Source organism: Flammeovirgaceae bacterium SG7u.111, from assembly GCA_034044135.1.
GTDB lineage: Bacteria > Bacteroidota > Bacteroidia > Cytophagales > Flammeovirgaceae.
Genome location: CP139021.1, coordinates 1,362,916 through 1,478,258 on the forward strand (window position 1 = coordinate 1,362,916; position 115,343 = coordinate 1,478,258).

The window sequence follows — 115,343 nt, forward strand, 5'->3', positions numbered from 1 at the left end:
GCTCACGAGAAGAGTCGAACTTCCACGGGATTGCTCCCACCACCCCCTCAAGATGGCGTGTCTACCAATTCCACCACGTGAGCAAAATCTGTGATCCCGCTGGGGCTCGAACCCAGGACCCTCTCCTTAAAAGGGAGATGCTCTACCAGCTGAGCTACGGAATCATTATATTTGCAAATGACTGGCTGTTTCCCCTTATTTGCGGATGCAAAGGTAGTATAATAAAAAAACAATGCAAATGGATGGCTGTAAAAAACTGTATTTTTTAATAACACTCTTGATGACATGTCTGAGCATGAGCGTTTTAGCAAGCTCAACTTCTAAAGAATTAATTGATGAAGGAGACTCGCTTTTTCAGAAAGGCAATTACACAGAAGCATTTTCAGTGTACGATCAATTGCTCAAGGCGAACTATTATTCCCCACAGATGCTTTTGAAAATGGCATATGTGAAAGAGGCTTTAGGTGATTATACTAACACGCTGTATTATCTTAATCTTTATTACATGTACAGTGCAGACAATAGGGCTCTCACAAAAATGGAAGAGTTGGCTTCGGCTTATGACCTCAAAGGTTACAAACTCAACGACGGAGAGCGTTTTTTGTCGTTTTACTACAAAAGTTTTAAGGAAATAAATATTGGGGCTATCATTGTGTTTTTGGTAATACTCGGCTTTCTCATCAAAAACAAAATCCGTAAGCACAACTATCTCTTGCCCGCATTCTCGTTGTTGATCTTGATGGGCTTTTTCTTTTTCCTCAACAATTTTGCAGTCAACGGCAATAAGGGTATCGTGAGCAATGACGAAACCTTCCTCATGGATGCCCCATCGGCAGGTGCTCGTGTAGTGGAAAAGATCAAAAAAGGGCATCGCCTAAAAGTGATTGATGAGAAGGATATTTGGTACAAAGTAGCTTGGGACGAAGAAGAAGCTTTTGTACGTAAGCACAATATGAAGATTGTCCATTAGAACAACTTTTACAAAAGAGAAAGGGTGGAATAATTTCCACCCTTTCTCTTGATTTAAACAGCGATTTTTCTTTGGTCAATTACGTATTGTGCTAACACTCAATCACGTTTACAGGCAACTGCAAAGCCAATCCTCCTTCTGAAGTTTCCTTGTATTTGCTATTCATATCCTGTGCAGTTTGCCACATGGTACTAATCACCGCATCTAAGGTGACTTTTGCCTTGCCAGGGTCGCTTTCCAAAGCAATTTGGCTTGCAGTAATGGCTTTTATTGCACCCATGGTGTTGCGCTCTATGCAGGGGATCTGCACCAAGCCGCCTATTGGGTCGCAAGTAAGCCCTAAATGATGTTCCATGGCAATTTCAGCAGCCATCAGTACTTGGGCAGGAGAGCCGCCTAGGGCTTCGGTAAGTCCGCCTGCTGCCATAGCCGAAGAAACACCTATTTCCGCTTGGCAACCACCCATAGCAGCCGAAATAGTTGATCCTTTTTTGAAAATACTTCCTAGTTCCCCAGCGGTGAGAATGAATTTATGTAAAGACTCCTCCTTGTCCCCTTCTTCGCAAAAGCACATGAGGTAATGCAGTACGGCAGGGATTACGCCCGCAGCCCCGTTGGTAGGAGCTGTTACCACTCTTCCAAAAGCAGCGTTTTCCTCGTTTACCGCAAGGGCAAAACAACTTACCCATTTGAGGATGGTTTTAAAGTCTTGGCTACATGTTTTTATGCTAGAAAGCCATTCTTCTTCATTGTTGTAGTCTTTTCCTGCCAAAAGTTTTTTGCTCATTTGGGCAGCTCTTCTGGAGACGCTTAGCCCACCAGGCAACTCGCCTTCTGCATGGCAGCCTCTGAACACACAGGCTTTCATTACTTCCCAAATCTGATCTATTGCATGTTTTACTTCCTCCTCGCTTCGCCAATTGAGTTCATTTTCCAGCACTACTTCCCAAATGTCTTTGCCACCCTCTTTGCACCACTGCAAAAGCTCGGAAGCCTTGGTGACAGGGAACTTGATTTTTCGCTGGAGAATTTCAGGGGGCTCGCCTTCTTTTACCACAAAGCCACCGCCTACCGAGTAGTAAATTTCTTCAAAGGTATTTCCATCAGAAAGCTTGAAACAGAATTTCAGTGCATTGGAGTGGTAGGGTAGGACGGTCTCTCCTGCAAATATGATTTGGCTTGCTGGATCGAAATCTATTTTCCTCTCCCCATTCAGAAGTAAAATTTTGTTTTTCCGAATAGCTCCTACGGTGGAGACTATTTTTTCCACATCTATGGTTACAGGGTCTTCGCCGCTCAAACCTAGCATAATGGACATGCCCGTGCCGTGCCCCTTGCCAGTCTTTGCCAAAGAACCATATAGCTCAATTTCTATCTCTTGTACTTCATCTAGCTGGTGAGCTTTCAGAAATCCGTCCAGAAATCGTTGGGCGGCACGCCAAGGACCCATAGTATGGGAGCTGGATGGACCAACCCCAATTTTAAAAATATCAAATACGCTGATTTGCTCCATTTTTTTGTGGCTGTGTGTCAGTTTATTAAATGTATTTATTGGTTTTTTTATCGGAGGTTGTTGCAAATATAAAATTAACTTATCTATATTTGCACTCCAATTAAACAGAACGGCACATTAGTGCTGCCAAATGTTTAAGGAAAGCATCTAACAGGAGCAGTAGTTCAGCTGGTTAGAATACCTGCCTGTCACGCAGGGGGTCGCGGGTTCGAGTCCCGTCTGTTCCGCAAGATGAGTCTAAAATAGAAATATTTTAGAATATATATTTATACTGTTTTTGTGATAGATTTTATTTAGATCAAAAGTAGTATTTCCGGTTAGGAGCAGTAGTTCAGCTGGTTAGAATACCTGCCTGTCACGCAGGGGGTCGCGGGTTCGAGTCCCGTCTGTTCCGCATAAAACCAGAAGCCTTCATGTATTTCATGAGGGCTTTTTTTGTGTACCAACTCAAAAGAATAAACCATTCATTTTTCAAGACTGTACGGATGCCTACCTGCCTGTCACGCAGGGGGTCGCGGGCTTGGGCAGCCCCGATCGAGTCCCGTCTGTTCCGCATAAAACTAGAAGCCTTCATGTATTTCATGAGGGCTTCTAGTTTTATGCGGAACAGACGGTAAGAAAAAGTAGAATCAAGGATAATGCGAATATTTTCTTTTCTGAGGCAGCCAATTATCCCAACAATTTTCCCCAAACCAATAGCCATACAAAGCTGCCCCAGTTTTTTTCTATGTGGACTTGGAGCTTGTCGAGGGCTATTTTCATTTGGGCGGCAACGGTTTTTTTGGAGATGCCGAGTTCCTTGCCTATTTGCTCGTAGTTCATTTCTGTATTTTGGCGCAGTTGGAAAATGATTCGGCACTTTTCGGGAAGTTTGTCTACACCAGCGGCTATTATTTTTTCAAGCTCTTTGTGGGTAAGCTCATCGGCGGTAGCCTCGGCTGAGGGATGGACGGTCAGGTCAAAATCGGTGCTGCTGGTCTGCTTGGCATATCGGCTTTTGAGGTAATTGAGCGAACGGTTTTTTACTGCTACAAAAAGGTAGTTTTGAAACGAACCTTTAACGTTCAACTTTTTTCTGCTTTGCCAAATGCTCATAAAAGTGTCGTGCACCAGCTCTTCAGCAATAGGCTCGGACTGCACATAGCGGAGGGAATGGCGACACAGTTCGGTGTAATGTGATTTGAACAGGAACTCAAAGGCCGCTTCATCGCCTTTGGCAATCAATTTTTTTAAAACTTCTTCGGAATAATGCGGTTTGTTTTTAGACATTTGCCCTTTGAAATATAATAGCCTTAAAAATATGCAAACTTTCAATAGTCGCCTATTCTTTTTTTACCTCTGGTTGGGAAAGATTATCAATGGAAGAAAACAACAACCTATAGCGGAAAGAAGAAAAAGTGTGGACTCCGTGAAGCCAGACACAGCTCTGGAAGGGGCTTACAAGTTGGAAAAAGTGTCTGCCAAAGGGCTATTGTGCTACTGGATTAAGCCCGAGGAAGTTGAGGGAAACCGTGTGGTATTTTACTTACACGGGGGAGGCTATAATTCCGGTTCGTTTTATTCCCACCAAAACCTTGTGGGCTGGTTAGGGAAATTCAGCAAAGCACAGGTGCTTTTTCCCGAGTATCGTTTAGCACCAGAGTATCCTTTTCCTACTGCTATAGAAGATGCGCTCAGTGCGTACGAGTGGCTACTGAAACAGCATCCCGATAAGGAAATAGTGCTGGCTGGCGATTCGGCCGGTGGTGGCTTGGCTATGGCGATGTTGCTTGCCGCAAGGGAAGAAAACCTGCCTATGCCCAAGGCAATGTACCTAATGGCACCTTGGGCGGACCTTACCATGTCGGAGCCAGATATTGCTGCTTACAGGTGGAAAGATCCTATACTGACCGTAAAAGGGCTTGCCCAAAGCGCAAAGCAATATGCTGCTGGAAATAACTTGAAACTCCCCTTTATTTCCCCCTACTTTGGCGAATACGATGGCTTTCCACCTACGCTCATTCAAGTAGGGACACACGACTTATTCTTGCCCGAGTGCCGAACCATCAAAGCCAAGCTTGATAAAAAAGGAATCCCTTGTGAAATGAACGTATGGCCGGGCATGGTACACGGATGGCAAGTACACACAAGTAAATTTCCTGAAGCAAAAGCTGCCCTTCAAAAAGGTGCTGATTTCCTATTGAAGTATTTTAGTTAGTCCTTTTTACCAATCCATTTTTCCTTCAGGTCTTCGGGAATCTGAAAATTAGCTCCTTTGTAATTGTTGAAGTAATTGACCATCCCAATGGTCAGTTGGAAAGAGAAATTATTTAGCACAACTTCCAAGCTGTTGTTGCGGTCTTCTAGGCGCTCGCTAAGCTTGAAAATTACTTTGAGGAAATGGGGCATGAGCCTGCTAAGGCAACCCGCATTGGTTTGTACCCCTAGCATATTTGCAGTTTCGTCCCCTACCAAAAAGCGGATGAGCATTTCTGGAGTATCGTCGAGCCGTTCCCTAGGGATGGTAGCTTCCGCAAATTCTATGAGGGCTTTGGTGAGCATCTTCCCTCCGTCCGATGCTCCCGATTGTCTTTCTAATATCTGATCGAGCAGAAAGCGGGCTTCATCTACCGTATTTGGAAATAGCGATTTGCTCACGCCCAAGAGGTAGCCGATCACGTTCCATGTATGCACATAAGCCTGTTCTTCCTCGGGTTTCAATTGGATACCAAACTGCCGCAGCCCATCCAAAATAGCTATGCCGAAGGTCATCAGGGTCACGCCCAAATCTTCTTGGTTGATAGGCTTGCCAAATTTTTGCTCATCCCATCCTTTTATACTTACAAAATGTCTGACCGAAGCATGGATAAGCCGTACTTTTTGAATGCTTTTTATCCCTTTTCCGCCAGGTTCTAAGTTTCCTTGGCAAAGTACGTCTAGTAAAAACTGTCCTGTTTCGGCAACCCTTCGGGCAAATACATTTAAGTTGATCTCCGAATGGGCAAGCCTTCCTGTGCTGATGAGTACCTCAGCACCATTTTTACAAGAATAAAGAAGGGGCAGAGATTTGTAATAAAGCAACAGGAGCATAGCAGGTCCATAGTCCACAAACATTTCTTGTGCTCTGGCTATTTGTTTGGTATTCGCCCATGGGGGAAGTTCGGCACTGGCTTCAAAGTAGCTCGTAAGCACTGGGGGAAGGTCTTCAATAGGGGTTTCTATTTGCCTGATTAGCTTGTTGAAAAGGTCTTTTGTGGCTTGTTTCCCGTTTTCGGCCACCAAAGCAGCTATGGCATTGTCGGCAAGCGGGTCGGTTTGAAGCCGTTTAGCATCAAAAAAGGAAGAATCTGTCCAATAGGTAGATTTACTCATAGTTGTTTGTAGGATTCAATGGTTTGTGTGTCGGTAATTTCTAAGCACTAGCGCTATTTTAATAAAAAAACTTGGCTTTGATAAGCAATTCTTTATTCAACCATAAGCATGCTTATTTTTTGTCAAACACTTATTTATAGACAAAATACCAAATCATTGGCGCATTTTCAATAAAGAGTACAATTTGGGTATAAATATTAAAAGTGCTTTCTTGTAGCTAAGTGCAAAAAGGGAAGGTGTTGGTCAAGTTGCGCTTTGGAGCAGGTTTTTTTTTGTAAGAAAATTCAACTCATATGCTCAAAAAGCTCAACTGGAAATATGCCGTGGGCGAAGTCCTAATTGTAATTATTGGCCTGACAATCGCCTTTAGCCTCAACAGGTGGAACGAAAACAGGAAAGATGCAACGCTGGAAAGGGAATACCTACAAAATATGCTGATTGACCTTGAAAACGAAGCCACTGAGCTGGGGGAAAACAGATCGCAGTACGAAAGGTACACGGCACTAGCCCAACAAATAATCCAACATACCTCGGCACAACTTCCCCGCAGAGATACGGTGGTTTTTAAGGTATTTGAAATTGCCAAAGCCATAGATTTCCTCCACCAAAATACTACCTACCAGACCTTGGTAAATTCTGGCGACTTCAAGCTGATAAAGGATTTTACCTTACGAAGAAAAGTTGAAGAACATTATGCGCTCTATGCTTTTGTAGATCAGGAGTATTCGAGGCAGCATAAAATTCACGAAAAGTATTTGGCTGATTTTTTTATCTACAAAATGGATTATGCGGAAATGGGGAAGGGGGATTTTAACTTTTTTGACGACAAGGTTTTTTCCAACATCATCCGAAGCCTTCACGGTACGTATGGAATAGCCATAAAAGCCACTGACCAGCTAATGGAGAGCAATAATGAGTTAGCAAAGAATTGGAAGGGCATTTGTGAATGGGGGAGAGCTATGCATTGTGTGGAGTTTTGAGAAAGCTGTCTTTCCGAACCAGCACATAGCCAAATTTACATTTTGAAATTTTTCCTAAAACTTAATGATTTTTCGGGGTGGAAGTTTGATCCCCCTGACAACTTACAAACTTTTAAAATATAGCTGACTCCGTATTACGTTTAGAACTTGTTCGCTGCTGCCATTTCTATGTTTTTTCTATTTCTAATACGAACTTTGTTCTTGGTAAATAACTAATTCTTATTGAATCATCTTTTTTAATTCCAGGATAAATTTTATCCCTATGTACAAAAATCGATTTTGGTTTAAAGTTTGGGTTAGTTAACTGTAGCCTTAAGTCAGATTTGTATTTTTTGATATTTTTAATTTTTGTCTCTATGACAATCTTTTTCCTGTTTTTATAATCAGCATTCTTCCTTGTCATAAAAATAAGCACTGGAAGCCCTATTAACCCGAAGGAAATCGACGCACCCCAAATAATCGAATTCAAATATGTCATTGAGTCAATTAAATATTCTCCATTTCTGTTTGGAGTAACGGAAATAATAAGAATCATTACAATAACTATCAATATTACCTTTCTATCTTTTCTTTTAATTTCGCTAATCAACTGTTCATCTTTATAACCGAAGGGCTTCTCATTAAAAGTTTCTTTAAAATTCATATTCTTTCAATTTATAAAACGTTCTTTTCTCGAGTCGTTCTTTATTGGCTGAAACACAACGGTCTGGCTAAAATGTAGTGTAGCGGTTAGATATGCATTTTAGCTCTTGTTGTAGCGTGTTTTTATATCTTAAATCTATATTTCATAACAAATTCTGTCCATTCCTTCCCCAAGTCTCCAATCATCTTATTTTCCTTTGTGCTTAGATGTCCATGTAATTCATTGAAGGGTAGTATTATACCTGCAATTTTACTATTGGATTTGTCAATTATTATAGAGCTGTATGGAATATCACTTTTAGCCCATGGAATCTCAAATATTATAAGTTCAAATCGTCCCTTTTCAATCTTCTTATGAATTACTAACTTATCAATCGAGTTTTCACTCTTTTCCAATTTCTGAATTAGTTTCGTTGTGATAGGAAAGTAATTGATTGTTTTATTCTTTGGCTGCCATAGTAGATTTTGCACGACACCCTTATCTCCTTTTTCCAATTCAGAAATCAAAATTGAATAATCAATATTATATTTCTTTTTAAATAGACCCATTGCTCTATAACATTTGTATGCCACCATAGTCCCTGATACCCGCCATATTTGGGTGGGCATCACCACTGTCATTTTTCTTATGGGCTGATTTTCTGTTTCATGTTCAAAAAGGAATTAAACACAGCATAAATCTACAAAAGAAACAGGGAGAATGGTTGTGTCAGGCACAAAAAAAAGTCCCAGCTTCCACTGGGACTTTCTATGTATTCTTAACTTATTTTTTCCTTAGCAAGGAACTTTTGTAGGCTCTAGTTCTAAGTTCATCAACTCAGCTTCTAAGCTCTCTAGGTCGTTGTAAATACCTGTTTTCACTTCTTCAAACCAATCTTTGCATTCGCCGAAAAGCTCTTTGTAATAAGCTATTCCTGCTTGAAGGTTTTTCTGGAAGTTTACAAAGTACTTCAATTCCTTTGGAGTCAATTCTTCTTCCACGTCGGCCAACTTGTCTTTCAAGTAGTTGATGTACAATTTCAACTCTTTCATGAACATGTTGGGGCGCTCGCGAGAGATGATGTTCAACCTTCCGTAGATATGCCCAACCATTTCTTGAAGGGTAACGGTTTTATTGAAACTAGCCAAGTTTGGTCCAGGACAAACTGAAACACCAGGTCCTTCTCTTTTTGTGTCTATGTTGTTCACCAAAAGCGAACCTGTTCCCAAACCAACACATATACAAGACTTCTCAACTATCTTGTCGTATGCTTTTTTGTATTTTTCAGGAGTTAGCTCTTGTTCATCCAATTTCTTGATTTTCAAGTGCTGGTACTGGCGAGATGCCACGCAAATAGGCTTTTCGGTAAACTCCTTGTTGATCTCCACATTTTTGTTGGGGCAAGAGCTTCCCGGACGACCTTTGTCAATCATCTTTTGTTTCTCTATATCCCTTGAGTTTCCTCTCAAATTATTGAAAGGAACCCCTAGTGGGGAAATTCCACTCAAGTACAAGTCTTCCTCTTTTGCTTCTTTTAGTAAGCCGCGAGTATAACCGTCTACATCTACTACTTCGGGCACTAGCAAGAAAGGAGAACCCCATCCTACAGCATCCAACCCGTATTTTTCCATCAAAAACTCATGCTCTTCGCTAGTTCCTACACCGCCTTGTGCAGTTATTTTGATAGCAGGAGCTTCGGCAGGAACTATCCTGTCTTTAGAGCCAAGTGCTTTTGAATAGATTTCGTACGTAGTATTTTTCAGTTCCGTTCTTTTGCCTTTGAACTCTTCCAAGATTGGTCCCATAAGGAAACCATCCGTGGCGAAGGCGTGGCCACCGCAGTTCAAGCCAGATTCTACTCTGTATTCCGAAACCCAAATTCCTTTCTTGGCCAAGAATTTTCCTTGGATGATAGATGAGCGGTAATCACTCACTTTCAAGATGATTTTCTTTTTGATATAGCCATTTTCATCAGGATAGAAATCCTCAAATTTCTCGATGTAGCTATAAAGCCTTGGGTTCATTCCAGCTGAAAGGACTACCGAACCTTCCAAGTTGCTTTCTGCAAAACCTCGAAGCGCTGCATGTGCGTCGTTGTATTCGATAGGAAGTTGGTTTCCTTCCTTGTCGTAATATTCCCTGTCGAGCTTAGTCATGATGTTCACATCAATGCTACCCATGCTTAGGTTGTTTTGTACCCAAGTTTGGAGGTCTTGACTAAGGGTGTTGGTTGCAACAGCCTCGTTGAATTTTTGCTTCAATTCTGAGAAATCAGGTAACATATCGATGTACTTTTCAATCTCATGGCCTTTGGTAGCAACAGCGTCTTTTACCTCTTGAAATTTATCTTTGGCTAATTTATCAACCAGATTGAGGTAAGAAGTAATGCGCTTAGCCCTACAGTCGATGTCAGATTGAGCGATTTCTTGGAAAGGAAGATTGAATTTTTCAGCATAGAATTTCCTCATCTTTTCAATCAGCTTATCGTCAACTAGCGATATCACTGAAGAAATTCCATAATGGGCGACTTTCACCGGAGCATCTATAGTGAAGCCAATTCCCATCACGGGGATGTGAAATGTGTGCTTGTTTTCTGTATTCTTCATAAACTATCTATTGAAATAAAGGTAGATTTAATTGCAATTTAATGATTTTTAGGCTCAGAAAAAAAGACATTCCTAATGAAATGATAATTTTAACATGTTTGCCTGCTTTTCAAAAAGCCGAATTCTATGTTGCAAAATTATGAATACTTTTTGTGTTTATTTACAATTCAACCATGTTAATGCAACTATGTTTCATAAATAAAATCCTCGAAGGCTTTTTTGCCAAGTTTTGTTTGGTAGGTTCAGTTGAGAATATATTGCTGGTCTCGGTCTTGCTTCTTAAGTAGAAGGCTTGCCGCTGATGTAATATGGGTAATTAACCTTTGTTTCACTTTAAATGCTCATTCATCCTATTTAGTATCAATGAATTTATTTCTTTTGCAAATCAATTTGGGTACAAAGAATATAACAGAATGGAAAAGGTAGCTTTGGAGGTAATGAGGGAGTTCATGGAAATTCTCACATCAAAATACGAGGAAAATGAAGCGCAAGCAATTGCTTTTGAGCTTCTTGACAAGATATGGGGACTGGATAAAGTGCAAGTGTTGGCGAAGAATACTATTGCCAATTATGACGAGGAGCAGGCGGAAGATATCTTGGAGCGTTTGATGTGGAACGAGCCTGTGCAGTACATAACGGGCGTGGCGGAGTTTTACGGGAGGCAGTTCAATGTAAATTCGGAGACGTTGATTCCCCGTCCCGAAACCGAGGAGTTGGTAGATTGGATAAAAAAAGATCACGAGGGGCAAGAGGGGTTGGAAATTATAGATATAGGTACGGGAAGCGGGTGTATAGGCTTGAGCTTGGCGTTGGAAATGGCCAAGGCAAAAGTAAGTTTGCTAGATGTAAGCGAAGGAGCGATCTTGGTTGCCAAAAGCAATGCTGAAAAGTTTGGCGCTGAAGTAGACATTATTGAGAAAAGCATTTTTGATTTTGATCTTCCTGCCGATAAAAAGTTGGATATAGTAGTGAGCAACCCACCTTACGTGCGCCCTTGGGAAGAGGTGATGATGAAGGAAAACGTGTTGGAATATGAACCAAGGGATGCGATTTTTATAGAAGAAGAAGCTCCGCTGATTTTTTATATAGACATAGCCGAAAAAGGGGCGAAATGGTTGAAAAAAGGAGGAAGAATCTATTTTGAGATCAATGAGGCTTTTGGGCCAGAAACGATAGAACTCTTTGAAAAACTAGGCTACAGCAACTGCGAGCTCCGCAAAGATTTTGTGGGCAAAGACCGCATGGCAGCTGCTACTTGGGAGGGGTAGGTTGTGAGGGGGTGGCTATAACATCAGCGATGGGGTGTTTTGAAACGACTCCATCGCTTTTGTTTTTTCGTTGGTAAGGTCACAAAAATCCCCTTCCCCTAACCTGAACTGCGAATTTACTTCCTCGGCTTTTTATATACTGGTACGGTGCTGCACGGTTCGCCGTACATAATGGTGCGGACTTTTGGTCGGAGTACCCTTACCAATTCTACATAGGCAGAAACGGGCACGGGCTTATCGCTACAGCCTTTTATCACCACAGGTTTGTCTGTATAATCATCGAGGTTGAGCTGGGCAATGGCATCAGTGAAGAGCTTGGTTTCCAAGGCTTCCAAATCTCCAAATACAAAATGCTTGGCTACAGGTTCGAGCTTGGAAGCGAGCAGCATAAATGCCCAAGTGGGTACAATTGCGTCGGCAGTGCAGGTAATTGCTACAAATTCCCCTTCATATTGCTGCCAGTCGTGGTTCTTTACATATTCCCTAAAATCTTTTTCCCGCAAGATCAAACCTTGGAAAAGCTGGTCTTTTATATCCAAAAGCACTCTTTCGCCAGGTTGGTAGAGTTCTTCTAGGTCTATGCTCACCAATGCACTGTTCGCTACTCTATTTACTATTCCTTCTGCCATGTTCTTTCTAGTTCATTTTGAATGATCAAAACTACAAAAACTAGCAGAAGGTTCTGAATGTGGGAAGGAAAATGGCTTCTTTCTATTTTAGATGAAAGTGTTTTTGCTGTAAAAGCTTGCAAAGCCTTCTGAATGAAGATAGTTTTGACAAGCAAAGGTTTAGGCTTAGCAAAAGCTAAAAAAAGACGAAAGGGGTAACAAAAAAATGAAAGATAAGATTTGCCTGATTACAGGCGCAAATACAGGTATAGGCTTTGCCACGGCAAAAGGACTTGCCGAAAAAGGAGCACATGTGGTAATGGTTTGCCGAAATCCGCAGAAAGCTGAAAAAGCAAGAGAAGAGCTGGTTCAAAAAACAGGGAACGAGCAGATAGACGTGCTCCTTTGCGACCTTTCAAGCCAAAAAGAGGTAAGGCAACTTGCTGAAAAAGTAATGGCTACCTACAGTAGGTTAGATGTACTCATCAACAATGCTGGAGTATTTTTTACAGAATATGCAGAAACCGTTGACGGTATAGAGCGTCAGTTTGCCATCAACCATCTTTCTCCCTTTTTGCTGACCAACTTATTGTTGCCCTTGTTGAAATCGACAGGAAAAGCACGGATTATCAACACATCTTCTATAGCTAACTACAAGGGGAAAATTCATTTCACAGATCTTAACCTGAAGAAAAACTACAATGGCCTAGCGGCTTATAGACAGTCCAAACTGGCAAATGTGCTTTTTACCAATGGCTTGGCAGAGCGTTTGGCAAATACGGACGTAACAGCTAATTCTCTTCACCCGGGTATTGTGAGTACGCAGATAGGCTATGTGAACAGCAATAGTTTTGAGGCTTGGGTGTGGAAGCTTGCCAACCCGTTCATGATTTCTTGGAATAAGGGAGCAAAAACAACTATTTATTTGGCAAGCTCGGAAGAAGTAGAAGGTGTAAGTGAGAAGTATTTTGAGAAGTGCAAGCCGAAAAGAGCAGCAGCGTGTTCTTATGAAATTGATTTGATCAATCGCTTATGGGCGGTGAGTGAAAAAATGACAGGCTTGGCAGAAGAAAACAGAGAGGATGGGAAAGCTTAGAATCCGTAAATGGCAAACCCTCCGTCTACTGCTATACACTGCCCTGTGATGTAAGATGCCGCGGGCATGCACAAAAATGCCGTTGCGCTGGCTACTTCTCTAGGTTCGCCCACCCTTGCCATAGGTGTCCGGTTTATTACCTCTTCGGCGTATTTTTTATCTTGCAACACGGTTTCGGCTAGAGGAGTTTTTATGTACCATGGGGCAATGGTATTTACCCGAATCCCATCTTTTGCCCACTCAGCAGCCAGATTTTTGCTGAGCTGGATCAAGGCTGCTTTGGTCATGCCATAAACCGAGCCCGTTCTCAAGTGTGTCAGCCCACCTACAGAAGAGATGTTTACAATACTTGCGGCACTGCTCTTTTTAAGAAGAGGGTAAAGTTTTTTAGAAAGCTCAAAAGCCGACCAGAGGTTGGTGTCAAATATTTTTTGTTGTTCTTCTTTGCTGTACTCAACTGTTTTTTTGCGAATGTTGGTACCTACATTGTTGATGAGGATATCCAAGTTGCCTAAGTTAGTTTCAACATACCTGGCCATTTGACCAATTCCTCCTTCTGTACTTGCATCGGTCTGGAGTATGTAAAGCTGCTCTGCTGGCTTAAGTTCTGTTTGTAACCTTTCCAATTCATCCAGATTTCTAGCTACGGCAACTACGCTTGCCCCAAGGCTGAGTAATTCCATTACAATTGCTCTTCCAATGCCTTTCGATCCGCCAGTAACTAGGGCTTTTTTGCCAGTCAGCTTCCATTTGTTATTCATGTTAAGGTATGTTTTGAGTTTTAACAAAAAACAAACACTTGTTTTGGGTGCTTTTTAGTTTCAATTGTCTACATTTAAGCTGATTGAAAGTTGCTTTTAAGCTAGGTATTCTGCTTTTTTTTAGCCATTTAGACTTGTATTTATATCGAAAGGCAGAGCGATAAAGAAAATTAACAAGTGTCTTTTGTTCGGGAACAAAAGATGTGATTATCTTTGAGCAATAATTCAAAATAACACCCAAGGGCTACATTCTTTATTATTTCTACTAACGCCCTTTGGAACTCGCAATGAATCCTTAAAAACTGACCCTACAAATGCGGCTGTTTCAAAACCGCTCTCACTATTACTAGCCAAGCAGTAATAAAACACAAGCCGCCTATGGGCGTAATTGCTCCTAATATTCCAATATTGGTAAGGCAAAGTAGATAGAGAGAGCCTGAAAAAATCAAGATGCCTGCAATCATCAGATAAGCCGCAACATTTAAAAGTTTTGAAGTAAAATGTAACATAAGAATACCAATGAATAATAAACCTAGGGCGTGGTAAAAATGATATTTTACCGCTGTTTCAAAAGTTTCTGTTCGCTGGGTGGCTTCTAATAGTGGTTTGAGGCTATGAGCGCCAAAAGCGCCTATTCCTACTGCAAAAGCACTAAAGATCGCTCCTAAAGAAAGGGTGGTTTTTTTCATGTTTTGTAGCCTGTTGATACTAACGAACTTACATTCGATAAATACCCAATGTGGGTGCTAACTGTTTACTATGTAAGCAACTCGCTTATTAAGCGATAAAATTACTCAAATTATGAATAAAGTTTTCCAGTTTATTAATCTGATATTTTTATCATTTTTGTTGGGGCATTTTGCCAATGGGCAGTCTGCGGTTTATGTGTATAAAGATGTAGAAACTGGCAAAGGAGACTATGTTTTTGTATATGGGATGCCTTCTGTAGAAGTTGCCGAAGATACGGCAAAAAGCAGGATAGCGGCTCAAGGCTACCAAATGGAGAATATTCAAAAATATGCTTCTACCGAAAGCAAAGGGCATGGATTGATTATCAGAAGTGTTTTTCCAAGTAAAGTAGAACCTAACAAAAAACCTGTATTAATGGTAGTTTATGGAGTAGCCATAGGTTGCGAATCGTACGAAGCTGCGGAAAAAAAGTCGATAGAAAATATGAAGGAGTTCAATCCAGAATGGGATCCTGAAAAATACTCTTATAAAGTAATTCAACGGTTTTACGACGAGCCAGAAGCTGCGGCAAAGAACTAGCAGAAACGTTTACAATAAGAAAATCTTGATCGGTTACCATTTAATTGGTAACCGATTTTTTTTGTTTGTAAATCTTTTTTGCTGACATTGAGCGCATGAAATTTAGCATAGAACATATTGCCATTTGGGTGGAAGATTTGGAGAAGACGAAAGACTTTTATGTGAAATACTTTGGAGGGAGAGTAGGGGAGATGTATTTCAACGAAAAAAAAGATTTTCGCTCCTATTTTGTGAGTTTTAGCTCAGGGGCGAGGTTGGAGTTGATGAATAGAGGAATAATTCCTCCAGATCCTAATCAGAAACAAGAGGTACAGGGGATTACTCATTTTGCCTTTGAGGTGGAAAGTCAAGCTGCGGTAGATAAACTCACAGAAACTCTACGGGAAGATGGTTTTACCATAGCCGGTGAACCAAGACATACAGGCGATGGTTTCTATGAGAGTGTTGTACTTGACCCAGAGAAAAATAGGCTGGAAATCATGGCAATTTGATGACAGTCTAGTTTTACTTTTGGCAGAGAATTTTAAAAAAAGACAATTATATAAAACAGATAACACATGAAATTTGGAACAAAAGCAGTTCATGCTGGCGTAAAGCCAGATCCTACTACAGGGGCTATTATGACTCCTATTTATCAAACAAGCACATTCATTCAGTCTTCGCCAGGAAAGCACAAGGGCTACGAATATGCTAGAACACACAACCCGACCAGAGATGCGCTACAAGAGAGTATTGCGGCACTAGAAAACGGGAATTTTGGGCTTTGCTTTGCCTCGGGGCTTGCTGCTACGGATACCCTCATGAAGCTGTTAAAACCTGGTGATGAGGTTGTGGCGACGAATGATTTGTATGGAGGAACTTATCGCTTGTTCACAAAGGTATTTCAACCATATGGTATAAAGTTTCATTTTATTCCTTTGGCCGATGCGCAAAACCTAGAAAACTACCTCAATGAAAACACAAAGATGGTTTGGTTAGAGACTCCTACCAATCCTCTTATGAATATCATTGATATAGCTGCTGTGGCAAAAATCACGAAGGAAAGGGGTGTTTTACTTACTGTGGATAATACTTTCGCTACTCCTTATTTGCAGACTCCTCTGGACTTGGGCGCTGATATAGTGATGCATTCGGTTACGAAGTATCTCAGTGGGCATTCCGATGTGGTGATGGGGGCAATAGTTGTTCGCGATGAAAAACTCAAAGAAGATTTAGCTTTCTTACAAAATTCATGTGGTGCGGTGCCAGGGCCTCAAGATAGTTTTTTGGTATTGAGGGGAATAAAAACCTTGCACTTGCGCATGAGGCAGCACTGTGAAAACGGAATGGCTGTAGCCAAGTTTTTGGATGAACACCCGTTGGTGGGGAAAGTTTACTACCCAGGCTTGGAAAGTCATTCAGGGCACGACGTTGCCCAAAAGCAGATGTACGGATTTGGAGGGATGGTTTCGTTTACCTTGAAGGACGATAGTGTGGAAAAAGCGATAAAAACTCTAGAAAATTTTGAATTATTTTCCTTAGCCGAATCGCTGGGCGGGGTCGAGTCGCTTTGTGGGCATCCGGCAAGCATGACCCATGCGAGTATTCCTAGGGAAGAACGACTAAAAGCAGGTCTGAGCGATTCGCTCATAAGGCTGAGTGTCGGCGTAGAGGATTCGCAAGACTTGGTCGATGATTTAAAACAAGCAATTGAAAATGCTTAGAAAATTAAATCCCTTCTTTCACGAGAAGGGATTTTTTTATGTGCTAACCGTTCCAATATACTGTTCTTTTTTATCTGAAACATCCTAAAGAATGGAGGATTGATAAAAAAGCCTTATTTTACAAGGGAAATAAGTTAGAAAATGCTCCAAAAGCATTTTTTACTTTAGAGTATGTTAAAAAAACAGTATGATCTGTAAAGGTTCTTTTTAGTATATTTCTATGCTATACCTTTCTGAAGTCATGATCAACTTGACAAATCTACTATGTCAGATAAATTAGAACTAGAGAGCTTGTTCGATAATACATCCGTTTTCGCCTACCAGTTGGGTTTTCGGTTTCCAACCGTACACTACATAAGCAATTCTGTAAGCGGTATTTTAGGTTTTAGCGAAGCTGATTTCAAGACTGAAAAGAGTGGTTTTTTTGGTTTTGTTCATAAGGAAGATCGCCAAATTTTCCAACAGTTTTTCGATGATGATACTAAGAAAGAGTTAAAAGTCCTTTTGAGGATGCAACATACCGATTCCTCTTTTATATACACAAAACATTACCTGAAAAAGATTCAAAAGAAAGATGAGGTTCGTATAGAGGGATTGGCAATAGATGTGAACGAAAGTGAGAAGGATAAATTAGCCTTGAAACAAGAAAGGGAATATTCCCAAAATATATTTCGGTCTTTGCAAGATGGGCTATCTGTGGTAAATGCTGATTTTAGCCACGGGATAGTTAATGCCTCTTTTCTCAAACAAATAGGGTTTGAATTGGAGGAGATTTTAGGGACAATGCCTCCCTACCCGTATTGGCCTGAAGAAGAGCTGGAAAATATCAAATCCGCTTTCGAAAAAGCTACTTCTGGAGAGGTTTCTACTTATGAGCTTGTTTTTAAAAAGAAAAGTGGAGAGCGTTTTCCCGTATTGGTAAGTCCTGCGCCTGTATTTGACGCCAAAGGCAAGCCAGTTAGCTTTATTGCTACCGTCAAGGATATATCGGAGCTTAAGCGCTCCCAGCAAGAGCTAAAGGAAAGTGAAGAGATGTTTAGGTTACTCTCAGAGCAAGGCTTGATGTCGGTTTTTCTTGTGCAAGACCAAAAAATGGTCTATTTCAACGATTCATTTTGTAGAATTACTGGGTATGAAAAATCTGAAATCCAGGAATGGAAGCCAGGTGGAGTTTTTGAGAGGGTGCACGATGATTACAGGGAGTTTGTAATTAGTCAGTATAACAAAAAAATAAAAGGAGAAGAGGAGGTGGTAACTCACTATGAACTCAAATTTGTTCATAAATCGGGAGAAGTAAGATGGATAGAGCTTTGGTCAAAAGGAGTTTCTTATAATGGCAAACAGGCTGATTTGGTAATGTTTCTAGATATCCATGAAAAGAAAAAATTTGAAGAAGGTCTTAAAAAAAGCGAGAGTTGGTATAAAATCCTATTTGAGAAGGTCAGTGATGCAACTCTCATATTAGAAGATTTTATCATTGTTAATCATAATTCGAAAGCCTTGGACTTTTTTGGTGTAAAAGGGACGTTTTTTCTAAATCAGCATATTCAAAACTTTATTCCAGAGGGGAAAGGAGGCGAATTGTTGGATAGAATAGGGCAAGTGTCAGGTTATGATAAGCTTAGAATAGAGCAGGAGTTTAAGGTAGGAGATGTGGTTTTCGAAACAGAGGTAGGGGTAAGTATTCAAGAAGTAGCAGGTGGAAATCAAGTTTTACTCAGTATTAGGGATATTTCAGAAACTAAAAAGCATGAAAGAGAGCTTGAGGCTGAGTTGAGATATGTCCGAAATGCCATGGAAAACTTGCCTGTTGGCGTGGGGATTGTGAGTAGAGAAGGGGGGATTACTTATTTCAATAAACAGTTTACTAAACAGTATGGGTATGAGTTAGAGGACTTTGAGCATGTTTCTGATTGGTTTGAAATGGCTTACCCCGATCCCATTTATAGAAGCATAATCATGAAAGAATGGGATAATTCTGTAGCCTATTATACTGAGCATGGCTTTGTCGACCCTATGGAAGTTGAGATTGTTTCCAAAGATAGAAAAGTGAGAAACTCATTAATTTCTTTTGAAGTAATTAATGGTGATTTTGTTATTATTTTTAATGATGTTACGGAGCGAAAAAAAAATGAGAGAGAACTAAACGAGTCACAGTATATGCTTCAGAAAATACTAGATACTATTCCAGTAAGGGTATTTTGGAAAAATAAAAACTCTGTTTACTTAGGCTGCAATAAGGTGTTTTTTGAAGATGCTGGTCTGCAAGAAGGGGATACCATAGTAGGGAAAACTGACTTTGATTTAGATTGGAAAGAAAATGCATATTCTTTTAGAAAGGATGATAAATTAGTGGTCTCTTCTGAAAAGCCTAAGTTGGGTTTTGAAGAAGTACAAGAAAGGCCTGATGGGAAAAAGAGCTGGTTACTAACAAGTAAAGTCCCTTTGCACGATTCGGAAGGTGTGCTAATAGGCGTGTTGGGTACTTACGATGATATCACTCGGTTAAAAGAAATAGAAAAAGAGCTTACAAACCATAAGAATAACCTTGAAAAGTTAGTTGATGATAGAACAAGGGAAATTCATGTGCTCAATGAAGAGCTTACCCAAACTAATGAGGAAATTATAGCTGCCAACAATAATCTTTATGAACAAAAAGAATATCTGGAAGAGGCTATGCTTAAGTTAAAAGAAACACAGTCGCAGTTGGTACAATCCGAGAAAATGGCTTCGCTTGGAGTGTTGACCGCAGGAATTGCCCATGAAATAAACAACCCTGTGAACTTTATAAGCTCAGCTTTGGAAGGACTTGAGGTCGTGTTACAAAGTTTAAAGAAACTAGTGGTTGCTTATGATGGTATTGATGATGAAAATTATCAGGAAAAGTTGGTGGAAATTGAGCAACTTAAAATAAAAATACGATATCATATTTTGCTGAGCAGTTTAGAGAAGATTACTTCCAATATGCGTTCTGGGGTGCGTCGTACTACGGCGATTATTAAAAGCCTAAGGGTGTTTTCTAGAGCAGACGAAGGTGAGTTCCAAAAAGCCGATGTGAATGAGATGATAGAATCGGCTCTGGTGATTTTGCATCACCAATACAAAAGCCGTATCAAAGTATCTAAATTGTTTTCCGATTTGCCACCAGTATTTTGCTACCCTGGGAAGCTCAGCCAAGTTTTTATGAACCTTTTGAGCAATGCCATACAAGCCATAGACAAGGAAGGTAAAATAACTATTACTACAAGTGTAGTTCCAGACAAAAGTCCTTCTGAGTTGGTTGTGAGCATAGAAGATTCGGGAAATGGAATTCCAGATGAAATTAGGAATAAGATATTTGAACCTTTTTTTACTACAAAACCCGTGGGCAAGGGAACGGGGCTAGGACTTGCTATTAGTTATGGAATAATTCAGGAGCACAGGGGACGGATTGAAGTACAGAAATCTGATGGAAAAGGCACTGTTTTTTCTATTTATATTCCCGTTTCTACCTAAGTTTTACGTTCCTTTGCTTCGTATTTTTATTTCTTTGTAGTCCGATCGCTTTTCTAATGCCCAAGCAACTTTGTATCTTAAGTATTGTTCCTTTCCCCTTATACCCCGTTCAGTCTGGTGGGCAAAAGAAAACCGCAGGCTTGTTAGAGCACTTCGTTCAGCAGCATAAGGTTACTTTGGTTACCTCTGCCGATAGTGGAACTCCGGTTTCTCCATTTATCGATTTTAAGCCTTGGCTAAGACCTGATAAATGGAGGTATTTTGATTGGCGAGTGCTTGCAAAGCTCCGTGGTCTTGCACAAAGTGCAGATGTGGTTATTTTGGATCAGCCTTTTTGGGGGTTGCTAGGGCTGCTACTAGCCAAGCAGTCGGGGAAAAAACTGATTATCCATTCTCATAATATAGAAGGCCAGCGCTTCAAAACTATAGGTAAATGGTGGTGGTGGATACTGGCAGAGTTGGAAAAATATGTGATGAGAAAAGCCGACGGTGTCTTATTTATTACCGAGGAAGATAGGGCATTTGCCATACCTCATATGGGGCTTAAGCCTGAAAAATGCAGCATAGCTGAGTATGGGATAGAGCTGAGAGAACCTCCTTTGGAAGTAATAAATACTCGTACTAATACTAGGAAAGAACTTTTTCAAAACCTTGATTTAGAAGAAGGAACTTCAGTGTTTTTGTTTTATGGGTTAATGAGCTACCAACCTAATATTGAGGCACTTGAATGTATTCTTACCAAAATATTGCCTCTATTAGTAGAGGACAAAGAGTTGCCGTTTCATGTTATCATTTGTGGGAAAGGATTACCTGAGCGCTACAAAGAGCTTTTGGGTAAAAGCCACATTAGTTATTTGGGCTTTGTAGACGATATTGATGCGATGATAATGGCCGCCGACGTAGTGCTCAATCCTGTTTTGAGCGGAGGTGGGGTGAAAACAAAATTGATAGATGCATTAGCTGTTGGCACGTTGGTAGTTTCGACTGAGACAGGCGCATTAGGTGTTAATACAACAGCTTGTAAAAATATGTTGATGCTTGCTCCCGATAATGATTGGAATAAGTTTGTTGAGCAGCTAAAGGTGGCGATAAAAACTGCTCATGCCACTCCTGCTTCTTTTTATGAACATTACTATCTGGGAAATATAGCTAACCGAGTGGTTAAATGGATTTTACACAAATTCTAGTAATTTTACCTATATCACCCGAATATATCTCTTATCACTTGGGCATGATAATATAGCATACTCTGGAGTTGTAAGGACTCAATGCTGAATTGAAGTTGCAAATGAAATAATGGTTCAATAAACTGAATGACTAGAACAGAAACGAAATTGTTTACAAGATATTAATATAGCGTTACCTGACGGTAACAAAGATAATTTATAGATGATCAGGTTATTGCAAGTGTCGATCATGTCTAGCGACTGTAACAAATTATATTTATTGTTTTTAGAGAGAATCATATGGGGAAGTCCCAAAGAAACGATGTAGCCACGGTTGAGGTTGGTTATTCTATGGAATGGACAATAACCCCAACAGCTTGCTTATAAGTTGTTGGGGTTAAGGTCGTGTTTGGTTTTATAACAAGTTAAGGTTTCTGCCTTTTGATATTTTTACTATATTTAGTGAGACATCTTATATTGGACGTCCTACTAAATATAGGCAGTTATGCTTTATTGTTTTATTTCCAAACAACAATTTTTTGGTAGCTTATTAAAATATAAACTGTTGATTAAGGCTGTATTAGCCTGTCTGGTTTTTTTTGTTTATTCTGCCTGTTTTTCCCAAAAACCTAATCTTATATTCAAGCACTTAACTGTCGAAGATGGGCTTTCTCATAATTCCGTTTGGAAAGTGTTTCAAGACTCTGATGGATTGATTTGGATTTCTACCCAAAATGGCTTGAATAAATACAATGGGTACACTTTTGTCCACTACAAGCATGATCCCTCCGATTCGACCAGTATAGCCAACAATGATGTTAAGAACATTCTAGAGGATAAGGCTGGAAACCTGTGGATATCTAGCTGGGGTGGTGGTATTTCCATTTTGGATAAAAGAACCAATAAGTTCAAAAGGTTGGTTCATAAGGCAGGAGATTCTACCAGTATTTCCTCCAATTATATCGATGATCTGTATATGGATTCGAAGGGTGTTATTTGGGCAGAAACATCCAAAAATGGAATTCTATTGATAGATCCTTCTACACAAAAAGTTATTAGAACTTTACGGCCGGGCTTTACTCGGTCAGGAAATATAAATAATTATAGGGCAAGCCAATTTGTAGAAGATGATAAGGGGAATATGTGGGTTGCGACCTCAGGAAATGGGCTGAATTACTATAATCCGGAAAATGGGGAAAATGAACGGGTACTATTAAGTACTGAAAACCCAGGGGAAGAAAACCTTGTAAGTCTTCACTTGGATTCAAAGAAAAGGCTTTGGCTAGGAACTTGGTCCGATGGTGTTTATGTGCTAGATCAGGATGGGAAAACAAAACATTTCAAGCATTCTCAAGAAAAGGGGAATAGCATTTCAAATAATCAGGTCTGGTATATCGCTGAAGATGTTACCGGCGCTATTTGGCTAGGGACGGATAATGGTATTTCCATTTATGACGAAGAAGGGGGATTTTATAATTATACAAGCTTTAAGTTCAATAAAAAGGGGCTAAGTTCAGATATAATAAAATGTATTTATCAGGATAACTCTAATAGAGTTTGGGTGGGCACTCTTTTCACAGGCTTAAATGTTTTTGATAAAAGGTTTAGCAATTTTGAGCATTTTTTTAATACCTCCGATGCCAATTCACTTTCTTACGATAAAGTTAGCGCTTTTGTATATGATCAAAGAGGGGATGTACTTGTCGGGACCGACGGCGGTGGGCTCAATATTTTTGACCTCGAAAAGAAAACTTTTAAGCGGTTTATGCACAACCCGCAAGACCCAACCTCAATAGGAAGCAATAAAATCAAGACGATTTTAGAGGATAGTAAAGGAAGGATATGGATAGGCTTTTGGGCAGCTGGTTTTGATAGGTTTGACCCTAGCACTGGCACTTTTACTCATTATAAGAATAAAGGGACGCCCAACTCACCAAATAGTAATGATATACTGGCTATAGTAGAAGATGAAAAGGGTTTTTTATGGCTAGCGACATACGGTGGTGGGCTCAATAAGTTTGATGTGGAAAAGGGTATTTTTGAGTATTTTGTACCCGCCTCTTCTGGGTTAAAAGCCGAGCTTTTGTGGACGATGAAGCATTATGATGGATATTTATATACGGGTACGGGTGACGGGCTTTTTCAACAGGTAAATCTTGAAACGATGGAAGTTTCAACTATAGTTTCGAATAAGGAAAAACCAGAGGCTATCCAGAGTATGAAGTTAGATGATGAAGGCAACTTGTGGATTGGATACCAAGAAGGTTTCTTTAAATATGATACTAATAACAATAAAGTTGTTCGGTTTGATAATATTTCAGGCCTGCCGCCAATTTATGTGAACTCTATTGAACTAGATGCAGGAGGTCAGGTTTGGTTAGGGACTAATAATGGACTTTATAGTTATGACCTATCCACCAAGTATTTAAAAAAATATAGAATTGAGGAGGGGCTTCAAGGTTTAGAGTTTAGCAGAAAGGCATCTCTTAAGCTGCCTACTGGGGAATTGATTTTTGGGGGGAATAATGGGTTTAATATCTTCAATCCCGATAGTTTGAAAAGCTATGAGGACGATTTCCCTCTTATTTTTACCAGCTTTGAGGTGTTTAACAAACCAGTAGAAATAGGAGAAGGTAAGCCTCTTTCAGCCCACGTTAATTATGTGGAAAAAGCAGTGCTTACTTATGAGCAATCACTTTTTAGCATTTGTTATGCTTCGCTTAATTATTCAGATCCTGACAAGGTAGAATACAGGTACAGGTTATTGGGCTTTTCTGACGAAAACTGGCTGTTAGCTGGACGAGAGCGGAAAGCTACTTTTTCCAATCTTGACCAAGGGAAATACACCTTTGAGGTTCAGGCATTGGATTGCAATGGAAAGCAACTGGGGGAAGGACGAACACTAAGTATTATAGTACTCGCCCCTTGGTGGGAGTCTTTGTGGTTCAGGTACTTGTCGGTTATTCTTTGTGTTGTTAGTCTATTCGTTTTTTATAAGCTTCGGATCCATTATTATGAAAGAAGAAATAGGTTTTTAGAGGAAAAAGTGCAAGAAAGAACTGTTGAATTGCTGGAGAAAAATGGTGAGATTTCTTCGCAAAATGAGGAGCTTCAATCGCAGCAAGAAGAGCTTCAGATGCAGCAGGAAGAGTTGGCAGTTCAAAATGAAGAATTACTTACTACACTTCATAAATTAAAACTGGCTCAATCGAAACTGGTGCAATCGGAAAAAATGGCTTCATTGGGTTTGCTCACCGCAGGCATTGCCCACGAAATCAATAACCCTATCAATTTCATAAAATCGAGTATACATGGCTTGCAGTTGATTATTTCCCAGTTTACAAAGGTTTCTGAGTTATATGCCCAAGTAAATGTAAGCAATGCAGATGAGAAGTTGTTGGAAATAGAGCAATACAAGAAGGAGCTGAAGTTCGATATGATGATGGACAAGGCTGAGAAAGTAACGCAGCATATTGATACAGGTGTAAACCGGACTGCGGAGATAGTAAAAGGACTCAGGTCGTTTAGTCGACTAGATATTCAAACCTTTATTGCTTTTGACCTTGAAGAGGCAATAGATAATACACTTTTGCTCATAAACCACTTATTAGAAAATAAGATAGAGGTATTTCGGAATTATGAAAAAGTGCCCATGGTAGAATGCTCTCCAGGGCAGATCAATCAAGTGTTGATGAATATTTTGGTGAATGCAGCACAATCAATAGATGGAGAAGGCAGTATATTTATCTCTTTGCAGGAGCAAGGGGCAAATGCCATCATCAAAGTGAAAGATTCGGGGATAGGCATTCCTCCTGAAAACCTAAAGAAAGTTTTTGATCCATTTTTTACGACAAAGGAAGTAGGCTCGGGCACTGGTATGGGCTTATCTAGTGCACTAGGAATTGTTGAAGAACACAATGGCAGTTTCCAAGTAGACAGTAAAGTGGGAGAAGGAACAACCATCATCATCACTCTGCCATTTAAGAATGATAATACAAAGATATGAAAAGGGGTATTTTTTGTTTTGTGCCTTGTTTAGTATCAAAAATAAGCAATACCAATTTTTACAGCGATATGTGAAATTATCAACCAGCTCGTTGCAAGAATTAAAAAAAAAGTGTGATTTTTTTATAAACCTAATAACAATGTTTTTTTTGTTACCAGTTAACCTCTGGTTAAAGAATTAGTTTATATTTGGTAAACGGGTTGTTTTTTAGATATATCATTCCAATGAGTTTAATTAGATGACGAATACATCAGATGAAAAGAGACCACAGAAAATATATTCTATATACCATCGGGTTGTTTTTCATTGCATTGCATTCTGTTTTCCCTCAAACTTTACAAAATCAGCTTCGGTTCAAACAGCTAAGCCGTTCGGAAGGTCTTTCCTCCACTATAGTAAATGATTTCTGCCAAGACTATCAGGGGTTTATCTGGATAGCTACGGAGGACGGCCTCAACAAATACGATGGGCTATCCTTTAAGTCGTACCGCTTCAATGGAAGAGATACGACTTCACTTTCCAACAGTAGTATAAAAGCTTTGTTGGAAGATAGCAGCCAACGGTTGTGGATAGCTACCAGAGGAGGATTGAGCCTTTATGATCGAAAATCTGACTGTTTTAAAAACATAAGGGGGCTTGAAAACTTGGCAATAAAGGAAATGGTAGAGGTGGAGCCAGGTAAGTTGTGGCTGGCTACAGAATACAGGGGCTTGGTATTATTTGATACAAAATCTGAAAAAATTGACCCTTCGCAGTTTTCCCCTTTGGTTATAAAACCTGCAATGTCAATTGAAAAAGGGGTAGATGGAGACATATGGCTTGGGATGCTAAACGACGGGCTTTATAAAATTGATGCTAATACGAAGGAAGCTGTTGAAGTTTTTAGCGGTGTACTGGTGAATGATATTGCAGTAGATAAAATCCACAATAAAGTTTGGGCAGCCTCTCAAGATTCAGGTTTGTATAGTTACGATAACTCTACGGGAGAATTAGCAAGGTTTCATGCTGAAAATAGCAGTATTCCTGACCATCTTTTTTCGGTAGAGTTGGATAATGAGGGGATTCTTTGGGTTGGTACTGACGGAGATGGGCTTTGCCTCTTTGATGGAGATTCGGTAGTGGGACATTATATCAAAAACAATGTTGACCAGTCCAGCTTAAGCTCTCAGGTGATAAGGGATATATTTATAGATCAAAAAAACGATGTTTGGGTTGGTACTTATTTAGGTGGGGTTTGTTTTCAAAACCGTCAAAATAACTTGTTTTCTGTATTTAAACATGATATTGATGATCCCCATAGTTTGTCTCATAATACAGTGTTGTCTTTTGAAAAAGATGAAAAAGGTCGTTTGTGGGTAGGTACTGATGGTGGAGGGCTGAACGTGTTGGATGGCAATGGTTTCAAGCACTTCAATAAGGATAATAGCAGACTAAGAGATGATGTTATTTTATCGTTATATATGAGTTCTGCGGGTGAGCTATGGATTGGAGGGTATCAATACGGCTTGTATGTGTATAGAAATGGAGAATTTGAAAATATAGACTATAGTGAGGGGGATTCTATTTCTCTTTCAAGTAATTCGGTGTGGGAAATAGGGGAAGATAGCAAGGGGAATATTTGGGCTGGTACTAACCGAGGAGGGTTGAACCGCTTGAATTTGGAAACTGGGGTAATTACTCATTTTAAACATAATGCAGCAGACAGCACCTCATTAAGCAACAATTCGATACGGGCTATATTTGAAGACAGTAAAAATAGACTTTGGATAGGTACGTTTCAAGGTTTGAATTTGTTTGACCCTCTTACCAACACTTTTACCTGTTTTCGGCACAAAGATATTCGTTCTAACCCTCGAACAGATATGGTGATGTCTATAGCTGAAGATGCCGATGGGGAGCTGTGGCTTGGAACGTATGGAGGAGGACTCTCACGGTTCAACCCAGAGAAAAATGAGTTTGTAGATTATAATGAAGATCAAGGACTAGGCAATGACATCGTGTTTGGGGTGATTATAGCACAAGACGGATCCATTTGGCTTACCACTAGCAAAGGAATCTCTCGTTTTTTTCCACTTTCAGAAACATTTGTGAATTATGGTGAGAGTAATGGGCTTCAGGAAAATGGATTCATGGTGGGCTCGTATTTTCAAGATAAAGAAGGGAAGATATATGCAGGTGGCAATGCAGGCTTTAATGTATTCGACCCTTCTGCCGTCCAAGTGAGCGATTTTTCTCCGCCCATCGTTTTTACAGACTTCCTGATTTATAATAAGCCGGTGGAAATCGGAGATCAATGCTCTCCATTAGAAAAGCATATTTCTATTACCGATTCTATTACCTTAACACATTTACAGACCGTTTTTAGTTTGAGTTTTGCTGCTTTGGATTACGGCAACCCAAAGCAAATTCAATATGCTTATATGTTGGAAGGTTTTGATGATGAATGGAATTATGTAGAGAACAGGAATTTTGCCATCTACACAAACCTCGACCCTGGGGAATATACATTTAAGGTGAAGGCAACAAATAGTGAAGGTGTTTGGAACAAAAATGTTGCATCGCTAACGGTTACCATTGCCCCACCTTGGTGGCGGACATGGTGGGCAAGGGTAGGTGCAGTGGTATTGGTGATAGGAAGTATTGTAAGTTTTTACATGTTCCGTATCAGGGTTTTGAAGGGGCAAAAAACAATTTTGGAGCAGAAAGTACAAGAACGAACTTATGAGATTTTTGAAAAGAATAAAGAAATTTCTGCTCAATACAAAGAATTACAGTCTTCGGAAGAGGAGCTATCTGTGCAAAATGAAGAACTGGTGTCTATGCTCGATCAGCTTAAAAAAGCCCAGTCTCAATTGGTACAGTCTGAGAAAATGGCATCCTTAGGGTTGCTAACTGCAGGCATTGCCCATGAAATAAATAACCCTGTAAATTTTATAAAATCAGGGATTACCGGATTGAAAATGGTGATAAACCAAGTGCTGGAGCTTACAAAACTTTTTGAGGGAATTGACAAGGATAATGTACAGGAAAAATATAAAGAAATAGAGCGGGCGAAGAAGAGTATGAAGTTTGATGCAATGATGAAAAATGCAGGAAAAATCACTCATCATATAGAGACGGGGGCTAACCGGACGGCTGAGATAGTGAAAGGCTTGCGTTCGTTTTCGCGCTCCGATAATGCTAAAATTGCACCCTATAATATCAGTGAAGGTATTGACAACAACTTGCTTTTACTGAATCATCTCTTAAAGGGGAAGGTAGAAGTTTTTAAGAATATTGATGAAGTCCCTAATATTGAATGTTCGCCTAGCCAAGTTAACCAAGTGCTGATGAACCTTTTAGTAAATGCAGCTCAGGCAATAGAGGAAAAAGGGAGTATTGACATTAGTGTGAAAATGTATGAGGAAGAACATGTGGCCATAACGGTGGAGGATACGGGACCGGGGATTTGTGATCAAGACCTTAAAAGGATTTTTGATCCATTTTTTACCACCAAAGAAGTAGGTAAAGGCACGGGAATGGGGCTTTCCATAGTAATGGGAATAATAGAAGATCACCACGGCTGGGTAGATGTAAAGAGTGAGCTAGGCAAAGGAACTACTTTTACCGTAGTTTTACCCATACACCAGAAAGGTTAAGGTTGATTTGTACAGAATTCTAAAGTACGGAGTTCGGCGTAAGTAGCAGTGGAATTTTTTTGTACAAAGCCTACATGTCCTCCTCTTGTAGGTGTTTCCAGAAATATGAGATCATGATTTTGAGCTGTTTTTACAGGGTAAGAACTATTGGACAAAAATGGATCATTAAGTGCATTGAGGATGAGTATTGGACGATTTGTGTTTTGCATGTATTTATTTGCGGTGGCATTTTCATAAAAATCAAAAGCATCGGCAAAGCCATGTAGGGGGGCGGTGTAATATTGGTCAAAGTCCCTACAAGTTTTTACTAAACCTTTTTTAAAAGGTTCTATACTGATGTCATTAGGCATTCTTTCGTTTTTCTGATAGACTTTCTGCTTCAGCTTTTTCAAAAAACGTTGGTTATAAAACCTGTTTCTGTTTTCTTCTAGCAGATCGCTGCATGCTCTGAGGTCGCAAGGAACTGAAACTGCAATGCCTTTTTTTACCTCTTTTGGTACACTTTTTCCTTCTTTACCCAAGTAATTGATGACCATACTGCCGCCCATACTAAAGCCAGTAAGGTATATTTCATCATATTTTTGAATAGAAAGTGCATGTTCTACCACAAGTTTGAAGTCGGGTACATCGCCATGGTGGTAAAAACGGGGAAGGAGATTGGGCTCACCGCTACAACTTCGGCAGTTCCAAGCCAATGCATCCCAACCGTTTTTATTAAATAAATTTGCTAGCCCTGTTACATAATGTCTCGTTGAGTTGCCCTCAAGCCCATGGGTTATTATAATTAGTTTTTTAGCCCCTGTTTTTGACCAATCCAAATCAAGGAAATCACCATCTGGTGTAGCTATTCTTTCCCTTGAAAAATCGATTTCTTCAATTTTTCTGAAAAAACTGGGAACAATGGTTTGCAAATGCTTATTATATTGATAGACTGGAATACTGAATTTCTTTGGTTGTAAAATTGGCATAAATAGGGTGAATATTTTGTTATTTTTGAAATGTACTTTTGATTTGCCTTAAATTATATCTTATTATAGCATATTATGTTTGCTGCCTTTATCTTAGAGGCTTCAAGTTAGTGGCTAGTCTTGGTATTTGAAGGCGAAATTAGTACATGATATCAAACTTTGTGTGTAATTCAATTTCTACAATACAGATGTTTGTAATTTCATTACATTTGCTACTGAAGTGATTGGAAAAATATTAAAGAACATCTAAATAAGCTGTTTTGAATACTAAGGCTTATATTATCCCAAACTATCGGGACGAACTGGTGTTTTAAAACAAGAGGGAATTACTGTGGATAAAATAAAGCTTGAAATATTAGGTTTGTCGGCAAGTCATTCTCAGTCGGGATCTTTTGCGCTTGTGTTGGGAGAGGAACATGGAAGCCGTAGGCTACCTATTATTATTGGTATGTTCGAAGCCCAAGCAATAGCGATAGAAATGGAAAAAATAGTTTCCAACCGACCTATGACGCATGATCTTTTTAGATCGTTTTCCGACAAATTTGAAATTGATATTCATGAAATCATTATTTCTGATTTGAGGGAAGGGGTTTTTTATGCCAAAATTATCTCAAGTTCTAAAGATGGAACAAACTTCGTAGAAATAGATGCCCGGCCTTCGGATGCTGTGGCAATTGCATTAAGGTTCAATGCACCTATTTTTACAGTAGAAAGCGTGCTTCAAGAAGCGGGAATTGTATTGAACGATGAAGAAGAGGAGCAGGCACCAAAACCATCTCGGAAAAAGACTTCTGCTGAGCCTATGGAAACTGTTTCGAGCACGCCGCCTTCCTCTTTAGGTGATGACTTGGCATCCATTCCTACTAGTAGCTTGCAGTCTATGATGGAAGCGGCCATAGCTAATGAAGAGTATGAAAAAGCAGCAAAAATACGTGATGAAATAAATAAACGGCAGGAATAGTTCTGACCTTGTCGAATATAAAAAGAGCGGGTTAATGATCATTTCATTAGCCCGCTCTTTTTATTATAATACCTTGTTTTTGCTAAAAAGGAGGCTCCTCAGGTTGTCCACCACTGGCACCTCCTGGCATTTGATCGTCGCTGTTCAGCTTACTTTGGAAAGTAACTGTTGAAGTTCCTGCTCCGCTTGGGTTGGGAAGGTTACTATCCAAGAAGTTATTGTCAAAGTTGCTGCCCATGCTAAAAGAATCGTAATCTAGATCGGTAAACTTGGTGTACTCTCCAATAAATTTCAGCCTGACGTTTTCGAGAGAGCCATGCCTGTTTTTTGCCAAGATTACCTCACCCGTTCCCTTTACAGAGTTTCCTTCTTCATCTTCTGTAATATTGTAGTAATCAGGACGATATAAGAAAATTACCATATCGGCATCTTGTTCAATAGACCCTGATTCCCTAAGGTCGGAAAGTTGAGGTTTTTTGTCTCCACCCCTAGTTTCCACCGCACGGCTAAGCTGGGAAAGTGCGATCACAGGAACATTTAGCTCTTTGGCTATTTGCTTCAGCGATCGAGAGATCATTGCAATTTCTTGTTCCCTGTTTCCATTTTTTCCACTATCTCCCGTCATTAGCTGGAGGTAGTCAATAATGATTATTTGAATATCGTGTTGCTGCTTTAGCCTTCGGCATTTTGCCCTCAATTCCAAAATGCTCAATGCAGGTGTATCGTCAATGAAGATAGGAGCATCGGTGATTTTAGCCGTTCGATCAATCAATCTCTTCCACTCTACTTCCGATAGTTTACCTGTTTTCAGCACATCACTGGCGAGTTCACACTCAGCCGATATAAGCCTTTTCACTAGCTGAACCGACGACATCTCCAATGAGAAAATGGCTGCACCTCTTCCAAATTCAACTGCTGCATTTCGGAGGGCGGAAAGTACAAAGGCTGTTTTACCCATACCAGGTCGGGCTGCAAGGATAATTAAATCCGATTTTTGCCAGCCAGAAGTAATTCTATCAAGGTCGGAAAAACCACTTGGTACACCCGTAAGACCATCTTTTTGATCTTTAAGTTTTTCCAGTTCGGCAATGGTCTCGCTAAGCAGCACATCCATTCCAGCATAGTTTTTACGGATGTTCATCTCCGAAACTTCAAACAATGCTTGCTCAGTTTTGTCAAGCATTTCAAACACATCACTAGTTTCTTCGTAAGCATCACGCTGCATCTCGTTGGCAATCTGGATCAATTGCCTTTTAATGGCATATTGCAAAAGCAAACGAGCGTGGAACTCGATATTGGCAGCAGAGTTAACGCGGTTAGTAAGTTGTGTAATGTACACGCCGCCTTTTGCTGCTTCAAACTTTCCTTCTTTTTTGAGCTGGTTCGAAACGGTAAGAATATCAATAGGCTCAGATCTTTTGAACAAAGAAAGGATAGCCTTAAATATATGTTGATGGGCTTCAAGGTCGAATGTTTCTACCTTCAAGATCTCGATTACTTCCGTTAGGGCATCCTTTTCAAGCATAAGTGCACCCAGCACAGCTTGCTCAAGTTCAATATCATAGGGCCTTTTTTTGCCCATCGCCGATAAATCTTGTAACCCTTTGGCGAGGTTACTCTTGCCTTTTGTGTTGGTAAAGTTGCCTTCTTTCATAGTTCAAAGGTAAAGATTTTGGGGCTGTGAACCACCTAGTTATCACTGATTTATTGTGAGATTTACTTGGGGTATTTATTGGTTTTTAGCCAAAAAACTCTAGGTTTTCAAATTGCTTTGTCTGATAAAAGAGTTCCGATATGTATTTTGTAATGGCTTTAAATAATTGATAATTAGTGTTTTGTTTGTGTGATAAGATGTTTAGTTATGCTAAAATAAAAACACTTTTGGGGAATTGGAACAAGCTGTGCCCAAGAACGGTTGTATCATGGAAACAGAAAAATTCGATTACCATGAAAAGAAGTGTTTTACTAGTACTTATGGCTTTGGCTTTGTTCACAAGCTGCGAATCTGTAGCAGAAAGGCATACGGGTTCTAGCCCAGTCTCCCATGAGCAGTGGGATGCTTTATTGAAGAAACATGTCAATGCGGACGGTTACGTAAACTACCGGTCTTTTTTAAAAGATTCCACTAAACTCAACGAATATTTATCAGTACTTTCCAAAAACTATCCTGATAGTAACAAATGGTCGGAAAATGAGCAGTTGGCATACTGGATAAATGCATATAATGCTTATACAGTCCAAATTGTTTTGAGGCACTATCCGTTGGAAAGCATTAAGGATATAGGTTCTAAAATTGCCATACCTTTTGTAAACAGTGTTTGGGATATCAAGTTCATTGAGATAGAAGGGGAAGCGCTGGATTTGAACAATATCGAACATGGTATTTTGCGTAAACACTTTAGCGAACCTCGTATCCATTTTGCCATCAATTGTGCCTCGGAATCTTGTCCTAAATTACGTAATGAAGCTTTTGTAGCGGAAAAACTGGAGCAACAATTAACCGAACAAACCGTTGGTTTTATCAATGACCCTAGTAAAAATCAATTGGCTGAAAACGAGGTCAAACTCTCCAAGATCTTTTCGTGGTTTGGAGGGGATTTTAAAAAAGAAAGCTCCTTGGTTGAGTTCTTAAACAAGTATAGCAAAGTACAAATCAGTGAGGGTGCTGATGTGAGTTATCTAGATTATGATTGGAGGTTGAACGAATCAAAGAAAATGGACTAAAAAAATAGCTTATTTTTGGAGTTTGGAAGAAAAAGGCACTTTTTTTGATTCAATTAAAAATAGATAATACAACTTCTGATTTTAAGTACTTACTGCAAGATAAAAACTGTTCAAAGAATGATGATTTTCAAAAAATTCGTGCTATTCCTTCTTGGTGGATTGATGATGTTTGCGGCGGAAGCTCAGCAAATGGCTCGCAATAATGATCAACCAGCAGATCTTTATAACGAAAATTCTGTGAGACCAGTCAGGAAAGACGATATCATGTTCAAAAAAACGCTTTGGTTTAGAGTAGACATGCGTCAAAAAGCAAATGCGCCTTTCTTTGCAACAGATAAAGAAATTACAGGATTACTAATAGATGCAGTGAAGGCAGGTATCATTACTCCGTATGCCGATGATAATTTGGATAAAAAACTTTCTGAAGCGGATTTTCTGGAAAGGCTTAAAGTTCCTACCATGAATGATCTTGATCAAATGGGCGACGATGATGAAGGTACTTGGGATAATGATGATGATTGGGGTGATGCTGGTGGTGAAGAAACCGCATCTGAACTTGCGGCTGATATGCCTGTTGAGTTTTTCCCTAAGCAATTGTATGTAATGGAAATTAAAGAAGATTACTTGTTTGATAGGAGAGAATCAAGGGCCAAGCACGATGTTCAAGTGCTCACGATAATTATTCCTGCCGACCAAAACCCATTGGGACTTGATAAAGAATTGGCTAGCTTTAGCTACAGAGAACTTGCTGAAAAGTTATTTAAAAATAACCCAGATGCTATTTGGTTTAACCCTCAGAACTCTGCTGCAAGCTTAAATTTATCAGAAGCATTTGACTTAAGGCTTTATAATGGAATGTTGGTTAAATATGAGCACCCAAAAAATAGTAGCATAGTTGAACTATACGGTGGAGGAAAAAGAGCATTACAAGCCTCTCAAGAGGCTGTATATAAATTGCTAGAGTACGAAGCCCTTCTTTGGGAGTATTAAAAGAAAGAAACTTGAAGAAAAGCCGGTTAGAAATAACCGGCTATTTTTTTGCCCTAGGATAAAAAAGAACCACCGCCTCATCTCCATTTTCTTCGCTAACTGTATAAAACCCGCCTTCGCTTTCTCTCGAAAAAGCAATAGATTCTCCTTGGGATTCTGGTTCATATGTTAACCTTACCGCATCTGTTTTGAGCATAGTATTAGGAATGTTGCCCTCTTTTACCTTCCAATAATAAATGTTGTAGTAGTTTTTCAATAAGAGTTCTTTCCCATCAGGAGAAATGTCTCCAGCGGTCACATTATAGAATGGAAGTACCCCTAGTTTTTCGAGTGGGAAGGTTTTGGTAGTTGATTGAGGGAAGGCAGCTCTGTAAAAATGGACATTGTCCTCTCGCTTAGAAACTATATAAATATCTTTGTTAAGAGGGTTGACCATAATGGTTTCGGCATCTCTATTACCATCGGGGTAAGAAAAGGAGAGGGTCTCTATTTCATGAATGGTATCAGGTTTTACCGATCCAGTATATGATTCGGGTTCAGCAAATCTATAAATGTATTTTCCTTCATATTGAGCTTGGTTGTCTCCAGTCTCAGCTAAGTAAATATAGTTTGTTCCCTCTGTAGGTCCAGGGCCAACAGCTATGTCTTCCCAGTCCCTGTTTTCTATTCCTTCCAAAACAAACTCGGCTAGGTGCTTACCAGCTTTGTCAAGTAAAAATAGGCTGTTCTTACCCCCACTGTCATTATGCGTCCAAATAGCATTTTTGAAGCTGACGCTAGTAGCAATGCCTGAAGCTTCATTTATTTCATTGTTTTCAATTGTGCCCAGAACTTCAGCCTCTTCGTACTCATTGGAAATACTTATAGAAGTATCGGGTGCATCTTTTGGGTGTCTGCATCCAATAAGGCTTAGGCTCAGAAAAAGGGCGAATAGGCTTTTGTTTTGCATCATAATTTAAGTCTTTAATTGGTTTAGGTATATAGAAACTCCACTATTCTTTGTGAAAGAATAGGCTTTTCATTTTCGAGTAGAGGTTTTGCTTAGTGGTATTATTAAGGAGTGGATTATGGGCAAATATATTAAAGAATTTGAACCTATATTGGAATGTTTTGTAGGGATTGAATCAGAAATCTTTAAACATAATTGTATGAGTTTTTTTTGTTTAAGTTGTATCTAAAATGTTGTTCATGTTAGAAAAAGTGCTTATTTCTTATAAAGAATATAATTTTATTTAGTTTTTATTAGAAATAATGAATTATTTTCCTAGGTAGAAAACTATTTGTATATGAAGCACGTTCATTTCATAAATCACGCATAAAAATTAAACAAAGGCATTTCATTGGTATCTAGCCAATTAAGGATATAGTTTTTTTTCATTTTCATATTTAGAGGGCATAGGATAGGGGAGATTCTCCTATTCTATCTTTTTTTATACCTACCTCAAACCTGTTTCCCTCAAGTTGAATTTCCCTAAATCGAAGTTTTCCTATCATTTTATTTTAAGCTCAAAATTGAACTCCTAAAGAATTTGTTCTGTTGAGGCATAATACTATTTTGCGCTCATGAACACTCGCCCTTTAGACGCTTTAAAAATTCCTTTAGCTATCACTATTGCTTTTTGGGTAATTGAATTTGCCGAGAATATTTTTGGATTCAATATCCATGAATGGGGTATTTATCCTCGTAAGTTTGATGGAATTATAGGTATAGTAATTTCTCCCTTTTTACATGCTGACTTTTCCCACTTGCTTTCTAATAGTACAAGCTTTTTATTACTGGGTTTCAGTATTCTCTTTTTCTTTCCCCGAATAGGACAGGCTGTTTTTATCAATATTTACATGTTAACAGGGTTGGGGGTTTGGTTATTTGGTCGTCCAGCGTATCATATAGGAGCGAGTGGGTTGGTTTATGGCTTTGCCAGCTTTCTGTTTTTTAGTGGAATATTTAGGAAAGACATCAAATCGACCATGGTTTCCCTCAGTGTGGCTTTTCTGTACGGCGGGATGCTTTACGGCATATTTCCTAACGACCCTAAAATTTCTTTCGAATCACATTTGATAGGAGCGATAGTAGGCTTGATAACAGCATATTATTACAAAAATTACGATAAGGAGGAAGAGGTGAGCTATTCTTCATCTAGCCATTCAGCCATATTTGAAGGGTATCATAACATTGAAAATAAATATATGAAATACCATTTTAAACAGCAGGAGGAGGAAAAATAAGCATTGCCTTTCCGAAGGCAATGCTTTACTTCAATTAGATCAAGAAAAGAGCGGTGATGAAAGCACTGGCTACCAATGCGATAATTAGCATAGTTTTCATTTTTTTGCTTTCATTTTCTCTTGCTTCTGCTTCGATGCTAGCTCTGTCAACTTTAGCCAACATCAAGTACGTATCCAAGCCTTGTTTTGTACCGAGGTATTTTGTACTGGCGAAAGCATTTGGTCCGATAGCATCCAAGTCTCCAAATTCCTCGTTAGTAAGTTCTTCCAATGTTTTTTGCTTGGGTAACTCAACTACCTCAGGCTTTTTTTGGACTGCTTTCCAAACTGTAAAAAGAACAACAACCATCAAGATGACACCCATGATAGTGACCATGAAGTCCATATCACCTTGGGCAGTCCCTTTGCCAGAGGCAAGTGCCTTGGTGCAAACCTGCAAAAGCAGACCGATAAGAGTGATTTTAGTTTTCATGGTTCCTGATGTTTGCGTTAGAGAGCACATCGAGTAAAGCCCGGAAATAGGGCAGGTTCTTCTCTAGGAGAAGCATAGAGGGTCTTGCGCATTGTGTAACAGCAAAACCATTTCCGGGCAAACCATGAAGGTCATAAAAAAGCCCGAACTTGGCAGTCCGGGCTTCAGTAATGGCTGGGGAAAAAGTAAGAACCTACCTTTCTTCAGCAAATAACATAAACCCTGGACTTAGCTGTGCCAGATAGCTTGAATGATCAATTACTTGTTCTTTTCTCATTTGATTTTTTTCATAAAAAAACCCGAACTTTTTAGCTCGGGTCTTCAATTTTAAGTTTTAATATATCTTAAAACAGCACACTATACCCGAGCTGGTATTTCCATAAAAGTCCTTCAAAAGATTTTACTGTACTGCGAATCATTTTTTCTTTATTTTTAATTACAATGCAAAGGAATGATAATTTTTTAAAAAACCAATAGTTTGCGTGTAAATAAATGCAAATATCATTTATATAGAATCTATCTAAATCTAGTTCTTCTTTTCGCGAGGCTTCCATGGAATCTCTTCTGCATTCAATTCAACGCTCATTTTCCTTCCCAAAACGAAGAAAAAATCGGATAACCTGTTGAGGTATCTAACCACCTTGTCATCCACTTCTTCCGACTCCGAAAGCTTGATGCAAAGCCTTTCAGCCCTGCGGCAAACGACCCTAGCCAAATGGCAAAATGAAACAGATTGGTGTCCGCCTGGCAATACGAAGTTTTTCATGGGGGGAAGTTGAGAGTCCATTTCATCCATTGCAGTTTCAAGAGTTTCAATATCACTTTCGTAAATATCAGGCACAAAAAGCTTGTCTTTTTCAGGATCAGCGGCAAGGGAAGAGCCTAATGTGAATAAGCGCTCTTGGATTTGGACTAACAGCTCTTTTCTTCCCTCATTGCTCTTTTGGTCTCTCACTAGTCCGACATAGCTGTTGAGCTCGTCCACCGTGCCGTAGGCATCAATTCGTGCATGAGCTTTTGATACTCTTTTTCCTCCCAGTAGGGATGTAGTTCCTTTATCGCCAGTTTTGGTATAGATTTTCATTTTATGTAGTTGTTTTTTATGCATGGGCAGAAACCCACATTTCTCCGTCTTCAAATATTTCTTTTTTCCAGATGGGAACGCGTTCCTTCAGTTGGTCTATGGCATAGCGGCAAGCTTTGAAAGATGCTGCTCGATGTGGGGTAGAAACAGCGATGATCACTGCAGTTTCTCCAACTTCTAACGCACCTTTTCGATGGATAATACTTATTTTTTCCACCGGCCATTTTTGCTTTATTTCCTCGGCGAGCTTATTCATTTCGCTTTCGGCCATCTTGTCGTATGCTTCAAATTCTAGTCTTACTACTGGGCGTCCTTTGGTTTTGTTTCGGACAGTGCCCACAAATATATCTATAGCACCTGCGCTTTCTGAAGCCGTAGCAGTAAGGGCAGCGCTAATATCGAGAGGTTTATCTGAAATGTATATCATAATGTAGTTTTGAAATTCTATTTTATCCACCACTCACTGGTGGGATCAATGCTATCTCGTCGTTTGGATTAATTTCATATGAATGGGGGATGTATTCGCTATTGGCTGCAACTTTTAAGCTATTGAGTCCTTGAAGTTTAGGGTAGTTAGTTTCCAGCGTATTTAGTAAATCTTGAACATTAGCTCCACTTTTAAGCTCCATTGTTACTTCAAACTTCCCTATTATATCCCTCGTGATGCCGAAGCAGAGTATCGTGATTTTCATAATTCTTGTAAGTTAGGTTTACAGCTATTACTTCATTTTTATAAAGTCTTGTGAACAAACAAAGCGGTGTTAGTTTTGAGTGGAATAAAAACAAAAGTACTATTTTATGTTCAGTAGCCCTTTGTTTATTACAATAATCAGGCGGTTGTAATTTATACTCAAAAAGCCCGTTAAGTATTATTAGGAAGGGTATTGTAAACAGAATATAACAAACATGCGTATTTTATTAGTAAATTTGAGCAATACATTACACGGGTACCTTATTTAATTACTGATAACTATAACTACTAAAAAAATGGACACCCAAGAAGATAAATTAACTACGGAGGTAAATACTCCTGAAATTACAACTAAGAAAGGACGGTTAGATGCCAAGAGCTATTTTTTGCTTGGGGCATTGTTCTTCATTGTACTGATCAATACTATCAATGCAATTTCGATTCTATTTTAGCCTATAACCTTAGAAATTAAAGAACATCAACCTTTTGAAGTCTTTGCCCACTTCTACTTTGGAAATACTTCCATATTTCATGTAAAGCTGGAATACATTTTTAAGTTTTACCCCAAGTAAATTGGCGATAATACACCTGATCACACCTGCGTGGGCTACAATGATTTTGGGGTTCGAATTTTCAGGATTAGCCGCTATGCTGTTAAAAGCAGCCATCACCCGTTCACTTAAAACTTGAAAGGATTCGCCATTGGGAGCTGATTTGTCAACAAAATCATCTACCCAGCTCTTACTTTCCTCACTTTTTATCTCTGCCCATTTTCGCATTTCCCAGTCGCCAAAGCTTAATTCTTTAAGCCTATCATCGTACGTGATACCATTTTTAATACCGAGTTTAGCCTCTATGTTTTCAGCCAAAATTTTACAACGAGCTAGTGGGCTGGAATAGAGGTCGGCATTCATTAGTTCTTCGGGAAGTTTTGAACATACCTCGCCCACTTCTTTTTTTCCAATTTCCGAAAGTCCAAGGTCAGTTTGCCCATACAAAATACCTCTCTCCACATCGGGAGTAGTATGCCTTACCAAATAAATTTCCATGAATAGATTAGTTTTTTGAAGGGTTTAGTTTTAAAAAACTAAAGATAAGCCAAAGAGGCTTATCAGGGGAGAGAGGTCTAAAGGTTTTTTGAAATATAGATTATAAACTCGGAGCCTTCGCCCATTTTACTTTTTACTTCAATCCTACCATTGTGCTTTTCTATGATCCCATAACTGATAGAGAGTCCAAGTCCGGTTCCTTCACCCACATCTTTGGTGGTATAAAAAGGTTCGAAAATCTTGTTTTTGAGATCTTCGGGAATTCCGTGCCCCGTATCTTTTATGCTTATTTGAATGTATTCATTCAGGTTTACCGTCTTAATGGTAATGGTACCTTCTGAGTGAAGTGCCTGCCCCGCATTGTTGAGTATGTTCATGAATACTTGGTTGAGCTGGCCAGGGTAGCAGTTTACCTCGGGAAGCTCTTTTTCATATTCTTTTACAACATGAACATGGTCCTTGAACTGGCTTTTCAGAATAACCAAAGTAGATTCAAGGCATTCGTTTATGCTTGCCATTTTAAGGTGCTCTTCGTCTAGCCTTGAGAAGTTACGAAGACCACGGACAATTTCTGCCGTACGGATAGCTCCTTGGCTAATATCGCCTAAAATCAGGTTGATATCGTCTTTCAGTTCATCATATGAAAGATGTTCTTTGGTAAGCTTGATATCTTCTATCACTTCTACCAGCTTTCCATTATAGATGGTCTCATCAATTTTTTCGTACTTATTGATGATCTGCATGAAGTTTTCAATGGAAGTTTTGAGTGTACTCACGCCAGCGTATACAAAGTTGATCGGGTTGTTTATTTCATGGGCCACACCTGCTGTTAACTGACCTAAAGAAGCCATTTTTTCCGATTGGATAAGCTGTGCTTGTGCGTGTTTGAGTTCGAGGTTGATATTTTCAAGTTTTTCCCTACTCTCTCTTTCTCTGAGCAAACTGACTTTTAGCTCATCTCTATATTGGGTAAGATTGTCGTTTATGGCTTGTAGTTCTTCGGAGTTTTTTCTTAGTTCATCATCCGAAGATTTTAGCTCTTCGTATGTTTTAGTGAGTTTTACCTGTTCTTCCCGAAGTGCCCTGTTTTTCATTTTCACAGCCTCAAAGAGCTTTTGGTTTTCACTTTCAAAGTGATCGTTGGTTCGTTGGTAAAAATAGAATGAGCCAATGATGGCCAATACGGCAAAAACGTAGATTACATTGATCATGAAGTAGCCTTCTGTAAAGAAAGGCATGTTTTCATAACCCACACCAAACATCGTATGCCAGTAATCATAAAAAATAAGGCAAAGGATATTTGCTCCCAAGCCAAGGGTCATTTGGCGTATGTTCTTAAAATCGAGGAGTACCAATGGGAGCAGAATAGTCAAGAAAATTAACGCTCTAGGAGCAAAGTAATCGATTACTCCTATTTCGTAAGGATGCCTGATTTTTTTTATGAGCGTATAGCCCAACAGCATGATAGGTGCAAAAGTGCTAAACGAAAGCCTTGTGAAATTAACTTGCCTTTTCTTATTGAGGTAAGGGATGAGCCCCAGGTAAACTGCCGTAAACGTAATTACCGTTGCGGTATACATACTGTGCAACTTGAAAACCAATAGTGGCAGGCTAAAAATAGCCAAGGAAAGTGCCAACATCCCTAGTTTATTACAAAGCAATGTACGCTTCTGCAATGAATAGGGCATGTCGTCCCGCACGCCAAAGTAGGTGAGGGTGTACCACTTATTTAGTAAGTTTTCAAATGTTGCATCCACGTTTCGCTCTTATTTATCTTATTCGTATAACTGAATTTACTAGCTTACAAGCTCCAAATCCAAATTTTTTATATAGTTAGCTACGTTTTCCATAAGCCACATTGGGGTAGAGGTAGCTCCTGAAATACCAACTTTATCAGTGGGTTTGAACCAACTTGGGTCTATTTCACTCTCGTTTTCTATGAAATAACTTCTAGCATTGTTCATAAGGCATACATTGTATAATGCCTTTCCATTCGAACTCTTTTTGCCACTTACAAAAATAATCACATCCCTTTCCTGCGAGAATTTTACCATTTGAGGTTCGCGGTTAGATACTTGGCGGCAAATGCTGTCATTGGCATCAAACTCTATTAATTTTCCTTTAGGGTTTTTAGCGGCAATTCTTCGTTCAATCTCCGCCTTTATTTCATAAAAGCCTTTTGTGCTTTTAGTAGTTTGGCTAAAAAGCGAGATCGGGCGTGTAAAGTCCAATTTGTCCAAATCATCCATTCCAGTAATGATCACTGCCGTGTTTTGAGTCTGTCCGTTCAGCCCTATCACTTCAGCGTGTCCATTTTTACCATAGATCACCATTTGCCCATTTACTTCTAGCATTTTATCATGAGCATGCTTTACCCTATTTTGTAGTTTGAGTACCACGGGACAAGATGCATCAATAAGCTGAATATTATTTTCTATAGCCGTTCTGTATGTTTCTGGCGGCTCGCCATGTGCCCTTATGAGCACTCGGCAATTGGTAAGATTTTTTAGTTCTTCACGGTCAATTATGCGCAGCCCTTTGGCATGCAGCCTATTTACTTCCATGCTGTTGTGAACGATATCTCCTAGGCAATATAATTTGCCCGAATTCTCCATTTCACTTTCTGCCATTTGAATGGCATATTCTACTCCAAAGCAATACCCCGATTTCTCGTCTATTCTGACTTCCATGCTTATAGTTATGATAAATAAAATTAAGCTTGATTTAAAGTAAGATATGGCACATGAAGTACCAAATAGTTAACATTTATTAAGTGCTTGGGCGTTCGCTAAGCGCCTTTTGTTTTTGCTAGCGCAATCACTTTTTCTATTTGGCCTTTTATTGTCATGTCCGATGTGTCTATTTCTATAGCATCTTCGGCTTTTTTTAGAGGGCTTTCTTTTCTAGAAGAATCTATTTCGTCTCTTTGCCCTAAGTTGTCGATAATACTTTGCAAATCCACATCTTTGCCTTTGGAAGCCAATTCGAGTTGCCTTCTTCTTGCCCTTGTTTCTATACTTGCGGTCATGAATACTTTCAGGTCGGCATTTGGAAACACCACCGTGCCAATATCTCTGCCATCCATCACTATTCCCCCCTTTTTTCCCATCTCTTGCTGTTGTTCTACCAAAAACGTTCTTACTGTTCTCAAGGCGCTCACCTCGCTGACCTTATTACTCACTTCCATGCTTCTGATCTGGTTTTCTACATTTTCCCCGTTCAAGATCATTTCGGCAAACCCTTTTTCTGCATTGAACTCAAACCGGAGCTTGATTTTGGTAAGCGCCGTAGCTACCGCTTTTTCGTCAGAAAGATCGATGTTGTTTTCCATGAACCAAAGCGTAGTAGCCCTGTACATAGCCCCAGTATCTATGAAGGTATAGCCCAATTTTTTTGCGACAGACTTCGCAGTAGTACTTTTTCCACATCCCGCATGGCCATCTATGGCTATAATCAAATTATTCATTCAGAAGGTTTTAGGTAAAAACAGGTATTCATGTTTATTGGGCAGCAAAGTTAATGAATTTTGGGCGCAAAGTTGGAGGCATTTTCCAAGTGTATGGTGTACAAGTTGATATTTGACTTTTCAAAGCTTTGTTTCCCCAAGCTCCTTTTGTATTTTCAACTCAAGTTACGCTTGCAAGCTCAAAACAGCTTCTTACGTAAACTTCTGATTTTAAATACCAATAGACAATAATCACATGAAAAAAATAGCAGTAATAGGAGCTGGGACTATGGGCAACGGCTTAGCCCATGTTTTTGCACAAAACGGATTTGCCGTAAACTTGGTGGATGTTTCGGAAAAAGCGTTGGAAAAGGCGATAGGTACCATCGATAAAAACTTGGCGCGACAGGTTAAAAAAGAACTTATTTCCGAAGTAGATAAAGAAGCATCGCTTCAGCGGATTTCTACTATCCAAAGCATAGAAAAAGGAGTGGGGGATGTAGTGTTTGTAGTAGAAGCGGCGACGGAAAACAAAGGACTCAAACTGGAGATTTTTAAACAGCTGGATGCTTTTGCCCCCAAAGACACCATTTTAGCAAGTAACACTTCCTCTATTTCCATCACTTCTATAGCGGCAGTCACATCTCGCCCCGAAAAGGTGATTGGCATGCATTTTATGAATCCTGTTCCAGTGATGAAACTTGTTGAGGTGATCTCGGGCTACCTTACATCTGAAGCAACCTTGGCAACTACAATTGAGTTGAGCGAGAAACTCGGCAAAGTCCCTCTTTCGGCAAACGATTACCCTGGCTTTGTAGCCAATCGGATTTTGATGCCTATGATCAATGAAGCCATCCATTCGCTTTATACAGGAGTAGCTACTGTAGAGGCAATTGATGGAATTATGAAACTTGGAATGGCTCACCCCATGGGACCCTTGCAGTTGGCCGATTTTATAGGTTTGGATGTATGCCTGTCCATCATGAATGTGTTGCACGAAGGCTTGGGAGAAAGTAAATATGCACCTTGCCCACTGTTGGTTAACATGGTGAATGCAGGTTGCTTGGGAGCAAAGTCTGGAGAAGGTTTTTATGTGTGGGAAAAAGGTAGTAAAGAGTTGACGGTAAGCAAGCAATTTGTGTAAGACTACTTTCAAATAGAAATGTACAGGTATCAAAAACACCTCTTGAAAATAGTTTCAAGAGGTGTTTGTAGGTTAAGTGAAAATATTGATTACTGTTCGTAACCTGGGTTTTGCCCGTAAGGACCATCTTCATTTTGAGTTCTATCAATTTGATCTTGGGGGATAGGACGTACCATATGGTATTCTTGGATGTTATCCCTTGCATCTGGGTTGTGGAGGCGAACTCTTTCTACCAGTTTTTTAGTCCTAGTCAAGTCCCACCAGCGCTGACCTTCGCCTGCAAGTTCTCTCGCTCTTTCGTCCAATATGAAATCGAGCGTAACATCAGCAGGGGCGATCATCATATCAGCCTCTTTTCCATCCCAAGCAGCCCTTTCTCTTACCACATTTATGTCAGCTGCAGCTTTTGTAACATCGCCAGCTTTCAAGTAAGCTTCCGCTCTCAGCAAATAAGCATCTGCAAGGCGCATCAAGATAAAGTCACGCTGGCCTTGGGTATGTTGCCTGTTGGGGCGGGTATTGTCTAAGAATTTCTTGAGTGTGGGGTAAAGCTTTTGGGTATATTCATCGTTGGTGATAACCATGTAGCGAGCCTTTGCTTGGGCGTCTGCATCCCATTCGGCATCTCTCTGGGGACCAGGGATAAATACGGCTGTGTCTCCCACGGTGAATTTAGGTTGCCCAACCTTGCTTGCCTCTACATGTCCAGCATCGGCTTCTTCTTGTGTCCAATTAGGGATATTTCCCTCGCTATTTGCATACCAAACGTGCTTGTAGCTATTGTCGTAGCGGCTGTCCACGTCTCTGTCCCATAAAGTTAGGGTAAACTCGGTTGGTCTGAATCTTTTCCATGGCCTGCCGTTTTCTATATCGCGGGTCATGCCAGGAAGTTTGTCGTATTCCATAAGGAAATAAAGGTGGCCTCTGTTTCCATTTCCATCTAGTCCTTCATCTACTTGTCCTTTAGAGTTCTGTACTGTGAAAATGATTTCAGCGTTTTCCTCATTGTCTATGTTCCATAGTTCATTGAAATCATCGAGAAGGGCAAAGCCATAGTTGTTAATCACATTGCCAAACAGTGTAGCCGCTTTAGTAGCATCATCGCCTGCGGCAAAACTTGTATAGCTTCTGGTAAGAAGAGCTTGGCCCAATAAGAACTCGGCCGCTGGTTTAGTTGCTCTGCCATAATCACTTTGTTCATCGGGTAATTTGCTGATGGCAAACTCCAAGTCCGGAATAATGGCTTGTGCGTATATTTCGCTTGCGGGGGTTTTGTTGGCAATTATCTCTACTCCTTCGGTTTCTTCCAAAGATAGATGGATATCGCCAAAGGTTCGGGTAAGGATAAAGTAATAAAACCCTCTCAGAAATCTAACTTCGGCGATACGCTGCTCTTTCAGTGCTGGATCCATATCAATGGCTTCAGAACGGTTGATTACCGCGTTACATTGGTTTACCCCTCTGTAGAAGTCGTTCCAAGTGTCTCTAATCTGGCTTTGCCTCGGGTTTAAGCCGCCATCATAAAAGTTAATGGCTTTGTGGCTGCCATCAGCTCCATTAGTATGGATGTCTGTACCAAATGCCGTCATAGTAAACCCTCTTTCTACGCCAAAGAAAGGCTTCATTTCAGCATATGCTGCTTTTACAGCATCTTCAAGCCCTGCTGGGGTAGTATAATATGTTCCAGAAGAAACATCGGAGACCAGTTCCTCTTCAAGGAATTCGTTACATGATTGACCAAAAAAAGCAATAATCAAAAGTATAGGGAAAAATATTTTTGTTTTCATTTTAATCAGAGTTTGGAGTTTAGAATTTTACGTTCAGTCCAAGTAAGATCAACCTGCTGGTAGGCACATTGTCCGAAGAAATGTCATTGATATTGTTGTTGTCATCATTGTCATTAATCTCAGGATCGTAGGTTTCATAATTCGACCAGAACCAAGGGTTTTGGGCAGAGGCATAAACTCTCAAACTGGACATTTTGAGCTTGTTGGCAAAGGATGTAGGGAAGTTATAGCCCATAGTGATGTTCCTTAGTTTTACAAAACTTCCATCAAAATACCTCATGGTGTCGCTGTCACGTGGGCTTTCTTGGTTTTCGTTTGGTCTTGGGTATGCATTGGTTGGGTTATCGACTGTCCAGTAGTCTACGTCTAGGTTGTTGTAGCGGGCAAATAGTGAGTTAAAGCCTCTATGGAAATTAGAGTTGATCATTTGCCCCATTCTAAAGTAGAAGAATACGCTCAAGTCAAAGCCTTTGTAGGAGAAGTTGTTGGTGATTCCTCCTAAATAATCGGGGATATCTGTTCCAAGAATTACTCTGTCGTCAGAGGTGATTTCACCATCAGGAACTCCATCTGGTCCGCTAAGGTCGGCTCTTTTTATTTCACCTGGCACTTTGTTTTCCATCTCATTGGCCAGTGTTTCTTCACCCAATTGCCAGATGCCCGCTTTTTGGTAATCATAATGGACTTTTATAGGCTGGCCTATGAACCATTTATTTCCTACATCGTCTTTTGGATTGCCATTTTCGTCATAAAGCCCTATGTCAACTATTTTTTCATTATAGGTAGAGATGTTAAAATTGATATCCCAATTCAGGCCATTTGGTTTGTCAAGCACTATTGCACCTATGTTGAATTCTATACCAGTGGTTTCTGTTTTACCTATGTTTTGGAGGACTTGCCCATAACCAGATGTAGTTGGCAAATTCCTGTTCAATAGAATATCATCTGTATTTGATTTGTACCATTCAAAAGACCCAGAAAGCCTTCCGTCCAAGAGTCCATAATCAAAGCCTACGTTCAATGTTTTGGTTACTTCCCATGTAAGTTCTGAGTTTGGTATTTCATTGAGCCTGTAGCCAAAAGCCGGGCTTTCATCCCAAGCGTAGGTAGTTCGTGCTAAGTTACCCCATGTTTTGTACGGATCTATTGAGGTATTACCAACCCAGCCATAAGAAGCTCTCAGTTTCAATTCGCTCAAAAAGCCTATACCTTCCATAAATGCCTCATCAATTACTCTCCACCCTGCTGAGAAGCCAGGGAAGTATTGCCACTTGTTGCCTTCGGCTAGCCTAGAAGACGCATCGGCACGTAGTGTAGCTTGGAAAAGGTATTTTCCTGCAAGGTCATAATTAACTCTCCCCATGAAAGAAGCCAGTTGCCATTCTTCTAATCGGCTTTCCAAGTTGCCTTTTACTTCTGCGCTTCCAATGTTATAGAAAAGTTGTGATTCGTAAGGAAGGTTCGATACTTCGGTTCGGTGTTTTTCGTAGCGTTGAGACTGGATGCTTTGGAGGAAAGTGAATTTAAGCTCATGTTTATCTCCTATTTTTTTGTCATAGGTTATCAAGTTTTCCAAAAGTAGGTTGGTCTCTTTTTCGTTTTGGATATCTGCACTCGCAGGTCCGCCACGGTTAGCATTGGTAAGGCTGCCTCTAAAGCCTCCATTTCTCTTATAAATGATGTCAGGACCAAAGTTGGCTCTGTATTTCAAGCCTTCTGTAATAGTGGCTTCTAAGTAGATAGGAGCAAATATACGGCCTACTGTTCGTTCATCTATAAATGCATTTTCTACCAGTTCGTTCAATGGATTAGTACGGATACCATCATTGGTTGGTAAAAAGCGAAGGTTTCCATCTTCATCATAAGGAACACCAAGTGGATTGTTAGAGAGAGCTTCGCCCAGTGTTGCGTTTGAACCATAATTTTGCAGTGACTGCACGGCTAAAAATGAAATACCGGCTTTGAATATATTGCTGATTTTATGGTCTAGGTTTACTCTGCCAGTAATTCTATTATAGTCCATGTTAGAGTAGATGCCTTGTTCATCAAAATAGCCCACCGACATGTTGAATTGGGTTTTGTCACTACCGCCCATAACTGACACTTGGTGGCTGGTTTGGTAACCTTGCGAGAATACCAAATCTTGGTAATCTGTTGACCTGCCTTGTGCAATTGATTCTAGTTCTATAGGGTCATCAAATACTGCGTCATCTGCAGGGATGGCGCCATTATACCCATCCCTTCTGGATTCCCTTTTCATATCGGCAAACTCTTCACCGTTCATCATATCTACTTTGTTCATGATGTCCGTTACGCCATAATACCCATTATAAGAAACCTGAGTTTTGCCTGATTTCCCTCTTTTGGTAGTTATCAAGATAACACCGTTAGCACCCCTAGAACCATAAATAGCTGTAGCGGCAGCATCTTTCAATACTTCCATAGAAGCGATATCTTGAGGGTTGATGTCGTTCAATGCAGAGCTACTGGTGCTGGCTTGTGGAATACCATCAATAACATATAATGGGTTGTTAGAAGCGGTAATAGACCTACGCCCTCTTATCCTTACAGAGGGACCTGACCCTGGGCGACCACCACCAGATTGAATATCAACACCAGCTACTTGGCCTTGCATGGCTTGGACGCCATTGGCAACCGGGATTTTATTGATTTGTTCAGAGTCTATTGAGCCAATAGCAGCGGTTACATCTCTTTTGTCTTGAGTACCGTATCCAACAACAATGACTTCTTCCAGTTGTTTTAGGTCAAGTATTAATGTTATGTCTACTATGTTTTGACTTCCTAATTCTATCTCTTCGCTAAGAAAACCAATATAACTAAATACTAAAGTGCTGCCTTGAGCGGCATCCAATTTATACTTTCCATCAATATCAGTGATTGTACCTGTGCTAGTCCCTTTTATGACAACCGATACACCGGGGAGGGGCTGGCTGTCTTCCCCAGAGATGACGGTACCTGTTATGGAGCTTTGGGCAAACAATGCCCCACTAAATAACAGGGGGTAGAGGGTTAGCATTACTCCAATGAGTAGTTCTTTCTTTTTCATTTTTTCATATTTACTGTTAAACAATGATAAGGTGTATGAAGTACAGTTTGTTGCATAGTCCACCTGTTTCAAAAAGTACATCTTTTTGGAAAAGGTGGGTAAAAAAGTGAAATAAATTACTGTTTATGTACTCGTGCTTAGCAAGAAACCGAGTTGATGCGCTATAAAAGACCCATAACAAAAACTTAAGTATTTCGGAACATAAAACATCTAATCTGCCCTTTTGAAAAATAGGCAGTTATCGAATTGAGTTTGCTAGATTATTGATAGTGTACAGTATGAACTGTAGAAGGGTGAGTTATTGTGGCTGGATAAAAGAATTGAAACCTATCCTAATGAACAGATAGTACCGATGGGCATAAACAGCGCATGTAGCAGCTATATCGAAAAGCTGACTAAAGTGATGTGATGAGAGTAATTAAGTTGTATTCATAGGCTTATGGAGTTAGGTGAATTTATATGAACTTATTATCGTTAACGTTCCCTGCACTAATATGCCAATAAAATGTAATGTTCAAAAGTAAATCTGCAAAAAAATACCACAAATGCTCCCAATGTGTTATTTGATTTTTTTTTGATATGATTAAGATAGTTTAAGTAAGCATTTATTCATGGTTGTAACCAATTAGGTAAGTATGCAATTTTGCTTCAATAGAAGTGAAAGGTTTACCTATATTTGCTTTATATTTCCCAAATAAAACGAATGTAAATGCTCTTCAAAGAAATATTGAAGCTATTTTAAAGAAAACATGACTGATTCCAATTCTGTAGAAGAACCTATAAAACAACCTGCATCTGTACTTACTTTGTCAATTGTCACTTTTGTGGCATTTGTTGCTTTTGCAGGTTTTATTTTTTACCTCTATTTTTTCAATGAAAACAAGTGGCAGGTAGATACTACTGCATACAAGCAGCAAGTGGACAGTTTGAAAAACCTCACCCAAGAACTTCAAGTGCGGCTGGCATCTCAAGAAGAATATGAGTCTAAAAGGGCGCAACATGTATATGAATATAGATTCGATCCTTTTGATAGTGAAAATTTTCGATTGTATGGATTGTACAGAGACGTGGAAAAAAAGTACAGTACTTTAGATGTGGCCCTTATGTTTAACATCAGTAATGCTAAAAGTATAAAGTATAGCGATGTGATAGGAGAGCGGTGGTTTATTGTACCCATCAAAGGTGTGCACTATTATAGTGGAGACGAAACTATTACTGAGATTGCGATGAAGTATTACGAAGACCCAGCTGATTCGGTACTTATTACCCGCTTTAATTTAGAGCCAGAGGCAGATATGCGCTTGTTTATTCCATTTGGGAAGAACTAAGAAGTTGTTTGGGGATTTGGTTGTGTCCTACAAGGTCTGATGGGTTCGGTTTTTATTCAAAAAAACATTTTCATTGCCACCTCATGGGATTCATTTTTCTTTGAAAAGCACGTCGTTCTTCTGGCCGTCTCGTATCCTTTTTACCTCACTGCCATGTCAATATCTGCTTCTTACTGTCCGGGTCATAGGTATATTAACAGCCAGCGTTTATTTTTCTTTCGCCCCACATATGTCCAAAACTCGTTTACCTGTACCTTCATATTTTGTAACGCTTTATGTTATTTAATTTGTTAGTGCTTAGCAGAGTATAAAGCATTATATTTATAGGATGGAAATGTTAGTAATAGAAATCCTTTTGCTCTCTTGCATTATTATCTTTTTATACCACCAAAAGGAAGTCTTTGGCTTAGCCTTAGTATTTATTTTAATTGGATCAAATCAATTTTTCCAAACATTACTCTCATCAAACCTTTATGTACAAATCTTTAATGACTACTATTATTCACCTGGCTCGGTAGTGTTATTTTCTTCTAGTATTTTCACTATATTATTGATATATATCAAAGAGGGGGTTCACAGCACAAGGACTCTTATTTATGGAATTCTTATATCTAATATAACACTAACTCTACTCTCTTTTATTACCAGTTATACAATCAATTCTGAAAGTACTTTTAGTATTTTGTCTATTCCAAAAGAAATATTTGAGATAGACATGCAGATTTTTATAATTGGTACTATAACACTGTTTGTTGATTCTTTTTTAATAATAATTATCTTCGAATTTGTTTTGTTAAAAGTCAAAAACATTAAGATCTTCTTAGCAATTCTAGTTTCAATTATATCTGTGCTATATTTTGATTTAGTTATTTTTTCATTTTTCAGCTTTTGGGGCAACGAAGGTTTTGAAGTTTTTTTTATTGGGAATCTAATTGGAAAAAGTATAGCAGGAGTCCTATATTCATTGATGCTATATGCCTACCTCGTATACATTGACCAGAGCAGTTACCTAAAAAAATTAGAAATCAGTAAAGATGTAAAAGATATATTCTCTATTGTCACTTATAGAGAGCGATATGAGTTTCTGAAAAAAGAAAAAGATCACATAGAAGAAATGAAAAACAGTCTTATTGAATCAAATAAAAATAAGGACAAGTTTTTTTCTATCATTTCGCATGATCTCAAATCCCCTTTTCATGCCATTCTGAGTTTTTTAAATTTAACTCAAGCAAATTTCGATTCTATGAGTCGAGATAATGTTAAAAAAAACTTGGCGCTCATTCAGAAATCATTTACGAATGCTTTTGATTTGTTGAACAATCTTTTGGATTGGTCTAGAATTCAAATGGATAGAGTTCAATTTAACCCAACTCCTTTTTGTATAAATGATTTAATAGACAAATGCATTAACAATTTGTCGTATAATGCCGAGAACAAAAACATCTCGGTTCTATTCCATTCTTCTGAAAATTACCATGTATTTGCAGATCTTGACATGATCAACAGTGTGATAAGTAATTTACTTTCCAATGCTATTAAATTCACAAATACTGGCGGAATGATTATTATCTCTATAGGATATAGGGATAAGGCGACTTTTGTAAAAGTTCAAGATAATGGGATGGGCATTGAAAAGGAGGTGATTGATAAATTGTTCAGGCTTGATACTGTTTATACTTCATACGGTACAAATAAAGAATCAGGAACTGGTTTAGGGCTTATTCTTTCTGAAGAATTTATAAAAAAGAATAACGGGAATATATTTGTCGAAAGCGAATTAGGAAAAGGCTCAACCTTTACATTCACATTGCCCCAATTCCTAAAAGATGATGCAGTTATGGACGAATAAAATATATGTTCCTCTTAATATAAAAAAAACACTCAAAATAAGAAACTTAGAGAGTTCTCGCAACCTTAAGCTATCCATCATTTATGAGTGTTTTATAGGGGGCGAAACATCAAAGAAACCTTGCCCCATTTGAATAATGGAAAAAAAAGGGAAACTATCTGAGGACAAGCTGGGTGGATGGCACACCGGGCGAAGGTACTACTACAATGCTGTCAACTTAAGGTCATAACGCCCTTTTTTTATTGATGCTGAACTTTTGCCTCCACCGCTTCTTCTTCCTCTCGAAGCTCCTGTCCGGTTTTATGGCGACCTTGTGCCTGGATATCTTATTTTTTGAGCCTTTGTATCTCGGCGGCCCAGTCTTCCGGGGGCTTGGCCAACAGCCTCAGCACATCTCCCCTCAATAGGCCAGTGGCCGTTTTTCTGTTGACCTGATATCTGTACAGTCCGCCCTCTTTTTGCCCAAGCCCTTTGTCCGTATCGTCTATGATTATCCTTATCAGGTTGGCCGCCAGTATCGCCGCGTGGAAATCTTGCAGCACCCCTTCCTCTTTTTTGGAGGAGAAGTTCTCTATCTCCATACAGTCCTTCAGGTAGCCGAACATCGTCTCCACTCCCCACCTCAGCCCATACAGGCGGGACAGTTCCTTTCTTGCAAGGCCTAGGTCGGTCAATAGGTATTCATATCCGCCGGTCTTCAGCCTTATCCTCACGATACGTACCTCTAGGGGCTCCTTATAATCGCTCGACACCTTGCCGCCCCTCTTCTTGCCATAATATGTCGGCGGCGACAGCACTATCCGCCCGTCCACCTGCCCGGATCCTGCAAAGGCCTTGACGCCTTTGTTGAAGTCCTTCTTGCAGCGGATGACAAAATGCCCGCCGCCCGCCCTGATGTGGGAGCACAGGTCGAACGAGGGGTAGCCCCGGTCCAGCAGGTAGATATAAGGCTTGTCTATCGACAGCCCGTCGTGCTGTTCCCTGAACAGTTTTCCCTCCCCGTTTTCCAAGGGCGAGAGGCGGGCGGAGAGCACCTGGTGGTTGAGCACGTCATAGATAACCGACGCCCTTGCCATGGCCATGCCCTCGCCGTGGTTGTTCTTCCATGCGCCGAAACGCTCCTTTAGCTCCTTGCTATCGGGCAGCTGGAACAAGCTGCCGTCTACGGCCAACAACAGGTAATTGTCCCCATAGGCCTCCACAAGGGGGCTTTTGTAGAACCTGCCGATGTGCCCCGAGTTGAGCTCCAGGAAGGCCGTGTGCGCCAGCTTCAGCCGTGCGGCGGAGAACGCCTGCCTGGAGGCGTCCTTATGGCGGCCAAGGGCGGAAAAGAAACCGGCGACCTCCAGCCCGATACTTTTTACTACCCTGTTGATCAACATGAGCACGATGTCCTCAAAACCAAACACCCTGTCCCTCGTAAAACTGGTAGCCTCCGGCGTGTGCCTCCTTTGGAAAGATGTATCGGTGAGCGAGCTGCTGAGCCCCGAAAAAAAGCAGAGATATCCATGTCCATTCTTTTAGAATGAATATATGCATTTTTTCTTAAGTTGACAGCATTGGGTACTACTATGGGCGTGGTTTTGCCCAAAAGCAAGGACTTCTGATTGTTTTTTGGCAAGGTTTTCTCCTAAGTTATTCGTATTATAGCTTGTAAAAGCTTAACCTCCTTATTGCCTATTCGAACTTTATAAGCCAGATTGTTGTCTTAAAAATCAAGTAAGCAAGATTTTGGTAAATCAATTTTGCAAACTGCTTATGTTTGTACCTAATTTATTTTTTAATTTGAAAATTAATGAAAAACAAACTTTTCCATTAACCTTTATTTGAATAATGTGTCTATTTGTCCAAAAAAGCACTAGCTGTGAATGAGTACTGCTATGGTCAGGGTGTAATAAAATTAAGAAAATGCATTTAGTAAGATAGAATGTGTTTGGAAAATGCCCTGTATGACCTAAAACTCTTGAAATGTTGGACGGTTTATTAGAAGTAGGGATAGATATAGAAAAGAATTGCTTAATTAACTAACTATGAAAAATATAAAAGTATTAGTCCTTTTTATGATCTCGCTGGTGCTGTTATTGGCACCAGAGGCAGAGCTTTTGGCTCAAAAGAAAAAAAAGAAAAAGGGCGAATATAAAGCTGAACAGGAAGCGCTAGAAGAAGGCATTGCAAAAGTAATGGACGAAAGGAATTTGGCTCATGCCGAGTATTTGTTCTTTGAAGGCATGAAATATTACGTGCTCGAAGATTATAAAAAAGCCCTTTCGGTTTTTGAAGAAAGTGATCAGCTAAACCCCGATAGCCCTGCTACCAAGTATAAAATGTCGCAGTTGCTCAACAAACTTGGAAGGTACGATGAAAGCTTGGCTTTGGCGCAGAAAGCTGTAGAGCTTGGTAACGATAATGAGTTTTATTACAAGCAGCTAGCAGAGCTTTACAAACAAAAAAAGGAATATGCCAAGGTAGTAGAAACCTACAAGGCAATGATGGGGCATGTAGAGGGAAAGGAGGAGTATTTGTTCGACTTGGCACAAGCCTATCTGTTTTTGTCAGAGTATGATAAAGCAATAGAGGCCTATGATAAAATAGAAGAACTGTACGGGATGAACGATGCCGTGGTTAGGCAAAAGCAGCGTATTTATCTCAATACCCAAAAGCTAGGGAAGGCTCTTGAAGAGGGGGAAAAGTTGATAAAAGCCTTTCCCGGAAATAGCAGATATGTTCTTTCTCAGGCGGAGATTCTTGTAAGTGTGCAAAAAGGCGAAGAAGCACAGCAGCTTGTAGAGCAGTTTTTAGAAACCTATCCTAATGAGCCTGCTGCTGAGTTGTTTTTAGCTAAAATTTATTTGCTCAAAGGGCAATCTGAAAAAGCGTATGAATTAGCAGAAGTAGCTTTTGCCAACCCAGACTTGCTCTTTTCAGATAAAATTGACGTATTGGTAGGAGAGTTGAAGTCGGTGTACGACGGAAAACCTAATGCACAAGGCTTAAAGTTGGCAAAAATCGCTTCCGAAACCCATCCGGAATCTGGACAGGCGAACTCGATATATGCAGATTTTTTGATTGGGAGTGGCGACAAACAAGCTGGAAGAGACTATTACTTAAAAGCTCTGACTATAAATGCTGATAACTTTAAAGTTTGGCAACAAGTGCTAAATATAGATTGGGAAATGCAGCAATTCGATAGTCTAGAAAAACATGCTGATACAGCTTTGGAATATTTTCCCAACCAAGTAGGGCTTTACCTTTACAAAGGTACGGCAGCATATGTGAACAAAAACTACGAAGAGGCTATGGATGTGCTGGAAAGTGGCTTGATGTTAGCCATAGACCCTCGCCAAAAAAATCAGTTCAACTCACAGCTAGGTGATGTATATAATAGCCTTGAAGAGTACGATCGCTCCGATGATGCCTATGAGGCGGTACTCAAAGAAGATCCTAATAATGTTTATGTGCTGAATAATTATGCTTATTTTCTCTCCCTGAGAAAAGAGAAAATGGACAAAGCCAAAAGCATGGGAGAGAAGTTGGTGCAGTTAGAGCCGAATAACCCGACATATCTAGATACCTTTGGGTGGGTGCTGTACGTGATGGAAGAGTATGGAGAAGCTCAAAAATACCTAAAGAAAGCGGTAGAAAATTCGCCTGATAATGGTACTATAATAGAGCATTATGCCGATGCCTTGTACAGAACGGGTGACAAAGACAATGCGTTGAAGTACTGGAAACAAGCCTTAGAGGTGGGAGGGAGTGAAAGTGAAGAGCTTCTGAAGCAAAAAATAGCCAACAAGAGCTTATAGCTTAAAGTATAAAATAATCTTTTGTAGAGGTCTTCCCGTTAGGAAGACCTTTTTTTATGAATTTGGCTTTTCCCTTTATCTTTTTTCTCTTCTTTCTCGTACAATTATATAAGACATATTACCTTCTATAGCTATAGTACAAGCAGCTTTAAAACCCCATTTTTTATCTCTTATGGGTGAGGTGGTCGGGTTGTGTGCAGTACTTCCTCATAATTGATTTTTTGACTATATAACTACTTGATTATTAGATTAAAAAATTTTATTTCCATGATTTTTTTACTACATTGAAGCAACACATACCAAGCCATGTTACTTCAGGTTTTTTTAATGGTAATTGGCTAGGAAAACCAATTAAATTTTTAGAGTATGGAACCGATAAACAATCTAAAAGAACTACTGAAAGAAATGCTCAAAAGCTGTTACGATTCTGAGCTACTCCAATTAGAAGCTTTCCCAAAACTCATAGACAAAGCCTACTCGCCCGAGCTAAAAAAGGCTATCCAATCGAGCTATGAACATTCTAAAAGACATTTAGATAAAATGGAAGAGATATTTATCCGAATGAAGGTGAGCCCGGTTGGTGAAGTGTGCGAGTCTACCGTGGGGCAGTTGAACGAGACTTGGAGGCTGATGGAGCGAATACAAGAACCTGGGGTACAAGATGCTGCCATTGTTACCTTGGTGCAGCATATCCACCACCATGATATAGCCGGTTATGGAACTATGAGCGCTTTTGCCAATGCGGTAGGGTATTATGAAACTTCCGAGGCTTTGCACCAGATGTTGGAAGAAGAGAAAGAAATGGATGAAGAGCTTACCAAAATGGCTATTCAGAAATTAAATAAGCGGGCTAAGCTTGAAAAGGAAGAAGAGTTTTCCGCTATGTAAAATAGCCTAAAGTGATAAATGAAAAATTGTAGTTCGCTCTATGAGCGGCTACTTTATATACGGCCAGTAAAGCTGGTTTAGCTATGTTGAAAGGCTGAGTTACAATCGTACTCAGCCTTTTTTTATAGATAATTGCTTATTTTAGTTTCAACGCTTCTTGTAACAAACGTTCTTTTTCGATAGGGACTACGCCCAAGTGCTCACATACCAACCCACCTCCTAAGTTGGCGATTCCCGCAACTTTATCTAGCGGCAGGCCTGCAGCTAAACATAGGGCAGCGATGCTGACGACCGTATCTCCAGCACCCGACACATCGGCTATTTCTCTTTTGTGAGCTGGAATATGATGCGTTTCATCAAAATTGGTAATGAATACACCATATTCGGAAAGGGTGATAAGTGCTGCTCCTATATCCATTTTAGTTTTCAGCTTTTTCACTGCGTCTCCAAGAGCTTCTATATCTCCAGACTCAAACTCGTGTTTGATCCCCTCTTTCAGTTCTTTGAGATTAGGCTTGAACAGAGAGCAGCCGGCATAGGACAAGAAATTCTTTTTCTTAGGATCAACCACTGTAGGCACTCCGTTAACTTTGGCTATTTTTATGATTCGAGCTATTGTTTCTTCATTGAGAAGTCCTTTGTCATAATCTTCAAAAATAATGACTCCAACTTCTTCAATTTTCTTCTGCACAAAAGCGATGATTTTTTCGGCAGTTTCCGAGCTAATACCCTTATCCGTTTCGGTATCGATGCGGAGGATGTGTTGCGAAGCAGAAATAATGCGATGTTTTACAGTGGTTATTCTATCCTTCTGCCTGATGATTCCTTCTTGGGAAATTCCTTTTTTCTCCAAAATCCCGCAAAACCCATCTCCTTCGGCATCGTCGCCTACTACGGCGCAGAGCAACGGCTCAGCTCCCAGCGCTTTCACATTGAGAGCTACATTTGCTGCTCCGCCAAGGCGAGTGTCCCGCCTAGTTACATGCACTATGGGCACTGGAGCTTCTGGTGAAATTCGATTGACTTTCCCCCACACATACGAATCGACCATTACATCGCCGATCACGAGTGCCTTGAGGTTGTTGAAATTTGAAAAAGTATTGTTTAAATCCATTGCAGCACTAGGCTTGTTTCTGTTTATTTATTTCGCTTGTTAAGCTAATTTGCCCACAGCCGTTTTTATTCTATCTATTGCCGCTACCAAATTCTCATCAGAAGCTGCAAAGGAAATTCGGATGCAGCTTGGTTCGCCAAATGACCCTCCATCCACTATGGAAACGTGGGCTACATTGAGCAAGAACATAGAGAAATCGTAGCTGTCATTAATGACATTTCCTTCGAAAGACTTGCCAAAAAAGTAGCTGATATCAGGAAAAAAATAAAATGCGCCTTTCGGTAAATTCGTTTTAAATCCTTCTATATCGTCCAACAGTCCTTTTACCAAATCCCTTCTTCGGAGGTAGGCATCTCGCATTTTTTTGGTAGGCTCTTGAGTGCCGGTAAGGGCTGCTATTCCAGCTTTTTGGGTGATGGTAGAAGTTCCTGAAGTGATCTGTCCTTGCATTTTGTTGCATGCTGCAGCCAACCAAGCAGGAGCAGCCATGTATCCCAATCTCCAGCCAGTCATCGCATAGCCTTTCGAAAGCCCGTTGATGAGTGCAGTTCGCTCTTTCATTCCCTCAAAAACAGCAATACTTTCATGTTTGCCACCAAAGGTGATGTATTCATAAATTTCGTCGGCAATAACAAAAAGATCTTCGTGTTTGAGCACCACTTCGGCAATGGCAGCAAGTTCTTCTTTTTCAAAAACAGTTCCCGTAGGGTTGCAAGGCGAAGAGAACATGATTGCCTTCGTTTTTGGGGTGATTGCCTGTTCCAGCTGCTCGGCTGTGACCTTGAAGTCATTTTCAATCGTCCCTTTTAGTATTACGGGCACTCCTTCGGCAAGCTTTACTTGCTCGATGTAAGTCACCCAGTAGGGAGTGAAAATGATAACCTCTTCGCCTTTTTTTACCAAGCTCAAAAGTACATTGGCAAGCGATTGTTTTGCCCCTGTAGAAACTACTATTTCGTTAGGTGCATAGTCAAGCTGGTTGTCTCTTTTAAGCTTTTCGCAAATGGCTTCCCTAAGGTCAGGAAAACCTGCAACAGGAGGGTACGAAGTGAAGCCGTCGTCCATGGCCTTTTTCGCTGCGTCTTTGATGTGGTCTGGTGTTTGGAAATCGGGCTCGCCTAAGTTCAGCTTTATTACATCTACCCCTTTGGCTTGAAGTTCACGTGCCTTAACAGCCATTGCGAGGGTGGCAGATTCTTCCATAGCTTGCAAGCGCTCCGATAAAATATCTTTTTTCATGGTGCTATATATTCTTTGTAAAAAAATAATCTCTTCTCTAAAAATTTCGCCAAAGTTAATCATTACCACTGACCTTCAAAAATCGAAATATCAGTGCTGTTTTTTGGTTAATGGCAAAATTGGAAATAGCAAGAAATGAGAGCGTAGAGGTGTGCGCATAGGTGATCTACCTATAAAAAGAATGATCGTTGGAAAATGATGGAGACGTGCTGTTTTGAGGAAATTGAAAGAAAATGCTGATTTCAATGGATGAAATAAACCCTTAGCACTGCTAACAAAATAACAATAAAGCTGTTTGGAGCATACTTAGCTAATACGGTAAAGGGGTGTCGGCTGATTTATGTTAATAACAAAGTAAAATATGATACTTTTGGATAATTACAGTCTTTATGTAATATTTCCGTTGATATCCTTTTTTTAAGGTCGAAAAAAACAAAAAGCGCCTTTTTACGACATAGGGCAATAGTAGTGAGTCGTTTCATTAAGTTATATTTACTTAGTAATCGTTAATTAAACATCGTTGATTAACTATAACTAACAACACTACTAAAATGAGTAAATTACTTACAACAAACTTCATATTAACACTACTTATTTCTGTCTTTATCCAGAGCAAAGCCTTGGCAGAAATAGCCGATGACCATTCTTCCCCCAAGGTAGAAAAGCTTAAGTTGACTTCCATGTGTTCTGCTGAGCCAAGTGAAACAAGGAGGTGGAGGATCAAAAACCCTAATGATTATGATATAAAAGTGGCATGGTGGGTATTTGGAACTTTGCAGTTCGATACGTTGAACATAGCTCCAGGTGAGACCTTTCTAGAGACCAATACAGTTTGGGGATTCAATACGTTGATCCTTCGCTGGAAAAATGGAGACAGGAAATGGGATCAGACGGTGAGTATTTCATGCGCTATTCAATGCGAGTCTGAAGACAATCAGATCTATATTTCTAACGATACCATTTCGGAAAAACAACCCATAGGCACGATGGTGGCTGAGCTGAGTATGGAATCGGGCAGCTTAGAGGAGTATTATTTCGAGCTAGAAGATACCGTATTAGATAATTCGTTTTTTACGCTTGATGGGAATGTGTTAAAGAGTAACTCCATTTTTGATGTTTTACAAAACCCTACTTTCAAAATCCAAGTAAAATCTACTAGGCTTTCCGATAGTGAAGATTTTACTCAAACTTTTGAAATTAAAGTAGTTGATGTATTGAACGAGATTTCAAACTTGGAGCTTTCAAACACATCAATTGAAGAGCTTTTACCTAGCCCTACTTTTATAGGGACACTTACCGCCCAAGATTTACATGGTGAGGTCATTAGCTATTTTTTGCCAGCCGATGAAACCGAGTTTACTATTGTTGAAGATAGTCTATTTACCAACCAGACTTTTGAGTTTGCCCAACAAAACACATACGAAATAGAAATAGGGGCAACTGCCCCTACAGCTGATACCTTACTTCAAAATTTTGAAATTCAAATCGTTGAAGTTCCTAATGAAATTTTAAATATTACCCTGTCTAACACAGTTATTACTGAGTTTTTACAAGCTCCGGTATTTGTAGGTAGATTCTCGGCAGACGATATACAAGGCGAAGAAATTAGCTTTTATTTACCTGATGGTCAAGATGACTTTGTTCTTGTAGGAGATAGCCTTTTCACAAACAAGACTTTTATCCATTCTCAGCGAAATACGTATGAGATTGAGGTGAGGGTAGAGGCAATAAAAGCTAATCCTGTAACCCAATCTTTTGAAATTCAAGTAGAAAACATCATCAATGCTCCTGAAGATATTTTGCTCTCAGAAAGCTCAGCTGATGAGTTTCAACCAGAAGGCACGCTGGTAGCTTCGCTAGCTGTTATTGATCCCGATAGCCTTGATGTGTATGAGTTTACTTTATTAGAAGGTAATGGTGATTTTTACATTGAAAACGGTCAGCTTTTTACTGCAAGAAGTTTTAACTATAGAGCTGAGAATCCAATTGCTATAAAAATAGCTGTAGTAGATCAAGATTCTGCACGCTTCGAAAAAGCTTTTTCTATTTATATTAATGATGTTCCTGATGCCCCAACTGATATTGTTTTAAGCAATAATGAAATTGTTGAAGGTTCTCCTTCAGGTACTTTGGTGGGAGAATTTACTTCTATCGATTCCGATAGCCTCGATCAGCATAACTATTACTTAGTAGCTGGAGAGGGAAGTGAAGACAATGTGAGTTTTTACATTGAAGAAAACAGGTTGTATTCAGTTTTTGATGCTGATTTCGATGAGCAATCTAGCTATAATATCAGGGTAGAAAGTAGGGACTTGAACGGTGACCGTTTCAAGAAAAATCTAACAATTGAGGTGCTCAACCAGATAAATGCTCCTTCCAATATCACGTTGAAGCTTTTCCAGATAGTGTATGAAAATGTAGCTGAAAACAGTTTTTTGGGCAGGTTGGTTGCAGAAGATATAGATATAAATGATACTCATAGTTTTGAATTGCTAGAAGGATCAAATGATAATTATGCTTTTAGGCTTCAAAATGATACGTTAATAAACATTGTCACTTTTGAATATGCAGTTCAAAGTAGTTATACACTAGATGTAAAAGTAACGGATGAGGATGGTGAGATCTTCCAAAAACAAGTCGTTTTCACGATTGAAAAGATAAACGATGGAGGTTCTGGTGAATATGTTGGAGGTGGCAACATGGACGAAACTAATAGTGTGAATGTAGAGATGTCAGATTTAGATGGTGATGGAGATCTGGATGTAGTAGTGGGAAATAAGGTGCAGAGCAGCGAGGTTTACTTGAACGACGGACGTGGAAATTTGGAAAGAACTTCTCAAGAGTTCGAATCTACTCCATTATACGGAATGAGGTTGGCCGATTTAGATGGCGATGGCTTTGACGATATTATTTTCTCCAATTGGGGAGTCGATCATACTATTTGGTTCAATGATGGAACAGGTTTTTTCACCAAAAGCCCACAAGTGTTAGATAAAAGCTATGCACTTACCATTACCCCAGGAGACTTTGATCAAGACGGAGATGTCGATTTAATAGTTGCCAACTATACCGAGAAGAACAAAATCTGGCTGAACAACGGGGATGGTACTTTTGTGTTCGACAGAGACTTTAGCGAGACGCTTACCTATAGTTTGGAAGAAGGCGATTTGGATGGTGATGGCGATTTGGACTTGGTGGAGTTGATGTATGGTGGTCAAGATAAAATTTGGATCAACGATGGTGCAGGTAACTTTGAGCTAAAAGAAGTTTTAGTTACAGGTGTAAATGCCTATGCAGGATCTTTAGGCGATCTAGATGGCGACGGTGATTTAGATTTGGCACTTTCTAACCCTTCTGGCGGAAACGCAATCTTTTTGAATGATGGAACAGGCGGGTTTTCCGATACAGGAGCAAGGCTTAGCACAATAGCATCCTACTCTGTTTCTCTTGGTGATATCGATAATGATGGTGATTTGGATTTGTTCTGTGCGAACAGGTTCAATCCGGTTACAGTTTGGGCTAACGATGGTCAAGCTGCTTTCACAAAAACTAACCAAGAACTTGGTAATGCAGACTCAAGGCAAGTTGCCGTGGGAACACTAGATCCCGATAACGATATTGACGCATTCATTGCTAATACTGGGGCAGCAAATACAGTTTGGTTAAACAATAGTACGCCTACTGGTATCCAAATTTCTGGGTTTTCTGTAGAAGAAAATGCTTCAGAAGGGACTTTTGTTGCGGCTCTTACAGGCATTGATGCAGATGTATGGGATAGTTTGCAAATTACGATGGTAAGTGGGGCTGGTAGCGAAGGAAATGGGTATTTCCTATTGAAAAATGATACATTGGTAGTGAGCTCAACTATAGACTTTGAACAAACGCCGACCTTGCCTATCCGATTGAGAGTGACTGATAAAGCAGGAGATTTTGTTGAGAATACCTTTACAATAGAAGTGCTTGATGTAGAAGAAAGACCATCTTTCTCAGACATATCTAATCAATCTTTTGCATATTCAACAGATTCTATAGAAGTGTTGGTAGAAGGAGTAGAAAGCCCTGCGGGAGTGCCTTTGACCTTTGAAGTATCAGCTACTGATAACATGTTAGTAGAAAGTATTGGAATTGATTACGAAAATCCTGCAGAACAGGCGAAAATCAATATAGTAACTCGCTCAGGGGAGTTTGGGTCTTCCATTGTTCAAGTAATCGTAAAAACAGAGGATGGATCGCATGAGTTTACCCGCCAGTTTCAGCTCGAAGTATCAGCCCCAAGTATTGCTACTACAGGCATGGAAAGTTGCGGCACTTCTGAACTTACCCTGTCAGCATCTGGAGCAATCAACTATTTCTGGTTTGCCTCAGAAGAAGCTGCAAATAGGGAACACGAAGGAGCTTCATTAACCTCTACATTTAGCTCGACTACTACTTATTACATAGCTGCCGTTTCCCCAAGTGGAAGCCTGGCAGACGAAAGAACAGAGGTGACCGCAGTGATCAATCCATTGCCTGTACCAGTAATTACAGCAGTAGATAGTCTACTTTCGGCGCAAGAAGGGTTTACTTCTTACCAATGGTATAAAGGTGCTGAGCTTATTGAAAATGCAACGACGAGCAGCTATATGGCAACAGAAAACGGAAGCTATTCGGTAGAAGTAACCAATGCATTGGGATGTGCCGCCATTTCCGATTCAATAGTCTACTCAAAGCCAGAGCTTGAAGGAGAAGATACGGAGGAAGAGGAGCCTGAAGAAGTTGAAGAACCAGAAGAGGTTGAAGACGAAGTAGAAGAGGTTGATGAGGAGGGAACAGAAGAAGGTGGCGAAGAAGAAACTGAGGAAGAAGTGACTGAACAAAAGCCAGTAAATTGGTATGATATCATTAAAGAAATTAAGCTATATCCTAATCCAACTAGACGCTGGTTGCACGTGGTTTTGAGTAGGAAATTTGAAAGGACAATTATTAGAATTTATAATACATCAGGTTTCCAAGTGCTAGAGACTACGCCTGAAGCAATGGAAGTGGATATAGATGTTTCCAATTTGAAAACAGGTTTGTATTTCTTGAAAACTGTTAGCCCAGAAGGTCAGCAAACCAAAAGGTTCATCAAACGATAAAGAGTAGTTTTTCATAGTTTTGTTTGTTTTTTAACTGGAGAATGCTGGTACAAAAGCTTCTCCAGTTTTTTTTACGTCTTTTTTGGATATTTTCTTTTTTCTGACCAAAGCTTTTTTATGGTTTTTAATAAACTTTTTCCCCTCTTCGTAACCAATATCATGGAGCTCTTGGAACTTAGAAAAATCCATTACGCTGTAGGCTTTATCAAGAACGGGTTCCACTATATAGTCGCACTGTTGAATATTGGGTACGACATTTTGGTGGACAGCAAGGGTAAATACTTTGGAAAGAACCGAACCAAATGACTCAAAGCTATCATCCATCGAATAGTTGTTTACATGCACGCCAATCACTTTTTTACAGGTTTTTTTGAGGGGCTGCACGGGCAAGTTGTTCATTAGCCCGCCATCTACATATTTTTGCCCATTTATCTCTATAGGCTTAAAAATTACGGGTAAAGCAGCCGAAGCCGTCACTGCCCTGCTCAGGCTTCCCGACTCCAATATTTCATAATTGCTCTTGCTTAGGTTTGTGGCGCAGACATAGAGTTTTTTGTTCAGCTTTTCGAAGTCATCGTGAGGGATATTTTTCTTAATCAGCTCTTCTAGGTAAGATAAATTGAGCAAGCCATTGCGGAGCCAGCTAAGTCGGAAAATTTTGGAAAACCGTTGTTGGGAAACAATCGTAAGCATTTCTTCGGGGGAATAACCTGCGGCATAAAATGCACCGATGATAGCCCCCATGCTCGTCCCCGAAATTTCATCCACATGGACATTTTCTTCTTCCAATGCCCTCAAAAAACCGATGTGCACCACGCCCCTAGCCCCACCTCCGCTTAGGGCTATTCCAATATGACCGTTATTATTCCTTCTTCTTTTTTGTCTGAAGTATTTAAAGAGGTTTAGCATAGTTGTTAACTGGTTGTTGGTTAACTATATAAACACCCAAACCCCCTCTTAGGGTTGCAGTTGGCTTCAGATTTATATTGAAGGGTATGTAATATTTAGGTAGAAAAATTGCATAATATTCATATAGGTATTCTATGCAAAATACTTTTTATAAAAAGCTTCAAATGATTAGAATGTCCAGTTTGGGTACTTTCTTTTCGGTCTGTGTGACACGGCTCGATGGTTTTGATATTTTGTCCTGTGCTAATTAAAATAATGTATTAAAGTATAAGTACACATTGTGTTTGATAAATAGCTTCATGTTGAGAAATGGTGTTGCAACCAAATTTGATGCTGAAAAGATCAGGTTATCATTGATTGGATAAAATCAAGTTCTATTTCTTTATCCTTTGGTTATTTGTGTCTGAGGCTGGAGTGGACGTGGACGAAAGGGTGAACGGTATTTTAAAGCAAGAGTTTTTATTAGAAAAGTACGCGGAAGGGTGACGTTTTAAATGCGTACTTGAAAGAAGTTATCAACACTTAATATCCTAGTAAGACCTCACTTTCCCAACCATTATCTTCTGACTGAAAAATGCACCAACAACAGGACATTAAAATGAAAACCTATAAAAAGGAAAAGCTCAACGGGATTTTTCTCGTTGAGCTTTTATCCTAATCGATGTCTAATTTCCGTATCACTATATCAGGACTAGACAGTTTTGAGTACCCCCTAACTAAACAAGGCTAGGGGGTAAGTATTAACGCTTTATAAAGTTTACAGTTTGTACGCCTCCAGTATAGTGGAGCTGAAGTATGTACGTACCTTTGGATAACTCAGGTATATCTAATGTGTAATTCAATTCTCCTTCTTGTAGGAAGCCCAATTCTTTGGCATATACAAGTTGACCTACCGAATTTACGATAGCCACTTTCGCCTCAGAAGCATTAAAAAAGAAGCTGTTTATATTAATTTGATTAGACAGCACAGGGTTAGGGTACACCATTAGTTCGGTCTGTAGGTTTTCTTCAATGTTGTTTATAACCAATGACCTTCCTTGTCTTTGCGCACTCTCATCATTGCAATTTCCTGCCGATATACCTAAGCCTGTCACTTCAAGGTAGTCTATATAAGGTAAACCTTTAAAAGTAAGTGATGTTAATTTTATATTATTTACCCCTTCACCAAGATCTACTGTAAAGCTTATAGTATTCCATTGAAAGCGGTTAGGCTTGGCTTTCATTTTTAAATTATTAATCACTACTTCATCATTAATAGACAAGCGAGCATTCTTACGGTATAATAAACCATTATGATACCGTATTGTGAATTCATAACTGCCTTCCATAGGTGCATTTACTGCCCAATATATACTTACCCCTCTTCTAAAATAAGTATTGGTATAACCCGTTCCCGTATACCCAGAAATGTAGGAGTGTACAGTACCGTCTATATCACAAAAACCAGCCTCATCTTCTTGTATTTTCACAGTAAGTATCTGGTAATCTAAAAATGCTTCTGTCGCGCTAGATATTACTGAAAAGCCATTGTCATCTATTCCTTTTACCCAATAATAATACGTGTTTCCTGCTTCTGCAGTAGAGTCTGTAAAGGTTGTAATGGAATTTGCTACACTAGCGATTAGCTCACTGCTAGTTGAGTCTGAGTTGGTACTTCTGTATATTTCTTGGTTGCTGAAAGTGATATTTTCCACTATCCAATCTAAAGAAATAGTAGCATCATTGGCAACAGCAGTAAGTGTGATACTAGGTGTTGGAGGAATAACTACTCCTATACCTTCAGAATTGATAGAAGAACCATCGTCATAAATACCTTTTATCCAGTAGAAATACGTGCTATCTGCTACTATGTTGGTATCTATATAAGTAGTATCGGTAGCACTTATACTGGCAATTCGTGACCTGCCACTTGGGTTTGAATCCCCATCTCTAAATATTTCTTGGTGGTGGAAAGAGGTGTTTTCTATTGTCCAGTTGAGTGCGGCATAGCCATAATTGCCCTCACCTACTAGTGTAATGGCCGGTACAAGTATTTCCTCAGGTGCTGTTGCTTGTCCTACATTAGAGTTGATGTTTGAGCCATCGTTATAAACACCCTTGATCCAATAATAATAAGTAATACCTGCTTCTAAATCACTATCTGTAAAGGTAGTATCGGTAGCTCCTAAGCTTCCAATATGAGTCCTGCCACTTGGGTTAGAATCGGTATCCCTAAATATTTCTTGGTGGCGAAAAGAAGTGTTTTTTATCTCCCAACTTAATTGAATAGCTACATCTGTTGCATTGGCTTCCAATACGATAGCAGGTACTATAGGAACGGAAGCTGTACTTGCTTGGGCTGAATTAGAGTTGATGTTTGAACCATCGTCATAAATGCCTTTTATCCAGTAGAAATATGTGCTATCTGCTACTATGCTGGTATCTATATAAGTAGTGTCGGTAGCACTTATACTGGCAATTCGTGACCTACCACTTGGGTTTGAATCCCCATCTCTAAATATTTCTTGGTGGCGAAAAGAAGTGTTTTTTATCTCCCAACTTAATGCAACTTCAACTTCGCTACCATCAGCAGTTAAGGTAATGCCCGGTACTGGCTGAGGGATAGTTGCCCCGACTGCATCTGAACTAATGGATGACCCATCGTCATAAGTTCCTTTAATCCAGTAATAATAAGTACTGTCTGTTTCAATATTGGTGTCGGTAAATGTAGTTTCTGTTGCCCCTAAACTTCCTATACGAGCTCTTCCATTTGGGTCAGCGTCAGTATCTCTATAAACTTCTTGTCGGATAAAAACAGCATTCTCTATTACCCAATCCAACTTCACACTATCTGCACTGGCAACTGCTTCAAGTATAATAGAAGGGCTGTATACACATTCGGCAGCACTTGGACTTGTCCCTTTTTGTCCTCTTACTCCCAAATAATCAACATTGGCCAAGCCGCTACTTGTAGTAGCCTCTAAGCGGATATCATGTTCTCCACTTTCGAGTGCAACAGTAAGAGATGCGGTACTCCAGCTAGTCCAGCCGCCTGTTGGGGGAAGACCTACATTGCCCATATTGACACCGTCAATAATCAAATCTCCAGGGCGGTCTGAAGAGCCATTGGCATACCTGAACAAGATTTCATAATCATCGCTTGTGTCAACAGAAATACGCCATTCGATACCCTTGCCAAGCGTGTTATCTGTATTAGCAAAACCATCGCCTGTATAGCCTGCATTATTGCTGTCTATTGTACCTTCTATACTACAAAAACCCAATTGGTTTTCTTGGACAAGGACAGGTTCTTCAGGCTTAGTAGGAGTAGCGCTAGCAACATTAGAGTTTATGGTTGAATCACTTCCATCTGTTGTTTTAATCCAATAATAATAAGTACTATCATTCGCTATCCCTGAATCGGTATAAGACCTTTCATGCGATTCAAGAGATGCAATTCTCACTCTGCCCGAGGGGTCATCATCACCATCTCTATAGATTTCTAGTGAGCCATTGACTCCTGATATTATCCAATTGAGGTTTACTAACGAATCACCTTCTACAGCTTCTAAAATTACACTAGTTACATCAGGAGTAGCATTTGCTGCATTGGAGTTTACTGTATTGCCATCTGCATCATACGATTTAATCCAATAATAATAGGTAGTTCCGTTGGCAACACTGTCATCGGTAAATGTATTAGTACTTGCATCAAGTTTTGCTATTCTTACCCTGCCAGATGGGTTTGGGTCGGTATCTCTATATAAATCTTGGCTGGCACTCACTCCAGAGAGCTTCCAGTTTATATCTACAGCACCTTTTCTTCCAATAGCATCTAAGTTGATCAATGCAGGTGGAGTGATTTCTGCAACCAATTCAATATTAGGAGTAGGAGCTGGGTTCATCCCGTCTCCCAAGAAAAAGCCAGGATGTGGTGGCTGATTGTACCCGGTGTTCTGCCATGCGATGGCGGTACGGTACTGTGGATCATGCATCAAGGTATATATCTTATTCGAGGTAGGGATAGTTGTGGTGAATATCAAGAGCTTATCATTGTCTTGATGTCTCCATATTACCTCTTCTCTCCAGTCGCCTAGGATATCGGCAGAAAGGTTTGGCGTGGCCTTGGTACTGTTGTTGGATGCAGCGCCATAGGTCGATCCGCTGAGCAAAGGCGAGGATGTAAAGTTGGTATAATCCCACTTGCTAATGGTTGTGCCGTCTAACAATTCGCGTAGAAGGTCGCCGTCCCACCAAGAGGCAAAGTTCATCTGCCCGGGGCGCGATGTGCTTATCTGTGTTCCATCGGCTGCATTAAGTCCACCTCTGCTAGCCCATGCCTCATATCCTAAATGGGTTGGGTCTATGTCCATTGCCACGCCCCTTCCAATATCGCCACCTTCTCCTGGTCTGCTCCAGATAATTTCTCCAGTAGCAGCATCGTGGAGCTCGATCCCGTGCTCGCCATATTGGGAAGGGCTTTCGTGCACCATAAATATCTCAAGTCCTGGCCTGTTAGGGTCGATGTCGCTCATGTGTTCCGCGTCGCCGTGTCCTAGTCCAGTGGTATAAAAACCTGTTCCGTCATCGTCAATAGTTGCTGCGCCATATACAATCTCGTCTTTGCCATCGCCATCTACATCGCCAGTGATCAAGCTGTGCGCGCCCTGTCCAGCATAGCCCTCGTTGCCCGGGGTATCACTGTCGAATACCCAGCGTTGGGTAAGCTGTTCGCTGCGCCAGTCCCATGCCGCCAATACAGTGCGTGTATAATATCCACGGCACATTACTAGGCTGGGCTTGTTTCCGTCTAGATAGGCAACGCCTGCCAAGAAACGGTCGACCCTGTTTCCATAATTGTCTCCCCAGCTGCTCACAGAGCCTCTTGCAGGGACATAGTTCGTGGTTGCCATAGCTGCGCCAGTCTCCCCATTGAAGACGGTGAGGTATTCTGGGCCAGACAGTATATACCCGTTGGAGTTCCTGTAGTCGGCATTTATATCTCCAATGACAGTGCCTTCTGCGTCTATGGTGGCGTCAGCTGTCTTGCATGCCAGCTCAGCTTTTCCGTCGCTGTCTAGGTCATAGACCATGAAATGTGTATAGTGTGCCCCTGCCCTTATGTTTCTTCCCAGGTCTATTCTCCACAATAGTGTGCCCTCCAGCGTGTATGCATCGATGAAGACGTTGCCTGTATAGCCCGACTGTGAGTTGTCCTTTGAGTTGGAGGGATCCCATTTTACGATGATCTCATAATCCCCATCTCCGTCGAGGTCTCCTACGCTACAGTCGTTCGGGCTGTAGGTATAGGTTCCGCCGCTGGGGGTGGTTCCGCCCGCAGGTCGTTGTAGGTTTAGCGTATGGTAGGGCTGCTCCCAGACACTGGTCGAGCCAAAAGCAGGTTGTTCTACTCCGGCAATTACGGGCAGTACAGTGTAATGGCCATTACTAGCCGTGCTGTCTATGTAATTGGTGGACTGTGTGATTGGCGAATTGTTTAGCAACGTACCACCTCTGTACAGGTTGAAGGCAATGTCGGTAGGGTCTGTGCCCAACATGCGCCAAGAAACAAAGACTTCATTGCTACTTGTGCGGACAGCTATAATACCTCTGTTGAGGGATTCTACCTTGTTTTGTGAATAAGTATTTGTTGTAGAGAATAAGATTAGTGTATAAATTACACTTGTGAGGGTAGCCCATAATTTTGAGCTAGAGCATACTCGTTTGAGCGTGCCCGTGGCAGTTCTTCTTTTCATTGTCATATTAACTGTTTAATAAATAAAATATAAACTTCTGATGGAGTACCATCAAAAAGGGTGTTTATTTTATGTTTGCTAGTATCATAAGTATGTAATTATAAACATTACGCACTCATGTGTTTATTGCCTAGAGGTAGTTTGGCGACATATACAATGTCAACCAAGTCTTGGCTAGGGGTATTCTTATTATTGAAAATTTTATTTAATAGTTACTTGTCTACTGTTTTCATATTTATCTGTAATAGATATCATTAAGTAGGGGCATGGTTATAGTCAAGACTGAAGAAAGAGTAAGTTTTTTATTGGTCTCAAGACTGTTTTTTTAAAACCTAGCACTTTCAGTGCAGAACTTTAGTATCACGAAAAAATGTTACTTGAGTATAGTACACATTGTAAAATAGTGCTAAAAATTTAAATATAAAAAATAAGGAGTACTTTCCTTCTGAACTTTTTTTTATGAAAAGCACCAAATGGTTTAGCCTATTCTTATGTTTTGTAGTCATTGTGATGGGGTGTTTTTCTTAATCAGCTCTTCTAGGTAAGATAAATTGAGCAAGCCATTGCGGAGCCAGCTAAGTCGGAAAATTTTGGAAAACCGTTGTTGGGAAACAATCGTAAGCATTTCTTCGGGGGAATAACCTGCGGTATAAAATGCACCGATGATAGCTCCCATGCTCGTCCCCGAAATTTCATCCACATGGATATGTTCTTCTTCCAATGCCCTCAAAAATCCGATATGCACCACGCCCCTAGCTCCACCTCCGCTTAGGGCAATTCCAATATAGCGGTTATTATTCCTTCTTCTCGCTCGTCTAAAGTATTTAAAGAGGTTTAGCATAGTTATTAACTGGTTGTTGGTTAACTATATAAACACCCAAACCCCCTATTAGGGTTGCAGGAAAGTTTGGATTTAATATTGGACGAACTGGATTCTTCGTTAATTATTCAAGAGGTTTGCAACCTGATAAACCAGCTGAATCACTTTTGTATACATTACATTATGAAAACTCGATTGAATTTTTTTCTATTACCAATTTTTGTGCTGAGCCTTTTGAAAGCTGCGCCGGCTACTGCGCAGATGATTTCTTTTTTCAATAAAAACTGGGCGCCGGTTTACACTTTTGAAGAAGCGGAATATGTCAGAAAGGCTGTAAATAAAGGAAGTTATTTTATAGTAGCTGACCACTATAAGAGTGGTCAAATTCAGATGACGGGTACTTTTAAAAGCCTGAAACCAGAGGTGAAAGAAGGAATGTTCAAATGGTATAACGAAGAAGGGATATTAACTACGAAAGTGGCTTATAAGGATAATAAAAAAATTGGGGTAGAACTTGAATATTATTCAACTGGAGAACTAAAGTCTAAATTTCTCTATTTTGGTGATAGTTGTAAAACTATCCAAATTTGGACAAAGGAAGGTGTAGAGGTGTTAAGCGAGGGAAATGGTGAGTTTAATTATTATGATGAAGAATTGAAGGGTAACGTATTTAGTATTTACAAAGACTCAGTACTTGTAGAAGGATATATTATTAGGGACCATGACCAATTAAAAATATATTATAAACCAGAAAAAAATGCAGAACCTGAAAAAGGGATGATTAACTTTTTAAGAAAAATAGGTTCTAACCTAAAATATCCAGTTGAAGCAAAAAGGTATGGAGTTGAAGGCAAGGTGTATGTAAAGCTTATAATAGGAAAGGACGGGAAAATTAGTGAAGCGACAATTAATCGTGATATTGGAAGTGGATGTGGCGAAGCCGTTTTGGAAACAATTGAAAAAATAAGGAAAAAAGCAAAGTGGATTCCCGCAGAAGCCAATGGCGAGGTCCAAAATCAGGTTGTGACTTTACCTGTTAATTTTAAGTTAGGTTGATTATTACAGTTTAACGCAAACAACAGCCGTATCAGATGATCTGATACGGCTGTTGCTATTTAGAATCCGTCTATTTTATATGTATATATGAAAATATTGACATATATCATTTTTTAGATACTTCCCCACCCCGATATTTATCCCAATGAAAAGCTGATTTGTGGTATAGACTACAACCTTTTTATTGATTTTTCACCTAAGGGTATTTTTTTACGATGAAAGCATCAAGACGAGATTTTATCAAGTTATCCTCATTGGGTTTGGGCGGAGTAGCCTTAGGCGGTTCGGCGGTGAGCTGGGCGGCAGGGCAAATTGTCAACGACAAAGTTCCCCCACCTTTCAATGCCTCCAAAATCCCCACGTACTGCGAGGTTTGTTTCTGGAAATGTGCAGGATGGACGCATCTCAACGATAAAGGAGAGATTTGGAAACTGACAGGCAACCAAGAAGACCCGCATTGCAACGGAAGGCTTTGCCCTCGAGGCACTGGTGGGGTAGGGATGTACTACGACGAAGACCGCCTCAAAACTCCCCTCATCCGAACTACAGTCGATGGAAAGCAGACCTTTAAAAAAGCAAGCTGGGAAGAGGCGTTGGATTTGATAGCCGATAAGATGAAAGTCCTTGCCGATACCTACGGACCTGAATGTATGGCTTTGTTTACCCACGGCTCTGGCGGTAAATATTTTGGTAACTTGTTGAAAGCCTATGGTTCAACCAACATCACCGCCCCATCTTTTGCCCAGTGCCGAGGCCCTCGTGAAGTTGCCTTTGCAGCTACCTTTGGCGAATTGGTGCTTTCCCCCGAGCGAACCGACATCCGAGATACCAAATGCTTGGTGCTGATAGGTTCGCACATAGGTGAGAATATGCACAACGGGCAGGTGCAGGAAATGTCCGATGCGATAGACAAAGGGGCGACCATCATCACGGTAGATCCTCGCTTTTCTACAGCAGCGAGCAAATCAAAATTCTGGTTACCCATCAAGCCTTCTACCGACCTAGCCCTACTGTTGGCTTGGACGAACGTCATCATCAACGAAGGTTGGTACGATAAAGAATATGTAGAAAAATATACCTACGGTTTTGAAGAACTCAAAGCCCATGTGCAGCAATATACCCCCGAATGGGCTTATGGCGTGACCACTATAGAGCCTGAGAAAATCCGAGCGACTGCCAAGGCGATGGCGGATGCCGCTCCTGCGGTGATTGTCCACCCTGGCAGGCATGTAACGTGGTACGGCGATGATACCCAGCGCCTCCGAGCTGTGGCTATTCTGAATGCTATTTTAGGCTCTTGGGGTAGGAGAGGAGGTTTTTACAGCCCAGAAAAAGTTGCTGTTCCCGATTTTCCACACCCGAAATATCCAACTCCTTCCAAAACTTGGAGAGATGCTTTCCCTGGCAAATTCAACCTTGCCAGCGAAGTGCTTTCCTCGGGCATTTGCGAGGCGACCATACCCAATGCGGACAGGGAATGCTCTTTCAAAGGGTGGATTGTGAATGGAACGAACCTGATTCACACACTTCCCAATCAAAAACAGACCTTAGAAGCCATCCAAAATCTGGAGTTAATGGTGGTGGTCGATACCATGCCAATGGAAATTACGGGCTATGCCGATGTGATTTTGCCCGAGTGTACCTATTTGGAACGCTACGATAGTATAAGAAACTCTCCTCATCGCGAGCCATATATTGCGCTGAGGGCGCCAGCTACCCAACCCAAATACGATTCCAAGCCAGCTTGGTGGATTGCCAAGCAACTCGCCAATAAGCTGGATTTGGGACATTATTTTGCCTACAAAAACATTGAGGAAATGCTCGATTGGCAATTCAAACAGGTGGGGACTTCCTTAGCGGAAATGAAGAAAATTGGGGTCAAAAAGTTCGATAGGGAATACGATGACCTGTACTTTGCCCCAGACGAAGAAATAGAGTTTAACACGAATACGGGGAAAATAGAACTGTATTCGACCGATTTGGAAGCGGAGGGTTTCGATCCTATCCCCAAATACACCGCTCACCCTGAAGCGCCTGCAGGTTTCTATCGCTTGAACTATGGCAGGACGCCTGCGCATACGTTCAGCCGAACCGCAAATAATCCGAACCTGACCGACCTGCTCGCTGAAAATGCGCTTTGGGTCAACCCAAAAGTTGCCGAGGAATGGGAGCTGAAAAATGGGCAAAAAGTCTGGCTCAAAAACCAAGACGATGCCGTGAGCACCTTCCCCATAAAAGTGAGGGTGACGGAGCGCATCCGTTGGGATTCGGTTTATATGGTGCACGGTTTTGGGCATCAGGCAAAGAAACTGACAAGGGCTTTTGGAAAAGGAGCGAGTGACAGCGAGCTTATCACCAAAGTGATGCTCGACCCGATAATGGGCGGCACGGGCATGCGTGGCAATTTTGTCACTTTCCTCAAAGAAGACCCCGCAAAAGCGAAGGTAGATGATGCAATGGTTTGATGATGAGGGGATGTGCTGATTTTTCGATGTGCTGATGTGCTGATGAGAGGATTAGGAAATGAGGAGATGAAATCACGACGTGGTCGTTTCGACCGCCCACGTCGCTTGTGCAGCCAGTTTGATGAGCAGGAGGTGAGAGGATTAGAGAATGTGTTGATTTGTCGATGTGCTAATGTGCTGATGAGAAAATTAGAGAATGGATTTTTAGTTGGGGGCGTGTTGTCCTGACGTTCAACACCCTCCGATTCAGCTAAGCGCTGACCCACCTTTCTCAAGGGAGGAATTTATAGTCAGGTTTTTACCCCGTAGGGGTTACATTATTGTAGAAACGGCCAAAGGTTATAAAACACAACCCTGTAGGGGTTGCACAAAGATTGAAGTGATTGGGTAAGCCATCTTACCAAACACCTCATTTCCCGAAGTAGGGACTTTTGAAACGAATATTTTTTATCTGAAAATACCAGAATTATGAGATATGCAATGGCAATTGATACCAAGAAATGCGTTGGGTGCAGCGATTGTGTAGTTGCCTGCCAAACTGAAAATAATGTCCCCATAGGGCATTGCCGCGACTGGATAGTGGAAGCAACCAGCGGGACCTACCCCCAACTAGAGCTGGAAATCCGCTCCGAGCGTTGCAATCACTGCGCAAATGCCCCTTGCGTACGCTGCTGCCCAACAGGAGCCAGCCACTACGCCGACGGAGGTATCGTTTTGGTTACGCAAAATGATTGCATTGGCTGCGGTGCTTGTATCGCTTCTTGCCCCTACGATGCCCGCTACCCGCACCCCGATGGCTACGTGGACAAATGCACTTTTTGCCATCACAAAGTCACCAAAGGGGAAAACCCTGCCTGCGTGGAAGTCTGCCCCACCAAGTGCCTCTACTTTGGAGACTTGGACGACCCGAACAGCGATGTTTCTAAAAAGTTGAAGGAACGGAAACACAAAACATTGATTCCAGAAGCGGGTACTGACCCCAAGCTTTATTTTTTGATTTAAAGAGATTTAACATGCTCATTTTTTAATAAGAAAAGAAAATGGAAGAAGAACTCATTGTAAGCGGAAGGATGAACCCCAAGATAGACCCAGGCTTGAACATTTGGCACTGGGAAATCCCTTTTTACCTCTTTGTAGGCGGATTGGCAGCGGGAATCTTGTTTTTTGCAGCCTATTATTATTTGCAAGGTAAGGAAAAAGAATGCCCCACTGCAGTCAAGATAGCACCATTGGTTACGCCAATCTTATTGGCAGTAGGTTTGGGAGCACTCTTTTTAGACCTTAGCCACAAACCCTATTTTTGGAAACTCTACACCACCATCAAAATCCAATCGCCCATGTCGTGGGGAGCTTGGACGCTCATGGTCGTTACCCCGCTTTCCATCCTTTGGAGCGGCAGCTATTTGCGAGAGGTTTTTCCCAAGTGGGACTGGAAAATCAAACCACTTTACCAACTTGAAGCCTTTGCCATCAAACAGCGCAAACCCATGGCTTGGCTCTTGGTCTTCTTCTCCGTTATTTTGGGCATTTACACAGGCATTTTACTTTCCGCCTTCAACGCTCGCCCACTTTGGAATACTTCCATTTTAGGCCCATTATTCCTCGCATCGGGGCTTTCCGCAGGAGCGGCAACTATCATGATGATGTCCAAAAGCCATTTAGAAAGAACGCTTTTCAGCAAAATTGACCTGATAATCATTGGTGTGGAGCTGTTTTTCATCATTCACATGTTTATGGGCTTTATGGCAAGTACCCAAGTGCAGATAGAAGCTGCAAGGCTTTTTTGGGGCGGGGAATTCACCCTTCCCTTCTGGATTTTCGTCGTGTTCATAGGCATGCTCGTGCCCGCCATTTTGGAAGTGCTGGAGCTGAAAGGGCAAAAAATCCCAGCTTATGTACCCGCTGTCCTCATCATTTTTGGCAACATCATGCTACGCTTTCTCATCGTAGAAGCAGGGCAAGCTAGTCGGTATTTGTATTAGGGGCTAGAAGTTGGAGGCTAGATATTAGAAAAGAAAAAAGTATAGCGCAAGGGTCTCCCTTGTGCTTGAAAACAAGTTTCAGCGTCCCGCTGAAATCACTAGAAACGATAGCATCAAAGTAGATTGTGATGCAAACGAAACAACAGAAATTTTTAATCATGGAAAACAAAAATTATATCACGGGAAACCGCAAGTACATGAACCCCTATTTGGCGGGGGTGCTGCTTGGGGTAGTGCTTTTGCTGTCCTTTTACCTCACGGGTAGGGGACTCGGTGCCAGCGGTGCGATGAAAAGTGTGGTAGTCACTTCGGTGGAAAAAGTTTCCCCAGCCCATGCCGAAGACTCGGGCTTTTATAGCAAGTACTTAGGAGGGGAAGATTCCCCTATGAAAACTTGGTTGGTCTTCGAAGTGTTGGGCGTATTGGTCGGGGGCTTTTTGTCAGGAGCATTTTCGGGCAGGTTGAAGTTCAAGCTAGAACGCTCCCCAAAAATCACTAACCGCAAGAGGATTTTGCTGGCGACCATTGGCGGAGCACTGTTCGGCTTCGGTTCGCAACTCGGCAGAGGTTGCACCAGCGGCGCGGCACTCAGCGGCATGTCAGTGCTGTCAGTAGCAGGCTTCGTTACTATGATGGCAATTTTTGGAACTGCCTTCGCTCTAGCCTATTTCTTTAGAAAGAATTGGATATAAGAAGGGTTTCAGGTTGCGAGTTTCGGGCGGTCCGCCGCTGCGGTTACGTGTTTTGAACCAGTAACCAGCAACAGGCAGAATACAGCCTTAGAAAACAATTAGGCTTCAAGTTTCAACAAACATCTTAAAAAAATCAAATAAAATGGGTCCCTTAATTCCATTACTCGAAATATCAGACGAATACAATTTTTTGGTAGCTTTTGCCATCGGATTGGGCTTTGGCTTTGTGTTGGAGCAAGCAGGATTTTCCTCCAGCCGAAAGCTGGCAGGCATGTTCTACGGCTACGACACCACCGTGCTGAAAGTATTCTTCACGGCTGCCATCACCGCCATGCTTGGGCTACTGTTCCTCAACTACTTTGAGCTTATCGATCTCGAAATCATTTATGTAAATCATTATTACGTGACCTCGGCAATTATAGGAGGCATAATCATGGGAGCAGGGTTTATCATTGGAGGCTTTTGCCCAGGCACCAGCGTTTGCGCAGCAGCTATTGGAAAAATAGATGCCATGTGGTTTTTGGGAGGCAGCTTCCTCGGTATCCTACTCTTCGGTGAGACTTACCCTATTTGGGAAACCCTCTACAACGCCGAATACCTCGGTCCGCTAAAGCTTTCCGATTTCCTAGGCATGAGCGATGGACTACTCGCACTATTGATCATAGTAGCAGCAGTAGCCATGTTCTGGGTAGGCGAATGGTCGGAAAAAAAGTTTGGTAGGAAGGATATTACAAAAGAATTATAGCTGATGTGCTAATTGGCTGATGTGCTGATGAAAAAAGCAATCAAATAAAGCCGTCATTCCCACGAAAGTGGGAATCTCCTACCTATTACAGAACCAAGTATCATAAATCTTTGGTTCTTTTAGTAAGTAGATTTACCTAATTAATCGATACAAAACCTATAAGGTTTAATGCATTGCAATCGACTTATAATCATCTTTTTACAGAAATCTTATAGGTTTGGTTTTGTATGTTTGTTTTGGTCTAGTTACTTAGAGTAAATTGGAAAAAATAACTTGCAATCTGTACGCCTGAAACTTGTAACCTTAAGATTATGAAAACCAGAACCCTTTTATCACTCGCTATTGTACTGCTTGGCTCGGTAGCGGCTTTTTTGCCCACCAAAAAGAACAACTCAGCCAAGTTGAGCGCAACCGAAATGATGCGTGAGCTGGAGCTCGAAACCTTCCGCATCAGTACCGATGAGCTGGCAAGCTCGCTTATCAATGCCGACCCGTCCATCATGCTGATCGACTTACGAGATGCGGCTACTTATGAGAAAAATTCGTTGCCTGGCGCACTCAATATCCCTTTCGATAGCATCATGAGCGAAAACTGGCAGCTCTATTTCGACCAAGTGAATACGAGGAAAAACATCCTTTATTCCGACACCGATGCCAAGGCACTGGAAGCGTGGATGCTCATCAGGCAACTTGGTATGAAAAACAACTATGTGCTCACGGGTGGGGTAGAAGCTTGGGAAAAGACCATTATCAAACCTGAGTTACCTAAAACTAGCGAGGCTGAAGAAGCGTTTGCCCTCTACCAAAAACGCTTGGCAGCCAGTGCTTTCTTCACGGGAAAAGGGCTGGACAGCGGTAGCAGCAAGCTAAAGGTCAAGAAAATGCCCATCAAACGCAAAAAGAAAAAAGCCGTGGAAGGTGGGTGTAGTTAAGAAATGAAATATGTGGTTTCAATTTCAAAGGTCTGTGAGTTGCAGGCCTTTTTTTTATCCGTTACTCCAATTTTTCCACCTCATTTCCAGTCAAGTACTGCAAATTTTCTGTGATTTTTTCAATCTCCCAGTCCCACCATTTTAGGGCGAGCAGTTTTTCAATTTGCTCTTCAGAAAACCGTTTTCTGATTTCCTTGGCAGGATTGCCGCCGACTATGGAATAAGGAGCAACGTCTTTAGTTACAGTCGAATTTGAGCCGATAATCGCTCCGTCGCCAATGGTTACACCCGCCATAATGGTGGCGTTGTAGCCAATCCAAACATCGTTACCTATCACCGTATCGCCTTTGCTGGGGTAAGTTTTGCCCTCCATTGCATGCTCCCATCCGTTTTGGAAAATAGCGAAGGGGTAGGTAGAAACCGCATCGGTGAGGTGGTTAGCCCCATTCATAATGAAAGTTACTCCTGAAGCAATCATGCAAAACTTCCCGATGACAAGCTTGTCTCCCACAAAGTCGAAATGATACTTTACATTCTTCTCGAAGTTATGGACATCTTCAAAATCGTCGTAATACGTATAGTCCCCCACAATGATGTTGGGGTTTTTAATGATGTTTTTCAGAAAACAAAGCCTTTCGTAGTTTTCCAGTGGGAAAACTGTGTTTTTATCTGGACCTGTCATAGTGGTTAGATTGATAAATTTGATTCTTTAAGAAACTGCTTGACAAATAACTTATAGGAAAAAGTTGAAGGAAAATAGTTTGGAAGCTAGGGGTTATGCAAAGACGGTAATAGGTCTACAGCGTACACTATTATTTGATTTCTAGCTTCCAATCTCTAACTTCTCTCGTTTTTTACCCTAAATTACTCTCTCACTTTCCCCGTTAATACGCTCACTTTTCCGTTGAAAGGGTTGCCTGAAGAGCGGCGGAATGAAACTACTTGTCCCACGTGCCACACGGCATCTTCTATAGGGCCATTTATCAAATTCCAAAAGGGAAATTCGGTTTTAGAATCGCCTCTTTGGAAAATAATATTCATGTTTTCCATTTCTTTAGGATCGGCTTTTTTGAGCAAATCGCTTGCTTCTTTCAGTATTAGCAATGTTTTACTGCGCATTTCATCAAAGCTGAGTTTTTTTTCAGAGGAGCTGCCGTTGGTTACATTTTTTGCCGCATTCAAAATCATATTGGAAAGACCATAAATGTGCTCAATGGTTTCCATACTTGTTCGAGCCGTTTCGTTGGGCTTGTAGTTCAGGTCTTCTTCTCTAAGTCCTTCCGTAGCCCAGTAGTAGCGGAAGCCCAAGCCATCTACCATCCGTGCGGCTACCGTGGTGGCGGTGAAAGTTTCAGGGCATTCAGTTAATTGTCGATAGGGTAGGGGGCTATCTTGTTCCATAGATTCTTCTGTTTGTGCTAAACTGGCTTGACAAAGGCATGTCAAAAGTAAAATAAGAATTGCTTTCATACGATTTTTTTGAGGTTGAAAAGGAAGAGCTGGCAAGATATAAAAGAAAGCATGAGTACGGTCTCAACCAAAAAACACCTTTGCTTAGAGGGGCAAAGGTGTTTTTTGGTTGAGACCGTACTTTGGTTTAAGACAGCATCATGTCGTATTGGTTAAGAATTTCGTCGTCGAGCCATGCTTTTGATTGGTACTCCGATTCAAATTCTTCTACAGCAAGGTTTTTTCTGATAAGCGCAGTTTTTAGGCTGGCTACATAATAATTAGGTTTATCTTGGTCAATTATAAGAGCAACTCGTTTGAGACCTTGCGCAACAGCATGGGGAACCACTATCCTCGAAATCCACATGAGATCGTCAGAAGTGATTTGCTCTACATTTTCAGTTTGGATGATCCAGTTTTCAGCTTTGTTTTTTAGCAAAAGTTCAAATGCTTTGTTGAAAACAAGACGTATGTGGCGACTATCTGGAACTTCATGCCACATTGTACTGATAGCGTTTAGCTTTGAGTCGAACAGTAGGGATTCTTGAGGAGATTGAAAATTATGCATGTGCTACAGGTTTAGTTATTTTATTAAATTGGTAATATATCTGACAAAGTTGAGTGTTTTTAAGAAGTCTTTTCTACTAACTTTTTTATTAAGAATAAAGTTAGTACTTCCTTTAAAAAGATAGAAGATATTATTTTTAATAGATTGAAAATATATTCATTTTTTTATAGAAAACCAATGATTTATTTCATTCTTTTTGTATGATAATCATTAACTTACATATTTTGATAGCTATGTAAGTTGTTTTGTTATAGGTGTGTTAATCACAGGTTTTATTTGTGTTAGCTTATAGTAAAGCCTGAAAATAGCACCTTTAAACTAGTAGATATAGTCAATATTCTATATTTAAAGTACAGGTGTCTGTCGCTATATTTCGCATGTAATAAACACTATATAATTTGTTTTTTGGTAGTGTACGTATATTCAACTCCTACTAAAAAGAATTTATTGCTTTTATCTCAATTAGGTGTTTGTTTTTCAGGAAGTTAGTCTTATATATTTTAGGGTTTTATCCAGTTCAGTAAGGTAAACAAAGAGCATTAGGGTAAAAAATAGATTGTATGCTTAGGATTAGTTAATATATTAAAATAAAAATAATGACAATCCGAAAAATGTTATAAGCTGATGGTGAAGGATTTGAGTGTTTTTTTCTTCTGAATTCACACTTCCTGTTTGTGGTTCATTTTCAGAAGTATAACCAACTTTTCAGGGCTACACTGTTTTTTGGGTAAGGCGGTTTTTTTTAGGACATCGGTCAGGTTGAAAAACCTCTTTTTTTTCTGGCAAGATGGGGGAAGGGAGAATCATGTAGGCTATATCCCGGGTTGCGATAGTGAAGACATTAGAATGAATCCTGTAAAGATTTTTTTGATCGTGGTTTTTAATGTTTTGAAGCGGAAAAATCTATACAAATCAACCTGTGATATAGCCTATTCTAAAAATTAATGTATTATTCAATTATGGCATTGGCTCCTATTGTCGCAATTTCGTGATCTTGCTCTATTGTGCCTCCACTCACGCCAATGGCGCCAATAATCTTTCCTTCTTTGTTCTTAATAGGCACACCGCCGGGGAAGGTTATCAAGCCATCATTGGACTCTTCGATATTATAAATTATTCCTCCAGGTTGTGTAAGTTTCCCTAATTCTCCAGTAGCAATGTCGAAATACCTTGCCGTTTTTGCCTTTTTTATAGCAACATCTATACTTCCCAAATAAGATTCATTCATACGGATAAAGGCTTTCAAATTAGCCCCGGCATCTACTACAGCGATGTTTACCAATACATTAGAATCCTCCGCCTTTTTCTTTGCAGTCAGCACTGCTTTTAGCGCTTCTTCATGTGAGATGTCGTTAGTAATTTGTGCATTTGCAGCATTAAACTGTACAGAGAGTGCAAGTAATACAACTACAATAATTGAAGCTTTCAATTGGCTAAGTAAGTTCATTATGATTTCAGAGCTTTTTTTTGGGCTGTTTTTAAGATTATTGCCATGCAAATCCTTGTGACTTGTTGAAATAAATAATGCTTTTTTCATCATGTTTTTTCGTTTGAATGCAAAGTTTACAAACGTATTTGACAAAAAAGTTGAACAAGTTCAACTCTGAATAAAAGCCTCAACTAGTTTTAGGTTGTTTCTTCAGTTTGCTTAGAAACTCATGAGTTATCCCTAGGTAGCTCGCAATTTGTTTGTCGGTCACTTTTGATGAAATATCAGGATAAGTGGTTAAAAAGTAATGATATCTTTCTTTTGCCGTAAGGCAATTATTTCGAATCAAGCGTCTTTGCCATGCAACGAGTGCTTTTTGGGACATTACTCTAAATAACTTTTCTACAAAAGGGTGGGACTCGTAAAGTGCCAGTTTATCTGCCCGGTTTATCAAAAGCACTTTACTATCTTCTAAAGCTTGTATGTTTAGATCAGATGGGGTTCGGTTCATGAAACTATCTATGTCCATCAACCACCAGTCTTTTACAGCGAAATACAAGGTGTTTTCATTTCCTTCATTATCAATCGTGAATATCCTAAAACAGCCTTCTAACACAAAACCTTCATACTTACACACTTTTCCTTGTGTTAATAAGAAATCTTTTTTCTTAATTGACTTAGGATGAAAATGCTTGCAAAATTCCTCTAACTCTGTATCGGAAAGCTGAATGTTTTTCTTGATATTTTCTTTCAGTAAATCGTCTTTCATTAATGTAAATATGTGTTGAAAACTTGTAAGGGAATTACTGGATTTTTGCTCAGCTGTTGATTTTTGAACGGTTTTTCATCAAATGTAAAATAGTTGATGTTCATTCTCAAAAACAGGCAGAATAGAAAACTGTTTCTTAATAAATCTTACAAAAATTGACCATAAAAACGGTTTTCTTGGTCAAAATACTACATTTGCAGGCTGTGGGGTTTTGTTCAAAAAAAGGTTCTGGTGATGTTCCGAGTTTAAAAATTATGTCCCCATCCTGATTTTTTGAGTTTTTTCATTCCACATTCCAATTATAATTGCCAAATTCAGGACCATTACTAATCAAACCATTGTTATTTTAGAAATACCCAATTTACTTGCCAAATGAGTAAAGATCATAAGATATTATTTAAAGGTGAAACTATCACCATTGTCCTGCATAAGTCCCCTGCTTATCTGGAAATGATATTTTATGGATATACGCACAGCGAAGAGTTCAGAAGAGCGTGGAATACAGTTCTTGATTTTAAAAACACAAAGGATTTTAGCGGAAGGATATTGTTAGATCAATACTACATGCACGTGCAGCCCGATGATTTTGCATGGTGTATGAAAGAATGGTTTCCCAAGGCAGTGAAAAAGTGTTCTCCCAAAAGCTCAGTGGCTATTATTCCGGCGGTAAACTTTGTGGGCAACTTTCAGGTGAAAGAAGATTCGAAGGAGGTGCAAACCAAGTACCCCGACATTAAAGTCCAGTTCTTCGAGAATTTTGACGGGGCAATTGAATGGCTTGAAAAAAGATAGATTATTCAGGAATTCCTTCCAATACATCGGCAACAAAGTCTCCCAAGTTCCAAGCATCTCTATTATAAGTAAGCCCTAACCTTACAATCACGACATCTCTGCTGGGGATAATCACTACATTTTGGCCTTCGAAGCCCGAGGGGAAATACATATCGGCTGGGGCATTGGGGAAGCGTCTGTTTTCTGGGTTACCAGGTTCGCCAGCATTGAGCCAAAACTGTGCTCCATAGCCACCACGGTCAGATTTTGGAGTAGGTGTTGCCGAATATTCAGCCCAGCCTTTGGGTAAGATTCTTTCCCCGTTCCAAACGCCATCGTTGAGGTAGAGCAAGCCGTACCTCGCCCAGTCTCTTGTAGTTGCATACATAAATGATGAGCCCACAAAAGTACCCGATGGATCGGTTTCCATAATGGCTGAGTTCATGCCTAATTTATGGAAAAGTCTGTTGTAGGGAAAGTGCCAGTAGTCGAGATCGCTATCAAATTGGTCGCGCACTATTTGGGAAATGATGTTGGTAGTGCCGCTCGAATAATACCATTCGCCGTCTGGCTCGGTACGAAGCAGTGTTTGCACTGCGTATCCAGATGCGCTTTTACTTCCAAAAAGCATCTTGGTGGCATCGGTATAACCGAAATATTCTTCTTCGAAATCCAGCCCGCTGCTCATTCGCATGAGTTGGTCGAGGGTAATTGCATTTCTGGGGTCGGCAGAATCTTGCCATTCGGTTACAGGAGCTTTTTCTTCTAACGTCAATTTTCCATCTTTCACTAGCAGCCCCACCAGCGAATTGGTCACACTTTTGGTCATGGACCAGCCTAATAGGGGAGTATTTTCATCAAACCCTTCTCCATACCTTTCTGCTACTATTTTCCCCTTGTACACGACTACAACGCCTCTAGTATTTTTTATGAGTTCGGGGTTGTCTTCTGTAAAAATCTTGTCTAAAGCTTTTTCAATTTTTGCTTGATCAACGCCTTGGGGAATAGGCAGCGTATCGAGGTCGCCAATAGGCCAGGCGAGTGTGTCTTGCATGGGGTAAATTGGCTTGGGGAGGTCTATTCCTTGGTTTTGGAGCTCTTGGGCGGGTATGCCGTTGACCAAAACGCAGCCTAGCCCTTCTCGGTAAACTGCTGTTTTTTCCGCCATTCCTGAAATAGAAGCCGTCACGCTCTTATTTTCGTAATCTACTTGGGTATCAATAAATCCATTGTAGTTAAAAAGTTCTTGTTCCACCCCGCTCTCTTCGCTTCGGTCGGCAACAAACACGCAGGAACAAAGTATTTTGGCAGAATAAGCTGTGCCTACCGTCCCAAAATTATAGGCATAGTTGAACGCATAGCCCAAGCCAATCAGAAGAAGGGTTAGGATTGAATAGAGGATTGTTTTTTTTATGCTCATTGCCGAAGGGTATTTTTTGTTAGATGACCAATATTACTTCAAAATGTTCTTTTTTGGGGCAACAAACTAAAATTTTATTCTTTCTATTTTATCTTAATTTTGTGAGATAAGTGAAAATACAACAATCACAAAAAAGACCCTTTATGAAAAAACTATCGTTATTTTTTCTTCTACTTCTTGCGAGTGCTATCAGCGTGCTCGCTCAGCCCGAAAGGTGGCAACAGCGTGCGGAATATGCCATGGAAATTGACATGAACGTACAAAACCACCGCTTTACTGGCGAACAAAAACTTACTTATTTCAATAATTCTCCCGATACCTTGTACAAGGTTTTTTACCACTTGTATTTCAATGCATTCCAGCCGGGTAGCATGATGGATACTCGCTCAAGGAACTTGCCCGACCCTGACCGAAGGGTTGGTAGCAGGATTTTTCACCTTTCGGAAGATGAGATAGGCTATCAGAAAATCAAGTCTTTGGTCCAAGATGGCAAGCCTGCCAAATACTACATGGAAGGGACTATTCTTGAAGTGACGCTCGATAAGCCAATTCTTCCTAACTCAAAAACTGTTTTTGAAATGGAATTTGAAGGACAAGTGCCTATCCAAGTAAGGCGGTCTGGAAGGGACAGCAAGGAAGGGATTGACTATTCTATGGCGCAGTGGTATCCTAAAATGGCTGAGTACGATTACCAAGGATGGCACTCTAACCCCTACATTGCTCGTGAGTTTTACGGTATTTGGGGCGATTTTGATGTGAAAATTACTATAGATTCGAGCTATGTGATAGGGGCGACAGGCTTCTTGCAAAACCCTGAAAAAATTGGTCATGGCTACGAGAACGGAGCGAAGGTAAAAAGACCAAAAGGAGATAAGCTTACATGGCACTTCAAAGCAGAAAATGTGCATGATTTTGTTTGGGCGGCAGACCCAGATTATGTGCATACTACCTACGAAGGACCTAACGGAACCATGTTGCATTTTTTCTATCAGCCAGATTCGAACTTTGTGAAAGGTTGGGAAGCTTTACCAGAATATACGGCTAAGGCAATGGAGCTTATGAATGAGAAGTTTGGTGTTTATCCTTACAAAAAGTACTCGGTGATCCAAGGTGGTGATGGCGGCATGGAATATCCAATGGCTACTTTAATTACTGGACAAAGAGGCTTACGTTCGCTTATTGGTGTGACGGTTCACGAAATGGTGCATAGCTGGTTCCAAATGGTGTTGGGCAGCAACGAAAGCCTTCACTCGTGGATGGACGAAGGTTTTGATACCTATGCTACAGAAGTGGTGATGCGGGAATTATATGCCGACAGCCCAAGGACAAGGAACTCGATAGCACATTCAGGTTCGTACCGAGGATATTTCTCTTTGGTGGAAAGCGGAAAAGATGAGCCAATGAGCACCCACTCCGACCATTTTGACTCGAACAGGGCGTATGGGATTTCGGCGTATTCTAAAGGTGCGGTTTTCTTGAACCAATTAAGCTATGTGATAGGGCAGGAGACATTTGAAAAAGGAATGTTGAATTATTACAATACATGGAAGTTCAAGCACCCAAATCCAAATGATTTTATTAGGGTGATGGAAAAAACGTCGGGCTTGGAGCTAGATTGGTACTTGGAGTACTTTAGGTTTACCACCAAGTATGTAGATTATGGAATTAAATCGGTGATTGGTGCAGATGGCAAAACTTATGTTTCTCTGGAGAAGGTTGGCAAAATGCCGATGCCTGTCGACTTGGTAGTGGAATATACTGACGGTAGCAAAGAGACATATTATATGCCACTTAGGATGATGCGTGGTGAAAAAGAATTTGAAAACGATGGCTCAAACTGGGTATTGAAACCAGATTGGCCTTGGACGCATGAAACCTATAAATTGACCATTCCGAAAAGTGCTGCTGACATTAAGTCTATTGAGATAGACTCTAGCCAGAAAATGGCGGATATAGATAGGGAAAATAACATGATAGATGTTCAAGCAGAGATAGGAGCTGAGGAAGGAGGCTTATAGTTCTTTCAGATAATTTAACTTAATTTCCGTCCCCATTCTCTTCTTCAGAATGGGGACGTTTTTTTTATAACCCTAAAATCAACTTTTTAGAAGTCACGAATTGTTCGCTTTCTATTTTTATGAGGTACAAGCCATTGGTCTTTCCAGCCAAATCGAAATCTACTTCAAGGTTTTCTGATAGCTTTTCAATGCTCTTTTGCTCAATAGTTCGCCCCGAAATATCCAAAATGCTAAAGGCAAGTTTGCCTAAATATTCATTTTCCATAGCAATATTGAACGAGCCCTTGCTTGGGTTAGGGTAGAGGGTAATACTTTGATTGAAGATATCATCTGCCAAACCTGTCACCACAAAAGGCTGGCTTGAAATAGAGGAGCAGCCACTCACGTTTGTGACTTCTAAGGTGATGGTATAATCACCTATTTGCTCGTAAAGCACTTGAGGGTTTTGTTCAGTGCTAGTTTCCCCATTTCCAAAATCCCATTTCCATTCTATAGCATTTGAGCTTTGGTCTGTAAAGTTAACAGGCGTATTGCCTTGTCCAACTGCAGAAGTGCTGATATCCATTGAAAATGCAGAAGTTGGTACTTCTGTGATACTTACTTCCACGCTATCCGAAGTTGCGGTACAGCTCAAGCTATCGATGGTAAGCGAAACAGCATATTTTCCTTCCTCTTTCACAGTAATGGAGCGAGTGGTATTGCCATTGCTCCACAGGTAAGAATTGGCTAAGCTAGCGGTAAGAGTTATCGAATCTCCTTCACAGAGTGCAGGCGACCGGTTTGCGCTGATGCTTGGTTCAAAATTTAATGCAATTTCTACTTTTTTACGGGTGCTTTCCAAGCCTTTGTCATTTACGGTCGATACATAAAAGGTAGTATCGCTATTGAGGAGCGAAGTGGTGTAGCTTTCTCCTTCAAAAAAGGATAAGTTAGCAGATTGGCTTGTATACCACTTGAACTGTTCGCCACCTGTAGCCGTGAGCGTGGTGGAAAATCCTTTGCAGGGAAGTTCAAAACTGATTTCGGGCTGGGGCAAGTTCAGTATCGTATTGTATTTTTCCCAAGCCGCTTCCGTTGAAGCCTTAAATTCGTTGAAGCTTTTTGCACCATGTAAGGCAAATGCAACAATGATTGAATCTCCAGGGGCTATTTCATAAGGGCCTCCGCCCACTACATGGCTCATATCATTGCTTTCCCCTTCGGGCATACTTTCGCCTTCCAGTCTTGCCAGCCCATTAGAAATTGTAGTGAATTTTTCAGTATCTGTAAAGCCATCGTAAATACCAAAGGGTGAGCCTGCGGCATCTTCATTGTTGTTGATGGGGTAATAGTTTGGCGTACCAGTAAGCAACTGGATACCTACAAAAGTGGTGTCAGCTTCATCGGTATTGTTGATGTAGCCGGTTTGGAAATCGTTATACCAACCCGCTTGGTCTTTTAAGGCAACAGAAACATCCCAGTCGGCAAACATCCCAACGTAATAATCATTTACAGCTGTAGCCCCAGTATTGGTGATGGTATATTCAGCTATCACATATTTCTCGTTAGGTTCTTCAGTGAAAACCAAGGTTTCATAGCTTACGGAAACAGGCGTGGCCGAAGGTGCTGCTTTTCTATTATCAAAAACACCGAAGGTTTCAGAAACAGACCGCTGTCCAGGTGTGCTTTCCTTTATTTGCTGCGTGCTCACAAAATCTTCGTCAACTAGTAATGTTCCATTGGATATTACCCCTCTTACCGCATTAGAAATGTTCGAGCTGGAATTTCCCATAATCAATCCCATTTCAAACAACATATTTTGGTTATTGAACCCAAAGCCAATACCATCGTTTTGGTCATCGTCTTCGTATCCAATTCGCCCAATTCCCGTCATGGTTGTGGCTACAAAGTTCTTTTCGATATTGATGTAAGATGGGTTGACCTTGAAGGAAATGTTCTCAAAATCTTGGTAGTCACCGTCTGAGTAACTCAGCTTTAAGGTGACAATAGCATTGGTTGGCGCAATAGAGCTTAGCCTAAATTTGAAGGGAATGCTTTCATTGCTTTTACTTTCATTTGTTTTGAGGGCTCCAATAACAAATTCATCTTCAATTGGGATGACAAAAGATGAGCTGCCAGTCACCTTCACTTTTAAGTTTTCACTCGATTCCCATAACTTGTTGATGAATTTAGCGGTGATCAGTAATGTATCGGTAGGCGCCAAATTTGTCGAGCCTTGCGTGGTTACAATACTCAGTTCACTTTGCTTAATAGAAGGAGGCTTAGCTGTCAATGCTTTTTCTATGTCCAGAATTCCTGTACCAAGCTGAAAGGCTTTATTCGATAATGAGTCATATATACCAGCGTTTGCTGTAGCCCGTAGAATTTCCCCTATTTGCTGGTTGCTAAGCTCTGGGTATTCTGCTTTTACCAAACCAGCTGCCCCAGCAACTATGGGCGAAGAAAAAGACGTACCGTTGATGGTTTTGTATTTTCCATCCAAATCGGTAGTGAGAATGAGTGAGCCCGGTGCGGCAATATCGACGGTAGTACCATAGTTGGAAAAGTCGGATTTGATGTTTTCGGCATCGAGTGCAGAGACCGAAATTACGTTGTCATAGCCAGAGGGATAGTGTGTCTTGCTTGAGTTGTCATTACCTGCTGCGGCTATTATCAAAATGTCCTTTTCTAGTGCTGCATAATTGATCAACTCCTGAGCTATTTCACTTGCAAAATTTCCTCCCCAAGAAAGATTGATGATATCTACATCTTGAGTGGTGAAATAAACAACACCAGCATAAGGGTTGATTACTGAGCCATCGTCTAGGCGCTGGTTGTCAGCCGAATGCTTTGTTGCTATAAATTTACAGCTATAGCCTACGCCCGAAATCCCCGTTTGGTTATCGGTTTCGGCGGCAATTAGCCCAGTTACCCATATTCCGTGGTTATTTAGCCCGCCGCTTATTATCTGTGGATCGTTGTCTTCTTGTGTACGAAGTGTATCGGCTCCGGCAAAATCCCATCCTTCATAATTGTCAATGTAACCATCGTTGTCATCGTCTATTCCATTGTCAGGAATTTCATCTTCGTTTACCTGTAGCTTGGTTTTGAGGTCGGGATGCTCCAAATCGATACCCGAATCTACTACGCCAATTACTATATCGGCACTGCCTTTCGAAATTTCCCAACCTTCAAAAGCTTTGATGTTTTCGAGGTAATATTGGCGTGCAACCAAAGAATCATTCGGCACAGCCATAGTTTTATAGACATACACAGGCTCTACCACCTCGGCTATGCCCATGCTGATTATTTCATTTATAACTTCCTCTATGTTTTCATCTGCATCGTACTCCAACTCAAAAAGCCTCGATATATCTACTTGGGATTTGCTGCTCAATTTCCTTTTGGGAGCGTCAATTTCTTGTTGGGGGAAAATGGTTTTGCCTTTAATACCATACTTGAGCGTGGATTTCCTTTGATAAAATGAGGATTCATTATCAAAAATATTTTTGTACTCAGGCTTTAGTTTCACATACAGTTTTCCATGAATGTAGTCTTTTTCGCTAGCTCCCGAGGGAAGTTTGAATTTGGTTTGAGCGATAGCCAGTTGGGATATCAATAATACTAGAGGGAGCAATAAGAGGTATTTTGCTTTGATCATTGTTTGCTGTTTTAGGTAGCAGGCTATATGTTTTTTTAGCGATAGCCTATGTAAGAGTTCTAATTTTTGCTGAAATAAAAGTGCTTTTTAGAAAAGCGAGGTAGTTTGGTATTTATGAACAGTCTTAGTGAGATAGTGTTTGTGGGGGTTAGCCCTTTAGTTTCATAGGTAAGCCAGAAACCATCAGAAAAGCTGTATCTGCTTTTTGGGCAATATACTGGTTCATCCATCCTTGTAAGTCGGTAAATTTTCTTCCTCCAGGTGATTCGGCATGTAAGCCCATGCCTATTTCATTGGAAACTATTATTAGGTTGAAATCTTGTTTTATTAATTGCTCAAATTCGTTTTTGGTTGCCTCAAGTGCTTTGGCCACATCGTAGTCCAAGTCACTAAAGAAATTGGTGAGCCAAAGGGTAACACAGTCTAATAGAACTGTTTTCCCTTCAAAATTGTGTTTGCTCACAAACTTTTCCTCTTCAATATTCTTCCATCTTTCGTCCCTATCGGCCTGGTGGCGTTTTACTCTTTCTTCAAACTCACTGTCCCATATCCGGGATGTGGCAAGGTAAATTGGGTTGTCGCTGAGTTCTAAAGCCAAGTTTTGGGCAAAGCTACTTTTGCCTGAGCGTTGCCCGCCTGTTACGTAATAAATCATCTATTGATTTTTGAGGTACAATTAGTCAGACACCAAAAAGTGCCGAAAAGGTTCAAATCTAACACAAACAATCAACCAATTTGAGAGGGTTTTCCAAAACTGGAACCAGATCAGTGTTTTATTACGTTCCTTTTCTTCAGAAACAAAATCAACTTTTTTTAGGCTAAATGTTTTGTATGATTTTGTCCAAAGTAGTTATTGTAAATTAAAAAAATGCTGTTTCGGTAATAGGTGAATTAAAATTTGGTTTTGTTGGGAGAGTCTATGTATAAAAAAACAAGTCTTGAATTTGAGGAACAATGATTGCCATTCTTATTTTGTCAAAAAAAGCGGAAAATATTACTTAGAGTTTTTAGCGTTGAATAAACCATTGGTTAATGGTCAAAAAAATGGGAAGGTTTGGGAGGAGCAGATTTGAGATTTCTCAAAAATGAACTATATTGTGATGCGAAATATAATTAAAAATCCTCACCAAAAAATGGTTTGCCGCCTACTATTAAAGCGTCTACAATATTAGGACTAAATAATAAGCTCGTTTACCATTCCAACTCCTTACGCTACAACCAAATGTCTATTGAGAAGGTTCTTCCTTTTAGATGGGCTATGTAACTCTTATATCTTAAAATAAAAAACATGAAAGAACAGGAGATTAAGGCTTTAGTTTCTTTGTTGGACGATGAAGACAGCGAAGTGGTGGGGCATGTAGAGAAGAAAATCGTTTCTATGGGGCACAAGATCATTCCTTTTTTGGAGGAAGATTGGGATCAAAAAACTCCTGTTATCCAGCAAAAGCTAGAGGATTTAATTCAAGGAATGCAGTTCGAAATGGTAAAGGTTCGTTTGCAGACTTGGGTTGAAAATAAGGATGAAGAAGATGAGGACAGAAGGTTGCTCAAAGGGATGTGGATTTTGGCTTCTTACCAGTACCCCAGCCTTACTTTTCCCGAGCTCAAGAAAATGATTGAGCAGCTTTATTACGAAGTATGGCTTGAGTTCAAATACGATATGCATCCCTTCGATCAGATAAAGGTATTGAACAGTATCTTGTTTTATAAATTAGGTTTTAAGGCAAATACAAAGGATTTTCATGCTCCAGCTAATTCCATGATCAACCAAGTAATTAGCAATAAAACAGGCAACCCTATCAGCTTGTGTATTATTTATATGTTGATTGGTAGGAAATTAAAACTACCAATTTATGGGGTGAACTTGCCTAACCTATTTATTCTTACCTATAAAAATGACTCCACTCAGTTCTATATCAATGCATTCAACAAGGGCTTGATATTTTCAAAAGCTGATATTGACAATTATATTTCTCAGTTGAACCTCAAGCCTAAAGACATCTATTATGAGGCTTGTACCAATCAGGAAATCGTGAGAAGGGTAATTCGTAATTTAGCAGTTGCTTTTGAGAAAAAAGGAGAGAGCAAGAAAGTGGATGATTTTCAAACGTTGCTCAAAATAGTGGAAGAAAATTAGCTGAAGTATACAACTGTAGTCGAGATATTTCATCCCCTTTAGAATCTTTTGCGAAAGGCTTGTAAAGGGGATTTTTAGTATAAATGTCAATGAACAACAGAAAGCTTTTGACTTAAGACATCTTTTCCTGCAACGAAATTCACAATGTATATACCAGTAGTCAGGGTGTGAATATCCACTGGAATATTAAACTCACCCTGTAAAATTGTAAGCGATCGTTGGTAGACTGTTTTTCCAGTAGCGTCACTTATCTGGATATGTCCCACTCCGCTGAAGGAAGTATAGCCCGTAATGGAAAAATGGTTAGCACTTGGATTCGGGTAAAGTAGCATAGATACTTCAGGGTTGGGGTCATCAATTGCCGTGACCCTATCAAATACCCCCACTTCGGAGTAGCCAGATTTGCCGCCCTTGTTAAATCCCCTAATGAGGTAATAAGGATTCTCTCCAGCTGGAGGAGAATAGTCCGAATCGATAAATTCTGTGATGTTTGCATTGACAATTCCGACTTCTTGATAGCCCGAAAGTGAGTCGGTAGAACGTAAAATTACAAACCCTTCCTCATTTACTGAATTATCGTTCCAAGAAACTTGGAATAAACGATTGGCGGATTCAAATAGAACATTAACTCCCGTAGGTGCTTCGGGCGGATAGGGGTTGGTAGTAATGGTGATGGGCAATGAGAATGAACTGCTTCCCCCGTTGTTTTCAGCTTTTATTCTAAAATAATACTGTGTATTATCTTTGGTAAAAGGAAAGTTGAATTCATTGTTTGCTGCACTTATAGAAGCAATGGAGAAATAGTCTGTTGAAGTGTTTTCCGAAGCTTCTATGATAAATCGGGTTGCCAGCTCGTCAACAGTATTCCACGCAAGGTGGATAGTATCGTTAGCGATAAGGGTTGCCGCAAGGCTAATTGGTGTAGTAGGAACTTGAATGTTGGGAGTTGAAACGGACAGTGAATATTCACTTTCTCCTGAAGCGTTTTTCGCTTTTACCCTATAGTAGAAAGTGCCTGAAGTATTTACATTATCTATATAATAGCTATTGCCATATTCTAATTCGGCAACCATGGTATAATTGCCATCGAAAGAGTTACTTCTTTCAAGTACGTAAGTAGTGGTATTAGCAGAAGTTTCAGTCCATTCTATATCATATACATTTTCGCTTAGTTGATTCACCGTTAAGTTGGTAGGGGCAAATTGGGGTTTGATTTTATCGGAGCTGAGCAAGGTGTTGAGGTATGGAGAACTTTCTATCACGGTTTTCATCCGTAATGCTTGCTCTTTGGTAAATAAGTTCATGCATTGGTCAGCGGTATAGTCCATGAAGTTTTGGAACATGTCTGGCATATCATTTACCGTCACACATGTGTTTAATTCAGCAGGGTAAGAACAGGGGAAGTCTATATCGTCTCTGCTATTTCTTGTATTTGGAGTATCGTCGCAGTAGTCATCATCTTGGCAGCCTCCGCTCACGCCCCAAGTGTGCAACAGTCCAAAATAGTGACCAATTTCGTGGGTGGTAGTTCTGCCTCTGTCATAGCGAGAATCTGTAAGGAACGAAAATGTTCCCCTTGGTGTGTGGTTTGAGCCAAATACATGGGAATTGATGACCACTCCTTCTTGGTCTCTGCTACTAGACTCTCCAGGGACTCCTGGTACATTAGGTTCCTTTGGCCATGTAGAATAGCCTAGTGTAGAGCCTTGCAAATTTGCCACCCATATATTCAAATATAGCTCAGGGTTCCAAGATGTTTTTGGTTTGATTTCATTATTGAAAGCAGACTGGCTCCATTCCTCTTTTCCTCCATCATATCGGTGTATACCTATTTCTGTAAGCGACTGGTTGCTGGGGTCTAATTCGGCAGGAATAAATTCTATTCGAGTATCCGATGCGACATCCTTGAAAGCAGGAGGAGTGAGGTATTTGTCGAGGTTGAGTCTTCTATAATCTTGGTTGAGAACATCAATTTGTGAATAGATTTGTTCGACAGGAATGTTACTACTTACCCCAACCTCTTCTCCATTGTGAATTACATGTACTATAACAGGGATAGCCAATATGGTTTCTTCCACTTCGTTTACAAACCTACTTTTTCTTTTTATTTGAGCTGCTTTCAACCAAGTTTCAAAAGAAGCACCTCCCGGCATGAAGGTTTCGTCAATACTGTGTGTCGTACCACATCTATCAATATTTTGCGACTGTGTTTGAAATGAAGCAAATAGACCTATGAATACGAGAAATATAAGAAATCTGTACATGTTTTTATTGGGCTCAAATGCCTTTCTAGCTGATTTAACTATACGGTTTTTATTTTCCTTCGCCTAATTTGAATTACACTCCTCTCTAATTGGGTAGATGTAAACAAAGTGATCCCATATTGGGAATGAATGCTTTTTTATATGTAATTCAGTAGTTGGCATTAACTAATTTTCACAAGTCTAAACTAGTGTTTGTTGTTCAAAAACAAAGCAAGAAGAATGCGTTTAATGATGGAATGGAGGTTTGGTTAGTTGGGTTTGTAACTTCACAATACTTAACTTTTGCTTTTCTGCAAGGGCGTTCTATTTGTTTGATATGAACTACTAACTTATAGCATAAGGTCAAATTAATAAACAAATAAACAAACTCGTGCCATTATTCAAAGAAAAGTGTGTCATCATAGATGACAATGAAGTAGATGCCTATACGCAAACCTGCATTTTTAAGAAGTTGGACAGCGAGATAGACTTTGCTATTCTTACAAATGAAAAAGAGGCGATCAATTACTTTGAAAAAGCTTCTCCTGCAGACTACCCTTATCTTGTTATTTATAATATTTGGCTTCCTCGGTATTTTGGAATGGATTTTCTTTTGTATTACGAAGAGAATATCTATCCAAAAATAGAAGCTTCTAACGTAGTAATAACTACGAACTCACTCTCTAAAGAAGACAAAAAGATAGCAAAAGACTTCGACTGTGTAAAGTCTTACATTATTAAGCCTTTACAGCTAAACCATATTCCTACTATTTTGTGGAAAGAGAAAGAGTATACATAAAGACACATTGTGTTTGTAAAAAGGCACTTTCCTGCTAGTAGGAAAGTGCCTTTTTGGATTTTAATGTTTTAATTCTGTTCTTTTTACCTTGTAAATAGGATACCCTGGTTTTATATACACTGTATCACCCGCAAGCGCAGTAGTAAGAACGACCTGTCCTTTTTTGAGCTTTTCTTTCATGGCACTTTCCGAAGGAATGAACTCCTCTTCTCCGTCTGCCAAGGTATAGAACATGAATTTGTTGTCTTCTGACATAATTTGGTAAGTATTCTCTCGGAGGAATGAGAATATAGTCCTATTGGAAGGTATGATCAGAAAACAGCCTTTAGAAATCAGCGCATCGTACATTTTATCTCGATTGTCCTCATAGGTCACAAAGCTTTTTTCGAGCAAAGGGCTTTCTATCACCAGTTGTTCATGTTGGGAAATGAGGCGCGGAACAAAATTAGGTTTCCTCAATTCCAGTACATACTGGCTTATTTCGTAGCGAAATATTTCCAATTCGCTACGTTCTTTTTCTGTTAGGTGTTTTTCAAAGTCTTCATTCTCCTCTCCAGTGCTGTCAAAACCGTCGAAACCTATGAATGTGTGAGGAAGGATGGAGCGAGACCATTCGTACAAATCCCTGACTGCAATCACATCAGTTTCGGCTTTCAAGGCCTTTGCAAGACCTTCGTAATAATAGGCTTTTAATAGTACTAATTTGCCATAATGCCTTGCTCTTTCCCCGCCGCCGTTATAAGCTGAAACACCCTTTTTCTTCTTTCCAAGGTTGTTGTACCCCTTCTCTTTTACCAAAAAATGATAGATGAATTCTAGCATTTTTCGCTGGTTATAAAAGTGTTGCTCTCCTTTTTTATCAAAATAAATGAGCTGTTTGAAGATGTCTTTATTTCGGGAAAGGGTAGTAATGTATTTGGCCGAAGGGCGATACAACTGACACATACCTGTACTCTGGCCTCCATCGCCCAAAATATCCCTCATATAGGTTTCGTGGGATAGTAGTGCAAGGATCAAAAATTGGGGAGGGCATTGTTCTTTTCCATACAGCTCGTTCATCTTATGATGAACGAGCATCGACTCATAGAAAAGACTGAGCGAAGGTATCCAATTCAGTCTTTTGTAAGCGCCTTTGAATGGAGAGTGCTCAATGAGGTGGTACTCATTTTTGTTCTGGGTCAGGTTGAGCATAGAGTAGGGGAGTCGCTGGTCTTCTGTTACCTCTCGGAATTCTTCCGATTCGTTTTCCCAAAAGAGAATTTCTTGGATTATCTCTTCTTGCTCGTGATCTAGGAATTTCCCAAAGTTCCGGATTTGCGAAGCTTTAATAACAGCTTCGCCATACGTAATACGGGCACTATTTTTTGGAGATGATGCACATAACCCATAGGCTACAAGCAATGCTGGTAGAAGTAAATATAGTTTCATTGTGAATCTTCTGATAGTAATATTAGCTCAACTGTGGCACTATTAGCACCAAAGCGTTAGTATCTTTCACGTAGATATTTACCTCAACATTTAAGGAAATGGCTTAAGGAATGTTTCCTATTTACCAGATAGCCAAGGTTTTTGATACCTAATATTACAAAAAAAACTCAAGAGCTCATTCTTCAGATCACAATAATTAAGCATTATTTACAATGCTTATCGATATATTCTTGTGCATTTTCTTCTCCCAAGCTCAACGCCTTTTTGAGATCTGCGCATCCTCCACTTTGTTTTGTGAGAATTTTTAGCATCCCACGGTACAAATAGGTCTTTTCGTGGTTTTTGTCGTGAGTAAGGGCTAGATCGTAGCTTTTTAATGCATCTTTTACAAGTCCTTGTTTTATCTGCGCCCTTCCTTTCAAAGAATGTGCATCTGCATTATTAGGGTGTATTTTTAGTACTCTGTTCATATCCAGTACTACTTGGCTGTATTGTTCGAGCTTGAAGTGAACTATGCCTAAGCTAAAAACAAAGGTCATGTCCCTAGGCTCTATATCGGAGGCCATTTTGTAGTCTTCAACTGCCAGTTCCAGTTTATCAGTTTCTTCATATGCCCTACCTCTGTTATAGAGCGATTTGATGTGTTTGGGATGGGTAGAAAGGTAGCTTGAGTACGAAGATATAGCATTTTCGTAGTCATTTGCAGCAAAAAATTCATTGCCTTTTTCGTATTGGTTCTTTTCACAAGAGAAGAACGATACTGCTAGGAGAATAAAGAGGATTCTGTTGATCATAAATTGTTAGTTGTTTCTTTTTTCAAATGACACGTGTTTCACCTTATGCCTGCTTTAAGCAGAGTTTATGTTGTTTTTTGCCTAGAACTGCTTAGACAAAAAATAACCGTTTGATCTAAAGAGAATCAAACGGTTATTAACGCAAAGTTATTGGATTTTTTTCTTTGACCTTCTGTAGAAAGGAAAAGTTTTAGTTTTTTAACTATTCGGCACTTTCATCTACCAAATAGACATCTTCCCCTCTTCTTTTGAACAAATACTTTTCACGGGCAAATTTTTCCAACTGTTCAGGATCGCTGTTAAGCTCTTTCATGTTCTTCTTTATCTCCGTGATCTCCCTTTTGTAGAAGTTTTCCTGCTTTTGCAAGTCTTCAAACTTTTGATTGAGCTCGTATTGGTTCAAAATGTTGTTGCTATCAAAAAATAGCATCCAAACTACAAACGCCAAGCCTGTGAGCAAATACAGGTTTCTCGACTTGGTCAATATATTTTTGATAAACTCTTTGTTCATGATTTGTTTGTTTTTAAGTACAAAACAATGGAGGTTGCCTTCCTAACAATTTAGCAAAAACTTAGGGTTAAAGCAACCTAATTACAATTATAAAGGTTACTTGTGGGAATATGTTATAAAGGCAAACAAATTTTTGCCTAGTTTCGCACCTGATTTCAATAGCTATGGGTAAAACAATGATACTAGGGGCTACCCCAAACCCCGCGAGGTATGCGTACACTGCCGCAGAAATGCTGACACAAAAAGGACATAAAATAGTACCAGTCGGCATTAAAAAAGGAGAAGTGTTTGGAGAGAAGATCAGTACTGACCAAGAGCAAAAGCATGAAGATATTGATACCATTACTCTTTATGTAGGACCTCAGAACCAAGCGGGGTGGTATGATTTTATTTTAAAGCAAAAACCTAAGCGGTTGATATTCAATCCAGGAACAGAAAATCCTGAATTGATGGAAATGGCAAAAAAAGCAGGTGTTTCCATAGAAATTGCTTGTACTTTGGTAATGCTTTCAGTGGGAGTTTATTAGCTTAGCAATATTTATTTTTTTAGAAATTAGATAGTTATAAAATGTCTATTGCAGATACAAAATTTGATTTCCCCAACAGTACGGGCTTTTACAAAGGCAAAGTACGTGATGTTTATTACTTTGACGATAAAATAGCCATGATCACTTCTGATCGTATTTCGGCGTTTGATGTCATTTTGCCTCGTCCTATTCCCTACAAAGGGCAAGTGCTGAACCAGATAGCGGCGATGTTCTTGAAACTAACCGAAGATATCATCCCCAACTGGGTAGAAACTGTGCCTCATCCAAGCGTGACTATTGGCAAAAGGTGTGAGCCTTTTAAGGTAGAAATGGTGATAAGGGGGTATTTGGCAGGCCATGCGTGGAGAGAGTACCGTGACGGCAAGCGTATGCTTTGTGGAGTGCCTTTGCCCGAAGGCTTAAAAGAAAACGATAAATTACCTCAGCCTATCATCACGCCGGCCACCAAGGCAGAAGAGGGACATGATGAGGATATTTCGAGAGAGGAAATCATAAAGCAGGGCATTGTAAGCGAAGAAGATTACAAGGTGCTGGAAGATGCTACCTATAAGGTTTTTGCCAGAGGCACAGAAAAAGCGGCAGAAATGGGGCTTATCTTGGTAGATACTAAGTATGAATTTGGCAAATACGATGGCCAAATTTATTTGATCGATGAAATTCACACGCCAGACTCTTCAAGGTATTTTTATGCCGAGGGCTATGAGGAAAGGCAAAAGAACGATGAACCACAAAAGCAGCTTTCAAAAGAATTTATAAGAAGGTGGCTAATAGAAAATGGATTCCAGGGCAAAGAGGGGCAGGTACTCCCAGAAATGACGGATGAAATAGTGGCGATGGTTTCTGAAAGATACATGGAGCTTTTTAAAAGCATTACTGGGCAGGAGTTCCAAAAGGCAGAAAATAATTCGTCAGAGGCAATAAAGGCAAGTATAGAGGGGGTTTTTGGAGCATAGGCTCTTCGTGCAGAGCAGGTTGGGTTGCAAGGTTTTTTTGGATTTTGCTTACCTAATCGGCTGTAGGCTCATAAATAGGTTATTAATATTATTGTTCTATTACATAGATATTTATATTTGAAAAAATAAAAAAATTCGAATCATGAAATACTCGATTGAAAAGTCTGAAAAATACACAAAATTCATTTTAGATGAGGAAAAACTCGATACGCTAAAAGCTCCTCGCTTGAAGTCGGAGTTGGTTACTTTGTACCAAGCAGGTACCACCAACATGATCCTCAGCTTAGCGAATGTGAAATATGTGGATTCTTCAGGTCTAAGTGCAATTTTGGTGGCAAATAGGATGTCAAATGAGGTAGGAGGTTTTTTAGTGTTGGTAGGAGTAAGCGATCATGTGATGAAGTTGGTGAAGATATCTAAGCTAGATAACGTTTTGAACATCTTGCCTACTGAAGAAGAAGCGGTAGATGCCATTTTCCTCAACGAAATCCAGAAAGACCTGGAGAATGAAGACGAAGACTAGCCATTGCTAGTTCCTAAACTATAATTTAGGCGGCAGTTTTTCGCAAAGAAATGCTGCCGCCTTTTTATCTCTAATTTTAAATTTTCCCGAGAGGAAAAACCGCTAGATTAGTCACATTACGAATCAAACACTGAGAATTTGCCTTTTGAATTACGCATATTAGGATCTTGTTCGGCTACTCCTGCTTGGGGCAGGCACCTTAGTTCCCAGATTTTGGAGGCGGGCAACCAGTTATTTCTGATCGACTGTGGCGAGGGTACGCAATTCCAACTCCTCAATTATAAAGTCAAGTTGCGCAGGATAGCCCATGTATTTATAAGTCACCTCCATGGCGACCATTATCTTGGGCTTACCGGGCTGCTGTCCACCATGTCGCTACAGGGAAGGAAAGACGATCTCCATATTCATGCGCCCAAAGGTTTGGACGAAATACTTACCTCTCATTTTCGCTACTCAGAAACCTTTTTGAGCTACAAGATCATCTTTCATATAGTAGATCCTTTAACCAGCGGCCAAGTATATGAGGACGAACTCATAGAGGTTATAAATATCCCTTTGAAACACAGGGTTTCCTGCTGTGGCTACCTATTCCGCGAAAAACCCAAAAAACATAAGCTAAAAGTAGAAGCTTTGCCAGGTGGTTTGCCCTACGAAAAGTTTATTTCACTCAAGCTAGGAGAAGATATAGAGCATAACGGTCGGTTTTATGCCAACGAAGAGCTTACCTACGGACCGCGTAAAAGTTGCTCTTATGCGTACTGTTCCGATACTATTTACCTTGAGCGTATTATACCCATTATCGAAGGGGTCGATTTGCTCTACCATGAGTCTACTTTTACAGAAGAGTTTTCGGAAAGGGCAACTTATACTGGGCATAGCACCGCAAAACAAGCCGCTACTATAGCCGATAAAGCAAATGTAGGGCAGTTATTGTTGGGGCATTTTTCCACTCGTTTCAAAGACCTGACCCCATTGCTTGTAGAAGCACAGGAAGTATTTGACAACTCACATTTGGCTATAGAGGGCAAAATATTTGAGGTTTTGGCAGAATAGGGGAATGTACTTTTGCGGTGAAATAGATGAAATTTAGACATGCATCTATTGGTTTTGTCCTATTTCCTCCAAGCGCTGAGCATTGAATATTTTTTATAGAAAGAAATCACTACCCTTATAGGGCTATTGGTTCAGTTTTTTGTTTCTGTTATTTTTTTTACTTCAAATAGCCTATTCTTTTGAATATTAGAGGAATTTTAAGATATTTGCAGACCGTTTTAAAAAATTCATTAAAGGTAATGTAAGAATCTGCCAGATGGCACTAGCCTGAAAGCAGATTTTATATTTGATAAAAAACTGATATAGAGATGTCTAGAGTTTGCCAAATTACAGGAAAGAGGACAAGGGTAGGTAATAATGTTTCGAAGGCTAATAACAAAACCAAAAGAAAATTTTACCCAAATCTTCAAAAGAAGAAGTTTTATATCCCTGAGGAAGATCGTTGGGTCACCTTGAAAGTTTCAACAAGTGCTCTTCGTACCATCAACAAAAATGGTATCACGGCAGTGTTGAAAAAAGCCAAAGATAAAGGCGTTTTAGTTTAAGCATTAAGTCATTATATAATATAAATACAAGTTGCAATGGCAAAGAAAGGAAATAGGGTGCAGGTGATTTTGGAGTGCACAGAGCACAAAGCCTCTGGCATGAAAGGTACGTCAAGGTACATCACTACCAAAAACCGTAAAAACACCCCAGAAAGATTGGAGCTTAAGAAGTTCAATCCTATTTTGAAAAAAAATACTGTTCACAAAGAAATTAAATAACAATGGCTAAGAAGGTAGTAGCAACGCTAAAAAAAGAAGGCGGAATTAAATTTGTGAAAGTAGTGAAGGCCATCAAGAACCCTGAAACTGGCGCTTACTCTTTCAAGAGCGAGATTGTCCCTGAAGACATGGTAAATCAAGTGTTGGGCAAGTAATTTCCCAATCAAGATTTTTGAGATATACAGCTAACCCTACTTTTTTAAGTGGGGTTTTTTGTTATCTATCAAAAAAGGAAACTACTTTTGTTTCAGGGTTTATCAGTAGGCTCTTTAGAATTTATTTTATAGTTAGAAAGCGGATTTCACGATGGGTATTTTCGACAAATTCTTTAATAAGGAAAAAAAAGAGTCACTTGACAAAGGGCTTGAGAAAACAAGGAGTAACATCTTTGGTAAGCTGAGCAAGGCTTTGGTAGGAAAGGCTACCGTAGATGATGACGTGCTTGATGAGCTGGAAGAAATACTCATCAGTTCGGATGTAGGAGTGGGGACTACGGTCAAGATTATAGAGCGAATTGAAAAAAGGGTGGCAAAAGACAAGTATTTGACTACCTCAGAATTAAATAAGATCCTGAAGGAGGAAATAGCCGAATTGCTCTCAGAAAACAAATCAGAAGACCTACAAGGGTTTGAGATAACCTCAGACAAAAAGCCGTATGTAATCCTGGTTGTAGGAGTGAACGGTGTAGGGAAGACAACAACTATAGGTAAGATTTCGGCTCAGTTCAAAAATGCTGGCTACAAAGTGGTATTAGGAGCTGCCGATACGTTCCGAGCTGCTGCGGTTGACCAACTGAAGCTTTGGGGCGAGAGGGTTGGCGTACCTGTAGTTTCCCACGGAATGAACACAGATCCTGCTTCGGTGGCTTTCGATGCGGTGAAGCAAGGCGTTGAAGATGGTGCCGATATTGTAATTATTGATACTGCAGGTAGGCTTCACACCAAAGTGAACCTGATGAACGAGCTTTCTAAGATCAGAAGAGTGATTACGAAAGTGATTCCAGATGCACCTCATGAGGTGCTGTTGGTGCTTGATGGAAGTACAGGGCAAAATGCCCTTATCCAAGCTCAAGAGTTTACCAAAGCGACCGAGGTGACAGCTATGGCTATTACCAAACTAGATGGAACGGCAAAGGGTGGAGTAGTTATTGGAATTTCCGATGAGTTCAAAATTCCAGTAAAATACATAGGAGTAGGAGAAAGAGTAGAAGACTTGCAACTCTTCAATAAAATGGCATTTGTCGATTCTCTATTCAGTTAGAAGCGATACAAAATAAAAATTAGAAGAGGTCAGTAGCGTAAAGTTGCTGACCTTTTTTATTAATCATAGATCAAACAAACTTGTTTTTAGTCTGCCATGCTTGCCCGTTTGGGAAGGGATTCTGGCTGTTTGTGCCTATCCAACTGTTTTTTTTGAGCTGAACGACTCAGAATTAGCCCAAAAAGGATAATTTTAAGGAGATAAGGTTAAAACTACTTCAATTACAAACTCACATTCGAATCAAATGCAAAAGAAAAAACTCGCGCTTCATTGGCAAATTATCATCGGGATGGTTCTGGGCGTTATCGTCGGGCTTATCCTTATTTATGGTGGATGGATACAATTTGCCTCCGACTGGATCAAGCCCTTTGGTACTATCTTCATTAATCTGCTCAAGCTGATTGCCGTTCCCCTCGTATTATTCTCTCTTGTGAAAGGAATTACCAGCCTTTCAGATATGTCGAAGCTTTCGGCCATGGGCTCACGGACAGTTTTAATTTATCTGTTCACAACTCTGATAGCGGTTTCCTTGGGCTTGCTGATAGTAAACATTACAAAGCCAGGAAAAAGCTTTACTGAAGAAACTAGAATAGAGCTGAACGAAAAATTTGCTAGCCAAGCGGGAGCAAAAACCGAAAGTGCTAAAAAGGTGAAAGAAGATGGCCCACTTGCTCCATTAGTGAAAATGGTGCCAAGCAATATCTTCGAAGCATTTACCAGTAATAGCAATATGCTGCAAATCATCGTGTTTGCAATTTTGTTTGGGGTGGCGATGGTGATGATAAAATCGCCAGTCACTGAGCCAATAGAAAAGCTGTTTACGGGTATAAATGACATCATTATCCAAATGGTGAATATTATCATGAAAATGTCTCCATTAGGTGTTTTTGCCCTCATAGCCTCGCTCATGGCTGAGGTGGCAGGAGATGACCCCGAAAGAGCGATGGAATTGCTAAAAGTACTTGGTATTTATAGTATTTCCGTGATTTTCGGTCTGGCTATTATGATTTTTGCGGTGTACCCACTGCTGCTTCGCTTTTTTGCAAAAGTTAATTACTTGGATTTCTTCAAAGGGATTGCCCCAGCACAGTTGATGGCTTTTTCCACCAGCTCAAGTGCGGCAACCTTGCCCGTAACTATGAAATGTGTGGAAGAGGAGCTAGGTGTTTCAAATGAAACAGCCAGTTTTGTGCTGCCTTTGGGTGCAACGGTGAACATGGACGGGACAAGCCTTTACCAAGGAGTTGCGGCAGTTTTCATTGCACAGGCTTATGGGCTTGACCTTTCCTTGGCACAGCAATTGGGCATCGTACTTACAGCGACCTTGGCTTCTATAGGAACTGCTGCAGTACCCAGTGCAGGCATTGTGATGCTAATCATTGTATTGGCACAAGCTAAAATTCCTGTAGAAGGTATCGCTTTGATTTTAGCTCCCGATAGGCTGCTAGATATGTGCCGAACCGTAGTGAACGTGACGGGCGATGCTTCCGTTTGTTCCATTATAGAGAAAACGGTGAACAAAAAAGAGTTGAGTATAGAAAGCTAGAAGTGTTACCATAGTTTTAATAAATGAGCATCCTATCAAAAATGGGATGCTTTTTTTTGCCATATTTCCACGCTATTCGTAATTTAAAGCTCAAAATAGGTTTTTTCTAATCCTAAAAAAAATATAACCAGCTGCGCCAACTATCTATTAAAATGGAAAAATGCTACCTCGTATTAGCCTTTGGCTTCTTATATACATTTCTATTCCTTTCCCCGGAAAAATCCTTCTCCCAAAAATACCATAGCAAAAGTTATTTTAAGAAAAACTACCCTGGCTACGTAAGTGTAGGTAGAAAAGGACTTACCTCTAACTTCTTCTTTGGGGTGAAAGGTGGCTTGGCTTATTCGGATATTACAGGAACATTATTGATACAGGCAGAGAGGCAAGATAGCTATAATCCTGTACTGTTTACCACAGGAGGTTTGGTGGCAATAAGTAATCTTTCAGACCTTTTTAGTTTAAAAGGAGAATTGAATTACCTTACAAGAGGATCGAATTACGAAAGCGTAGGAGATTGGGAGACAATTATTTCCAATATTTATAGGGAGTACATAGAAATGCCAGTTGCCTTGAATATTAATTTCTTTTCGCCACTAAGTACATTCAAGCCAGCATTATATGCGGGAGGTTCGGTTTCATATCTGCTAAGTGCAAAAAAAACGGATATTGTCTACGAAAATGTAGATTTGATAGAATACTATAGGGAAGAAGGGATAGATGTAAAAGAAAGTTTTAATACGATTGATTATGGGCTTGTATTGGGAGGAAGTTGCAATGTTTTCATAAAGAGGAATTTGATGCTCATTTTCGACCTTAAAAGCTATTTAGGCTTTGCCAATATCAACAAATATCCTTCTGAAGAAGCGCAACAAGTTTTTACCAGAAATATCGAAATGGTTTTCTCAACAGGAATTTTGTTTGGAAATTGAGTGGACTGTCATCTTTTTTCAAAACTTTCAAATTGCTTTCTCCGTACATAATCCAGTTAACAAACCTCTGGGCTAAGCACCAGTGCTATTTTAAACAAAAGCATTAAACCTTACAATCAATTACGATAGAATAGGATAAATTTAATTTTGTTCAAGCACTTGTATATGGTACTTTTTAGAAAAATACTTCTAGTTACCCTTTTTGTTCCTCAAGTAGAACATAACCGTATGTTGTCTTTACAGACTTGAGTTTGCATCCCTCTTTCTCCTTTATTTATGATGTTGACACAACTTATTTGCATATTTTGCAACCCATTTATTTTACTTTGAGAATAGTAAGAAGTATTCAACTTAAAATAAAGACACCTAACTTACAGGTTAGAGCATGTTTAAATTTTGAAAAGAGCCGGGCAGGCTAAAACTTTGTAGTGACGAAACAACAAAGTTTATGGAAACAGGATATACCCGCTTGACCTCCCGGCAATGGCAATATATAAAAGAATATCTTCCCGTGGAAAGGAAACGCAAATATGACCTCAGGGACGTGGTGGACTCGATCTTGTACTGCATGCGCAGCGGACAGCAGTGGCGCAGCCTCTCGGGCGAGGGACGCCCTCCTTGGAATGTGGTATACTATTATTTCCGCAAGTGGCAGGGGGACAACACGCTTTTTCGGCTGAACGCGGCACTCAACCAACTAGAGCGCAAGAGGAAGGGCAAGAAGGCGACCCCGAGCATGCTTTCCATTGATAGCCAGTCGGTAAAGTGCGCGCCTTTTATCGGGCAGGACACGGGGCTGGACGGCAACAAGAAGGTGAACGGGAGAAAAAGGCACGTCATCACCGATACGCTCGGGCTGGTATGGGGAGTGGTCGCCACTGGCGCCAACGAGCATGACGGCACGATAGGGCAACGGGTGGTGGAGCCCCTCTTGGGCTACCTGCACAGGATGGAAAAGATCCTGGCAGACCAGGCCTATAAAAAGAAGTTCACCGGATGGGTAGAGGACAACATAAGGGGCGTAGAGGTCGAGATATCCTCTTGTCCCCCAACCCCCAGGGGCTTTGTGCCCATCAAGTGGAGATGGGTCACCGAGAGGACATTCGGCACGTTCAATTTCTTCCGGAGGCTGTCCAAAGACTATGAAAAAACTACCAAAAGCCAAGAAGCTTGGGTTTTATGGCAAAACTGCCAAATAATACTTAATAGGATCAAAAAAATGCCTATTTAAAATTTTTAAACATGATCTTAGGTTCTGGTAATCAACACAAAATTTTCTATTAAAACATAGGTACTTATCAACCTCTATATATTACAAAATACTGATACTATGCTAAAGCATTTTTCAACTCTGATTTTCCTTCTGCTTACCAGTATTACAGTTTTTGGGCAACAGGGAAAACCTCGTTTGGTAATCGATCCTCAAGGGCATTCTGCCATGGTCAAGGATGTGGTTTTTACCAAAGATGGCAAAACCCTCATTTCCATTTCCGATGACAAAACCATCCGTCTTTGGAACAGCAGCAACGGTGCTTTGCGAAGAACTATCCGTGGGCAAATTGGCGATGGGCCTATGGGTATGCTCAATGCTGGAGCTATTACTCCCGATGGCGATTTGCTTGCCGTAGGTGGTTATTTGGAAAATGATGAGGTGCGCCTCATCCACTTGGCTTCGGGCAAGCAGGTTGCTACGCTTTTGGGGCATAAAAATGTGGTGACAGACCTTTCTTTTTCTGGTGATGGAAAATTACTGGCTACGGCGAGTGGTGATAAAACCGTAAATGTTTGGTCAATCCCACTCGACACACAAAATGAGCTTTCTGCACTGAAAGCGACACCGCAGCTCAAGGCAACATTGAAAGGGCATACGCAGCCTGTATATGGTGTTGCATTTTCCCCAAACGGGTTCAAGGTTGTTTCTGCCTCTTTTGATGGCACATTGCGTCTCAATTACCTCAATCCTGATGGTTCTCAAAAAGGCGAAGCTAAGGTGATGGCGGAGCATTCGGGAGCGGTCTATTGCGTCGCTTTTTCTCCTGATGGAAAGTACATAGCCTCTGGCGGACTAGATGGGAAAATCTACCTATGGGATAGCGATGGGAATTTTTACAACATCATAGAAAAGCTTGGAGAAGAAATTTACACCATTTCCTTTTCCCACGAGCTGAACAAGCTAGTGGCCATGACGGCGCACGGAACGGTGTATGAAATTCCTTATGGGCTTACCTTGGGGAAATTTGTAAAGCACGATAACACTGTAAGAGCTTCAGCCTTTGCTCCTATCCGAACCAAAGACGGTAAAGAAGTAATTGCCACGGCAGGGGGGATTAATAACGATATTTTCCTATGGGATTCGGAAGATGGAAAAGTGTTCCAGCGAATAAAAGGAGATGGGCGTGCCGTGCTCACCGTTGCGTTTGAGAAAGGCTCGCACCGGATTGCGTTCAGCAACAACGAGCGTGCGAATCTCAGTGTAAGGCCTTTTGAAAAAACATTTGATTTCGACTCGCTCAGGTTGGGTCTGAAAAAACCTAATGCAGAACTTTTCCAACCACCCACCACTTCGTATAAAGGAATTTCTGTTAGCAAAAAAGATGATTTTACCTTGGTGCTGAGCAACGGGGTTCAGATCAAAAACACGGCAAGTACAGGTCGCACTATTCGTTCCTTCACGTTCACACCAACGGGTGAGTTGGTAGTGGGAAGTGCAGGCTCACTTCGCTCTTACAACCTAAAAGGAGAATTGGTAAAAGAGTTTGTGGGACACAACGGTGAAGTTTGGTCAGTTGCGGTTTCCTCTGATGGGAGGTTGATGGCCTCGGCAAGTACCGATCAGTCCATAAAAGTATGGAATGTACAGACGGGTGAAAACCTTGCATCGCTGTTTGTGACGGCTACTAACGATTGGATTTGCTGGACTCCGCAAGGATTTTACGGAGCTTCGGCAGGTGGGGAAAAGTACATTGGCTGGCATGTGAACAAAGGTGGTGGAAATACGGCAGAGTATTATCCTGTAAAAACGTTCCAAAAGAAATTTTTCATCCCAGAGATAGTTCAGAGTACCATAGCTAATGGTTCGTTTACCAATGCGGTGGTAGCTTATGCCAAAAAAACAGGTAAGGTGGTAGAAGTAAATGAGGAAATAACTTCTTTCCTTCCTCCAAAAGTAGAGTGGATTACTCCTGAAAAATACATTACTACGGTAAAAACGAGTGCCATAAAAGTAAAGGCAAAAGTTACTTCGGGCAGGCCTATTACCGAAGTGAAGGTTTTGCTAGATGGCAGACCAATTCCCCAAATGCGCGGTTTTCAAGTGAACAGTACCAACTCTCCAAAAATGAAATGGGTGGAGTTTGAAGTGCCAATTATCAATGCGGAAAACACGATCCAGATTTATGCGGCTAACTCCGAAGCATCGGGGCTTTCCGAAGATAGAATTGTTCGCTACAAAGCGCCTTCATCCTTTGCCGATGAAGATGAAATATTGGACTTTGATGTGTACGATTACTTAAAAAAGCCGAACCTATATTTGCTCAGCATCGGGGTTTCTGATTATGAAAATCCTGATTGGGATCTGAACTATGCCGATGACGATGCAAAAGCGGTAGTGGCTGCATACAAAAAGCGTCAGTCTAAGATTTATTCCAATGTCTACACGAAGGAGTTGTTGGATGAAAATGCGACCAAGGCTAATATAGTCAGTGCATTTAAGTGGCTAGAAGAAAATGCTACCTACAAAGATATGGTGGTGATTTTCATTGCCTCACACGGCTTCAATGAGGATAACCAGTTTTATATTTTGCCCCACGATGGCGACCCAACCAACCTCAGCGGAACAGCCGTAGACTGGAAAGCTTTTGCCAAAACACTAGGTGGTTTATCTTCCAAGGTATTGCTTTACCTCGATGCGTGCCATAGCGGTCAGTTGGCGAAAAATGTGGTGAATAATACAGAGCCAATCCGGAATATGTCGGATGAAAAAAATGGTGTAGTGATCATGGCGGCATCAACTGGGGATGAGAGCTCTCTGGAAACTCCTGACTGGGGACATGGTGCTTTTACCTATGCGCTTCTCGAAGGAATTGACAAAGGCTTGGCTGACCTAAAGCCTGATAGGATAATTTACCTGCGCGAGCTAGATTTTTATGTATCTGATAAGGTGCATGAGCTTACAGAAGGGAGGCAAAACCCGACGACGCTTCGTCCAAGTACTATTACCAACTTGCCCGTAGTTTCATTGGATTAAGGCTGAGAATGAACAAAGAGTGTTTGCAGATGTCCTGCAAACACTCTTTTTGTTCTGTAGCCCTTTATAAATCCAATAGAGAGCTATTCTATACTAATCTGTTATACTCGGCCGAGGTGTTTTTCCACTAACTTTTTTCATGAACTGAACCCTTTCCCATTCTACCGTATTTTTCTCGTCGTTCACTAATCTTCCTTTAAACTCGGAAATGGAATTGAAACCTCTGTCTTTCATCCAAGTTTCCACATCGTTGAGCATGGTTTGGATGTGTTTGAATCCTTTAGAATATATAGCTGAGCAAACCTGAGTGGCAGAAGCCCCCACCAATAATTGCTTGATCACACTTTTGCCATCGTGCACACCTGTAGACGCTGCCAAATCACAATTTATTTTGCTAGAAAGTAAACCGATCCACCTAAGCGAATGGGCCATCTCTTCCTTGCTGCTTAATATATTGCCTACTTCTAGCCTCATGTGGTCTACGTCAACATCTGGTTGGTAAAACCTATTGAACATGATCAGGGCATCTACACCGTTATTATCTAAGCGGTGAACCATTTGTGATATGTTTGAAAAATAGGGTCCCATTTTTACCGAAACTGGAATTCCCACCTGCTGCTTCACATTTCGTACAATATCTACATATTGTTGTTCCACAACTGCACCAGAAACAGATTCACTAAAAGGAAAAATAGAAATATTGAGTTCTAGGCCATCTGCTCCGGCTGTTTCCAGTTGCTTAGCAAAAATAGTCCACTCTTGAGGGGTTACGCAGTTTATACTGGCAATGATCGGTATTTTTGTTTTCTTTTTAGCCTTTTGTATCAGGTGTAAATATTGGTCTATTCCATGGACTTTAGACAGTTCCCCAGCATACTCAATAGCTTCGCTGAACCATTGATAAAGAGGTTCTTGGGTGTTGAAAATATCGCTATTTGCCAAGATTTGCTCTTCAAATAATGATTTTAAAACTACTGCACCTGCACCAGCTTCTTCACACTTAATAATGCTGTCAATAGAGCTGGTAAGGTCTGAGCTACTAATTATGATTGGGCTATTGAGTTCTAGCCCCATATAACTTGTTTTAAGGTTCATGTTTGTTAATTATTTATGGTAAAATAGAGTTTCACTTAAGGTTGGTAGGCTTCATCAAAATGGATTTTCCACACCTGTAGATTTTCATCCGAAAATTACTGTAAGCTTTTATAAAAGAAAATGACTTTCATAAGGTGAAAAACAGGCATTTGTCAGGTAATTGGACTTTAAGGGTTATCTAGGATAGATAATCCGTAAAAAAAACTCGTTTGTTTAACCTTTTTGGCAAAACTGACAACATAGTCTTTTTATCGTGATAGATGTCATATTTAAAATAGCGCTATGGGTCTATCTTGTGGTTACATGTACTAAGTATTGAAAGTTATGCAAGCAACTTTGCCACGAACAATTAAGATTTTGGGTGATGGACTTACCGCTGGAGCTAACGCTTTGCAGATGGTCAGTCTATTGGCCAAAAGGTATGGGCTAAGCCCTGAGGTGCGCAATGGGCATGAAGCATGCTTGACCATGGGCGACGGAAACGCTACCTCCATTTCCAATTTTTTAATGGCCCTAAAAAGTTACCAGCCCCTTACCGAAGAATTTAAGCTAGAGATTGAAGAAGGTGAAATAAATATCAGCCAACTTGGTCATCGGATAAATAGGACGCAGCCAGATTATACACTTCTCCTAAATGACCAACGCATTACCGATCATAAAATAGTAGTTAGCGAAATGGCCAAACTGCTGGAAAGAGGGAAAATAGTGGCCATGAAAGGGAAAGGTGGTTTCAGCATTATTTGTAATGCAATGGATGAAATTACTATCAATCAGTTGAGGCGACTCAAGCGAAGAGGAGGAAAGCCTTTCTCGGCTATGTTCAGAGATTTGCCAACACTTAAAGAATATGTGGAGGTTTCAGCCCAAGAAGAGGAACAGGTCACTTCAAAGTATAAGCCTACCGTCTTGCTCAAAATCAAGAAGAACTTAGCAGGAGGGGTGGTGAATGGTTTAAAAAGTATTGGTGCTAAATTACCTTTCAAGGAAATTTATGAAGAAATATTTGATGAAACATCGTTAGATGCCCTCGTCATTACCAGTGGGAATTTCCCAAATGAGCCTATCATCAGCGACAACGAAGAGGCGGTCAACCGTCTTTCTTTGCTGTGTGATGCCATATTGGTTTATGATAGAAAAATAAAAACAAGGCTAGACGAGTCTTGCTTGATGGTTGCCAACAGAAAGAAACGCTTTATTCGTAGGTCGAGAGGATTTGCTCCTTATCAGATAAAACTTCGGAGCAATGCGGAAGGAATAGTGGCTGTAGGAGGGGAGATGTTCAACACACTTGCACTTGGCAAGCGTGATAAAGCGGTGATAAGCCAGCAGATCGGTGATCTTCGCAATAAACCTACGCTAGATTTCTACAAGGAAACCTATCAGAAGATATGCGGTTCTTATATGGTGCGTCCGCAACTGTTTGTACACGACATGAACCCGGCGTATCTTTCTACACAGTTTGCCAGAAAGATGAGCACCAACTGTTTGCCTGTACAGCATCATCATGCACACATTGCTTCTTGCATGGTAGAAAATGGGCTCGATGAAAAAGTAATAGGCATTTGCTTCGATGGAGCAGGTTTTGGCGATGATGGTAAAATTTGGGGGGGAGAATTTTTTACCTGCGACTTGGCAAACTATGAAAGAGATTTACACCTAGAATATATGCCTATGCCAGGTGGGGTTATAGCTGTCGAAGAGCCTTGGAGAATGGGCTTATCCTATTTGCTTAACGCATTTGGCTATAAGGTACTTGGGTTTAACATCCCATTTTTAAAAGGGCTTCGGAAGGAAAAAGTTGATCTTTTATTGATGTCGCTCAAAGATAATATGGATAGCCCTTTTACCTCAAGCATAGGCAGGCTGTTCGATGCTGTTGCCGCAATAGTTAATATAAATATCTACAAAACATTCCATAGCGAAGCATCTGTGCGACTCGAATCTATTGCTGACAGTTCTGTAAACGAATGCTACCCTTTTGAAATGGGGAAGGTTATACGGGTGCAAAATACAATCCGTGCCATAGTGGAAGATGTACAAAAAGGGATTCCGAATGCCATTATTTCGGGTAAATTTCACCGAACTGTTGTAGAGATGACTCTTCAAGCAGCAAATA

At 40.4% G+C, this 115,343-nt stretch carries 87 protein-coding genes, 4 tRNA genes and 1 pseudogene (2 of these 92 only partly in view); 49 read left to right on the top strand and 43 right to left on the bottom strand.

All coding sequences use genetic code 11. The features are described from left to right. A tRNA-Leu gene (locus tag R9C00_05330) sits at positions 1–83 on the bottom strand; it reaches 1 nt to the left of the window's first position. An 8-nt stretch (positions 84–91) separates the two neighbouring features. Then, a tRNA-Lys gene (locus R9C00_05335) sits at positions 92–164 on the bottom strand. A 131-nt stretch (positions 165–295) separates the two neighbouring features. Here R9C00_05335 and R9C00_05340 point away from each other — a divergent pair. Beyond that, on the top strand, positions 296–970 hold the full coding sequence (locus R9C00_05340; GenBank protein WPO36866.1) for an SH3 domain-containing protein: 675 nt from the start codon (positions 296–298) through the stop codon (positions 968–970). A 91-nt stretch (positions 971–1,061) separates the two neighbouring features. On the opposite strand, the gene R9C00_05345 is transcribed toward R9C00_05340, so the two are convergent. Then, a complete protein-coding gene (locus R9C00_05345) occupies positions 1,062–2,483 on the bottom strand; it encodes an L-serine ammonia-lyase (GenBank protein ID WPO36867.1) in 1,422 nt (473 codons plus the stop codon). Positions 2,484–2,636: 153 nt separating this feature from the next. Between R9C00_05345 and R9C00_05350 the strand changes: the two genes are divergently transcribed. Beyond that, a tRNA-Asp gene (locus tag R9C00_05350) sits at positions 2,637–2,710 on the top strand. Positions 2,711–2,803: 93 nt separating this feature from the next. Then, positions 2,804–2,877 (top strand) — tRNA-Asp (locus tag R9C00_05355). A gap of 275 nt (positions 2,878–3,152) precedes the next feature. On the opposite strand, the gene R9C00_05360 is transcribed toward R9C00_05355, so the two are convergent. After that, the gene (locus R9C00_05360) at positions 3,153–3,752 is read right to left on the bottom strand and encodes an RNA polymerase sigma-70 factor (protein ID WPO36868.1); all 600 of its coding nucleotides are present in this window, start codon (positions 3,750–3,752) and stop codon (positions 3,153–3,155) included. A gap of 31 nt (positions 3,753–3,783) precedes the next feature. Between R9C00_05360 and R9C00_05365 the strand changes: the two genes are divergently transcribed. Next, positions 3,784–4,680, top strand: a complete 897-nt coding sequence (locus tag R9C00_05365) for an alpha/beta hydrolase (GenBank protein WPO36869.1) — start codon at positions 3,784–3,786, stop codon at positions 4,678–4,680. Here R9C00_05365 and R9C00_05370 read toward each other — a convergent pair. Next, positions 4,677–5,834, bottom strand: a complete 1,158-nt coding sequence (locus tag R9C00_05370; protein ID WPO36870.1) for an oxygenase MpaB family protein — start codon at positions 5,832–5,834, stop codon at positions 4,677–4,679. The two genes, R9C00_05365 and R9C00_05370, sit on opposite strands and share 4 nt — an antisense overlap. Positions 5,835–6,127: 293 nt before the next feature. On the opposite strand from R9C00_05370, the gene R9C00_05375 reads away from it, so the two are divergent. Beyond that, the gene (locus R9C00_05375) at positions 6,128–6,814 is read left to right on the top strand and encodes a DUF6090 family protein (GenBank protein WPO36871.1); all 687 of its coding nucleotides are present in this window, start codon (positions 6,128–6,130) and stop codon (positions 6,812–6,814) included. A gap of 166 nt (positions 6,815–6,980) precedes the next feature. On the opposite strand, the gene R9C00_05380 is transcribed toward R9C00_05375, so the two are convergent. The 3 genes from R9C00_05380 to R9C00_05390 form a co-directional block, all read right to left on the bottom strand. Continuing rightward, positions 6,981–7,457: a hypothetical protein gene (locus R9C00_05380; GenBank protein WPO36872.1), complete on the bottom strand. Its 477-nt coding sequence runs from the start codon at positions 7,455–7,457 to the stop codon at positions 6,981–6,983. Between the two features lie 122 nt (positions 7,458–7,579). Next, on the bottom strand, positions 7,580–8,032 hold the full coding sequence (locus R9C00_05385; protein ID WPO36873.1) for a hypothetical protein: 453 nt from the start codon (positions 8,030–8,032) through the stop codon (positions 7,580–7,582). A gap of 198 nt (positions 8,033–8,230) precedes the next feature. Next, entirely contained in the window at positions 8,231–10,042 is a 1,812-nt protein-coding gene (locus R9C00_05390; protein WPO36874.1) for a hypothetical protein, read from the bottom strand. A 413-nt stretch (positions 10,043–10,455) separates the two neighbouring features. On the opposite strand from R9C00_05390, the gene prmC reads away from it, so the two are divergent. Further along, positions 10,456–11,310: a peptide chain release factor N(5)-glutamine methyltransferase gene (prmC, locus tag R9C00_05395; GenBank protein ID WPO36875.1), complete on the top strand. Its 855-nt coding sequence runs from the start codon at positions 10,456–10,458 to the stop codon at positions 11,308–11,310. 116 nt (positions 11,311–11,426) lie between these two features. Here prmC and R9C00_05400 read toward each other — a convergent pair whose 3' ends face one another. Beyond that, complete coding sequence (locus tag R9C00_05400; protein ID WPO36876.1) at positions 11,427–11,939, bottom strand: DUF2480 family protein; 513 nt, start codon at positions 11,937–11,939, stop codon at positions 11,427–11,429. A gap of 205 nt (positions 11,940–12,144) precedes the next feature. On the opposite strand from R9C00_05400, the gene R9C00_05405 reads away from it, so the two are divergent. Then, complete coding sequence (locus R9C00_05405; GenBank protein WPO36877.1) at positions 12,145–13,014, top strand: SDR family oxidoreductase; 870 nt, start codon at positions 12,145–12,147, stop codon at positions 13,012–13,014. Here R9C00_05405 and R9C00_05410 read toward each other — a convergent pair. Then, on the bottom strand, positions 13,011–13,775 hold the full coding sequence (locus R9C00_05410; GenBank protein WPO36878.1) for an SDR family oxidoreductase: 765 nt from the start codon (positions 13,773–13,775) through the stop codon (positions 13,011–13,013). The genes R9C00_05405 and R9C00_05410 overlap by 4 nt on opposite strands. Positions 13,776–14,083: 308 nt before the next feature. Next, positions 14,084–14,464, bottom strand: a complete 381-nt coding sequence (locus R9C00_05415) for a DUF423 domain-containing protein (protein WPO36879.1) — start codon at positions 14,462–14,464, stop codon at positions 14,084–14,086. A gap of 112 nt (positions 14,465–14,576) precedes the next feature. On the opposite strand from R9C00_05415, the gene R9C00_05420 reads away from it, so the two are divergent. The 7 genes from R9C00_05420 (at position 14,577) to R9C00_05450 (ending at position 29,052) form a co-directional block, all read left to right on the top strand. Further along, positions 14,577–15,044, top strand: coding sequence for a hypothetical protein (locus R9C00_05420; GenBank protein WPO36880.1), 468 nt, complete (start codon positions 14,577–14,579; stop codon positions 15,042–15,044). A 95-nt stretch (positions 15,045–15,139) separates the two neighbouring features. Next, positions 15,140–15,535: a VOC family protein gene (locus tag R9C00_05425; GenBank protein ID WPO36881.1), complete on the top strand. Its 396-nt coding sequence runs from the start codon at positions 15,140–15,142 to the stop codon at positions 15,533–15,535. Between the two features lie 66 nt (positions 15,536–15,601). Further along, positions 15,602–16,747 carry a cystathionine gamma-synthase gene (locus R9C00_05430; protein WPO36882.1) on the top strand — a complete coding sequence of 382 codons (1,146 nt, stop codon included), beginning with the start codon at positions 15,602–15,604 and terminating at the stop codon, positions 16,745–16,747. Positions 16,748–17,011: 264 nt separating this feature from the next. Then, positions 17,012–20,242 (top strand): PAS domain S-box protein, encoded by a 3,231-nt coding sequence (locus tag R9C00_05435; protein WPO36883.1) that lies wholly within the window; start codon positions 17,012–17,014, stop codon positions 20,240–20,242. Positions 20,243–20,298: 56 nt separating this feature from the next. After that, a complete protein-coding gene (locus R9C00_05440; GenBank protein ID WPO36884.1) occupies positions 20,299–21,429 on the top strand; it encodes a glycosyltransferase family 4 protein in 1,131 nt (376 codons plus the stop codon). Between the two features lie 484 nt (positions 21,430–21,913). Continuing rightward, positions 21,914–25,414: a two-component regulator propeller domain-containing protein gene (locus R9C00_05445; GenBank protein ID WPO36885.1), complete on the top strand. Its 3,501-nt coding sequence runs from the start codon at positions 21,914–21,916 to the stop codon at positions 25,412–25,414. A 254-nt stretch (positions 25,415–25,668) separates the two neighbouring features. Continuing rightward, positions 25,669–29,052: a two-component regulator propeller domain-containing protein gene (locus tag R9C00_05450; protein ID WPO36886.1), complete on the top strand. Its 3,384-nt coding sequence runs from the start codon at positions 25,669–25,671 to the stop codon at positions 29,050–29,052. Here the strand turns inward: R9C00_05450 and R9C00_05455 are convergent. Further along, positions 29,049–30,020: an alpha/beta fold hydrolase gene (locus tag R9C00_05455; GenBank protein ID WPO36887.1), complete on the bottom strand. Its 972-nt coding sequence runs from the start codon at positions 30,018–30,020 to the stop codon at positions 29,049–29,051. The genes R9C00_05450 and R9C00_05455 overlap by 4 nt on opposite strands. A gap of 331 nt (positions 30,021–30,351) precedes the next feature. Between R9C00_05455 and R9C00_05460 the strand changes: the two genes are divergently transcribed. Then, on the top strand, positions 30,352–30,981 hold the full coding sequence (locus R9C00_05460) for a bifunctional nuclease family protein (protein WPO36888.1): 630 nt from the start codon (positions 30,352–30,354) through the stop codon (positions 30,979–30,981). An 82-nt stretch (positions 30,982–31,063) separates the two neighbouring features. On the opposite strand, the gene dnaB is transcribed toward R9C00_05460, so the two are convergent. Beyond that, a complete protein-coding gene (gene dnaB, locus R9C00_05465) occupies positions 31,064–32,635 on the bottom strand; it encodes a replicative DNA helicase (GenBank protein ID WPO36889.1) in 1,572 nt (523 codons plus the stop codon). 293 nt (positions 32,636–32,928) lie between these two features. Between dnaB and R9C00_05470 the strand changes: the two genes are divergently transcribed. Continuing rightward, a complete protein-coding gene (locus tag R9C00_05470) occupies positions 32,929–33,705 on the top strand; it encodes a DUF547 domain-containing protein (protein ID WPO36890.1) in 777 nt (258 codons plus the stop codon). Positions 33,706–33,822: 117 nt separating this feature from the next. Beyond that, complete coding sequence (gldN, locus tag R9C00_05475) at positions 33,823–34,695, top strand: gliding motility protein GldN (protein ID WPO36891.1); 873 nt, start codon at positions 33,823–33,825, stop codon at positions 34,693–34,695. A 40-nt stretch (positions 34,696–34,735) separates the two neighbouring features. Here the strand turns inward: gldN and R9C00_05480 are convergent, their stop codons facing one another. Continuing rightward, complete coding sequence (locus R9C00_05480; GenBank protein WPO36892.1) at positions 34,736–35,647, bottom strand: hypothetical protein; 912 nt, start codon at positions 35,645–35,647, stop codon at positions 34,736–34,738. A 611-nt stretch (positions 35,648–36,258) separates the two neighbouring features. Here R9C00_05480 and R9C00_05485 point away from each other — a divergent pair. Beyond that, positions 36,259–36,921 carry a rhomboid family intramembrane serine protease gene (locus R9C00_05485; GenBank protein WPO36893.1) on the top strand — a complete coding sequence of 221 codons (663 nt, stop codon included), beginning with the start codon at positions 36,259–36,261 and terminating at the stop codon, positions 36,919–36,921. A 34-nt stretch (positions 36,922–36,955) separates the two neighbouring features. Here R9C00_05485 and R9C00_05490 read toward each other — a convergent pair whose 3' ends face one another. The 4 genes from R9C00_05490 to R9C00_05505 all read right to left on the bottom strand — a co-directional run bounded on the left by R9C00_05490 (position 36,956) and on the right by R9C00_05505 (position 39,169). Continuing rightward, positions 36,956–37,393, bottom strand: coding sequence for a hypothetical protein (locus R9C00_05490; GenBank protein WPO36894.1), 438 nt, complete (start codon positions 37,391–37,393; stop codon positions 36,956–36,958). Between the two features lie 526 nt (positions 37,394–37,919). Next, on the bottom strand, positions 37,920–38,477 hold the full coding sequence (locus tag R9C00_05495; protein ID WPO36895.1) for a cob(I)yrinic acid a,c-diamide adenosyltransferase: 558 nt from the start codon (positions 38,475–38,477) through the stop codon (positions 37,920–37,922). A gap of 16 nt (positions 38,478–38,493) precedes the next feature. Beyond that, positions 38,494–38,904 (bottom strand): molybdenum cofactor biosynthesis protein MoaE, encoded by a 411-nt coding sequence (locus tag R9C00_05500; protein WPO36896.1) that lies wholly within the window; start codon positions 38,902–38,904, stop codon positions 38,494–38,496. 22 nt (positions 38,905–38,926) lie between these two features. Continuing rightward, positions 38,927–39,169: a MoaD/ThiS family protein gene (locus tag R9C00_05505; protein ID WPO36897.1), complete on the bottom strand. Its 243-nt coding sequence runs from the start codon at positions 39,167–39,169 to the stop codon at positions 38,927–38,929. A gap of 295 nt (positions 39,170–39,464) precedes the next feature. Between R9C00_05505 and R9C00_05510 the strand changes: the two genes are divergently transcribed. Then, a complete protein-coding gene (locus R9C00_05510; protein ID WPO36898.1) occupies positions 39,465–39,620 on the top strand; it encodes a hypothetical protein in 156 nt (51 codons plus the stop codon). Between the two features lie 9 nt (positions 39,621–39,629). Here the strand turns inward: R9C00_05510 and cobC are convergent, their stop codons facing one another. The 4 genes from cobC to cmk all read right to left on the bottom strand — a co-directional run bounded on the left by cobC (position 39,630) and on the right by cmk (position 43,683). Next, complete coding sequence (gene cobC / locus R9C00_05515; GenBank protein WPO36899.1) at positions 39,630–40,217, bottom strand: alpha-ribazole phosphatase; 588 nt, start codon at positions 40,215–40,217, stop codon at positions 39,630–39,632. 77 nt (positions 40,218–40,294) lie between these two features. Then, complete coding sequence (locus R9C00_05520) at positions 40,295–41,974, bottom strand: ATP-binding protein (protein WPO36900.1); 1,680 nt, start codon at positions 41,972–41,974, stop codon at positions 40,295–40,297. A 39-nt stretch (positions 41,975–42,013) separates the two neighbouring features. Next, positions 42,014–42,907, bottom strand: a complete 894-nt coding sequence (locus tag R9C00_05525; GenBank protein ID WPO36901.1) for a 4-hydroxy-3-methylbut-2-enyl diphosphate reductase — start codon at positions 42,905–42,907, stop codon at positions 42,014–42,016. Between the two features lie 98 nt (positions 42,908–43,005). Next, complete coding sequence (cmk, locus tag R9C00_05530; GenBank protein ID WPO36902.1) at positions 43,006–43,683, bottom strand: (d)CMP kinase; 678 nt, start codon at positions 43,681–43,683, stop codon at positions 43,006–43,008. A gap of 235 nt (positions 43,684–43,918) precedes the next feature. On the opposite strand from cmk, the gene R9C00_05535 reads away from it, so the two are divergent. Further along, positions 43,919–44,806 carry a 3-hydroxyacyl-CoA dehydrogenase NAD-binding domain-containing protein gene (locus R9C00_05535; GenBank protein WPO36903.1) on the top strand — a complete coding sequence of 296 codons (888 nt, stop codon included), beginning with the start codon at positions 43,919–43,921 and terminating at the stop codon, positions 44,804–44,806. Between the two features lie 89 nt (positions 44,807–44,895). On the opposite strand, the gene R9C00_05540 is transcribed toward R9C00_05535, so the two are convergent. Next, positions 44,896–46,593, bottom strand: coding sequence for a RagB/SusD family nutrient uptake outer membrane protein (locus R9C00_05540; GenBank protein WPO36904.1), 1,698 nt, complete (start codon positions 46,591–46,593; stop codon positions 44,896–44,898). A 19-nt stretch (positions 46,594–46,612) separates the two neighbouring features. Continuing rightward, positions 46,613–49,660 carry a TonB-dependent receptor gene (locus tag R9C00_05545; GenBank protein WPO36905.1) on the bottom strand — a complete coding sequence of 1,016 codons (3,048 nt, stop codon included), beginning with the start codon at positions 49,658–49,660 and terminating at the stop codon, positions 46,613–46,615. 749 nt (positions 49,661–50,409) lie between these two features. Between R9C00_05545 and R9C00_05550 the strand changes: the two genes are divergently transcribed. Continuing rightward, positions 50,410–50,988, top strand: a complete 579-nt coding sequence (locus tag R9C00_05550; GenBank protein WPO36906.1) for a hypothetical protein — start codon at positions 50,410–50,412, stop codon at positions 50,986–50,988. A 328-nt stretch (positions 50,989–51,316) separates the two neighbouring features. Further along, positions 51,317–52,837 (top strand): HAMP domain-containing sensor histidine kinase, encoded by a 1,521-nt coding sequence (locus R9C00_05555; protein ID WPO36907.1) that lies wholly within the window; start codon positions 51,317–51,319, stop codon positions 52,835–52,837. Between the two features lie 326 nt (positions 52,838–53,163). Here the strand turns inward: R9C00_05555 and R9C00_05560 are convergent. Then, positions 53,164–54,300, bottom strand: a pseudogene (locus R9C00_05560) (IS4 family transposase). A gap of 567 nt (positions 54,301–54,867) precedes the next feature. Between R9C00_05560 and R9C00_05565 the strand changes: the two are divergent. Then, complete coding sequence (locus R9C00_05565; GenBank protein ID WPO36908.1) at positions 54,868–56,640, top strand: tetratricopeptide repeat protein; 1,773 nt, start codon at positions 54,868–54,870, stop codon at positions 56,638–56,640. A 366-nt stretch (positions 56,641–57,006) separates the two neighbouring features. Further along, positions 57,007–57,528, top strand: a complete 522-nt coding sequence (locus R9C00_05570) for a DUF892 family protein (protein WPO36909.1) — start codon at positions 57,007–57,009, stop codon at positions 57,526–57,528. A 136-nt stretch (positions 57,529–57,664) separates the two neighbouring features. Here the strand turns inward: R9C00_05570 and R9C00_05575 are convergent, their stop codons facing one another. Beyond that, positions 57,665–58,642: a PfkB family carbohydrate kinase gene (locus R9C00_05575; protein ID WPO36910.1), complete on the bottom strand. Its 978-nt coding sequence runs from the start codon at positions 58,640–58,642 to the stop codon at positions 57,665–57,667. Positions 58,643–58,681: 39 nt separating this feature from the next. Next, positions 58,682–59,881 carry a pyridoxal phosphate-dependent aminotransferase gene (locus tag R9C00_05580; GenBank protein ID WPO36911.1) on the bottom strand — a complete coding sequence of 400 codons (1,200 nt, stop codon included), beginning with the start codon at positions 59,879–59,881 and terminating at the stop codon, positions 58,682–58,684. Between the two features lie 551 nt (positions 59,882–60,432). Between R9C00_05580 and R9C00_05585 the strand changes: the two genes are divergently transcribed. Beyond that, positions 60,433–64,998: an FG-GAP-like repeat-containing protein gene (locus R9C00_05585; GenBank protein ID WPO36912.1), complete on the top strand. Its 4,566-nt coding sequence runs from the start codon at positions 60,433–60,435 to the stop codon at positions 64,996–64,998. Between the two features lie 30 nt (positions 64,999–65,028). Here R9C00_05585 and R9C00_05590 read toward each other — a convergent pair whose 3' ends face one another. The 3 genes from R9C00_05590 to R9C00_05600 all read right to left on the bottom strand — a co-directional run bounded on the left by R9C00_05590 (position 65,029) and on the right by R9C00_05600 (position 72,483). Continuing rightward, a complete protein-coding gene (locus R9C00_05590) occupies positions 65,029–65,907 on the bottom strand; it encodes a patatin-like phospholipase family protein (GenBank protein ID WPO36913.1) in 879 nt (292 codons plus the stop codon). Positions 65,908–66,647: 740 nt separating this feature from the next. Then, on the bottom strand, positions 66,648–71,642 hold the full coding sequence (locus R9C00_05595) for a carbohydrate-binding protein (protein ID WPO36914.1): 4,995 nt from the start codon (positions 71,640–71,642) through the stop codon (positions 66,648–66,650). 502 nt (positions 71,643–72,144) lie between these two features. Next, positions 72,145–72,483 (bottom strand): patatin-like phospholipase family protein, encoded by a 339-nt coding sequence (locus tag R9C00_05600; protein ID WPO36915.1) that lies wholly within the window; start codon positions 72,481–72,483, stop codon positions 72,145–72,147. Between the two features lie 66 nt (positions 72,484–72,549). Here R9C00_05600 and R9C00_05605 point away from each other — a divergent pair, with 66 nt between their 5' ends. From R9C00_05605 to R9C00_05635, 7 genes are all read left to right on the top strand, one after another. Next, the gene (locus R9C00_05605) at positions 72,550–73,518 is read left to right on the top strand and encodes a TonB family protein (GenBank protein ID WPO36916.1); all 969 of its coding nucleotides are present in this window, start codon (positions 72,550–72,552) and stop codon (positions 73,516–73,518) included. A gap of 215 nt (positions 73,519–73,733) precedes the next feature. Beyond that, positions 73,734–75,983, top strand: coding sequence for a molybdopterin-dependent oxidoreductase (locus R9C00_05610; GenBank protein WPO36917.1), 2,250 nt, complete (start codon positions 73,734–73,736; stop codon positions 75,981–75,983). 468 nt (positions 75,984–76,451) lie between these two features. Further along, on the top strand, positions 76,452–76,985 hold the full coding sequence (locus R9C00_05615; protein ID WPO36918.1) for a 4Fe-4S dicluster domain-containing protein: 534 nt from the start codon (positions 76,452–76,454) through the stop codon (positions 76,983–76,985). 38 nt (positions 76,986–77,023) lie between these two features. Beyond that, on the top strand, positions 77,024–77,965 hold the full coding sequence (gene nrfD, locus R9C00_05620; GenBank protein ID WPO36919.1) for an NrfD/PsrC family molybdoenzyme membrane anchor subunit: 942 nt from the start codon (positions 77,024–77,026) through the stop codon (positions 77,963–77,965). A gap of 158 nt (positions 77,966–78,123) precedes the next feature. Then, complete coding sequence (locus R9C00_05625; GenBank protein WPO36920.1) at positions 78,124–78,657, top strand: YeeE/YedE thiosulfate transporter family protein; 534 nt, start codon at positions 78,124–78,126, stop codon at positions 78,655–78,657. 142 nt (positions 78,658–78,799) lie between these two features. Next, the gene (locus tag R9C00_05630) at positions 78,800–79,402 is read left to right on the top strand and encodes a YeeE/YedE thiosulfate transporter family protein (protein WPO36921.1); all 603 of its coding nucleotides are present in this window, start codon (positions 78,800–78,802) and stop codon (positions 79,400–79,402) included. Between the two features lie 311 nt (positions 79,403–79,713). After that, complete coding sequence (locus R9C00_05635; GenBank protein WPO36922.1) at positions 79,714–80,334, top strand: rhodanese-like domain-containing protein; 621 nt, start codon at positions 79,714–79,716, stop codon at positions 80,332–80,334. Between the two features lie 61 nt (positions 80,335–80,395). Here the strand turns inward: R9C00_05635 and R9C00_05640 are convergent, their stop codons facing one another. The 5 genes from R9C00_05640 to R9C00_05660 all read right to left on the bottom strand — a co-directional run bounded on the left by R9C00_05640 (position 80,396) and on the right by R9C00_05660 (position 84,549). After that, the gene (locus R9C00_05640) at positions 80,396–81,016 is read right to left on the bottom strand and encodes a Vat family streptogramin A O-acetyltransferase (protein WPO36923.1); all 621 of its coding nucleotides are present in this window, start codon (positions 81,014–81,016) and stop codon (positions 80,396–80,398) included. Positions 81,017–81,198: 182 nt separating this feature from the next. After that, on the bottom strand, positions 81,199–81,735 hold the full coding sequence (locus R9C00_05645; protein WPO36924.1) for a hypothetical protein: 537 nt from the start codon (positions 81,733–81,735) through the stop codon (positions 81,199–81,201). 196 nt (positions 81,736–81,931) lie between these two features. Continuing rightward, on the bottom strand, positions 81,932–82,351 hold the full coding sequence (locus R9C00_05650; protein WPO36925.1) for a hypothetical protein: 420 nt from the start codon (positions 82,349–82,351) through the stop codon (positions 81,932–81,934). Positions 82,352–83,300: 949 nt separating this feature from the next. Continuing rightward, positions 83,301–83,891 carry a heme-binding protein gene (locus tag R9C00_05655; protein ID WPO36926.1) on the bottom strand — a complete coding sequence of 197 codons (591 nt, stop codon included), beginning with the start codon at positions 83,889–83,891 and terminating at the stop codon, positions 83,301–83,303. Positions 83,892–83,967: 76 nt separating this feature from the next. Next, positions 83,968–84,549: a Crp/Fnr family transcriptional regulator gene (locus R9C00_05660; GenBank protein ID WPO36927.1), complete on the bottom strand. Its 582-nt coding sequence runs from the start codon at positions 84,547–84,549 to the stop codon at positions 83,968–83,970. 372 nt (positions 84,550–84,921) lie between these two features. Between R9C00_05660 and R9C00_05665 the strand changes: the two genes are divergently transcribed. Further along, a complete protein-coding gene (locus R9C00_05665; GenBank protein ID WPO36928.1) occupies positions 84,922–85,341 on the top strand; it encodes a hypothetical protein in 420 nt (139 codons plus the stop codon). 1 nt (position 85,342) lies between these two features. Here the strand turns inward: R9C00_05665 and R9C00_05670 are convergent, their stop codons facing one another. Beyond that, on the bottom strand, positions 85,343–86,740 hold the full coding sequence (locus R9C00_05670) for a serine hydrolase (protein WPO36929.1): 1,398 nt from the start codon (positions 86,738–86,740) through the stop codon (positions 85,343–85,345). 143 nt (positions 86,741–86,883) lie between these two features. Between R9C00_05670 and R9C00_05675 the strand changes: the two genes are divergently transcribed. Continuing rightward, positions 86,884–88,758: a M1 family metallopeptidase gene (locus R9C00_05675; GenBank protein WPO36930.1), complete on the top strand. Its 1,875-nt coding sequence runs from the start codon at positions 86,884–86,886 to the stop codon at positions 88,756–88,758. 64 nt (positions 88,759–88,822) lie between these two features. On the opposite strand, the gene R9C00_05680 is transcribed toward R9C00_05675, so the two are convergent. Together R9C00_05680 and R9C00_05685 are read right to left on the bottom strand one after the other, a co-directional pair. Beyond that, entirely contained in the window at positions 88,823–92,398 is a 3,576-nt protein-coding gene (locus R9C00_05680; GenBank protein ID WPO36931.1) for a S8 family serine peptidase, read from the bottom strand. A 148-nt stretch (positions 92,399–92,546) separates the two neighbouring features. Further along, positions 92,547–93,053, bottom strand: coding sequence for a bifunctional adenosylcobinamide kinase/adenosylcobinamide-phosphate guanylyltransferase (locus R9C00_05685; protein WPO36932.1), 507 nt, complete (start codon positions 93,051–93,053; stop codon positions 92,547–92,549). A 633-nt stretch (positions 93,054–93,686) separates the two neighbouring features. Here R9C00_05685 and R9C00_05690 point away from each other — a divergent pair. Then, positions 93,687–94,535, top strand: coding sequence for a transglutaminase-like domain-containing protein (locus R9C00_05690; GenBank protein ID WPO36933.1), 849 nt, complete (start codon positions 93,687–93,689; stop codon positions 94,533–94,535). Between the two features lie 86 nt (positions 94,536–94,621). Here R9C00_05690 and R9C00_05695 read toward each other — a convergent pair whose 3' ends face one another. Beyond that, the gene (locus R9C00_05695; GenBank protein ID WPO36934.1) at positions 94,622–96,799 is read right to left on the bottom strand and encodes a M43 family zinc metalloprotease; all 2,178 of its coding nucleotides are present in this window, start codon (positions 96,797–96,799) and stop codon (positions 94,622–94,624) included. Positions 96,800–97,169: 370 nt separating this feature from the next. On the opposite strand from R9C00_05695, the gene R9C00_05700 reads away from it, so the two are divergent. Further along, a complete protein-coding gene (locus R9C00_05700; GenBank protein ID WPO36935.1) occupies positions 97,170–97,577 on the top strand; it encodes a hypothetical protein in 408 nt (135 codons plus the stop codon). 60 nt (positions 97,578–97,637) lie between these two features. Here R9C00_05700 and R9C00_05705 read toward each other — a convergent pair whose 3' ends face one another. From R9C00_05705 to R9C00_05715, 3 genes are all read right to left on the bottom strand, one after another. After that, entirely contained in the window at positions 97,638–99,005 is a 1,368-nt protein-coding gene (locus R9C00_05705) for a hypothetical protein (GenBank protein WPO36936.1), read from the bottom strand. A gap of 203 nt (positions 99,006–99,208) precedes the next feature. Continuing rightward, positions 99,209–99,799, bottom strand: a complete 591-nt coding sequence (locus R9C00_05710; protein WPO36937.1) for a tetratricopeptide repeat protein — start codon at positions 99,797–99,799, stop codon at positions 99,209–99,211. Positions 99,800–100,001: 202 nt separating this feature from the next. Next, the gene (locus R9C00_05715; protein ID WPO36938.1) at positions 100,002–100,310 is read right to left on the bottom strand and encodes a septum formation initiator family protein; all 309 of its coding nucleotides are present in this window, start codon (positions 100,308–100,310) and stop codon (positions 100,002–100,004) included. A 176-nt stretch (positions 100,311–100,486) separates the two neighbouring features. Between R9C00_05715 and R9C00_05720 the strand changes: the two genes are divergently transcribed. The 12 genes from R9C00_05720 to R9C00_05775 all read left to right on the top strand — a co-directional run bounded on the left by R9C00_05720 (position 100,487) and on the right by R9C00_05775 (position 112,132). Further along, entirely contained in the window at positions 100,487–100,837 is a 351-nt protein-coding gene (locus R9C00_05720) for a CoA-binding protein (GenBank protein ID WPO36939.1), read from the top strand. 41 nt (positions 100,838–100,878) lie between these two features. After that, on the top strand, positions 100,879–101,811 hold the full coding sequence (locus R9C00_05725; GenBank protein ID WPO36940.1) for a phosphoribosylaminoimidazolesuccinocarboxamide synthase: 933 nt from the start codon (positions 100,879–100,881) through the stop codon (positions 101,809–101,811). Positions 101,812–101,953: 142 nt separating this feature from the next. Then, the gene (locus R9C00_05730; protein ID WPO36941.1) at positions 101,954–102,334 is read left to right on the top strand and encodes an STAS domain-containing protein; all 381 of its coding nucleotides are present in this window, start codon (positions 101,954–101,956) and stop codon (positions 102,332–102,334) included. 138 nt (positions 102,335–102,472) lie between these two features. Beyond that, entirely contained in the window at positions 102,473–103,387 is a 915-nt protein-coding gene (locus tag R9C00_05735; protein ID WPO36942.1) for a ribonuclease Z, read from the top strand. A 308-nt stretch (positions 103,388–103,695) separates the two neighbouring features. Next, positions 103,696–103,932, top strand: a complete 237-nt coding sequence (gene rpmB / locus R9C00_05740; GenBank protein WPO36943.1) for a 50S ribosomal protein L28 — start codon at positions 103,696–103,698, stop codon at positions 103,930–103,932. 36 nt (positions 103,933–103,968) lie between these two features. Next, complete coding sequence (gene rpmG, locus R9C00_05745) at positions 103,969–104,151, top strand: 50S ribosomal protein L33 (protein WPO36944.1); 183 nt, start codon at positions 103,969–103,971, stop codon at positions 104,149–104,151. Positions 104,152–104,153: 2 nt separating this feature from the next. Continuing rightward, positions 104,154–104,306 carry a DUF4295 domain-containing protein gene (locus tag R9C00_05750; protein ID WPO36945.1) on the top strand — a complete coding sequence of 51 codons (153 nt, stop codon included), beginning with the start codon at positions 104,154–104,156 and terminating at the stop codon, positions 104,304–104,306. Positions 104,307–104,457: 151 nt separating this feature from the next. Further along, complete coding sequence (gene ftsY / locus R9C00_05755; GenBank protein ID WPO36946.1) at positions 104,458–105,411, top strand: signal recognition particle-docking protein FtsY; 954 nt, start codon at positions 104,458–104,460, stop codon at positions 105,409–105,411. Positions 105,412–105,655: 244 nt separating this feature from the next. Continuing rightward, positions 105,656–106,957: a dicarboxylate/amino acid:cation symporter gene (locus R9C00_05760; GenBank protein WPO36947.1), complete on the top strand. Its 1,302-nt coding sequence runs from the start codon at positions 105,656–105,658 to the stop codon at positions 106,955–106,957. A gap of 152 nt (positions 106,958–107,109) precedes the next feature. Then, entirely contained in the window at positions 107,110–107,886 is a 777-nt protein-coding gene (locus R9C00_05765; protein WPO36948.1) for a porin family protein, read from the top strand. 448 nt (positions 107,887–108,334) lie between these two features. Then, the gene (locus tag R9C00_05770) at positions 108,335–109,117 is read left to right on the top strand and encodes an IS5 family transposase (GenBank protein ID WPO36949.1); all 783 of its coding nucleotides are present in this window, start codon (positions 108,335–108,337) and stop codon (positions 109,115–109,117) included. 99 nt (positions 109,118–109,216) lie between these two features. Then, positions 109,217–112,132: a caspase family protein gene (locus R9C00_05775; protein ID WPO36950.1), complete on the top strand. Its 2,916-nt coding sequence runs from the start codon at positions 109,217–109,219 to the stop codon at positions 112,130–112,132. A 93-nt stretch (positions 112,133–112,225) separates the two neighbouring features. Here the strand turns inward: R9C00_05775 and R9C00_05780 are convergent, their stop codons facing one another. Then, positions 112,226–113,227 (bottom strand): dihydroorotate dehydrogenase-like protein, encoded by a 1,002-nt coding sequence (locus tag R9C00_05780; protein WPO36951.1) that lies wholly within the window; start codon positions 113,225–113,227, stop codon positions 112,226–112,228. Positions 113,228–113,551: 324 nt separating this feature from the next. Between R9C00_05780 and R9C00_05785 the strand changes: the two genes are divergently transcribed. Next, positions 113,552–115,343, top strand: partial view of a Sua5/YciO/YrdC/YwlC family protein gene (locus R9C00_05785; protein ID WPO36952.1) — the 5' portion only. It continues 236 nt past the right edge of the window; 1,792 of the gene's 2,028 nt are visible here — the first part of the coding sequence; its start codon is at positions 113,552–113,554; its stop codon lies beyond the right edge, outside the window.

Bases quoted from the DNA above. Each gene is read 5' to 3' on its own strand.
- R9C00_05340 (WPO36866.1), top strand. From the start codon at position 296: ATGAGCGTTTTAGCAAGCTCAACTTCTAAAGAATTAATTGATGAAGGA.
- R9C00_05345 (WPO36867.1), bottom strand. From the start codon at position 2,483: ATGGAGCAAATCAGCGTATTTGATATTTTTAAAATTGGGGTTGGTCCA.
- R9C00_05360 (WPO36868.1), bottom strand. From the start codon at position 3,752: ATGTCTAAAAACAAACCGCATTATTCCGAAGAAGTTTTAAAAAAATTG.
- R9C00_05365 (WPO36869.1), top strand. From the start codon at position 3,784: ATGCAAACTTTCAATAGTCGCCTATTCTTTTTTTACCTCTGGTTGGGA.
- R9C00_05370 (WPO36870.1), bottom strand. From the start codon at position 5,834: ATGAGTAAATCTACCTATTGGACAGATTCTTCCTTTTTTGATGCTAAA.
- R9C00_05375 (WPO36871.1), top strand. From the start codon at position 6,128: ATGCTCAAAAAGCTCAACTGGAAATATGCCGTGGGCGAAGTCCTAATT.
- R9C00_05380 (WPO36872.1), bottom strand. From the start codon at position 7,457: ATGAATTTTAAAGAAACTTTTAATGAGAAGCCCTTCGGTTATAAAGAT.
- R9C00_05385 (WPO36873.1), bottom strand. From the start codon at position 8,032: ATGGTGGCATACAAATGTTATAGAGCAATGGGTCTATTTAAAAAGAAA.
- R9C00_05390 (WPO36874.1), bottom strand. From the start codon at position 10,042: ATGAAGAATACAGAAAACAAGCACACATTTCACATCCCCGTGATGGGA.
- prmC (WPO36875.1), top strand. From the start codon at position 10,456: ATGGAAAAGGTAGCTTTGGAGGTAATGAGGGAGTTCATGGAAATTCTC.
- R9C00_05400 (WPO36876.1), bottom strand. From the start codon at position 11,939: ATGGCAGAAGGAATAGTAAATAGAGTAGCGAACAGTGCATTGGTGAGC.
- R9C00_05405 (WPO36877.1), top strand. From the start codon at position 12,145: ATGAAAGATAAGATTTGCCTGATTACAGGCGCAAATACAGGTATAGGC.
- R9C00_05410 (WPO36878.1), bottom strand. From the start codon at position 13,775: ATGAATAACAAATGGAAGCTGACTGGCAAAAAAGCCCTAGTTACTGGC.
- R9C00_05415 (WPO36879.1), bottom strand. From the start codon at position 14,464: ATGAAAAAAACCACCCTTTCTTTAGGAGCGATCTTTAGTGCTTTTGCA.
- R9C00_05420 (WPO36880.1), top strand. From the start codon at position 14,577: ATGAATAAAGTTTTCCAGTTTATTAATCTGATATTTTTATCATTTTTG.
- R9C00_05425 (WPO36881.1), top strand. From the start codon at position 15,140: ATGAAATTTAGCATAGAACATATTGCCATTTGGGTGGAAGATTTGGAG.
- R9C00_05430 (WPO36882.1), top strand. From the start codon at position 15,602: ATGAAATTTGGAACAAAAGCAGTTCATGCTGGCGTAAAGCCAGATCCT.
- R9C00_05435 (WPO36883.1), top strand. From the start codon at position 17,012: ATGTCAGATAAATTAGAACTAGAGAGCTTGTTCGATAATACATCCGTT.
- R9C00_05440 (WPO36884.1), top strand. From the start codon at position 20,299: ATGCCCAAGCAACTTTGTATCTTAAGTATTGTTCCTTTCCCCTTATAC.
- R9C00_05445 (WPO36885.1), top strand. From the start codon at position 21,914: ATGCTTTATTGTTTTATTTCCAAACAACAATTTTTTGGTAGCTTATTA.
- R9C00_05450 (WPO36886.1), top strand. From the start codon at position 25,669: ATGAAAAGAGACCACAGAAAATATATTCTATATACCATCGGGTTGTTT.
- R9C00_05455 (WPO36887.1), bottom strand. From the start codon at position 30,020: ATGCCAATTTTACAACCAAAGAAATTCAGTATTCCAGTCTATCAATAT.
- dnaB (WPO36889.1), bottom strand. From the start codon at position 32,635: ATGAAAGAAGGCAACTTTACCAACACAAAAGGCAAGAGTAACCTCGCC.
- R9C00_05470 (WPO36890.1), top strand. From the start codon at position 32,929: ATGAAAAGAAGTGTTTTACTAGTACTTATGGCTTTGGCTTTGTTCACA.
- gldN (WPO36891.1), top strand. From the start codon at position 33,823: ATGATGATTTTCAAAAAATTCGTGCTATTCCTTCTTGGTGGATTGATG.
- R9C00_05480 (WPO36892.1), bottom strand. From the start codon at position 35,647: ATGATGCAAAACAAAAGCCTATTCGCCCTTTTTCTGAGCCTAAGCCTT.
- R9C00_05485 (WPO36893.1), top strand. From the start codon at position 36,259: ATGAACACTCGCCCTTTAGACGCTTTAAAAATTCCTTTAGCTATCACT.
- R9C00_05490 (WPO36894.1), bottom strand. From the start codon at position 37,393: ATGAAAACTAAAATCACTCTTATCGGTCTGCTTTTGCAGGTTTGCACC.
- R9C00_05495 (WPO36895.1), bottom strand. From the start codon at position 38,477: ATGAAAATCTATACCAAAACTGGCGATAAAGGAACTACATCCCTACTG.
- R9C00_05500 (WPO36896.1), bottom strand. From the start codon at position 38,904: ATGATATACATTTCAGATAAACCTCTCGATATTAGCGCTGCCCTTACT.
- R9C00_05505 (WPO36897.1), bottom strand. From the start codon at position 39,169: ATGAAAATCACGATACTCTGCTTCGGCATCACGAGGGATATAATAGGG.
- R9C00_05510 (WPO36898.1), top strand. From the start codon at position 39,465: ATGGACACCCAAGAAGATAAATTAACTACGGAGGTAAATACTCCTGAA.
- cobC (WPO36899.1), bottom strand. From the start codon at position 40,217: ATGGAAATTTATTTGGTAAGGCATACTACTCCCGATGTGGAGAGAGGT.
- R9C00_05525 (WPO36901.1), bottom strand. From the start codon at position 42,907: ATGGAAGTCAGAATAGACGAGAAATCGGGGTATTGCTTTGGAGTAGAA.
- cmk (WPO36902.1), bottom strand. From the start codon at position 43,683: ATGAATAATTTGATTATAGCCATAGATGGCCATGCGGGATGTGGAAAA.
- R9C00_05535 (WPO36903.1), top strand. From the start codon at position 43,919: ATGAAAAAAATAGCAGTAATAGGAGCTGGGACTATGGGCAACGGCTTA.
- R9C00_05540 (WPO36904.1), bottom strand. From the start codon at position 46,593: ATGAAAACAAAAATATTTTTCCCTATACTTTTGATTATTGCTTTTTTT.
- R9C00_05545 (WPO36905.1), bottom strand. From the start codon at position 49,660: ATGAAAAAGAAAGAACTACTCATTGGAGTAATGCTAACCCTCTACCCC.
- R9C00_05550 (WPO36906.1), top strand. From the start codon at position 50,410: ATGACTGATTCCAATTCTGTAGAAGAACCTATAAAACAACCTGCATCT.
- R9C00_05555 (WPO36907.1), top strand. From the start codon at position 51,317: ATGGAAATGTTAGTAATAGAAATCCTTTTGCTCTCTTGCATTATTATC.
- R9C00_05565 (WPO36908.1), top strand. From the start codon at position 54,868: ATGAAAAATATAAAAGTATTAGTCCTTTTTATGATCTCGCTGGTGCTG.
- R9C00_05570 (WPO36909.1), top strand. From the start codon at position 57,007: ATGGAACCGATAAACAATCTAAAAGAACTACTGAAAGAAATGCTCAAA.
- R9C00_05575 (WPO36910.1), bottom strand. From the start codon at position 58,642: ATGGATTTAAACAATACTTTTTCAAATTTCAACAACCTCAAGGCACTC.
- R9C00_05580 (WPO36911.1), bottom strand. From the start codon at position 59,881: ATGAAAAAAGATATTTTATCGGAGCGCTTGCAAGCTATGGAAGAATCT.
- R9C00_05585 (WPO36912.1), top strand. From the start codon at position 60,433: ATGAGTAAATTACTTACAACAAACTTCATATTAACACTACTTATTTCT.
- R9C00_05590 (WPO36913.1), bottom strand. From the start codon at position 65,907: ATGCTAAACCTCTTTAAATACTTCAGACAAAAAAGAAGAAGGAATAAT.
- R9C00_05595 (WPO36914.1), bottom strand. From the start codon at position 71,642: ATGAAAAGAAGAACTGCCACGGGCACGCTCAAACGAGTATGCTCTAGC.
- R9C00_05600 (WPO36915.1), bottom strand. From the start codon at position 72,483: ATGCTAAACCTCTTTAAATACTTTAGACGAGCGAGAAGAAGGAATAAT.
- R9C00_05610 (WPO36917.1), top strand. From the start codon at position 73,734: ATGAAAGCATCAAGACGAGATTTTATCAAGTTATCCTCATTGGGTTTG.
- R9C00_05615 (WPO36918.1), top strand. From the start codon at position 76,452: ATGAGATATGCAATGGCAATTGATACCAAGAAATGCGTTGGGTGCAGC.
- nrfD (WPO36919.1), top strand. From the start codon at position 77,024: ATGGAAGAAGAACTCATTGTAAGCGGAAGGATGAACCCCAAGATAGAC.
- R9C00_05625 (WPO36920.1), top strand. From the start codon at position 78,124: ATGGAAAACAAAAATTATATCACGGGAAACCGCAAGTACATGAACCCC.
- R9C00_05630 (WPO36921.1), top strand. From the start codon at position 78,800: ATGGGTCCCTTAATTCCATTACTCGAAATATCAGACGAATACAATTTT.
- R9C00_05635 (WPO36922.1), top strand. From the start codon at position 79,714: ATGAAAACCAGAACCCTTTTATCACTCGCTATTGTACTGCTTGGCTCG.
- R9C00_05640 (WPO36923.1), bottom strand. From the start codon at position 81,016: ATGACAGGTCCAGATAAAAACACAGTTTTCCCACTGGAAAACTACGAA.
- R9C00_05645 (WPO36924.1), bottom strand. From the start codon at position 81,735: ATGGAACAAGATAGCCCCCTACCCTATCGACAATTAACTGAATGCCCT.
- R9C00_05650 (WPO36925.1), bottom strand. From the start codon at position 82,351: ATGCATAATTTTCAATCTCCTCAAGAATCCCTACTGTTCGACTCAAAG.
- R9C00_05655 (WPO36926.1), bottom strand. From the start codon at position 83,891: ATGATGAAAAAAGCATTATTTATTTCAACAAGTCACAAGGATTTGCAT.
- R9C00_05660 (WPO36927.1), bottom strand. From the start codon at position 84,549: ATGAAAGACGATTTACTGAAAGAAAATATCAAGAAAAACATTCAGCTT.
- R9C00_05665 (WPO36928.1), top strand. From the start codon at position 84,922: ATGAGTAAAGATCATAAGATATTATTTAAAGGTGAAACTATCACCATT.
- R9C00_05670 (WPO36929.1), bottom strand. From the start codon at position 86,740: ATGAGCATAAAAAAAACAATCCTCTATTCAATCCTAACCCTTCTTCTG.
- R9C00_05675 (WPO36930.1), top strand. From the start codon at position 86,884: ATGAAAAAACTATCGTTATTTTTTCTTCTACTTCTTGCGAGTGCTATC.
- R9C00_05680 (WPO36931.1), bottom strand. From the start codon at position 92,398: ATGATCAAAGCAAAATACCTCTTATTGCTCCCTCTAGTATTATTGATA.
- R9C00_05685 (WPO36932.1), bottom strand. From the start codon at position 93,053: ATGATTTATTACGTAACAGGCGGGCAACGCTCAGGCAAAAGTAGCTTT.
- R9C00_05690 (WPO36933.1), top strand. From the start codon at position 93,687: ATGAAAGAACAGGAGATTAAGGCTTTAGTTTCTTTGTTGGACGATGAA.
- R9C00_05695 (WPO36934.1), bottom strand. From the start codon at position 96,799: ATGTACAGATTTCTTATATTTCTCGTATTCATAGGTCTATTTGCTTCA.
- R9C00_05705 (WPO36936.1), bottom strand. From the start codon at position 99,005: ATGAAACTATATTTACTTCTACCAGCATTGCTTGTAGCCTATGGGTTA.
- R9C00_05710 (WPO36937.1), bottom strand. From the start codon at position 99,799: ATGATCAACAGAATCCTCTTTATTCTCCTAGCAGTATCGTTCTTCTCT.
- R9C00_05715 (WPO36938.1), bottom strand. From the start codon at position 100,310: ATGAACAAAGAGTTTATCAAAAATATATTGACCAAGTCGAGAAACCTG.
- R9C00_05720 (WPO36939.1), top strand. From the start codon at position 100,487: ATGATACTAGGGGCTACCCCAAACCCCGCGAGGTATGCGTACACTGCC.
- R9C00_05725 (WPO36940.1), top strand. From the start codon at position 100,879: ATGTCTATTGCAGATACAAAATTTGATTTCCCCAACAGTACGGGCTTT.
- R9C00_05730 (WPO36941.1), top strand. From the start codon at position 101,954: ATGAAATACTCGATTGAAAAGTCTGAAAAATACACAAAATTCATTTTA.
- rpmB (WPO36943.1), top strand. From the start codon at position 103,696: ATGTCTAGAGTTTGCCAAATTACAGGAAAGAGGACAAGGGTAGGTAAT.
- rpmG (WPO36944.1), top strand. From the start codon at position 103,969: ATGGCAAAGAAAGGAAATAGGGTGCAGGTGATTTTGGAGTGCACAGAG.
- R9C00_05750 (WPO36945.1), top strand. From the start codon at position 104,154: ATGGCTAAGAAGGTAGTAGCAACGCTAAAAAAAGAAGGCGGAATTAAA.
- ftsY (WPO36946.1), top strand. From the start codon at position 104,458: ATGGGTATTTTCGACAAATTCTTTAATAAGGAAAAAAAAGAGTCACTT.
- R9C00_05760 (WPO36947.1), top strand. From the start codon at position 105,656: ATGCAAAAGAAAAAACTCGCGCTTCATTGGCAAATTATCATCGGGATG.
- R9C00_05765 (WPO36948.1), top strand. From the start codon at position 107,110: ATGGAAAAATGCTACCTCGTATTAGCCTTTGGCTTCTTATATACATTT.
- R9C00_05770 (WPO36949.1), top strand. From the start codon at position 108,335: ATGGAAACAGGATATACCCGCTTGACCTCCCGGCAATGGCAATATATA.
- R9C00_05775 (WPO36950.1), top strand. From the start codon at position 109,217: ATGCTAAAGCATTTTTCAACTCTGATTTTCCTTCTGCTTACCAGTATT.
- R9C00_05780 (WPO36951.1), bottom strand. From the start codon at position 113,227: ATGAACCTTAAAACAAGTTATATGGGGCTAGAACTCAATAGCCCAATC.